Source organism: Paludisphaera rhizosphaerae, assembly GCF_011065895.1.
Taxonomy (GTDB): domain Bacteria; phylum Planctomycetota; class Planctomycetia; order Isosphaerales; family Isosphaeraceae; genus Paludisphaera; species Paludisphaera rhizosphaerae.
Genome location: NZ_JAALCR010000004.1, coordinates 172,534 through 287,876, shown reverse-complemented (window position 1 = coordinate 287,876; position 115,343 = coordinate 172,534). Strand labels below are relative to the sequence as shown.

The following is a 115,343-nucleotide window of genomic DNA, read 5'->3' as shown; positions in this document are numbered from 1 at the left end:
CCTTCCGGAGCGGTTCGTGGGCGCCCTCCAGCGCCCTCGTCGCGACGGGAGTCGTCCCTTCGCGGGCGATCAGGAGTTTAGCCGCCTCAATGGCCAGGTCGTCGCGTCGGGTCAGCATCGCCTCGTCCAGGACGCGGCGGCCCTCGGCCGTCGATCCGCCCGCGGCCAGGATCTCCAGGGCCTTCACGCCCAGGTCGACGTGCCCCGTCGCCAGGGCCTCGGCCGCGAGGGTCGTGGGCTCCATGCCCAGCACGGGGAGGCACTCGAACGCCGGGATGCGGATCGCCGCGTTCGGGTCGCCCAGGACCTGCACCAGCACCGGGCGGGCGGCCGAGGCGATCGTCGGATCATTCTTGGCCAAAGTCTCGATACGGCCCAGCGCCGATCGCCGCACTCTCAACGTGGCCGGGTCGCCGGCCTTCTGCGTCCCGCCCTGATTGCGGAGCAGCCCGACGTAGGCGCCGAGGGCCAGCTCACGGAGGCTTTTCGGCGGGGCCTGATCTGTTGTGGAGCGACGTTTCGCGGCCGCTTTGCGAAGGGCCTCGATCGCGGCGGCGAAGCGCTCGGCGTGTGTCGCCCAGGTCTGGTCCCACGCAGCCTGTTCGTCACTCTCCAGCGCCCGGAGCAACTCGGCCGACCGGGCGCGGAGGCGAGGCTCAGCGTGAACGAGCAACTCGGCCAGGTCGTCCACGACGGCGGCGGGGATCGTCCAGGGAAGCTTGCCGCCGCGGTCGTTGATCGTCTTGACGATGAACTCGGCGAGGCCCCCCGCGCCGGCGGCCATCGCCTCCAGGGCCTCGGCCGCGACGAGCCGCGTTCGGGGATCGCGGCCGGCCAGCGCGGCCAGGACGAGCGGCGAGCCCTCGCGGGGCGCCTTCCACTCCATCATCAACAGAAGCAGGAGGATCCGGGCCCGGATCTTCTCGTCCGAGTCGTCGAGCCCGGCCACGAGGGAGCCGTCGCCGATCGCGGTCCCCGACAGCGCCACCGCCGCTGCGAACCGTTCCCAGGGCTTCAGGGTCTTCGCCGAATCCGCGAAGACGAGCGGGCCCGCCGAGGCATCTCCGAGGAGCGTCAGGCCGAACGCCGAGAGGTCCCGGACGACCGCGTCGTGGTGTCGCAGGGCGTCGCGCAGCGGGGCCGAGCGGTCGGCCGGAGTGAGCCAGGCCAGGGCTCGCGTCGCCCCCTGGCGGATCGGTGCGTGCGGGCTGTCGATCAGCGGGATGAGGGCCGTCAGCGCGGAGGCGTCGCCAAGCTGCCCGAGGCCGAGCAGGGCTGATTCGGCGAGGCTCGACCAGTCCTTGCGGCGTTCCTCTTCCTCGGGTTCGAGAGCCGTCGCCAACGCGATCAGCGGCTTGAGCGCGGCCGGGTCTCCGTGCCTGGCCAGAGCGCGGGCCGCTCGGACCCGAACGTCGGCGTGAGGGTTCTCAACGGCCGTTCGCAACACGGGCTGGGCGTCGGCCCCGACGAGGGCCTCCAACGCGGCCAGTCGAACGTTCTTCTCCTCGTCGTCCAGGGCCCGCGCGAGCAGCTTCTGCGCGGCGGCCGTGTGTTTTTTGACGAGGCCGTCGACGGCCGCTTTGCGCAAGTCGGGGTAGCGCGATCCCAGGGCGGCGTCGAGTGTCTCCAGCCCCTTCGTCTTTCTGGACGCGAACTCGTACGCCTCGGAACGGAGGCCGGGGTCGGGGTCGTTGAGGAACTCGAAGACGGCGTCCCAGCCGCCCGGCTCGCCGGCGTTCGCCATGGCTTCGGTCATCGCCTCGCGACGGACGTCGGCGTGCTGGCTCCTCATCACGTACCGAAGCGTGGCGGCGCCTCCGCCCCCGACCTTCAGATTGAGCGCGGCCTTGAACGCCTCGGATCGGACCGTCTTGAACGAGTCGTTCAGCGCATCGGCCAGCATCGCGGCGGGGCGATCTTCGAGGCTCTTGATCGGGGCCTTGCGCGCCTCGGCGACCAGGAGTTGGAGCCCTCGCTGGCGGACGTTCTCAGACGGTGCGTTGAGCCCGGCTTCGGCCGCTTTGAGGGGCTCGTCTTCGAGAAGACGGGCCAGGGCGGTGAAGGCGGCGTCTCGGACGGCGAGCGAGGGGTCGTACAGGAGCGACCTCAGCCGCTCAGCCCCTCGAGCGTCGTCGAGCGCGGCCATGGCCCGGCAGGCCTCGACTCGGGCCTTCTCGTCCTCTTCGCGACTTAGCTGCAACAGGAGGCCGAAGGCCCGGGGGTCGCCCAGAACGGCCAGGCCGCGGGCTCCCCGCAGGCTGGTCTCGAGAGCGCTGCTGGCCGACGCCTGGAGCAGGGGCGTCAACTCCTCGTCGCTCGGCGTTTCGGCCTTCGTCGTAGCCTCGCCGCGGCCCTTCTTCGGCTTCGCGACCGCGGACGACGGATCCTGGCCGCCTTCGAGGTCGGCCAGTTGACGCTCCAACTCCGGGTCGCGCGAGCGCAGGGCGGAGAGCAGGGCGGGGCGGGTATGGAGCGAGAGCAGAAAGGCGACCCGACGAACTTCGGGATCGGCGTCCTCGACGCGTCGACGCAGGGCCGACTGGACCGTGGCGTCGCCCAGCATTTTGCGGGCGAACAGCCTCATCAGCGCCGCCCGCCGGACATCAGCGTGGGACGTTCCGAGGGCCGCGAGATTCGCCTCGGGCGAGTCGGCCGGGTAGGCCGATTCCAGCGCCATCAGGGCCGCCTGGCGGACCTCCGGCGTCTTGGCCGAGAGGGCTGTGGTCAGGCGGGTCAGCGCCTGGTCGTCCTTGCCGGCGAGTGTCCCCAGAGCCTCAACGGCGAGCTTGCCGATCTCGGGCTTCTCGGCCTTGAGGGCGAGGTCCAGGACGCGAAGGTCGGCCGGACCGCGCTGGCGGCGGAGCCCTTCGAACGCGGCGGTGCGGACAGCGGCTTCGGCGTGCGAGAATAGGCCCTCCAGCAACGCAGGGGATTTGGGATGGTCGGACTGCCCGAGCGACTGCACGGCCAGAAGCCTCAGGCCGTGGTCGGGATCGCGAACGGCCTGCTCGGCGAGGAGCGAGAGGGAGGCCGCGTCGTCGAACTCGGCCAGTCGACGGATGGCCGCTTCGCGAGCACGGGGGTCGTCGCCGGCGAGGTCTGCCCTGGTCGCGTCCATCGCGCCGCAGCCGCGGAGCATCAGGCCGGCGGGCTTGCCGGCGGCGTCGATGACGAAGGTGCGGAGCGTGTCGTCCCCGCCCGCCACGACGAGGTGGTCGCGCCCGTGCCGCTTGACCAGGGCCATCCCCAAGACTCGGACCACGCCCTCCTTCTGCGTCGTCGGCTTGACCCCTCCGACACGCGGCCACGACTTGACCGTGCCGTCGAGGCTGCCCGTGAGCAGGCGGTCCTCCGGCCCCCAGATCATGGCCGTGATCCGATCGGAGTGGTTGTTGGCGCGACCCTTGTCCTCGGGCTCCAGCTTGCCTCGCGCGTGGGTCGACAGGAGCTTCATGTCAGCTCCGGCCGAGAAGAAACGCAGGTCGTCGCGCTCGAACAGGATGGCCGTGACTTCGCCTTCGTGTAGTCGGGCGGAGTCGCCGGGGGCGAAATCGGCCGAGGACTCGGCCTCGTAGATCGAAACCAGCCCATCGGTGGTCCCAACCGCCAGCCACTTGCCGGATGGGTCGCTCGCCAGCGTCGAGCCCGGCTCGGGCAGCTCGATCGTCTGCGCGAGCTTGCCGTCCTTTCGCGCGAGGACCCTCACCTCGCGGCCCACGAGTACGCCGAGCCGGTCGTCGGAGAGCAGGGCCAGCGCCTTCGCTTCGCCGACCTTCGGGCCGATCGCTTTTGGCGGGCCGTCGAGCGGCGCCCGATAGACATGGCCGTCGGTCCCGGCGATCCAGACGGAGTCGCTGTCGGCGATGGCGGTGACGCCGCCGGGGAACTCCTCGCCGTGGGATCGCGGGCGGTCGTCGCCCTGGTCGACCCAGAACAGGGCGGTCGGCCGAGCCTCGGGATGGCGCGTCGCCAGCGCGACGGCGGAGCCGACGCCGGCGATCGCCTTGAGGTCGCCGCGAAACGGGATGGTGTAGTCGGTCGTCGCGCTCAAGAGGCCGCCTCCTCGGCCCGTCGCCGCAGCTCGGGCCAGACGTGGCGAATGCGGGTTACGGCCGTCAGGCAGGCGGCCCGTTCGCTCGGCCCGCGCGAGGGGAGGAACTCCTCCAGCAAGGGGAGGGCGCCCCGGGCGAAGTCGACGTCCTCAAGGGCCAGGTCGCGGATGACCTCGATCATCGCCAGCTTGGCCTTGCGGGCGGGGAGCGGTTTGAGCTTCTCGCCGCCGGCGGACTTCTCGCCCTTCTCGGGCCTGGGCGGAGGAAGCTCGAACAGCGAGCGGCGGAGCAGGCCCCACATGCCGGTCGGTTGCGCCGGCAGGTTGTCGGGGCGGGCGGGAGCGCCCGTGCCCCGGTTCTCGGCCGCCGCGGCGGCTGCCTTTCGAGTCCCCGCGCCGATCGTGGAACTCGGCGGCGCCGAGGGTTTCCAGCCCTCCGTGATGCCACGGTCGCGATAGAGCGACCAGAGGGCCCGGATCACGAACGCCCGCATCCGGCGGTCTGGGCTGTCGGTCAGGCGGAACAATTCCTCGGGCCGCCGGAGTCGGGGGGAGCGGCCGATGAGCTGCATGCCGAGGTCCCGCGTCGACGCGTCGGCCGACTCGCAGAAGGCGTACACGGCGGCGGGGCTCAGGCTCTCCGGGTCGATCCGGAAGCGGCGATGTTCGGGGGCTTCTTCGGCCAGCAGGGCATCCGTAACGAACCGGTGGACGTCCGCGTGGGGGCTCTCTGCCAGCCGGACGAGGGCGTCGGACGGCGGAGCCCAGCGGGCGAACTCCCAACGCGCCAGCTCCAACGCCAGGTCGCGAAGCGGCTTGCGGGACTCGTAGAAGAGGGGCTCGACCCTCTCGAACGTGAGGAACTCGGCGGGGATCTCCGCCCCGGGGTCGACGGGTCGTTCGGTCTTGGCCAGGGCGATGTCGGGGTGGTGCTTGAGGATGTACTCGACGGCGAACCGGGCCTTCGGCGCGTCGGCCGGGCCGGGGGCCGTCGCCATCTGCCAGAGGCGTTCGCAGCCGGCCATCACGGCGTCGGTCGACACCTCCTGCACCCCGCCGGCCAGCATCTTCAGGAAGGCCGTCTCGGAGATGATCTTGATGTTCGCTCCGGCGGCGTTCAGCGACTCGGCCTTGGTCTGCTTGTCCCCCTTCTTGCCGTGGCCATAGAGGGGCGACCCCTCGTCGCCGATCACCAGGTAATGCAGCTTCGCGTTGACTCCCGAAGCCGTCGTCCCCCCTGCCGCCTTGACCTGGTCCTCGCCGTCCTTCCGCTTGAGGGTCGCCATTTTGCCGGTGAAGAGGAACGACGCCCCCTTCAGGTCGACCGGTCCGGCTGCCTGGGCGGTCGTCGCGGGCGCTTCGCGGGGGGCGAAGTCGGCCGGCGTGAAGCCCTTGGTGAGGACGCTCACGGCGAAGTCGTGGTAGGCGGGCTCCGATCGAGCCGCCAGCGACAGGAGCCAGTCGAATCCCAGGTCGGCCGGCGGGACCTTCCGCACGTCCGCGAGCCAGGCGCGGACCTTGTCGGATAGGCCCTGGTCGAACGAGAGCTTCCGGGCCCATTCCGGCCCGGTGCGGCGGAACTCGGCGATCCAGGAATTCGTCCCGAAGTCCGGTTCGTAAGCGAGGGCCTTGAGGAAGTCGACGCCCAACGTGGGGACCTTGAGCTTCCCCTCCTCGACCCATCGGACGGTCTGAGTCTGGGTCGACCGATTCAGCAGGAGACGGCGGAGAAAGTCGGCGGGCTGCTCGTTCAGGTCGAACCTCGCCAGCTCGCCCATGGCGAACGGGACCAGGAGCACCTGATAGCCAACGTGAGACTTGCTCTCCTTAACGATGAGGTCGCGAAAGAACCCCGCCCCGAGCTTTTCCGTCGGATGGAGGCGCGCGAGCAGGTCCTTCAGGAAACCGAACGCCTCGCGGCTGTCGGTGAGCAGGTGGTCGCGGAACCAGTCGGGGCTCAGTTCCTTCGCACCGAAGTTCTTGCGGATGGCCTCCCCAGCGAGTTTGGCGCCGTGCTGCGTGTTGAGGAGCCTTCCCCAGGCTTCGAGTCCGACTTCGGTGCGGGGGTCGCGGTCGCCCAGGAGGTCGGCGGCCAGCTTTCGCACAGCCTGGTTGTCGTTGTCGGTCAGGCGGATCAGCTCGTCGACGGGCAGGTCGCGGGCGTGGGTTCGGGCGTAGCCGGCGGCGTAAGTGCGAGCCTCCTGCGAGGGGGAGTCGAACAGCTTCAGGACGGGTTCGTGCAGCCCCAGCGAGCGGAAGGCCGACTGCTCGAACCGGGGGACGTTCGTCAGGATCCAGACGATGAGGGCGTCGACGGGCTCGCTGCTAACGTCCACCAGCCGGGCGACCCAGGCTGGCTCGACCTCGCGCAGCGAGGCCCGGAAGTCGGCCTTCAGCGCCTCGGCCGCGAACCTCCGGGGACGGTCGTTGCGGGCCTTCTCCAGCAGGCCGAAGAGGGGCCGGGGCGTGCGCTTCCAGAGGTCGGGATAGGCGCGGTGTTTCAGGAGGTCGCTGGAGTGTACGACCGGACTGCTGAACTCGTCCTTGCCGTAGCCGCCGGCCTCATGGAAGAAGATCTGGTTGGCGATCCACGTCCGCGTCCAGTTCGTCCGTTCGCCGTAGCACGCGAGGACGTCGCAGGCGAGATCTGGGTAGGAGGCCGGCAGGCGCTCGGCGGCCCGTCGCAGGGCCCGCCAGCCGCGACGCCGGAGGTAGGCCAGCGTGGCGCGGCCGACCTCGGAGACTCCCTCGGCGTGCATCTCGTCGAACCGGGCGGCGAGGGCGGCGAAGACCTCGGCGTCGCCCCGGGCCTCGGCCTCCTTGAAGATCCGCTTGAGGGCCTTCCAGGGACCATAGCGTGCCGGGATCTGGGCGATGATCCGGAGCAGCCACGACCGGGCGATCGGGCCGCCGTCGGCCCAGAGCTCTTCCAGGATCGTGTGCAGCTTGAAGCGATCCGGGAGGGGGAGCTCGGCGTCGGGCGCCTCCAGCGCCCGGAGCTTCGCCTGACGCTCGCTGGCCTGGACGTCTCGCGGTTTGGCGCGGAACGCCTTGGAGCGGATCTCGGCCAGGAACGCCGCGAACGTCGGCGCTCCGGGGCGGAGCGGCGTCTCGGGTTCGGGGTCGTCCTGCCGGGCGAGGTCGACGACGAGGGCGACGGTCTCCGGGTCCCTCGCCTGCCAGGCGAGCTGGACGTCCTCAAGGCGGATCGGGGTGGCCACTGGAGAGGGCCTCGATTCATGTCGAGTAAGACATCGGCCGATACGCGACGACGGGCGGCCGACCCGGAGGTCTTCCGGATCGACCGCCCCGTTTTCCTGAGAGGTTCGTCTACCACAAAACCTGGGACATCGAAGGCTCTCTGACTCGCCGGGGGAATAACCCCTCCGGCGTGGGCGGAACCCCGTCCGGCGGGGTTGCCCCAGGCCCGCCCACGCCGGAGGGGTTATTCCCCCGAGAAGCGAGTCTGAAACAGCCTTCGCTGTGACGGATGTTCGGCGTGAAACTCGGGCGGCGCAACGCCGCCCCGACGCAGGGCGTCGAGCTAGCACAGACCTCTTCAGGACGCTTGTCGTTGAAGCGTTCATCCCACTTCTAGTGCGCCAGTCGGGTGCATGCAAGAGACTGGTGTTTTATTAATCATCGGACCTCCGACCGCTCTCGCCCCGTCGGCCGCCCCCTGGACCCCGCTCCGGTCTCGGGTTACGATCAATCGCGGACCTCGAACCTCGGCTCGTTCCCGGGGGGCGACCGCAGCGGAGAGAGACGTCCGTGAGCCAGCCGAGTCATGAGCCGATCGCCGGAGACGGGCCGCCGCCCAGGCGTGCCGACCTCCCGAGCAGGCTCTCCAACCCTCGGCCTATCCCGTGGTGGACCTGGGGGCTGCTGGGATTCCTTTTCCTGGCCAATCTGCTGGCCTCGATGGATCGCTGGCTTTTCCCCGCCCTGGCCCTGCCGATCGGTCGCGAATTGGACCTCTGGGACGATCAGGCCGACTGGCTGGAGGCCCTGCCGCTGGTCGCCGCGGCGCTCTGGGCTCCCACGTTGGGCTACTTCGCCGACCGCGTTCGACGGCCTCGGCTGCTGGCCCTGGGGATCGCCGCCTTCGGCCTGGCGGGGGTGGCCTCGGGACTGGCCGCCACTTACCCGGCGCTCCAGCGGGCCCGCGCCCTGGTGGGCCTGGGAACGGCGACGGCTGGGGTGGTCTCCCTGACGATGCTCATGGACGTCTTCCCTCGCACGGTCCGCGCTCGAGCCCTGGCGGTCTACTTCCTGGCCGGGCCGGTCGGTGCGGCGCTCGCGCTGTGCCTCGGGCCGCCGCTGGCCCACGCGACGACCTGGCAGACGGCTTTCCTCGCGGCCGGCGCTCCGGCGCTGGTGCTGGCCCTGGCGAGCTTGACCCTCCCCGACCCCGTCCGCGGCCTCAGCGAGGGCGTGCCCGTCGCCCAACTTCGGCGGCACGAGTCCTTCGGGCCGAGCGCCGAGGACTACGTCGACCTGATGGTGAATTCCTCGTTCACCTACTCCGTCTTCGGGCTGACGTTCACGGCCTTCGCGATCAGCGCCCTGACGGCCTGGCTGCCGACCTTCCTGATGGGCGCCCGCGGCCTGCCTGAGCCGGTCGCAGCGACCTTCACGGGGACGCTTCCCCCTGCGGCTGCGGCGGTGGGGCTGCTCATCGGCGCCTGGCTGGCCGACCGCTGGGGGCGGACCGATCCCCGGGCCTACTTCCTGATCCCGGCGCTGGCGGCCGCCGCCGCCGTCCCTTGCTGGCTGGTGGCCTTCCTGGGCCCGAGCCGGCCCTGGCAACCGGCGGCCCTGTTCGCGACCGTCGCTCTGGCCTCGGTCAACCTCGGGCCTTGCTTCGCCATCCTGGCCTCGGTCGCCGCGCCCAACATGCGGGGCGTGGCCTGCGGCGCGGCGGTGGCCGTGGTCCAGTTGCTCGGCGACGCCTGGGCGCCTCGGCTGACCGGCTGGGCGGCTGAGTCCTTCGGCCAGCCCGATCTCATGGCCACGACCTTCGGCCGGGTGCTGGCCATGATCGGGGCGAATCCCCAGGTGGTCGGAGGCCGATCGCCGGAGAACGTGGCGGCCGCCTTGCTGTTCGCCGCTCCGACGCTGGCCGCCGCCGGCTTCGTGCTGCTCGCCGGCGCCCGCCACCTGCCTCGCGAAGCCGCCCTGATGCTCGCCAACCTCCGCGCCGCGCCGACGAGGTCGAGCGCGGGCCGGGCCGCTGACCCCAATTGAAACACGTATCCACCAGAACGCGTCTTTTCACTAGCCATCGATCGGAGAGCTTTCGAGATGTCCACTCCCATCCGGGTCGCGATCACTGGGGCCGGCGGCCAGATCGGGTACGCCCTGCTGTTCCGCATCGCTTCGGGCGCCCTCTTCGGCCCTGACCGGCCCGTCGCCCTGCAACTCCTGGAGATCACGCCCGCCCTGCCTTCGCTGGGCGGCACGATCATGGAGCTGGATGACTGCGCCTTCCCGCTGCTGACCGACGTCAAGGCGTCCGACAAGGCGGAGGTCGCCTTCGCCGACGCTGACTGGGTGATCCTCGTCGGCGGCCTGCCGCGCAAGGACGGCATGAGCCGGGCCGACCTGATCCGCGCCAACGGGCCGATCTTCACCGGCCAGGGCAAGGCGATCAACGAGGTCGCCGGCCCGAACGTCCGGGTCGTGACGGTCGCCAACCCCTGCAACACCAACTGCCTGATCGCCAGGTCGCACGCGCCGAAGGTCCCCGCCGACCGCTGGTTCGCGATGACGATGCTCGACCAGAACCGGGCCACGGCGCAGATCGCCAAGAAGGCCGGCGTGCCGGTCCCCTCCGTCAAGAAGATGACGATCTGGGGCAATCACAGCGACACCCAGTACCCCGACTACAAGAACGCCGAGATCGCCGGCGTCCCCGCCCCCAAGGTCATCCGCGACGACGCCTGGTTGGCCGACACCTTCATCCCGACCGTCGCCAAGCGCGGCAGCGCCGTCATCAAGGCCCGGGGCGCGTCCTCGGCCGCGTCGGCCGCCAACGCGGCGATCGACACGGTTTACAACGTCTACCACCCGACTCCGGCCGACGAGTGGTTCAGCACGGCCGTCGTCTCCGACGGCAGCTACGGCATCCCCTCGGGCCTGATCTACAGCTTCCCGCTGACCTCCCGCGGCGACGGCGCCTGGTCGATCGTTCCCAACGTCCCCATCGACGAGGACGCCCGCAAGCGCCTCGACGCCTCCGCCGCCGAACTCATCTCCGAACGCGACGCCGTCAAGGATCTCCTCGGCCCCGCCCTCTGATCCAGGCGAGCCCGAGTGTTGGCTCCGTTCGCAAACGGAGCCAACCGTCAGACCAAAGGCAAGTCCCTGGGACACAGGGACTTGCCTTTTTTCATGCGCGGGTTTGTTCGCGCACTTCTGCTCGCTCCGCGACCGTTCCATGTCCATTCCACACTCGAGTTGCCAAAGAACGGGTGGTTGGAAGACCCCTATATCCAATATGGCTCTGGGAGTCGTCCGAGTGCGCACGCGTCGAAGGGAATCGGTGGCCGTTCCCCGGCCTGGGACGGATGGGAGAGGCGGAGGAGCCTTCGATTCCTGAAACCACGATCGCGTAACGGGAGTAGCCATCGAGAAGAAGTTAGTCCCACCAGCCGTTTCCTTCTGATTCGAGGCGTCGGCGATGATTCTGAAATTGCGGGTTCTCGCAGCGGGCGTTGTCGTTGCATCCTCGATCGGGTGGGCGGTCGGCGGAGGGCCAGGCCGACCCGACGAGACAACGACCGGGAAGGCCGGTGGGCTGGATGCGGGAGACGGTCAGGTGGCGAGCGAGGATTCGCGAAGCGCCGGCACGGCCGAGACGAAGTACCTGTCGTTTCAGCTCATGACCGGCCTCCCCGGTTACGCCGGGCCGCCGCCCAGCCCGGGCCGGTCCTCGCTCTCGAAGGCTCAGTTGGAGGCGTTTGTGCGCGAACTCGCGCAGGCGATTGGGACGACCGGGGACGACCATCGAAAACTGAGTTTCGCCGTTGGACCGCTCTGCTTCGACATGTCCGACGATGAGACTCGCCAGTTCATCCGCGACGCCTTTGCGGTGGCCCGCGAGAACGACGTGGCGGTCGCGTTCCACATCGACGACTCGATGATGTGGGGGAAGCGAAAAGACCTCCTTTCCAACCCGGACAACCTCGAGTCGGCAGGCTGGGACGAGCCGCCGAACGCCGGCAGACGCGCGGACTGGGGACCAAAGCCGACCCGGTTTCCTCCCCAAATGTGCTTCAACAGCCCGGCGATCATTGCGGCGGTCAAGGACCGGGGCCGGTTGATCGGCGGGGAGATTCGCCGGGAGTCGGTGGAGTTGAAGGCCCAGGGAAGGTCGCACCTCTTCGCCGGCGTGATGACTGGGTGGGAGACGCAGATCGGCGACGATTTCGACTCGAACCGGCCGCTCGGATTCCGGGCGCTCGGGCATCGCGGGTTCAGCCGGACCAACCCGCCCCAGGACGCGGATCTCGAACGGTCGAGGATCGTCAAGGAGTTCATGGAGTTGTGGGCTGACTCGCTGCACGACGGCGGCGTCCCCCGCGATCGGATCTACTGTCACATCGCATTCACCGACCAGGGCTTGAGAAAGGCCGACGCCAAGGAATCTTTCGCGGAGAAGGTTCATTTCGCCGTGCCGGAGGTGGCCTTCAGCCCCGCGTACCGTCCCGGGTTCTCCACCTATCCCGAGGGAGCGACGTTCGCGGAGATTCGCGCCTTGCTGGCGAAGCACGGCTCTCCCGCGTGGATCTCCGCCGAGGGGACCAACGTCTCGCCCACGAGCATGCCGGGCGAGCCGACGATGGAGACGTACCTGGGCCGGATGTTCAACCACGGGGCCGTGATGACGAACGTCTTCTCATGGGGGATCGGCGGCGCGGCGATGCGCGACAACTTCTTCCGGAAGGCGACGGAGAACCCCGAGGCGCTGGCCGCTTATGCGAAATTCCTAAAGGGAGAACCACTCGTCGAATCCGCCGCGACGGGATTCTCGAGCAAGGCGTTCCAGGACAAAATGCGTCGGATTCAGGCTGAACTTCCCGCCTGGGTCCAGAAGTCGGGCGGGCAGGCTCGCGCGATGCCCCTGATGCAGAAGATCCAGGGCCTTGTGACGGAGAAGAAGTGGGTCGAGGCGGACAAGGTCGCCGACGAGGTTCTGTCGCTGATCGGCGTCGACCCCGAGAAGGGCGGAGCGGCGGCGACCTCGGTTCAGGAACGCTTGCCGGCCAAGATCCAGAAGCTCCAGAAGGGGCTTCCCGCCTGGTTCCAGGGGGACCCCGATCGGCTAAGGCGAGCGACCGAGCTCATGAAGGCGCTCGAAGCGCGGCTCGAGGCGATGGAACTGCAAGAAGCCGAGAGGGAAGTTGACGCCGGACTGAAAATGATCGGCGGCGGATCGCCGTCGGCGGAAGATGAGCCGAAGCATCGTTGATGGACCTTCAGCCTCGTCCACCGACGAGACTCGTCGCAGGCCGGCCGCTATGATGTCGGCATGAAACGCAAGATCGACCTGGTGCTGGGCCTGGCGGCTCTCTCGACGGCGATCCTCCTGACGGCCGTGGCGTCGGGCGACGTCCCGCTGGGGATCCCCGGCGAATGGGTCTGGCCCCGGATCATCGAGGATCTTCCGGTAGGCGGTCTGCTGATCGCGGGGGCGGGCGTTGCTGTCTACGGGGCCTTCGCGGCGGCGGGCTTTCGATCGCTCGGGGCCGTCGAGGTCAGCCGCCGTCGCGAAGCGGCCTGGCTTTTCGGCCTGGTCTTGGGCGCCTCGGCGGTTCAAGCCGTCGTCCCGATCGGGGCGCCGGGGAGGTACGGCCTGGAGCGGTGGGGAGTCATCCACTGCTATCGCGTCTGCACTGGGTATTACGACGTCGTGAAGGAACAGGTCGGGCCCGATCCCTGGGCCTTCCTGGCGGACTATCCGCGATGGGTCCGCGCACAAGGGGCGGGGCATCTGGGCGTCCATCCCCCGGGGCTGATCGCGGGGTATTGTGGACTTCTCGCCCTGACCGAGCGACACCCCGCGGCGGCCGATTTGCTCAACTCGGCGATGCCCTCGTCGACGGCCGACGGTTTCCGACAGGTGGAGGTCGGCATGGGCATGACGATCCCCGCCGCCGACCGTGCGGCGGTTTACCTGGCGACCCTGATCACGCTCTTCGCCTGCGCGGGGACGGTCGCGCCGTTGTACCTGCTGGCCCGAGAATCACTGCCTCCGCAGGTTGCCTGGGCCTCGGCGATCCTCTGGCCTCTGGCCCCGGCCGCGAACCTGTTCCAGCCGCTGTCGGACGTCGCCTATCCGTTCCTTTCGGCCTGCGCGCTGGCCGCCGCAGCCTGGGCGGCTCGATTGAGGTCGAGTTCCGACGTATCCACCCTAGGAGGGGGAAGGCCGTTAGCGAGTGTTCTCGGGTGGGCGTTCCTCGCGGTCGTTTCCGGGGCGGTGATGGGATTCGGCATGATGTTCACGCTGGCCCTGCTGCCGGTGGGCCTGAGCGTTGCGCTTGTCGTCATGACCACCCGCGGGCTGGGTCTGACTCGTGGGCTTTCGGTGATCGTCGCGATCGGCGCGGGGTTCCTCGGAGTGGTCGCGGCCTGCTGGCTGGCGACGCGCTCCGACCCGTTCGCCACCTGGGCGGCAAACCTGGCGAACAATGCCCGGTTCAACGAGGGGATGCGCGGATCTTACCTGACCTGGCTGATCTACAACCCGTTCGAGACCGCCATCGCGGCGGGGCTGCCGGCCTTCATCTGGGCGGCGATCGGCCTGACGGCGGGCCGTCGTCTCGTCCCCCGCGCCGCGTGGTGTACGCTCGCCGTCCTGGCGATCGCGGACCTTTCCGGGCGCAACATGGGAGAGGTCGCGAGACTCTGGATCCTCTTCCTCCCCCCGCTGTTCCTCGCCGCCGGCGTCGGCCTGAGGCGACTTAATGCAGGCTTCCAGGCGGTCTTCGTCACCGTCGCCCTGACCGGCGTTCAGACGTTGGGCCTCCAGTGCATGATCCAGCTCGTCTACCCGCCCTGACCCCCGCACATCGCGACGTCGGCGACAAGCCCGACCAACCCAGGGGTGAGCATTTATTTGCGTCTGTTCGCGACGCGCTTCTCGGCCGGTCGACTTTCTGGGCCTGGATGAACCGTCACCCCCTTGAGAACGTGGCTGACGCCGACCCGGGCCTGTTCTAACACGCGCGTGTCTCCGGTCATGACCCAGGCGAAGTTCGCGCGGACGAGCATCGCGGTGACCTCGAAGACGAGCTGGTCGATGTCGGCGTCGCGCGGCAACTCGCCCGAGGCGACGGCCTGGCCCAGCGCCCCGGCGAACTGGGCGAGCCATCGCGCCTGCATGTCCATCACCCGGTCATGGGGCCGTCCTGGGCGCGAGGCGAGTTGGACTGAGACCGTCGCGATGAAGCAACCGCCCGGGAAGACCCGCCGCTCCAGGTGGCTGAGGAACGCCTCAACCAGCGCCCGCACCCGTTCGAGGCCCTCCGCCGACTCGCCCGCCGGAACCAACACGTCCCGGTCGAAGATCTCGGCGGCCGTCTCGATCGTCGCCAGCTCCAGCTCCTCCTTCGACTTGAAGTGGGCGTAGAGACCGCTTTTGCTCATGCCGATGTGCTGGGCCAACTCGCCGATCGACAGGCCCTCCAGCCCGCGCGTGGTCGCCAGATTGGCGGCCGCGAGCAGGATCGTACGGCGGCTCTCCTCGCCGTCCGCTCGCGGCTTTCGCTGCGGCCGCCATTCCTCATCCCGATCTGATGCGACACCGCCGCTTGTACCAGACATCCCGGCTCGCTCCCCCACTCGATCGCCCCCTCGAAATAAACCCGATCATTCCCGCTTGACATTCTAGCACGATCGGTCGTATTATCAAAAGTACGAACGGTCGTGCTGTTTATCCTGGTTCATTGGATCGGCGAGCCTGGATTAGGCGCGACCTGGAAACGACGCCATTCGGCGCGTGGACGACGTTTATCAGCGGATGATCGTCAGTCCTTCATTCCGAAGGAACTGCCCGGTGTGCGACCGGGCCCGCATCCAGACAGCTTTTTCCTGACGCCCCACATCGGGCTCGCGGGGAGTCCGCGCGCCCTCAACGCGAGAGGAGCTTTGAGATGGTCGGTCGCGTCCTGATCCTGGCCTATGGCACGGCGTCATACGCTTTGTGCCTTGTCGCACTTCTCTACGGCGTCGGATTCATCGGCGGTTTCGTCACGCCGACAACGCTGGACGCCCCTCGGCAGGGGTCGGTCGGTGTCGCGCTGGCGGTCGATCTGGGACTGATCGCCCTGTTCGCGCTCCAGCACAGTGGAATGGCCCGGCCGGCGTTCAAGCGGTGGTGGACCCAGTACATCCCCAAAACCGCCGAGCGGAGCACTTACGTACTGCTCTCAAGCCTGGCGCTGCTGCTTCTGTTCTGGTGTTGGAGGCCGATCGGCGGGGTCGTATGGGCGGTTGAAGATGCGGCGGGCCGGGCGATGCTGTACACGGTCTTCGCCGTGGGCTGGGTGATCGTGCTGACGGCGACCTTTCTGATCAACCACTTCGACCTGTTCGGCCTGCGGCAGGTGTGGCTGCAGTTCCGCGGCCGTCCCTACACGCCCCTCCGTTTCAAGACCCCGGTGCTGTACAGGGTGGTGCGTCACCCGCTCTACGTCGGCTGGCTGCTGGCCTTCTGGGGGACTCCGCAGATGACTTCGGCGCACCTGGTCTTCGCCGCTGCGCTCACGGCGTACATCCTGGCCGCGATCCAGTGGGAGGAACGCGACCTGGCCGAAGCACACCCCGAATACGCCGCCTACCGACGGCGGGTACCGATGTTGATCCCACGCTGGCGGAGCCTCGCCGCGGGCGCGGACCGGACCTCTCTGACGACGTCGAGGCGCGCTCTCTCGTGGGCGCGACGCTCCACGGAGCCTCGCCCCGTCCAGGATCGGTGAGCGCCGACACGAGGAGTCGAACGTGGAGAGCCCCGTTTCCTGTCGACCGGCTCCTTCGCTCCAAGCGAGGCGAGAGTCGGCCCCGGCCGACCGACGGCTGGAGGCCGAACGCCGAACGCTCGGCCGGACGACCGTTCGGGCTCTCCGAGGCGTTTCCGCAGTCTGGACTTCAAGGGCGATACCGGAACTTGGCGGCGGCCTTACTCGCCGGCGGTTGACCGGTCCAGCCGAGTTGGATGGCGGCGTCCTTCTTGAGGGCGTCGCGCGCAGGAGCGACGAATCGATAGGTGTTCGGTCCGACCTCCGAGACTTCCGTCAAGCATGTCCCGCCCACGTAGAGCGCGGGACCCAGGGCGCGAATGGGGATCGGAGCGTCGGTCTTGACGACGAACTCGACCGCGTCGTTGCTGGCTGCGATCGCGGACTTGAAGTTGCGAGGCTTGCGCGGCTCGTACTTGATCGTGCGGGTCTTGACGTCGATGACGTTGGGCATTGCCGTCTCCGCGCGGGGCGGATCCGGCAAGCGTTGCCCGGAATCGGTGCTCATCTTCGACTCCTCAGCCTCAAGGTTTGACGATTTGCAGGTCGTCGAACGCCGTGGCCCGTTCGTCGTTCCGGTCGCAGGCGATCAGCAGGGCTCTGACTTTCGTGAGCGTCAGTTTGCGGTTGCCGATCTTGAAGCAGTCGGCCTTGAACCGGATCGTGTTCAGCATGGATTTGGTCCGGAACGGATGGGCATACGGCCGAGGGAGCCCACCCACGGCGTCGACGTCGACGAATGCGGTCACGCCGTTGGCGTCCTCGACGCCGAGTTGGAACCCGGAGGCTCCGTTCGGCACGCTCCCTTGAGTCCGCACGACCTCGGCGGCCCGGATCCAGATCTCCTTCTTGGTCAGGTCCTTGCCGCCGATCTCCGAGCGAAACAGCCGGCTCGAGCCGCCAGGCCCAGTCACCATGCCGGTCGTCAGGCCGAAGAAGGAACCGTTGAACGCGCCTGGAGCGGGCCCCCCGGCGGGAGCCTGTGCGAACGGGAACTCGTCGGCGATGAGCCCGCCCGACTGTGCGGTAGGCAGATTGAGCGAGTTCTTGCCGATGCCGTTCCCGTCCTCATGGTTGTCGATGGTCGTCTGGCCGTTCTTCATGAACGACGTGTAGACGTTCTGGTGCAGGACTCCGCCCGGCTTCTGGTAGCCGGCCAGGTAGACTTCGGTGGCATGACCCAGGAGGACGGATCGGAAGAACGCGCAGCCGTACGACGAGAGGATTCGCTCGTGCTCGACGCGCGGAATCCTGGGCGGCCCAACTCCATCGTCATTGAGCCATTGCCGGTTGTAAAGGTTGTGGGACGTGAAGTGGACGTAGAGCTGGGACTTGTACGGGTCCGGGGAGGCCTGGTCGTAGAACTGGGCGCCGTTGTTGTCGACGACGTCGCCGTCGCCGGCAGGCAGGAGCGTCATGAACGCGTAGCCCTTGGGCTGGATGGTGCTCAGGCCCGCCCAGAACCGGAAGTTCGTCGGAGCCAGCGCCAGCACGCCGCGGATGGTCACTCCAGACAGTGAGATCACACTGGGGACGGTCACGACCGCATCACCACCTCGCGAATGCCCCATCAAGCCCAGCCGCTTGAAGTCGATTCGCTGAAAGAAGGTGGAGGTGATATCCGCCGCCTCGGCCTGGAAGTGCTTGATCGACTCGATGATCAGGTCGGCTCGGTCCTCGATGTTCTGAACGCCGCCGCCCGGGCCGTTCAGGGCGTTGCAATCGACCGACACCGCGATGATTCCCATCTTCGCGAGGTCGGCCTGGAAATAGTCGTAGCCCAGGTAGCTGGGATCGGCCGGGTTGTGGTTGCCGTGCGCCATGACGACGATCGGCGCAGGGCCCAGCTTGGTCAGCCGCTTGTTGAACGGCTGGTTCTTGCCGTCGTCTTCGGCCGGGTAGTAGACGCTGCCCCTGACGCCCGCTCCATTGTCGTATTCGGTGTTGCCGACGGGAAAGAGGTCGAGCGCCGCGGGATTGCCCGTGATCGGTGGATCGACGCAGGCGACCGTGGCCTGAAGCGCAGTTCTCCCCTTGCACCCGGCCAGATCCTGAACCACGACCACGGTGTCGCCGAACTTCAGCGTCGTGTTTAGATTCACGACGGGCGCTGAGCCGGTCCCGGCAGGACTGCCGTTGACCCAGACCTTGATGACGGCGCCGGATGCGGAGCTGACCACGGTGATCTGCACGTCGCCGGCCTGCACCGGCCCGATGTGAGGCGCAGGGAGGCTGGAGCACGGCTGCACTGTGGTGGTTCCGGGCGGGCTGGTCGGGTCGCCGGGGCACATGGCCTGGGTGGCTGAGAACGTCTCACCCGAACTGAAAGGCGGATTCAAACCGAGTTGGAGGCTCCCGCCCCAGCAGCCCCACGTACCCTGATTGACGCCCCCGCGAAAGAGCGTGACCTTCGCGCCGTTGACGATGTTGGTCACGACGAGCTGTTCGCCGCCCGCATAGATCGGTTCGAAACCCGGCGTGGGCGGCGGCGAGGCGGCGGTCTGAGTGATCTGTTCCACCGAGGGCGGGCTGACGTCCTTGCACAGCTCGAACCACGCGCGAACGTGCTGGTTCAAGTTGTAAGGCGGGCTGACGTCCACTCCCTGGTGTGGGTTGCAGCCCACAACCTTGCCGACCGTGGCCCCATCGGCCGTGATCCAGACGGTGCCCCCCGCAAGCAGGTTGTCGACCCCCGTGCGGATGCCGCACTTGTAGACCGGCGCGGGGTTGATCTCGGGTCGAGGCGGACCAGCCGGAAAGTCTTTCGTGTGGTCGAGCGCCGTCACGGGCGCCGACCAGTCGCTCACCCCCGGACCGAGCATCTGCCTCGCACGAACCGCCTGCCCTGCCGTCAGCGGCGCAGGCAGCTTCAACGTCGCGCCGACGGGTTCGGGGAAGCCCACAGGTTGGGTGACGACCGAAACCCCGGCGACCTCGATCTCGATCGTCGCGTGCGGCACGAAGCCGTACACCGTCACCGCGACGGCGCAGGCGTACGGCTGGGCGAGGTAGGGGGGCGAAAGTAGTTTCGGATCCTCTTTCAACTCCAGCCGGTCGCGTGGAACTTCTTTCTCATCCATCGCCTGGGCTCCCTTCACCTTGCCGGAAACAGTCCAAAAGCTCGGCGTCTGAGCAGCGTCCCGGATGATCGCTCCGTCAGGAACCCGCCTCGGATCTTAAGGCTGGTTGTGGGCAGGCTCGGTTCTCTCCGCATGCTTTGCCTTCTCGGCGTCGAGCCGGGTCGATCCCCAGGCGGCCGGCGCCTTGTCTGAATCCCAGCTTCCCTTGAGCCAGTTGTTCCATCCGTCCCCCACGCTCCATTCGCTCTCGCCGTCGGAATAGAGGATCAGGGTGAACTTCCGGTCTTCGTCGAAAAGCTCGGTGAATCGGTTGGTGTGGCGGACGAATTTGAAGGTGATCGGCGGCAACCCCGCAGGCCTTGTCTCCTTCCAATCGCTGCCGTCGCATCCCGAGATAGAGCCGAACTGACCGTTGTCAGCCGGATAACGCCAGGTGCGTGGGACGGGCTTTCCGTCGTCGCCCAGTCCCGGGGCAAGCAATGCGACGACGATCACCGCAAACCGGGTCATGTTTGGACTCCCCTGGAGGAACGGGGCTGAGAGAAGTGGTGGAGCTGATTCAGCTCTATCCTTATTTACGCACGAGGCGCCCGCAGGATTACAACGAGGCGTCGCTTTGCCAGGGCCAGGTGGGATCACGACGCCCGTCATCAACACCCGAGGAAGTCGCAGCCGCTCGCGGAGGTGAAGGTGAAAGCGTCTCAGCGGCCAGCGCAGGGATCATGCGAGCCAGGATCCGCGCCTGAGGCGGCACTCGTTGGCCAGATACCAAGGGAGGCCTCGCGACGTCCGCTCCGGGCTGCGTCGAAGCTCGGCGCGGGCGGGGAATCGGTCTGATCGTCGTTTTCCGATCGGCCGCCGAGAATCGTTCGTGCGGGATGCAGAATTCTCGACCAGGAATCGCGATCTGGGGCCACGGTGTTTGATAGAGCGGCTCTCTGACAATTCGGCGGACGGTGTGTGTGGGCGAATCAACGGGCTGCCGCGAGTGGGCCCGAACGAACCGCCGTCGAAAGAGAATCCACCGAAGGAAGCCAATCGGGGGTGACGGATATCGGACTCAACAGTAATCAGGAATGGAGTTTGCGTCGATCGAATTGATTCGTCGACCGTGGCGAACGGAGCCAATCGAAGCCGGCCGCGATGAGTGACGGAATGGTCGTGGGGTGATGGGGCGGGGAGTCCCCTGCAGGGGCGAGCCAGGCCGGATGCGGCTTGTGAGACATCCGGCAGTTCTGGCTCCTGACGGGCTTGTTGATCTGGATGCATGGGCGAAGTAGGCAGGTCGAGTGAGGTTTGACAATGGCGGTTTGATTGACGCCCAGGGGGTTGCGGACGCCGGTCGATCTTGCCTTGTTTGCCCGACGCGAACATCGCTTGAGGGAACTTCCTCCCGCGGACGGGACGGTTCGAGTTTCCGCCGGCGCGAGCCGATGAATCCGCGTAGGTGGAACCGCGGGGACGTCAGGGAGGGCGGTGGTTTCATGGCCAAGATCATCAGCGTGGCCAATCAAAAGGGGGGCGTGGGGAAGACGACCACGGCCATCAATATCGCGGCCGGGCTGGCGAAGTCGGGAAGGTCCGCGCTGGTGATCGACGTCGACCCCCAGTGCAACGCCACGAGCGGCCTCGGCGTGGAGCCGGCGCAGAGGCATCCGCTGCTGGCGGGCAAGCCTCTGGCCGAGTCGGTCGCCGAGACCTCCCAGGCGAACCTCTACGTGCTGCCGGGCTCGCAGAGCCTCGCCGACGCCGACGCGCTCTCGGCCTCGAACCGCCAGCGGGCGTCGACGCTCCGCCAGCAACTCAACGGAGAGCTTGGGAAGTTCGACTACGTCCTGATCGACTGCCCGCCGTCGCTGGGCCAGTTGACCCGGGCGTCGCTGGGGGCCTCGGCCGAGATCTACATCCCGATCCAGTGCGAGTACTTCGCGATGGAAGGGCTCTCCCAGATCATCGAGCTGGCTCGCCAGACCAAGGCCAAGGACAACCACCGCCTGGAGATCGGCGGGATCGTGCTGACCATGTACGACCCGGCGCTCGACCTGGCGAACGAGGTCGTGGGGGAGGTCAAGGGATACTTCGAGGAGACGGTGTTCGACTCGCTCATCCCCCGCGACGTGCAAATCAGCGAGGCGCCCAGCCACGGGCTGAGCGTCCTCGACTACGCCCCGAGGGCCCGGGGCGCCAGGGCCTACACGGAACTTGTCATGGAGGTCATCGACCGTGAATAAACGACGCCTGGGACGTGGACTCGAGGCCCTCTTGGGACGCGAAGAAGGGGGATTCGAGCCCGGGTCGCTGGAGGAGTCGGAGCTGCTCCACGTCGCCGTGGACCAGATCGACCCGAATCCGTACCAGCCCCGACGCCACTTCGCCCCCGCCGAACTGGCCACCCTCGCGGACTCGATCCGCCAGCACGGGATCCTCCAGCCGATCCTCGTGCGGGCCGTCGGCGACCGTTACCAGCTCATCGCCGGCGAGCGTCGGCTCCGCGCCAGCATCGAGGCCCAGGTCCACGACATCCCCGCCCGGGTGATGGAGCTGGACGACCAGCGGGTCTTCGAACTGGCCATGGTTGAGAACCTCCAGCGCGAGGATCTCAACGCCGTCGACAAGGCGACCGCCTTCCGCGAGTACCTCTCGCGTTACGGCGGCACTCAGGAGGAGCTCGCCAGCCGACTCGGGCTGGACCGCTCCACGATCTCCAACCTGATCCGCCTGCTGGACCTTCCGGAAGAGGTCCTCAACGCGGTTCGCGACAACGAGATCACACAAGGGCACGCCCGAGCCCTGCTGGGCTTGCCCGACGCCGAGAGCCAGGTCGCCGGCCTCCGACGGGTCATCGCCGAGCGTCTCTCTGTCCGCCAGACCGAGGCCCTCGTCGCCACCGGCGTCCCGACCCCGGCCAAAACCCGCATCCGCAAGGACTCGGCCCACGTCGAAAAGTCCCCGCATCTCCTGGAGCTGGAGCAGCAGCTCCATCAGCGGTTCGGCACGGCGGTCTTGATTCGTTCCCGAACCCCCCAGAAGGGCCAGTTCATCATCGACTACAACTCCCAGGAGGAGTTCGACCGCGTCTCCTCGCTCATCCGGGGCGGCTGAAGCCTTCCCCGCGCATGCGCGGCGGTCTTCCCATTTGCGCAGAGATCCTCCTGATTTCGAGAATCTCAGTATGCGTCTAACCGGGGGGCGGGGATCTTTCCCAGAAGATCCTTCGCCCCTCTTCCGTTCTCGTGAAAGGCACATGAAGGCCGACACTGTCGAAAGCCTTCAGAATCGGCACCCGATTTGCTTTGATCTCGCCAAACCCCTTGCGAAGTGGGCCGGACGCCCCACCGAGTCGGTATCTCACAGCCTTGCGGCGAGGCTTTATGCATTGCCATAATAGGCTGCGATCCGGCGTGTTTCGATGGATGCTTCTCGACGCATAGGTGCCATACCCGATGTCGCAACTCCCGCGTGATGGATCGGCGGACGGCGGATTGAGCGGCTCCCTGCTGCGGTTCATCGACGAAGGACAGCTCGAACCGCTGCGGCAGGCGCTCAGCGGGTTCAACCATCGCTGCCGCAACATGCTCAACAGCATGAAGATGGGCTTTTATCTGACGAAGCGGGCGGCGACCGGTCCGATGCCGGAGCGTTGGGAAGAGCTGAGCCTGACCTACACCGAGGTAGAGCGGTTGTTCGACGTGATCCAGGCGATCTACCGGACGATGTCGCTCACCCTCGTCCGCCAGCCGTTTCGTGCGATGGTGGACGAGCGTCGAGAGACCTGGCGTGGGCTTTTTGAACGCCGGGGTTTGACGCTGACGATCGAGCCGCCGTCGCGCGAGTCGGCCGGGGAGTTTGACGCCATGCGGCTCGCGTCAGCGCTGGACGGCTTCATCGCCTGGCGAGCTTCGCTGCTCCGTCCGGGGGGCGGGGCGGTCCTCTCGTGGTCGACGTCCGGCGGCCGCTTCCAGGTGACCTGGAAGGAAGCATCTGGTTCTGCAGCTCCACCCGAGCCCGCAATTCCCACTCCCCCCCATGCGGCGTTGTCCGCCACCACTCGGTCGTTGTCCCTGCCGCTGTTGGCTCGGGTGATCGTCGAGCATCACGGCCGGCTTTCCTGGACGCCTGGCGCCGACGTCGAGGCGTACTTCTGGTGGCCTCAGGCCGTCTCCGAGCCCGCGGCGCCCTCTGGGGCCGGCTTCGTCCCCACCGCCCACTCGCCGCTGACGCCCACCCTCGGCTGAGTCTCCATCCCCGGCGATCAGACCCTCCCTTGACCGTCGCCCCCCGCTCGGCATACGATGCCTTTCGCTCAACGTCACGGGGCGTAGCGCAGCCTGGCAGCGCGCCTGCTTTGGGAGCAGGAGGCCGTGGGTTCGAATCCCACCGCCCCGACTCGTTTCAAGACCCCCTTGGTCCGATCCGCGACGCTCAGGGGGTAGGTCCACGGTGTTCGACCTGACGATCTCGCCTCAGGGGCATCTTCTCCTTCGCGAAACCTCGGACGGGTCCTCGGCTCGCGGCCTCAGCAAGCGGCTGCTAGACGCCTATAAAATCAGCGCTGCAGAGGGGATGCTGCAGTCCGCAGGCGATGAGACCGACGCCGCGCTGCCGCCGGCGTATGACTTCGCTCGTTCCATTGGTCGGCTTTATCTGGCCGAGTTGGTGCGGGTCGCTATTGCCGATGGGGGGGAAGCTGCTCCCGAAGTCCCTCCACCGATGGGCGATCTCGACGGCGTGGTCCGGCGGGCTCCGCCGATGACCGGGCTCGAGTACCTGAACGTCGAGGCGGTCGCAGGCTGGTGGCGGGATCTCGATGCGCTGGCCCGAGCCGAGAGTGCGAAGCGACCCGGCGGCGTGCAGGAGTTCCTTCGAGAACGCAACCCTCATTGGCGGACCGTTGGCCGGGTGACGTTCCACCTGGCGGAGCACAAACGCGATCCTGACTATCCCTTCGCCTTTCTGGCGACGTTCGCCAACGGCCTGACGCCCCAGGGGAAGGTCAAGCACGAGCCCCTCAGCCGGGCGCTTCAGCAGTACGCCGGGGAACGCAACCGCGAGGCCATGCTGAAGCTCTTGATCCCGGTGTCGAAGGCCGCCGAGGCGTCTCCGTTCGTCCGCCGCCTGGTCGAATCGGGCGACGTCTATCGGCCGCTCGCCTGGCCCGCGCGATCGGCCTATGAGTTCCTCAAGGCCGTCCCGTTGTTCGAGTCGAGCGGGCTGATCGTGCGGGTTCCCGACTGGTGGAACGCCCGCAAGCCCCCTCGGCCGACGGTGAACGTCAAGGTCGACGTGAAGGACTCCGCCAGGGTCGGCGTCGACGCCCTGATGGACTTCTCGATTGGGATGAGTCTCGACGGCGAGTCGCTCGACCCACGCGAGATCGCCGCCCTGCTCGAATCCACGGGCGGCCTGGTCCCCCTGCGCGGGAAGTGGGTCGAGGTCGACCGAGAGAAGATCAATCAAGCCCTGGAGCACTGGAAGGGCGTTGAACGTGACGTGCAGCGTGGAGGGCTCACCTTCTTCGAGGGGATGCGGCTCCTCTCCGGGGCCGATCTCACCCGCGGGGATCCGGAGGCCGCCAAGGAGGGCGTTCGCGAGTGGTCGGGCCTGACCCCCGGTCCTGTCCTGGAGGAGACGCTCCAACGGCTGCGATCGCCCGAGGCGGAGGGAGAGACGGCTCCCCCCGGCCTCCAGGCGCAACTGCGGCCCTATCAGAGGGCGGGCTACGGTTGGCTCCGGTTCACGACTCGCCTGGGACTTGGGGCCTGCCTCGCCGATGATATGGGGCTCGGCAAAACGGTCCAGGTGATCTCGCTGTTGCTCGACCTGAAGCGCGACGCCGAGAGTCGCGCCAGCCTGCTCGTCGTGCCTGCCTCGTTGATCGCGAACTGGAAGTCGGAGTTGGCGAAGTTCGCGCCGAGCCTGACGTTCGCGGTCGTCCATCCTTCGGAGGCCGCGATCGAGCCTGACCAGGCCGATACGCACGACCTGGTGATGACGACCTACGGCATGCTCGTCCGCACGGAATGGCTGCGCAAGCATCGCTGGCGGCTGGCGATCCTCGACGAGGCCCAGGCGGTCAAGAACTCGGGGGCGAAGCAGACGAGGGCCGTGAAGGAGCTGACCGCCGACGCCCGGATCGCCATGACGGGCACCCCGGTCGAGAACCGACCGTCCGACCTCTGGTCGTTGTTCGACTTCCTCAACCCCGGTTTGCTTGGCCCGGCGAAGCGGTTCGCCTCCTTCGTCAAGGCTCTTCAGTCCGGACCGACGCCTTCCTTCGAGCCTCTGCGGGACCTCGTCCAGCCGTATATCCTGCGGCGGCTGAAGACCGATAAGCGGGTGATCGCCGACCTTCCCGACAAGACCGAGGTCAACGCCTATTGCTCGCTCAGCAAGCACCAGGCGGTTCTCTATCAGCACGCGGTCGACGACCTGGCTCACCAACTCGACACGATCGAGGAAGGCATCGACCGCCGCGGACTGGTCCTGTCCCAACTGATGCGGCTGAAGCAGATCTGCAACCACCCCGCCCAGGCGACGGGCTCGGCCGACTACGACCCCGACCGCAGCGGCAAATTCCACCGGCTGGCCGAGATCGCCGAGGAGATCGCGTCCCGGCAGGAGAAGGTGCTGGTCTTCACCCAGTTCCGCGAGATCACCGAACCCCTTGCCGAGGCTCTCGCGCGGACCTTCGGCCGCACCGGACTGATCCTCCACGGCGGCACCCCCGTCAAGAAGCGGAAGGAACTCGTCGATCAGTTCCAGCGCGAGGACGGGCCGCCGTTCTTCGTGCTCTCGCTGAAGGCGGGCGGAACCGGACTGAACCTGACGGCGGCCTCGCACGTGATCCACTTCGACCGCTGGTGGAATCCGGCCGTCGAGAACCAGGCGACCGACCGGGCCTTCCGGATCGGCCAGAAGCGGAACGTGCTCGTCCACAAGTTCGTCTGCCGGGGGACGGTCGAGGAGCGGATCGACGAGATGATCGCGTCCAAGAGCCGCGTGGCGGAGGAACTCGTGGGCGGCGACGGCTCGAGTGAAATGTTGCTGACGGAAATGGACAATGATACGCTGCTTCGATTCGTCGCGTTGGACCTTTCGCGAGCGGCGGAGGGCTGACCCGACGACAACTTCAGCCGTGAGGCGGCCCATGGGTTGGTACTACGACTACAAACCCTACGTCCCCGTGGCCCAGCGACGTGTCCAGGCGGCGCGCGAGGTCGAGAAGCGTCGCAAGGCCGGACAGAAAATCTCTCCAGTCGTCGTCGAGGGCCAGAAGATCGCCAAGAGCTTCTGGGGCCTGTCGTGGTGCACGAACCTGGAGCGATACAGCGACTACGCGAATCGGCTGCCTCGGGGGCGGACCTACGTCCGCAACGGATCGGTCGTCGACCTCCAGATCGCCGAAGGGAAGATCACGGCGCTGGTCAGCGGGTCGGAGTTGTACACCCTCAAGATCGAGGTCGCCCCGCTGCCGAAGGCTCGATGGGAAGCCTTCAAGAAGCGATGCAGCGGCGCGATCGGCTCGCTCGTCGAGCTGCTCCAGGGGAAGCTCTCCAAGGATGTGATGGCCCTGGCGACCGACCCGAAGGAAGGGCTCTTTCCCGCACCGAGCGACATCAAGCTGTCGTGCAGTTGCCCAGACGGCGCCCGGATGTGCAAGCACGTCGCCGCCGTGATGTATGGCGTCGGCAACCGCCTCGACGCGTCGCCGGAACTGCTCTTCGTTCTTCGCGGTGTGAACCATGAGGAGTTGATCGAACAGGCTCTCCCCGCCTCGCCGACGGCTTCCGAGGGCGGTTCGCCGACGATTGCGGCGGACGATCTGGGTTCCATCTTCGGCATCGAGATCGACGACGCGGCGCCTGTGAGTCCCGTCGCAATCAAGCCCGCCGCCCGAGCTCCGAAGAAGAAGAGCGCCAAGGCGGCGGAGCCCGCGAAGAAAGCCCCCGCCGCTTCGGTGAAGTCCGGCCAGGGCCAGGCTGCGGGCTCGACGGCAGCCAGCCGCAAGAGCGCGAAGAAATCCAAGGCGACCGTCGCGAAGGAGTCGCCGACCGCGTCGAAGCCGGCGACTGCGCCAAAGCGGGCGACCGTGAAAAAGGTCGATGCGGCGACTGCGAAGGCGAAGGCGGCTGCTGCAAAGACACCGGCTGCGAAAAAGCCGACGTCGCCTAAGCAGCCGAAGTCAAAGGCGGCAGCCAGGAAGAAATAGGCTGACGGTTAGGGCCCGACTGCTCCTCGATCGTCGTCGCCCAGTTTGCGGATGGAGAGCCGTTTCAGTACGCTCTTACGGTTCTCGATCGCTGCATTCAGCCGAAAGGAAGCTTCCCATGAGCGAGGCGTTCAAGTACCGCCGACTCGACAAGAACGACGCCGCCGTCCTGCTGGTCGATCACCAGTCGGGGTTGTGCAACCTCGTCCGCGACTACTCGACCCACGACTTCAAGAACATCGTCCTGGCGCTGGCGAACTCGGCAAAGTACTTCAACCTCCCCACCATCCTGACGACCAGCTTCGAGGACGGGCCGAACGGGCCGCTCATGCCCGAGATCAAGGCCCTCTTCCCGGAGGCCCCGTACATCGCCCGCCCGGGACAGATCAACGCCTGGGACAACGCCGACTTCGTCAAGGCGATCAAGGACACGGGGAAGAGGCAGCTGATCATCGCGGGGGTGGTCACCGAGGTCTGCGTGGCCTTCCCCGCGCTCTCGGCGATCGAGGAAGGGTTCGACGTCTTCGTCGTGGCCGACGCATCCGGGACGTTCAACAAGACGACCCGAGATGCCGCCTGGGCGCGGATGCAGGCGGCCGGCGTTCAGCTCATGACGTGGTTCGGCGTCGCCTGCGAACTGCACCGCGACTGGCGGAACGACGTCGCCGGCCTGGCGGCCCTCTTCGCCAAGCATCTTCCCAGCTACGCCAACTTAATCAGCAGCTACGACGCCCGGAAATGACGGTCGATCCGCAGGGCTCCTCCCGAAGCGCCGGCTTGGCGGGTGGCGGCAGGCGACGAAAACCGTTCTAATGGATCGCTTCATCGGGTCGGTCGACTTGCCTTGCGAGCGTCGGACGCGTGCGGAACGTCCGGCGCGGAGCCTCCCACCTTGAAGGCGTGATGAGCGTGACACTGGAAGCGGACGTGGCGAAGGCCCACGCGGCAAGGAGCGCCGCTGGTCTGGTTGAGCCCGGGATGATCGTCGGTTTGGGGTCGGGCTCAACGGCCGCCCTGATGGTGAAACGGTTGGGCGAACGCGTGGCCGAGGAAGGCCTGGAGTTCGTCGGCGTCCCCACAAGCGTCTCCACGGCGGAGTTGGCCCGCGAGGTCGGCATCCCGCTGCGCGACGTCGACGACGTTCCCTCCGTCGATCTGAACATCGACGGAGCCGACGAGATCGACCCGCAATACCGCATGATCAAGGGGCGGGGCGGGGCCCTTCTGCGCGAGAAGCTCGTCGCCTGCATCGCCAAGCGGCGGGTCACAATCGTCTCACCGGAGAAAGTCGTGTCGCGGCTTGGAGCCGAGATGCCCGTCCCGGTCGAGGTGAGCCGCCTGGGCCACCGGCACGTCGAGCAGCGTCTCAAGAAGCTGGGTGCGACGACGACCCTCCGGCGTACGCCTGAGGGAATGATCTTCGTCACCGACGGCGGCAACGTGATCATCGACTGCGGATTCCCGGCGCTGGCCGACCCGGAGACGCTCGAAGCCGGCCTCAAGGCGGTCGTCGGCGTCTTCGAGACGGGCCTCTTCCTGGGGCTCTGCGACGTGCTGGTCATCGGCCGCCCCGAGGGCGCCGAGCAGATCGTCACCCGAGCCCGCCGTTGGACGGGTTGCGCCTGAATCTCGGTGGTTCCTCGGGATTGCTGAAATCGCACGGCGAGTCGTGCTGATCATCCTCCTGGTATCACGCGAAGGGCCGAGGCCCGCACCAGGAGCGATTCCGATGAAGCCGACGACGTGGATTCAAGCCCGCTGGAACCGCCTCCGCGCCGCGCACCGGGCCGACATGCCGGCCCTGACCGTGGCGCGGGCCCGTGAGTTGACGTCCCGCCACCCGGAATGCGGCCCGGCGTGGAAGCTGCTGGGCACCGCGCTGATCGCGCTGGCCCGATACGACGAGGCTGAGGAGGCCATCCGTCGAGCGACGGCGCTCTGCCCGACGGATCGACTCTGGATCCCGCTGGCCGAGATGGGTCATCTCCACAAGGCTCGCGGTGATTACGAAACAGCCGCCTCCTGGTATCGCCGGGCGATCGACACCGCGCCGGACGAGGCCGGGGCGCGCATCTACCTCGGCGGCGTGCTGGCCCAGGCCGGCAAGCTCGACGAGGCCGAGGCCGCCCATCGCGCCGCGACGACCTGCGAACGCGGCTGCCGCGACGAGGCGTTCCTGAACCTGGGCCTGGTTCTCCGCGCCCTCGACCGCCCTGAAGAGGCGGCCCGATGCTTCGAGGAAGCCCTGCGGCTCGACCCGCGATACCTACCGGCCAAGCAGGCGCTCCGCGACGTCCTCCAGGCGATGCGTTGTCGAGGCTCTCGCTGCCGCAAGCCGACGCCCACGGCGGTCTGAGCCGACCGGGCTCTCACATCATCCCGCCGGGTCGGCCCATCCCCTGCAAGGTCGGTCCATTCGGCGTGATGATCACCTTGTCGGGATGGAGCCCGATCATCTCCTTCTCCGCTTCGAGGAGCTCCTGCTGGATCCCCTCGATCGAGCTGATGATCAGGACGCCGTCGCGGACGCAATACGCCAGGCCGAGCTGCTTGAGGACCACCCGCAGCGAGAACCGCAGCGGCACGTCCTCCAGGTCGATCGACACCGGCGAATCGAGCGTTGCGTTGGCGTCCTCAAGTCCCACCGGGTCGACGTAGACCGGGATCTTCTTTCCCTCGGCGAATTGAGATTTCTTGATCTGGTTGAGCAACGACCCGAGCGTCGAGCCCGCTCCCGCCCTCAACGTGGCTGGCAGGTTGAGGGCCCCCCGCACGGCTGCCGACGCGGGATCCTCGTCCACCTTGCCGATCATCGCGGCGAGGCCGGCGATATCCTGGCGGATCTGGTCCGGACCGGGTCCGCCGAAACCGCCGCCGCCTCCGAAACCCCCACCCCCATCGGCGTCGTTCGTCACGGGGGTTGATTGAGGCTGAGAGGCGGGTTGGTCCGCCACGGGCTTAGGGGACTGCGGGGTCGTCGATTGGGCCTGATCCGGTCCCTCAGACTTGGTGACGGCACCGACTTTCGAGCGTCCTCGCGCTTCGTTGGCGGTGAGAATCCGTTTGAAGGCGGTTTTCTCGTCGATGGTGATGAAGTGCATGAGGTAGTCTGCGTAGGCTTTGATAAGTCCTGACGCAGCCTCGTCATTGGGCGCCGATTCTGAGGGCTTTCCGATGATCATCTTGATCCGCATCACGTAGCGTTCCGCAGCCTTCGCGCGAACGGCTGGATCCTTGGCCTCCTGGTCGTCCTCGCGGGCCCAATCGATCGCGCGCCGGAATTCGTTATAAGTACCGTTGAGCGCGACCATCGTTTCCGTGGTAATGCGCCTGATGCGGCCCGGGTCCGGATGGTTGGTTTGCGGCTCGCGGGCCAGAAAGCCGGCGAGTAAGGCGAGGAGGCTTCGCGAAGGTTCGTCGGGGGCGACCGTCGCCTGCACATCCTTGATGATCTGGTCGAGTCGGTGACGATGGCGCTCCAGGATTGTCGAAAGCTCGGGCTGAACCCTTGCGTCGCCATTGCTGAGTGCGTCGGCTCCGTCCAGTTCCGCGTCCTCAATGGATCGCCTGTACCTCAGCGCCGCCTGGTTGATCCGTTCCAGAACGTCCTCCGGTCCCAATTCGCCAGGCTGAGAGGGGGCCGGAGGCTTCTCGATCGCTCTGACGATCGGCGAAGTCTTCTCGTCCTTCGTAGCGACGCCTTCCTGCCATGGCGCGGCCAGGCTGGCCCCGCCGACGAGGGCGGATCCGAGCAGGAGCGTGGGGATCGAGATCACCTTCAAGTGCGAATATAACATGGCCTGGATGACTCCTTGAGCCAGAGAACGAGCCGGGGTCGAAAGCGCCGCGGCAGTCATCCAGGCGGCGGGGGTGACGGTCAGGGCGAGGGAGGTTGCCACCGCCTGCGCCGCCAGGGCGGGGGGGACGGCGGCGCGGAGGTCGGTCGCGGCCAACGTCGCTGATACCAACGCGGCCGGCGCGACGACCCCGCGCCGCTCCAGCCGACGCCGGAGCAGGTCGCGGGCGCGGGCTAATCGGCCTTTGACCGTCCCCACCGGGCAGCCGAGAGAGGCGGCGGCTTCCTCGTGCGTCTTGCCCTCGAAGTAGCAGGCCACCACCGGCGCGCGATAGCGCGTCGGCAGCCGGCCGACTTCCTCATGCAGCCTCGCTTCGTCCTCAAGGCGGGCGAGGATCTCGGCGGGAGGGACGGCTGTCGGCTTCCTGGCATCGGTTTCGAGCCGATCGCCAGGATCGCCGACCGCCCTTCGAGCGGCCGTCGCCCGGGAGCGGATCGCCACGCGGCAGGCGACGCCGTAGAGCCAGTTCGCCAGCAACTCCTTCTCCCTCAGCCCGGCCGCCTTGCGGGCGAGGATCAGGAAGACCGCCTGAAACGCGTCGTCGACGTCGTTTGGATCTCGAAGGAACCGCCGGCAGACGCCCAGGACCATCGGTCCGTGACGGTCGACCAACGCCGCGAACGCCGATTCATCGCGATTGGCCGCGAACCGGTCCACGAGCTGAGCCTCGGTCAGCCCCAGCGCCGATCCCTCGTCGAACAACCGCTCGAACAACTTCGCGTGTTCGCGCCCCTGAGACGCTGCGGTTCGCGTCATTCCGCTCCCTCCCGTCGACTGGATGACCGACGAGTACTGCACGCAGACGCGATTCGGATACGGCGTTCTCCGAATTTTCTCGCCGAAACGCCGCCGTCTCTCCTCAGTAAAGGGCTGGGGGGCGTCGCAAAAAATAATTAAGCGGCGTGTCCCGGTTTCGTATATGCTGCGTAGGAATGACGGGAGCAACCTTGGATGCTTGGGTCAATCAGTCGGATGTAAGAGGTCGACCCGACACGTCATCGACGCACATGTAGGAGCTTTCGCGTTCGCTCGCGGAGACGGTGCCAGGGATGGCCAAGTTCCTCGTGGTGCTCATAAGGTCCCTCGGCCAGCGGTTCCGGACGACCTTCGAGATCCACATGTACAAATTGCATGACACCGTCCATCCACGGCGGCGCTTTGTCGCTGAGGGGTGGCCCCCAGAGAGCGACGACGATTTGCGCCGTTCCGCGATGGATCTGGCGACCCCGGATCTGGATCACGCGACCGATCGGAACCGGGACGTAGCACCGGAGGTCAAGTACGCGTTTGAGGACGAGATTGGCGTCGAGGCCCGCCGCGCGGTAGGCCGTGGAGTATCCGGCTTCCAAGGCGAGCGACAGGAGCGACCCGGCGTAGAGCGTTCCGTGATGATTGGCGTCGCGGGGCAAGACGAGGCGGTGGGTCACCGTCTCGGCGTCGTGCGGATCCGAAGGTGCCATGCGAATCCCATCCCAAATTGTCGATCACTGCGAGCCTGGATCGCGTCCGGCCGCGGTCTAGGGTTCGACTCTAGCAAGATCCGAAACACGTCGCAACGCTCGACGGCCATCGAAGAAGCGTCGACAGTGCCGGATGAAGCGGTTGGTTCGGCTTCGATCGCCCGGAGGGCGAAAGACTCGAAGACGTTTTACCGCGAGGTGGGAAAAGGGGGAGTGACTGAGTTGCGCCGGTAGGAATCGAACCTACGACCTCCAGGTTATGAGCCTGGCGAGCTAGCCGCTGCTCCACGGCGCACTTGGATACTATCCGACGCTGGTAGCTGATGGAACCCCCCACCCCCCCCTTTTCCAGAATTTCTTGCGACACCGCCTGACCTCGGCGCATGAGCGGGCGTCGCCGAAAGATGTAAGAACAGAGCGTTTAACGGATTAAGTCAGTGCGAGCTTGTCGACCCCTGGACTCTGGGAACCGATGAGACTGTGGAAAGGGGAGACGGTCTCCCTGGAGGCGAGCCGAAACTAAGGGAGGCTCGCTTGCGGGGCCGTATCGAACCTGAGGAGCCTTGTCGGAGGGGGGGGCCGTGAGAGCTTCGATCCAATCGTTCCTGGAGCATCTTCGGGTGGAGCGTCAGTCGTCGGAGCACACGCTGCGGTGCTACGAGGATGACATGGTTCAGTTTGAGCGGTTTCTCGAGGAGACGGGAGGAGTGGGGGAAGACGCGACGACCATCGACGCCCGGAGGCTGCGGCGGTATTCCGCATGGCTGACCGGGCAAGGTTATGCGGCGTCGACGGTGGCGCGACGATTGGCGAGCCTGCGCTCGTACTTCCGCTACCTTCGTCGCGGCGGCGAGGTCGCGACCGACCCGGCCGCCTCGCTCCGCAATCCCAAGCAACCCAAACGGCTCCCCAAACTACTAAGAGTGGAAGAAGTGGTCCGCCTGCTGGACTCGATTCCCGTGGCCGACGCCCTGGGAAGGCGCGATCGAGCGATGTTCGAGACGCTCTATGGCGGCGGTCTGCGAGTAAGCGAGGTGGTAGGACTCGACCTGGAAGACCTGGACCTCGACGAGGAGCTGATTCGAGTCCGGGGCAAAGGAAAGCGAGAACGCCTCTGTCCGGTTGGGTCGATGGCCGCGTATTGGATTCGGCTGCACCTCGCGTCCAGAGCCCCAAGTTCGGGTTCGGAGCGAGCCGTCTTTTTGAACCGCTACGGTGATCGGCTGACCTCGCGAAGCGTCGGCCGACTCTTGGAGGATCATCTTGCCCGCGCCGGAATTCGGAGCGAGGCCAGCCCCCACACATTGCGTCATAGCTTTGCAACACACCTGCTCGATCGAGGCGCCGACCTTCGAAGCGTCCAGGAATTGCTAGGCCATCGCAACCTCACGACGACCCAGATCTACACCCACGTGACTCAGGAGAGAATCCTGGACGTTTACCAAGAAGCACATCCGCGCGCCTGACGATGTGGTTTTCGGGAGGCGAGGCTTTGACGACGCATCATTAGTGGCGTACTCGTTCATTCAGAGGGACATGCGATTCCCTTCACGGTATCGACGATGCAAATCGATTCTGCTCGTTGGTTTCCGGCACGACGGCAGGGCGAACGGCCGCATTGAGGCGCTCGCCCGGCGGTTCCCTTCGTGGACGTCGGACAGGGTCTTCCGCTAGGACGCGACAACCAGAGAAGGCATCCGTATGTATAAGTCAAGAATCTTGATCGTCTGCCCGGACTCCAGCGGCCTGGCCTTGTTGACCTCCATGCTTAAGTCGTTGGGGCACGTCATCGACGAGGCGCCGAACGATCGTGCGGCGGTGCGTCTGCTTGAGCGCGAATCGGTCGATCTCGTGCTTGCGAGCGTCGACCCGGCTGATTCGGACTGTCTGGAACTGCTGAATTACGTCCGCCGCAAGCATGGGCATGCGGCCGTCGTGCTGATGTTCCCCCGGATCCATCCCGATCGAGCGAAAGAAGCGATGCGGTTGGGAGCCGCGGTTCTGAGGTATCCGGCCCCGGCCGCCGAACTCCGGGCCGCCGTGCAACAGGCTTTGGAGAAGGCGAACGCCTCGAAGCCCGCGGCCGTTCCGGTCGCGTCCGAGGCGACGAACCGGACCGCGTCGGCTCCGACGTTTTCGGACTGGACCCCGTCGCCGGCCGTCGCGGAGCCCCCGCCGATCGCGACGCAGGAGGTTCTGACGTCTCAGGCGCCTGCTCTTCCGCCGACGGATCTCGTTCGCGAGTCCAACCTGATCGGGGTTGACCCGGGCCTAAGGCAGATTTTGGGGCTGGCCACCGCGCTGGCGGGATCGTCGGCGACGGTTCTGATCCAGGGGGAGCCTGGGACCGGAAAGTCGGAGTTGGCTCGGTGGCTCCACCGGGGGACGCCGGGTGATCGACCGTTCGTCGCCATCCATGCGGCCGAGTTGAGCGAGGCCGCCGGGCTCGACGACCCCACTTCCACTCGTCGCGATCTGGGAGCCGAATGGGCCTCGAAGCTTTCTCGGGCGGTCGGCGGCACACTCTACATCGCGGAGGTCGGGGCCCTGGATCCCGGGCTGCAGCTCCAGCTTCTGCGAGAAATCCAGCTTCAGGACATGGAGGCCGCGTCCGGCCGCTCCGGAGGCGATCGTCGCAATCAGGGCCAGGCTCGGCTCGTGCTTTCGACCAGCGAGGATCTCGCCGGGCTCGTCGACCAGGGGAGATTCCGCCAGGATCTCTTCCACCGCATCAGCTCCGTCAGTCTGACCGCGCCTCCGCTTCGGCACCGCGGCGAGGACGTGGAACTGCTCGCCGAGCATTTCCGGGCGCGATTCGCCCGCCAGTTCGACCGTCAGGTCGTCGGCTTCTCGCGGGACGCCATCGAGGTGCTCCGGCGTCACGACTGGCCGGGGAACGTTCGCGAGCTTCAGGGGGTCGTTCAGCGGGCCGTGGTCCTCTGCCACGGGACGCGGATCACCGCCACCCATCTTGGGCCGATCCTCAATCCTCATCGCGGCGCCCGCGCCGCTCGCGCCAACGCTTCCCGCCCTCACCTCCCGATGGGGATTCGTCCTCTCAAGGAGGCCCTTGAGGAGCCCGAGAAGCAGATCATCATCCAGGCCCTTCAGGCCCTGAACTGGAACCGCCAGGAGACGGCCCGGATGCTCGACATCAACCGGACCACGCTCTACAAGAAGATGAAGAAGTACGGGCTGCTCGTCGACGAGCCGATGTGGGTCGACTGACGCTCGTCGGTCGACCCACAAGCCTCCCCCTTCTCATCCTTCTTCTTGGACGATTCGCCTCAGGCGCCGAACTGTTTAAGGTCCAGATCTGGGAGCATCTGTCCGGACTCCAGATAGTTGTTCACCAGCTCGAAGCACCGCTTCATATCGTGTCGAAGGTGCCCCATCGGTGCGGATTCGATGTAGCGGTGAAGATAGTCCCGATAGGCGGGGTGGGCGCAGTTGTCGATGATCGCGCGGGCGCGGGCCATCGGAGCCAACCCGCGAAGATCGGCGACGCCCTGCTCAGTCACGACGACCTGGACCGAGTGCTCGCTGTGGTCGACGTGGGTGCACATGGGGACGATGGTCGACACCTTCCCCCCCTTGGCGAACGACGGGCACATGAAGATGGAGAGGTAGGCGTTACGCTCGAAGTCGCCGCTCCCCCCGATGCCGTTCATCATCTGCGTGCCGAAGAAGTGCGTGGAGTTGACGTGGCCGTAGATGTCGACCTCGATCGCCGTGTTCGTGGCGATGACGCCCAGCCGTCGCGAGACCTCGGGGTTGTTGGAGATCTCCTGAGGACGAAGGACGATCCGATCGGCGAAGTCTTCGAAGTGGTCGTAGACGAACTGGAGCTTCTCGTCGGTCAGGCTCAGTGAGCAGGTGCTCGCCCCCACGACCGAGCCCGAGGTGATCAGGTCGACCACCGTATCCTGGAGGACCTCGGTGTAGAGCTTGAACCGGGGGAAGTCGGGGTTTGACGAGAACGAGGCCATCACGGCGTTGCAGACGTTGCCGACGCCGCTTTGAAGCGGAAGGAATCCGGCCGGAATCCGGCCGGCGGCCATCTCGTTCAACAGGAAGCGGCAGACGTGCTCGCCGATCGCCCGGCTCGTCGCGTCGACCGCCGAGAACGCCCGGCCGCCGTCGGCCTGGTCGCTGTCGACGATCCCCACGATTTTACGGGGATCGACGTCCGCGTACCGTTTGCCGATCCGGTCGAGCGGGTCGTAGATCGGGATCGGATCGCGATGAGGAGGCCTCGGCAGGGTGTAGATGTCGGCCAGTTCGGAGATCCTGGGCGAGTGGTAAGCGTTCCGCTCGATGATGACTCGGCTTGCCTGCTCCAGGAACGTCGGCGTGTTGCCGATGCCCGTGGTGAGGAACACCCGCCCCTGCGGAGTGACCTCGACGGCCTCGACGATCGCGACGTCCATCTGGCCGAGAAAGCCCCCCGCGGTCACCTGCGCAACGTGCGACAGGTGCATGTCGATGAAGTCGACCTTCCCCGAGTTGGCCAGCTTGCGGAACGGGGCGGACGTCATGTAGGGCGCCCGCCAACTGATCGCCTCGGCCTCGGCGAGGGCGTCGTCGCACATCGGCCCGGTCGAGGCGCCCGAGAGGAGCCGGACCTGAAACGGCTGGCCCTCGGCGTGCAGTTTTTTGGCTCGCGCGGCCAGGGCGGCTGGCACGACCTTCGGGGAGCCGGCGGGCGTGAAGCCGCTGACCCCCACCAAGGAGCCGTGAGGGATCAACTCCGCCGCGTCTTCGGCGGTGAGGGTCGGAAAGGCTCTTCCCATCGGAGGACTCGGACTTTCTGTGGTCGATGAGCCCCGGCGCATCCCCTATTCGTCAGCGGGGGAACCCTGTGGGATGCAGGGCGGAGATCGACGGTTCGCGTCCGCTCGAACTGGGCGGAGGCGTCGATCGAGAAGTCATCGAGAGCGCGGAGGGATCGAAAAGCCGGTTCCCCAGAGCCGACCCTCCAGGACTTCCATTGTCGCCGATCGGCTATTCCATGCAAGGACGAACCCCGGAAACGCACGACGGCGGCGACCTCTGGGCCGCCGCCGTCGTGAAGTTCCGTTCGTCGATCGATGGTCGGGTCAGCTCTTGATGATGTCCCGCACCGTGCCGCCGGCGGGGATCATGGGGAGGACGTGCTCCTGGTAGGGGACCAGGACGTCAAGGACGTAGGGGCCCTTATGGGCGATCATCTCCTTGAGGGCGTCGGCGACGTCCGACTTCTTGCGGATCTGGCGGGCGGCGATGCCGAAGCCCTTGGCCATCGTCACGAAATCCGGATAGGTGACGGCCGGCAGTTCGCCGTCCCCCTTGCCGACCGCCTCGGGGTGGTCGACGGGGCCCAGGTAGGTGTGGGCGCGGTTCCCCTGGTGGAAGCGGTCTTCCCACTGGACGACCATCCCCAGGTGCTGGTTGTTCAGGACGATCATCTTGATCGGCAGGTTCTCGCAGAAGACCGTCGCCAGCTCCTGGATGTTCATCACGAAGCTGCCGTCGCCGTCGATGTCGACCACCAGGGCGTCGGGGAAGGCCGCCTGCGCGCCCATGGCGGCGGGGAGGCCGTAACCCATCGAGCCCAGGCCGCCGGACGTGATCCACGACCGCAGCCGCTTGAACTTCGTCCACTGCGCGGCCCACATCTGATGCTGGCCGACGCCCGTCGACATGATGAACTCGCCCTCCGTGATCTTGGAGAACTCGTCGAGGACGTACTGGGGCAGAATCGCGTCGTCGCGCTGGTCGTAGGCCATCGGGTCGCTGGCGCGCCACTCGTCGACCTGCTTGTGCCAGGCGCGGTAGTCGCCGGTGGAGACCAGAGGCGTCACTTCCTGAAGGAACGACTTGACGTCGGAGTGGATCGGAATGTGGGCGTACTTGTTCTTGTTGATCTCCGAGGCGTCGATGTCGACGTGGACGATCTTGCCGTGCTTGGCGAACTCGGTCAGTTTGCCGGTGACGCGGTCGTCGAACCGGACGCCCAGGGCCAGCAAGAGGTCGGCGCCGTTGACGGCCTCATTGGCGTAGACCGTGCCGTGCATGCCGAGCATGCCCAGCGAGAGGTAATGGTCGCTGGGCATGGCCCCCAGGCCGTGGACGGTCATGGCCACCGGGATGCCCGTCTTGGCGGCGAACTCGCGGAGTTCATCGCCGGCGTTGGAGGCCAGGACGCCGCCGCCGCAGTAGATGATGGGCCGCTCGGCCGTGCGCAGGGCCTCGACCACCTCACGAATCCTCGCCTGGGAGGGCGGGGGGGGGAGGCGGTAGCCGGGGAGATCCATCTCAACGTCGTAGTCGGGGTTCTGGACGATCGTGTTCTGGACGTCCTTGGGCATGTCGATGAGGACGGGGCCCGGACGGCCGGTGGTCGCCAGATAGAACGCCTCCTTGACGACCCGAGCGACGTCGCGGGCGTCCTGCACGAGGTAGGCGTGCTTGCAGATGGCGCGACAGACTTCGACGGTCGGCGTTTCCTGGAAGGCGTCGGTCCCGATGACGTGGGTCGGCACCTGCCCGGTGATGGCGATCAGCGGGATCGAGTCCATCTTGGCGTCGGCCAGGCCGGTGACCAGGTTCAGGGCGCCGGGCCCGGAGGTGGCCATCACGATGCCAGGCTTGCCGCTGGCCCGCGCGTAACCCTCGGCCGCGAAGACGCCCCCCTGTTCGTGGCGGGGGAGGATGGTCCGGATCCGGTCGCGGTAGCGGGTCAGGGCCTGGTGCATGGGCATGCTCGCCCCGCCCGGGTAAGCGAATACGACGTCGACGCCGTGCCTCGCCAGAGACTCGACCAGGACGTCTGCCCCGGTCGTGGGCCTGGTTGCGGTCGGAAGCTTGCAATTCTCTGTGGCGGCCACAGTGCGTCCCTCGTCGTACTTACTTGACTTGCGTTCGTCGTTCCGGTGACGTCTCGATTCGGCCTCGGAGCCGGCGGGTCCCGGAAACATGTCATTCTAGCCAACGGCCCGGCGCGGCGACAACCCGACGCGCGTGGAGTTTCGTCCCTCCGATTCGGGCGTCTCTCCAGAGGGGCGTGTTCCCCGAGATGTTCGCGCCCGTCCCGTCAATCGGGCGAGGAGGTCCCATGGGAGCTGAACGGCTCCTTTACGGAGCGGACGAAGTGGTTGCCCTTTCCCTTCGCCTTGAGTTCGGCGGCGCGGGCCTCGGCGGCGGCCTTGTCGACGTAGTCGAACGTGGCGACCGTTCGTCCGCCGACGTCGCAGACTGCCCAGACGACCTTCATGCGTGTGGTCGGCGACGGCTTCGGCCGAGCAGGGGACGAGTCCGATCGGCTTCGGGGTCGTGATCCCGAATCCGGTCCCAGGGGGATGCCTCGCGCCTCGGCGGCCTCCGCCGCCGCCCTCAACTCACGACGATTCAAGGGACGTCTCGACATCCGCACACGCTCCAAAACGAGAGTATTCGTCGGTCCTTCGGCGTTCCATTCAGCTAATAGTAGGCTTGGGTCAAATCGGTCGTGACGTCAGAGGTCGGTACTTTTTCGTGGGTCGCTCTCGTCGGCGTGAAAAAATTCAGTTGAAACCGAGCGTGGACGAAATTGGTTGAGCCGAAAAATGCAACGCGTCGCTTGATTTCAGAAGTATTTGCGGTGTCGTCCCTTGATCCCCGCCGCGGAATGTTGTCTAAGTGTCAATCAGGCCCAACGCGGCCACCCGTCCCTGCTTGTTGGATCTCTGAGTCGTGCCGGTTTAGATCCTTCATCAACTCCAGCGTCCTCGTCCAATTCGGAGGTGTCTCGAATGCGCGTCGTCTCCCCACGCGCTCGAATCGGCTTCACGCTGATCGAGTTGCTCGTCGTGATCGCGATCATCGCGGTCCTGATCGCCCTCTTACTCCCCGCCGTCCAGGCGGCCCGCGAGGCCGCTCGTCGGGCTCAATGCGTCAACAATCTGAAACAACTCGGCCTCGCGTTGCACAACTACGAGTCGGCCAACAGCGGCTTCCCGTGGAACCAGGTCTGCGGCCGTCCTGGCAACCCTGCCGCTCCCACGGCACAACTTCAACCGCACCAGGGAATCAGCGGTATCGCCCTGATGCTGCCGTATTTCGAGCAGCAGGCGGTGGCGAACTCCATGAACTTTATGTGGGGTGTTACGTTCGGCGGTAACACGACCAGCGTCTCCGGTTTCGACATTATCCAGTTCACCGCCGTTAGCACGACGATCGCCTCGCTGCTCTGCCCCAGCGACGGCACCGGCGTTGGTCGCAACAACTACTATTTGTCGAACGGGACGAATTACGACTGGCACTCCCGCGCCGGCGGTGCCGGCGTCTTCGGACGGCCCGACAATGATTCCACGGTCATCCCCACTGTATGCTACGCAGCCTCGACCAACTACGGCGCGGGGACGATCGCGGGGATTACCGACGGCACATCGAACACCGTGGCCTTTGCCGAGCGCAACCGAGGCGACGGCAGCAACACCAAGTTCAGTCCCAGCGACATCTATGTCGGTGCCAACATGCCCGCGCCCACGTTCTACATCGCCCAGATGGACGCAGCCTTCATCGTCAGCTCGATGATGCCGGCCTGCTCCGCGTTCGCCAAGGCGAACCCCCTCCAGACGTGGAACTATGGTGGGTATCAATGGGCGTCGGACAACTACAATCAGTCGACGTTCAATTTCATGATCACACCCAACAACTCGACTCCCGACTGCTCCAACTGGGGATCGTCGGGGGTCGGCTACGGGTTTCACACTCCTCGCAGCAACCACTCGGGCGGCGTGAACGTCTGCCTGGCCGACGGCTCGGTCCGGTTCATCAAGAACTCGATCAACGTCCAGACCTGGTACGCCCTCGGCACCAGAGGCAATGGCGAGGTCATCTCCGCAGACTCGTATTGACGTCCTCCCCCGAGGCGTCTTCGGGTTAAGGCTGCTGGAGCCGACCCCCGTTCAAGCACAAGAGGCCGCCGCCGGAATGGTTTCCGGCGGCGGCCTCTCCGCGTTTAGGAACCGATGCTCAGTTGGTCTTGGGGCCTTTGCCCATCGCCTTCATCTGGTCTTTCATGTCCTGGTTGTTCTTCTCGATTTCCTCCGACGTCGCAGGCTTCGGTGGGGGAAGGTTGTCGCCGACCGACCCGCCGCACCCCGTCATAAAAAGACTCCCCGCGCCCAGGACAGCGGCGAGGCCCGTCAAGAAATATCGCCTGTTCATATTCGACCCTGTTTCTGAAGAGGAAATGATGGATCGCCTGCCTCGGACAGGTGACGGCGCGAAGATAATCGCTCGGATCGGCCTCGTCAATCAAGCGCTGTAGACGGCGCCGCATTTGCTTGCGACGTCTGATGCAGACCCCCTGGTCAACCCAGGGGGCGTCATCTAATGCACTTCGAGGCGTGCGCAGTTGATTATGAGGGGGGCCCTCGCCACCGACGGACGTATCGATCCACCGACCCCGGAGGCCCTCTTCCTGAACCAGGGTGTCGACCCGCAGCCTGAGAAGGCAGAGCCCTGACGACAGAGACGATTCCGCCGACGTTCCTCTGAACCGAGGTTATACGAATGATGCGTCGTAGTGCGTGGTCAATTCGGCCAGATCGTTCGTTACAGTTCCAATCGGCCCTCCGCCGTATCCGACGGTGAGAATCGATGCGTAAGCCGCGTTCCAAGCGATACCGGTGGGTGGGTTAGCCCCTCCCGTCGAAGGAAGCCCCGTCGGAAAAACGGTCTGAGCAGTTGCCACGAATGTCGTTGCAGACATCGACCAATTGATCGTCGTAGCTCCGAAGGTCGCTGTCCCCCACGGCGGAGACAAGCCCGGCGCCGTGGCGACTCCGACTTGAATAAGTCCGGTTTGATCTCCGTTTAGGGTAAATGTAAGATTGCTGCCGAAGTTCATTATGACGACCGCCGCCGAGGCGAATGTGTCGCCAACCGTGGGAAAGTACACGACTTCGTAGTTCTCCACTAGTGTCACGGGCGTGGTTGCGGGAACCTGATCGTCTGCCAGTGTGTAAGCTGCTCCGCCTAGGGCGGTAGTGGTCATAAACTCCGGGGTTCCGGGAACCATTCCGGGGAAGACTGCGGAAATCTGATGCGCCGAATTGGTCTCGACGGCATACCCGCCCGTAGGTGGGGAAGTCGGAGGCGAGGTGTTCGGCACATCGATTAAATTGGCCTGCACTTGGCCCGCGTACGCGATATTAACTCCCGGGCCCAAGAACGAGAACTGCTGGTCTGTCCCGGCCACATAGGCAGTCGTTGGATTGGCGTCATTAGTCTGCGCCAGGTTGGGGCCCCAAATGCTGGCGAACTCTAACGCTCCGTTATTCACTTTGAAGAAGATCGGCACGGTCGGCAGCCGTGGCTCAAGTCGACCACCACTCTCGCTGTTCTTCCAGTCGAGCGGGAACTGTCTGATCGGGCGTTTGCGAGACTGTCGAGTACTGGGTTGCGCAAGAAGTGTCATGACCACAGCCTCCTCAGAGAGAAAAAGAAGCCTCGGCACGAACGGTGGCCGCATAACCGATTGTCTGATTTCTTATCATAACGGTATGGCTGGTTTCAATAGGCCATGTTTGCGATTCAGTGTTTTTTAGTCCATGAAATCAAGTCGAGCCATGTTTTCGATGACGACCGTCGTTCGCGGTCGCCCCAATACGCCATACGTGGCTGGTCTGAAGGGAGATCGTTAAGGCTCGCCGGGCGGTGGACGCGAAAGTGCCGGAATCTTTCGAAGATCGGTTGTGCCGCTCAAGAGGAATTGCGGCAGATACACAGGCATGTATTTGAAAACAATTGTTAATTGCATGGCGGGCAGCCTGTCTCGCACGGCCTCTGTCGATCCTCCATCGGCGCGTTATTTGCTTTGCGTCGGGAGGCTCTCCTGTCGATTTTGAGGACGCCCCGCCATGCGCTACCATGTACTTGCCGCGGACTATGACGGCACCCTCGCCACCGACGGACGTATCGATCCACCGACCCTGGACGCTCTCCGCCGGCTCAAGGAATCGGGCCGGAAGCTGATCATGGTGACCGGGCGGGAACTCGACGAACTTCTGGAATTGGTTCCGGACCCTGCGCTCTTCGACCGGATCGTGGCGGAGAACGGAGCACTCCTCTATCGCCCCGACGTGAAGGAAGAGGAGAAGCTGGCCGAGGCCGCGCCCACGGAATTCGTCGAGCGTTTGAAGGCTCGGGGCGTCGGGCCGATCTCGGTCGGCCGCGTGATCGTGGCGACCTGGGAGCCCCACGAGACAGTCGTCTTCGACGTCGTCCGTGAGATGGGCCTGGAGTTGCAGGTCATCTTCAACAAGGGGGCGGTGATGGTCCTCCCCTCGGGGGTGAACAAGGCGACCGGCCTGGAGGCTGCCCTGCGCGACCTGCGGCTTTCCGCCCACAACGTCGTCGCCGTGGGGGATGCGGAGAACGATCACGCCTTCCTCGCCTCCTGCGAGTGCGCCGTGGCGGTCTCGAACGCCCTCGACACCGTGAAGGAGCGGGCTGACTGGACGACGCCCGCCGATCACGGTCCTGGCGTGACGCAACTGATCCAGCAACTGCTCGACGACGATCTCGTCGGGTTGCAACCCAAGCTCTCCCGTCACGAGATCCTGCTCGGCGAGGACGATGAAGGCCGCGAGGTTCGGATCAACCCATACGGCCTGAACGTGCTGGTCGCCGGCACGTCGGGGGGCGGGAAGTCCACCCTCACGACCGGCCTGCTCGAACGCCTGAGCGAGGCTCGCTACCAGTTCGTGATCGTCGATCCCGAGGGGGACTACGACGAGCTTGAACTGACGATGAAACTCGGCGACCCCCATAACCCGCCGACCGTGGAGGAAGTCGAGGAGCTGCTCTCCCGGCCGGAAATGCCGGACGCCTCCGTGAACATGCTGGGGATCGATCTGAAGGATCGCCCCGGCTTCTCGGATCAACTGTTGCCTCGGCTCCAGGATCTTCGAGCGCACACGGGGAGGCCGCACTGGATCGTGGTGGACGAGGTCCATCACCTGATGCCCGCCGCCTGGCAGCCCGCGCCCTTGGTCATCCCGAAGGAGCTGCGGGGAATGCTCTACATCACCGTCCACCCCGACAGCATCGCGCCGGCTCTTCTTGAGGCGGTCGACGTACTGCTGGCGATCGGCGAGCATCCGGAGAAGACGATCCGCCTCTTCTGCGAGACCGTCGGCGTCTCCGAACCACCCGGCCTGGAAGCCGTCAAGTTGGAGCGAGGCGAGACCCTGGCCTGGTTCCGTAACGACGATCGTCCGCCGTTGCGCGTGAAGACCACGCCGCCGAAGGTCCAGCGACGGAGGCACAGCCGCAAGTACGCCGAGGGGAACCTGGGGCCGGATCGCAGCTTCTATTTCAAGGGGCCCGAAGACAAGCTGAACCTCCGGGCTCAGAACCTGGTGGCCTTCCTTCAGCTTGCCGAGGGCGTTGACGACGCCACCTGGGAGCACCACCTCCAGCAGGGGGATTACGCCCGTTGGTTCCACGAGGGGATCAAGGACGACGACCTGGGCGAAGCGGCCGAGCGGATCGCCGCCACCGCCGGGCTCTCCGCTCAGGAGAGTCGTGAGCAGATCAAGCAGGCGATCGAGGAGCGTTACACGCTTCCCGCCGAGCGAGTGACCTCCGCCTGAGCCCGCCATCCGTTCGAAAGCGGCGACGCCCGCCGGGCGGGAGGGCCGCCGGCGGGCGTCGCTTGCTCATTCTCGCGAGGTCCGAGATCAGGGCTTGATCGTGGGGGCCGGGGTGACACCCGCCGGCGCGACCGAGTTGACCGCGTCCTGAACGGCCGAGGCCGGGGTCGGCGGCGGCGGAGGGGTGACGACCGGCGCGTCGGCCGGGGTCGCCGGGGCCGGGGCGTCAGGAACCGCGGCGGGAGCCGGAGCCGCGGGAGCGGCGGCCGGGGCGTCGGGAACCGTGGCTGGCTTCACAGCCTCGCTGGCCGCGGGGGCCACGTAGGACGACTTCGCAGGAGCCTGCGAGGTCGCGTAGGGGGTCTCGTAGATCGGCATCGCCGAGCCGAAGACCGGGGGCTCGTAGACCGACGAGTAGCAGCCGCTGTAGCAGGACTCGTACATCGAGGAGTAGCAGCTGCTGTAGCACGAGTCATACGACTTGTGGTGCTTCTTGAAGAGCCCGCCGCCGCCGTGCCCGCCGAACAGCTTCTTGAGGAAGCAGCAGCCCTTCTTCTCGCTGTAGCAGCTCGGCCAGGGGTCGGAGTAGCAGCTCTCGCTGTAGCAGCCGCCGATGTAGTCGGCCGACGAGTAGCAGCCGTTGTAGTAAGAGGTGCTGCCGTAGTACGTCGACTGGATCGACGCATAGCAGCTGCTGTAGCAGCCGCCGCTGTAGCAGCTGCTGCTGTAGCAGCTGTCCGAGCTGCTGTAGCACGACGGGACAAAAGCCACGTCCGCGTGCTTGTAGTGACAGCCCAGGCCGCTGAGGGCCATCAGCATCACGACCGTCCCATGCATGTCATTGCTCCCGTTGCGTAATCAAAAAGTGGGCGAGACGATTCGAAGAGGTGATCCGCGCACGTCCCGCAGCCCGCTGAGTCGCCTTGATTGCTAATCTCTGTCCAGGCAGTCCAAATTCTAGTGTCTGATTGCCGACCACACAACAAAAAGTTGGACGATTAGGAAACACAGGATAACTGGATAAAATGTCCTTAGGGCTTGCGCGGCCTGGCGCGAGGATGACGGGTGGGTTTGGATCGAGAATCCGACGAAGGCCTCTCAGCGGCGGTAGGCTATGATGAGGGAGCATCGCGAGGCGTAGACCGCATCGAGCCGTCGTCGAAAGGGGGCGTCGGGTGGCGAGGAAGGCAGGGAGCCGCAGGGGACCGGACACGGAAGAGGCCGTCGAGGTCCGAGAAATCGAGGTTGCGCCTCCGGAGCCGGTCGCGGAGGCCTCGCCCTGGCCTGCCTGGGCGCGAAGGCTGGCGACGGTCGTCCTGGCCGTGCATATCGCGGCCGTTGCGGGGGGGGCGTTGGGGGTTCCGCCGTCGTCGGTGCTTCAGCGCTGGTTCGCGGACCTCTTCACCTGGCATCATGGACTGTTCGACCAGGGTTACGCCTACCGCTACTACGCGGAGCCGCCGCCGACGCCGGTGGTCGTGGCGACCTTGCGCCGGGCTGATGGATCGGACGAGACGATCCGGATCCCCGAGCGTTACGTCTCTGGCCCGCCGATGCGGAGACAGCGGCAGCTCGCTCTGGCGAACGCCCTGTTCGCCGGCAGCCGAGCTGCGATGCACGAGGAAGGGGCCGACGCTCATGAGCATGACCTCTGGTTGGCTCGCTCGTACGCCCGGCGACTCTGCCTGACGCACCCGGGGACGAGCAGCGTGACGTTGCGGATTCAGCAGCACTTGATTCCCGACCCCGGACGCGTCCTGGAGTTCCTGGAGGAGACCGGCGGCCGCGAGCGGTTCGACCTGTTCGCCGAGTCGATGTTCACCTCTCCCCGATGGATCGGAGACTTCCCGTGCGACGGCTTCTGACCGATGCGGCGGACTATCTGTCCGGCCTGGTCGCGGGCTTCGCCCGGGGCTGGTCTCGGTTCTTCTTCCTCCCCGCCGATCCGACCCCCCTGGGCCTGATCCGGATCGCCGTGGGACTGCTCGCGTTCTGGAGCCTTTTCGTCATCGGTCTGGACCTCGACGCTTACCTGGGCTCGAAGGGCTGGACGAATGCGACGGACGCCTATCGGAGCCTGCCGCCGTTCGCCTGGTCGATCTGGTTCTACGTCCCCGACGCGATGCTCCGGCTCGTCTGGCTCGCCGCGCTGGGAGTGTTCGGCTTGATGACGGTGGGCCTGTTCAGTCGGACGGCGTCGGTCCTGGCGTGGATCGTGATCGTCTCGACGGTGCGGCGGTCGCCGGTGGCGGTCTTCGGTTTCGACCAGATCCTGTCGACCCTCGCCCTGTACGTCGCGGCCACCGGCGCGAGCGGTCAGGCGGTGTCGCTCGACCGCTTCCTCAAGCGTTGGCGAGAGGCCCGCAGCCGCGCGGCCGTCGTCCGGCCTCAGGGGGCGCGGGTCGTCTCGCCGGTCGAGCCGGGCAAGCCTCGGCCGACGGTGTCGGCGAACCTCGGCCTGCGGCTGATCCAACTCCACCTGGCGTTCATCTACGGCATGGCCGGGCTGGCAAAGCTCCAGGGGCCTTCGTGGTGGACCGGGATGGCGCTCTGGGGGACGATGACGGCCGGCGAGTTCGTCTCGCTCGACTTCACTCGGCTCGCCGCCTGGCCGGTCGTCCTCAATGCGATGACCCACGGCAGCCTCGCGCTGGAGATCTCCTACCCGGTGCTGGTCTGGTTCCGGGCGACCCGGCCGCTGGTGGTTCTCGGCGCCGTGCTCCTGCACCTGGGGATCGCCGTGGTGAGCCCCGGTCTGACGGAGTTCGGTCTGGGGATGATCGCGGCGAACTTGGCGTTCGTCTCGGGGACCTGGCTCCGCAGCCTGGCGACGGGCCGCGTAGAAGAGCAACCCGCGATCCGCGTCCTCTTTGACGGAGCCTGCCCGAGGTGCCGCGCCTCGATGGCTCTGGTCACGGCGGCCGACCCCGACCACGTCGTCGAGCCGATCGACCTGACAGCCGTCGACGTTTCGACGATCCACCCGTCGCTCCGGCGCGAGGAGTGCATGAAGTCGATGCACGTGGTTTCGCAGTCGGGGAAGGTGGCGGCCGGGTACGACGCGGTCCTGAAGATCGCGTCCTGGCTGCCGCTGTTCCGGTTGCCTGCTTTGCTGGGGGGATTGCCGGGAGTCGTCAATCTCGGGCGGATCGTCTACAATCGAATTGCGGCCTCTCGACCGCGTGACGTGGTTTGCACGGACGAAGTCTGCGGGCTCACGCCCCCCTCGACGTCGACCTCCTCGACTTCCAGCCGCAATACTCCAACGGCTGCCGGGCGCGCCCGAGACCATGCTCAACCTCGCTGAGGTGCATCCATGGGAATCTATACCTCCAGGGACAGGGACTTTGACGACGCCCCAACCGAACCGGGCCCCGAGCTTCAGCCGGGCGTGCGGATGTACGTCCATGAGCCCGGCTGGCGGGTCACCATCAAGCGCGGCAGCGATCGCGTCTTCTGCCATACGATGACCCCCGGCCAGGACTACTACCACCGCCTGCTGGACGGTGAGCTTTACCTCCATCAGGACGATGAACGCGTCTGCCTGGCCTGCGCCTCGCGCCGCGGGATCATTTCCTACGAGGCCCGCCGGCTTCCCGACGAGGCTCCCAAGTTCCTCGTCGACGCTGGGACGCTCCCCGTTTTCATCGTCGACGATCCGAAGAAGTGACCTCGATCGGTTCCGAGTCGATCTCGGAATCGCCCGCTCGACTCCTCTCCGCCGAACGCCAGCCCGTCCGACTGGCCAATGGCTTCGTTTGTCGCCTCCTTGGGGTTGGTTTGGCCACGCAAGTCATGATCTTGTAGGCGTTTGAGGTGCGATTTTCGGGCGGCTTCGTTCGGCGGCTTTTGCAACGGTACTCAACGCGTCGGGGTCTTGAGCAAAGCCGTTTTCGGGAATCGGATGGCATTCGGACTGTCCTCTTGGGACATCCCCAGCCTCGCCGGAACTCGTTTCTGGGTTGAGGGTGAACTCGGGTGCCATGGTCACGCTTGCGTGGCCATGAGAGCGGCGACCATCACGCTGTAGCCGATGCCGGTTCATGGCCACGCAAGCGTGACCATGGCACCCAGATGTGTGTCTCTGCTCTGGTTTCGTGGTATCGCCGCTGGCCGCATGCGCTTCGCGATTGGCTTTGGAATGGCTTCGTTCGCCCCAGGCGAGGGTGCCTTGAATCACGCCGAAAGTCCTATCTTGGAACGATTTGCGGCCGGTCAACTTGGTGGGTTCGTTTGGCCAGAATGATGAACTTCGCCGTCGAAGCTCAGCGTTCGGCGTTCGCTACGGACTAGCGGATTGAGGAAGAGCCGAGGCGTCGCGGCCTCTATCTGCAATATGGACTCGGCCGGCCATTTCGGATCATGTTCTGGGGCGAATTCGCTTTCCGACTCGCGGGGGACGGCGGGAGGTTGTCCCCGGAGGAGGCGTCGAACGACAATAAGGGACTGTCGACGGCCGGAGAGTTACGCAGGAGACTTTTGACGATGATGGAAGCGAGAGTGGCGGGGGCCTGGACGTGCGCTGCGATGGCCATGGTTTTTGCGGGATCCGCGAAGGCGCAGGCCGACGACCTGCCTCCGGTCTCCGAACGGGCCCGCGCCGTGCATGCCGCCGGCATGCTGTTCGACGGCCACAACGACTATCCCTGGTTGATGCGCGCCCAGAACGACCTGGGGATGAAGAAGTTCGACTTCGCCGGCCACGTCGAACCCGGTCAGACGGACGTCCCCCGGCTCCGAAAGGGGGGCCTCAAGGCCCAGTTCTGGTCGGTCTACATCCCCAGTGAGCATGCCAACCCCACGAAGACCGTGGTCGAGCAGATCGACTTCGTGAACCGGCTTGTCGAGAAGTACCCGAACGACCTCCAACTCGCCCTGACGGCCGACGACGTGGAAAAGGCCGTTAAGGCGGGGAAGATCGCCAGCCTGATCGGGATCGAGGGGGGCGTGGCGATCGACGACAGCTTCGCCGAGTTGCGGGCCTTCCACGCGCTCGGCGCGCGATACATGACGCTGACCCACAACAAGACCCTGGCCTGGGCCGACGCCGCCAGCGACGAGCACAAACACGGAGGCCTGACTCCGTTCGGCGAGCGGATCGTCGCCGAGATGAACCGGCTGGGGATGCTGGTCGACATCTCGCACGTTTCGGCCGAGACCATGGACGACGTTCTGCGGGTCGCCAAGGCCCCGGTCATCGCCAGCCACTCCAGCGCCTTCGCGCTCTGTCCGGTCCCCCGGAACGTGCCCGACGACATCCTCGCCCGCCTGAAGTCGAACGGGGGCGTCGTGATGGTCAACTTCTACTCGGGCTTCCTGGTCCCCGAGTCGGGCAAGAAGTCCCGCGAAGCGAAGGCCGCGATCCGCAAGGCCCACCCCGACAAGGCCGAGCGCGACAAGGCCCTTGCCGACTGGTACAAGAACGACGCCAAGGCGATCCGAGGCACCGTCTCCACCGTCGTCGATCACATCGACCACATCGTGAAGGTGGCGGGAATCGACCACGTCGGGATCGGCTCGGACTTCGACGGGATCGACTCCTGGCCCGTCGGCCTGGAGGACGTGTCGGACTACCCGAGGATCACCGAGGAACTCCTCCGCCGGGGATATTCCGAAGCCGACGTCCACAAGATCCTGGGCGGCAACGCCCTTCGCGTCCTGCGCGAGGCCGAGGTCGTGGCGAAGCGGCTGCAAGCCGAGAAGACGCCGCCGCAGGTGGACGACATCAAGCACGTCCGGAAGGATGAGGACGATTGATGAGACACGAGACGAGCGACGCGTGAAAGTCGCCTGCGCTCGACAGTCCTGGTCTCAACGGCCTTCCCCCCTCGCGGGGGAAGGTGGCCGCGAAGCGGCCGGATGAGGGGGGATCGGCGCGGCCTCGAAGCCGACCAATAGGGATGCGCGTTCGAAGCCGGTCGCCCCCTCAACTGACCCCTTCGGCAATACTGTTCGGCACGGGAATTGAGCTTCAGAAGAAGCGATGGAAACCTCCCTTCTCCCCTGGTGGGAGAAGGTGGCCGAAGGCCGGATGAGGGGGATCCCAGCGTCCGCCGCCGGTTATGACCCCCCTCATCCGCCCCTACGGGGCACCTTCTCCCACCAGGGGAGAAGGGAGGCAATCGCCTCCGATGGCTTATATGCAAGTCGTGCCGAACAGTATTGCCCCTTCGGGGTCTGTCTTCCCCCGCGAGGGGGGAAGACCGTGCTTATCAAAAAATCCGGCAACCTGCGGCGACCGCGGCAGGAGTGGGCCGCCACGGCTTGGCGAACGAATCTCGATCAGACGCCGACCAGATCGTCTTCGGGCTCCTCGGCGGTCGACTCGGCGGCTTCGAGACCCTGGACGAGAGCGCCGAGCTGGAGGGCCAGCAGGCGGTCTTCGGGGGTCGCGCCGCGGAGGAGGCTGAGGAAGGCTTCGGCGCCGATGAGGACGGCCTTGGGCTTGCTGTGGACGGTCAAGACATAGCGGTTCTCAGGAGTTTCAAGGCTTTCCAGGACTTTCGGAAGATCGCGGTGGAGCTCGCGGCTGCCAATGAATCGAACGCGGGACGGAGACGGAGGCATCATCATCCTCGGGGCCTCGGACGGCCCATATCGAGCGAAGGTTTCAAAGCCGGGACGGACTAACGGACGGGAGCCGCACCGGCTGCCAAATGATAGGTGTATGTAGCGTATCGGATTGGACGTTGGATCGTCAATCCGGGGCCGCATGTTCTGGCGAGGACGGTTATTCGGACTTCGGGGCCGCGGCTTCGGCCGGTGCCGGCGCAGGGGTATCGGGCGCGGCCGGCGGCTCGGTCTCCTGCGGCTGGGGAGTGAAGAGATCGCCCAGGTCGGTGAATCGGCCGTACTGCTCGCGAAGCATGGCCTGAATCTGGATCGCCTCGGTGGGGCGGCCGGCCTGGAGCGCCGCGACGGCGCGACGGAGCATGCTTTCGACGTACTCGCGACGCGTCTTGATTTTCGCGGCCAGTTCGTCGGCTCGCTTCGCCGCCAGGAGGCTCCACTTGCGGTCATCGGGATCGTCCGGCGAGAGAACTCCCGCCATCTCGCGCCAGAAGCGTTCCGCCGAGACCTCGTCGCCGCCGGCCTCGGACTTGGAGGCCAGGGCGTTGAAAGCGGCGAACTGGCGCTCGCCGTTAGTTTGCGGCTGAGAAAACGGCGTGGCGGTCGCGCTGGCGAGCATCCGGGCGCGGCCTTCGGCCTCGTCGATGATGATCTTGTCTCTCCAGGCCTTGGTCTGCTCGCGGTAGGGGTGGTTGGGGAAGCGGGAGTCGAGCGGATCGACGTATTCGGAGAGGGCCGTGATCCAGTCGGATCGTCGGGACGACGCCATGAGCGGCTCGGCGTGCTTGTAGAGATACTCGGCGCTGGGGGGCCAGACACCGTAGGCGATGATTCCGGCGATGACGAGCATGCCCAGAATCGGGCCGCCGATTTGAAGTCGCTCAGGGGTGAAGAAGCCGGCTCCTTCGTTGCCGATGGCCGCGAGGGTCGACGACTTCGTCTTCTTCTTGCCGCCGGTCTTGGCGTTGGGCCGGCTCGTCTGAACTTCCATCCCAGCGCGGGTCGGGTTGGCGGCGGCCGAGCCAGGCTCGGGCCAGACCATCGCCACCTTCTCCTTTTTCTCGTCCTTGTCGCGCAGGTCGCGGAGGATCACGGCGACGGCCTCGGCGTCCCAGGGGCGGTCGGCCGGGGCCTTGGCCATGAGCGAGACGACGACGTTGTCGAGAGCCTTGGGGATCTCCTGGACCTTGGCGCTGGGGCGGGGGGGCGTCTCGTTGAGATGGCAGTGCATCAGCATCATGGCCGTCGCCCCGGAGAAGGGGGGCTGGCCGACGAGCATCTGGTAGAGCAGGGCCCCCAGAGCGTAGAGGTCGGTCTTGTGGCTGACGGCCGGAGTGCCCCGGATCTGCTCCGGCGCCATGTAGGCGGCGGTTCCCAGGGTCCGGCCGGGAAGCGTCAACGCCGTGCGGTCGAGGTCCTTGGCGATCCCGAAGTCGGTCAGCTTGATCCGACCTTCCTTCGTCACCATCAGGTTCGACGGCTTGAGGTCGCGGTGGACGATCCCCTGCTGATGGGCGTACTGAAGGGCGTCGCAGATCTGGATCCCCAGGTCGACGACGACGCGCCAGGGGAGGTCTCCGCGCTCCTGGAGAAGCCGGTCGAGGGTGACGCCCTCGACGTACTCCATGGCGAAGTAGTAGGTGCCGCGAAACTTGCCGGTGGCCAGCCAGCGGACGATGTTGGGGTGGCGGAATTGCTTGACGATCTCGGCTTCGCGGTTGAACCGCTCAAGCATCTTGGTGTTGGAAGCCACCTCGCCCTGGATGACCTTCACCGCCGCCGGCCGGCCGGTGGTCTCGTGCGTCGCCTTGTAGACGACGCCCATCGCGCCGGAGCCCAGGACCTGTTCGAGTCGAAACGAGCCGAGCTGTTCGCCGATAAAGCCCTGGCTGCTGCTCATGGGGGCGATCCACCCTCGCCGACGCGCGGCGGCTTGGGTTCAAGTGAAGGGTGCCGTGGGCTGTCGGCGGCCGGGAAGGACCCGGCCGCCGCGCCCTGGGATGGGATCACAGGCAGGCGACGCCGCCGGCCGCCGGCAGGTAGCTCCGCTTGACGTAGTCCATGACCATGCGGTCGGCGTTGAACTTCCAGGCCAGCGTGCGGAAGGCGTGCTTCTGCATCGCCAGCCACTTCCGAGGCAGGCCCTCGGCGTCGCGGTCGTAGAAGGTGGGGACGACCTTGGTGGTCAACACTTCGAGGAGCGAGGCGTGGTCGCGCTCGTCCTGGACCTGGATCGACGCGTGGGTCGTGCCGTGTCCGATCGCGAAGCCGTTGGCGCCGTCGTAAGCCTCGGCCCACCAGCCGTCGAGGATCGAGAAGTTCAAGGCGCCGTTGAGCACGGCCTTCTCACCCGAGGTGCCGCTGGCCTCCTGCGGCCGTCGAGGATTGTTCAGCCAGACGTCGACCCCCTGAACCAGGTGGCGGGCGACGTTCATGTCGTAGTCTTCCACGAACACGATGTTGTTGCGGAACCGACTGTCCCAGGCGTTCTTGACGATGTACTGGATCAGCTCCTTGCCCATCCGGTCCTCAGGGTGGGCCTTGCCCGCGAAGACGAACTGGATGGGCTTCTCGGCGTTCCGGATGATGTCGACCATCCGGTCGATGTCCTGGAGCACCAGGCCGGCCCGCTTGTAGGTCGCGAACCGGCGGGCGAAGCCGATCGTCAGCGTGTTCTGGTCCAGGACGTTGGCGAACCGCTCGACCGTCGCATCCGGTTCGCCGCGCTTCTTGGCCTGGGCGGCCAGGCGGCTGCGGACGAAGTGGATCAGCCGGGCCTTGAGGATCTGCTGCGTTTCATTCAGCTCGCCGTCGTCGACCTTGTCGATGGCCGTCCACGTCTCGGCGTAGCGCTGGCGCTTGGCCCAATCGATCCCGAGATGGCGGTTGAACAGCCGCGCCACCTGGGGGGCGATCCACGTCTGAACGTGGACGCCGTTCGTGATGTGGCCGATCGGGACGTTCTCTTCGGGGAGGTTTGCGTAGAGCGGGTGCCACATCCGGCGCGAGACGACCCCGTGCAACGCGCTGACGCCGTTGGCGTAACGCGAGAGCTTCAGGGCCAGCACGGTCATCGTGAAGAGCTCGTTGAGGTCGTGGGGGTAGACCCGGCCCAGCCCCATGAAGTCGTCGTACGAGAGGTTGAGCGCCTCGCGAATGCGGCCCAGGTGCTCCTCGACGAGTTGAGGAGGGAAGCGGTCGTGGCCGGCGGCGACGGGGGTGTGGGTGGTGAAGACCGTCATCTGGGCGACGTCGCGGAGGACCTCGCCGAAGGGGAGGCCAGTCTCCTCCATCAACTCGCGGATCTTCTCCAGCACGGCGAACGCGCTATGCCCTTCGTTGAGGTGGAGGACCGACGGCCGAATCCCGAAGGCTCGGATCGCCCGCACGCCGCCGACGCCCAGCAGCAGCTCCTGCCGGATGCGGGTCCGGGCGTCGCCGCCGTAGAGTCGGGCGGTGAGCTGGCGGTCGGACTCGTTGTTCTCGGGGACGTTCGCGTCCAGCAGCAGCAGGGTCGTCCGGCCGACCTCGACCCGCCACACCTTGGCGTGGAGCGTGCCGTTGGTGGTTTCCACGGCCACGCGCAGGGGGGACCCGTCGGCGGCGACGGCCGGCTCGATCGGGAGCTTCTCCACGTCCGTGTTCAGATAGCTTTCCTGCTGCCAGCCGTTGGCGTCGAGCGACTGGCGGAAGTAGCCCTGGTTGTACAGCAGGCCCACCCCGATCAGCGGGATGCCCAGATCGCTGGCGCTCTTGAGGTGGTCGCCGGCCAGGACGCCCAGACCGCCGGAGTAGATCGGCAGGCTCTCGTGCAGGCCGAATTCCGCTGAGAAATAGGCCACCGGCCGGGCCCGGAGGATCGTCGCGTGGATCGACCCCCAGGAGTCGGCGTCCTTGAGGTATTCGGAGAGACGTCGGAACGCCGAGTCGATCCGGGAGTCCAAGGCCATCTCGGCGGCCCGCTTCTCAAGCTGATCGGCCGGTAGCCGCTGGAGGAACTCGACCGGGTTGTGGTCGACCTCGCGCCACAGGATCGGGTCCAACTCGCGGAACAGGTCGATGGCGTTGGCCTGCCAACACCACCAGAGGTTGCGGGCGAGTTCCTTGAGTTTGTCGAGGAGGTTCGTTTGGCCGACCATGCATTCTCCAAAGGAATTATGGAGAGGAACCTCGGAAGCCGGCCGGCGCGTCCCCGTTGATCGCGCGGCGCGACGATTTGTTGGCCGCCCGCATCGTCGTTTCGCCGGGCCGCGAGAAAAACAGTATGCCGTCGTCGAGGTTCTCTGCTCAAGCCCCAACAGGGGATGACGACGTCATAAACCTAGGACGCAGACCGGTCCGAGGCGAGGCCTTCGGCGAACCAACCGTCGACGGCCTCGAAAGTCGCGACGGCCGACCGCTCGATCGTCGCGCGGATTTCGTCGGTCGTCGCGAAGGCGTCGACCGCGGCGCCGAACGCCTTCCACATGGGGCCGACGCTCTCGCCGTAGCTGGCGAAGTAGGCGCAGCCGGACTCCGGCGTCAGGCCCAGCGTCTCGCGCACGAGCTTTCGCATGTATTGACCGCCGAGCGTCGAACCCTCCAGGACGTACATGACGCCGAGGGCTTCCGGAAGGCTGGTCAGCGGCGGCGGGAACGGACAGTTGGGCTGAGCGGCGAGTTCCGACTCGGAGACTCCGAGAGTCCGCAGGTCGGCCTCCAGCAGATGAGCCTTGCGCCGTTCGTCGGGGTTGATCCCGACGGCCGGCCAGCCGGGGATCTTGACGAGCGCGTCCTCCACGGGGCGATGGAAGCCCAGAAACCGCCGAAGGACGCGTTTGTAGCCGTCGAGCGAGCGCGTCAGCCGGTACGAGCCCAACCGGGTCTCGACGGCTTCGTGATGGAGACGCGTCGCCTCCTTCAGCCGAGACATCATCATGCGAATTCTCTTCTTTCGGCTCCGTCCCAGGGCGACCATCGACTCTATCATCATATCCACGGGAGGCTGAGAGGACACCACCTCAGGGAGGGGACCGGACCCAGGTTTCGCGGTTCTCCAACCGGTATAATCGGTGGGACGCCGCGCACGGGCCTTCTCGTCCCCCGCGGCGTCCCGGGTCGTCGACCCGGCCCTCCTCGCCCAGATTCGGGAAGACGTCATGAACCCTCGCCTGTTCGGGATCGTCCCTCTCGCCCTGATGGCTCTTACGCCGACCATCGTCCTCGCCGCCGCCAAGCCTGACCTGAGTCTTCGCTCGTTCAAGGGGAACCGCGCGACGGTTGAGCCGCTCGCCGGCACGCCTCGGGGCGTCCGAATTACGTTTCAGACCGCGGAATGGCCCAACGCGCGAATCGACGCCGGAGATGCGCCCTTTTCCTGGACGGGAGCGGGCCGGCTGGTCCTCGACCTCAAGAATCCGGGGGCCGAGGAGGTCGAATTCGGCGTCCGCATCGACGACGACCCGAAGGCCGACGGCATTCACCACTGCCGGACCGCCCAGGGACGACTCAGGGGAGGCGAAGCCGGCGTCTTCGCGATCGAGCTGGGTAAAGAGGGGCCGATGTCGCTGGGCATGCGCGGGCTCCCCGGCCGAAAGGGGGAGCAGGTCCTCGCCCTCCACGGCGACGAGTCGCTGAACCTCGGCCACGTCGTCGCCGTCCAGGTCTTCCTTCACGCCCCGAAGACTCCGCGGACGCTGGAGATCCGCTCGGCCGAGTTCGCACCGGCCGCGTCGATCACCGGGATCGTCGACGCCTTCGGCCAGTACACCGAGGCCGATTGGCCCGGCAAGGTCCACTCCGAGTCCGAGTTGAAGACCCTGCACAAGGCCGACCTCGCCGACGTCGCCGCCCACCCCGCGCCGGCGGATCGCAACCAGTACGGCGGTTGGCGGTCCGGGCCGAAGGAGAAGGCGACCGGATTCTTCCACGCCGCCAAACGCGACGGCCGTTGGTGGCTCGTCGACCCTGAAGGTTCGCTCTTCTTCTCAATGGGAGCGGACTGCGTCCGAATGAACGACGTGGCGACGATCGTCACCGGCCGCGAGAACCTCTTCACCTGGCTGCCGAAGACGGGCGAGCCGCTGGCTCGAGGTTTCGGTCGGGTCACCAACGTCCACTCCGGGCCGGTCAAGAAGGGGGAGACCTTCAGCTTCTACCAGGCGAACCTCGTCCGTCTCTACGGCACTGAGACGTTCGAGCCCTGGGCCGACGCCTCGCTCAAGCGGCTTTCCTCGTGGGGGTTCAACACGATCGGCAACTGGTCGGACGTGCGCCTCGCCCGGAAGCAGCGGATGCCTTATGTCGCGACGCTCGGCGTCTACGGCGACATGGCCACGATCTCCAGCGGCGACGACTACTGGGGCAAGATGAAAGACCCCTTCGACCCGAAGTTCGCCGAGGCCGTCCGCCGTAGCGTGGCCGAGGGAACCACCTCGACCAAGGGCGATCCCTGGTGCCTTGGCTACTTCGTCGACAACGAGCTGAGCTGGGGAGGAGCGGGCGATCGCGGCCGCGTCGGCCTGGCGCTCGGAACGCTCGACGGATCCGCCGTCTCATCTCCCGCCAAGCGGGCCCTGGTCGACCGTCTCAAGAAGCAGTACGGCGAGGTCGCCCGCCTGAACTCTGCCTGGAAGACCGACTTCAAGGATTGGTTCGCGCTCGACGCCTCGTGGAAGCCCCAGGGCGAGCCTTCCTCGTGGACGAAGGCGTTCCACGACGACCTTCGCGGCTTCGTCAAGGAGTTCGCCCGCGCCTACTTCAAGACGATCCGCGACGAGTTGAAGAAGGCCGACCCGAACCACCTCTACATGGGCTGCCGCTTCGCCTGGAAGACGCCCGAGGCGATCGAGGCCGCCGGCGAGATTTGCGACGTCGTCAGCTTCAACATCTACAAGAAGTCCGTCGACCCGGCCGAGTGGTCGTTCCTGGAGAAGATCGACAAGCCGGCGATCATCGGCGAGTTCCATTTCGGAGCCCTCGACCGCGGTATGTTCCACACCGGACTGGTGCCGACCGGCTCCCAGGAGGAACGAGCGGCGGCCTACGCGACCTACGTTCAGAGCGTGCTCGACCACCCGTCGTTCGTCGGCTGTCACTGGTTCCAGTTCATCGACGAGCCGATCACCGGCCGATCCTATGATGGAGAAAACTACAACATTGGATTCCTGAACGTCGCCGACCTGGCCTATCCCGAACTCGTCGCCGCCGCCCGCGCCGTCCACTCTCAGGCGTATCAGCGGCGATCGACGGCCAAGCGACCCTGAGCGAGCGAATCGCGGAGCCTCTCCATGACCGAGACGTCTCGACACATCCGTTACGCCAGCCCGATCGGGGATCTGCTCCTGGAGTCTCGGGGCGACCGCATCAGCGGTCTCCACATGCTCCGGGGATCGGCCGATCCCCGGCTCGCCGAGGCCCAACTGGAAGCAGGGGGCTCGCCGATCCTGGACGAGGCTCGGCGGCAGCTCGACGCCTACTTCGACGGTCGCTCGCAGGGCTTCGAACTGCCGCTCGTCATCAGCGGGACCCCGTTCCAGGAGAAGGTCTGGAAGGCGCTGGCGAAGGTGCCTTATGGAGAGACGGTCTCGTACGCCGAACTCGCCGGCAAGATCGGGAATCCCTCGGGGTCGCGGGCGGTGGGCGGGGCGAACGGGCGGAACTGCATCGCGATCGTGATTCCCTGCCACCGCGTGATCGCCGCCGGCGGCCGGCTCGGCGGCTTCGGCGGCGGGCTCGATCGCAAGCTCTGGCTGCTCCAGCACGAGGCTCACGTTCTCGGCCGCGAGGTCCCCGCCGCCTGGGCCGACGCCGCAGCGCCGGTCAAAGCCCAGCCCGTTCCAGCCATGCCACGGCCCAGGGGATGACCGGGACCAGGGCGACGTTGGCCGCGAAGACGGCCAGCGTCGACCAGACGACCCCCCGCGTCGCCGCCCGACCGACGGACTCGGCCGACCGCTCCGATTCGAGCCCGACCCAGCATCCGACCAGCCCGACCATCAGCCCGAAGACGGCCGTCTTCAAGGTCGCCGACACCACGTCCGGGAGCCGTAGGAAGACCAGCGACTGCCGCCAGAACAGCTCGGGCGAGAGCTTGCCGCCGATTCCTTCAGCCGTCAGGGCTCCGACCAGGGCGGCCGAATCGACCAGGATCGTCAGCAGCGGCGCGGCGAGGACGCAGGCGATGACCCGAGGGGCCACCAATCCGCCGATCGGGTCGGAGCCCAGGACGATCCGGGCGTCGATCTCCTCGTTCAGAGTCATGACCCCCATCTCCGCCGCGAGCCCCGCGCCGACGCGGCCCGCGGCGAGCACACCGGCCAGGAGCGGGCCCAACTCCACGACCACGGCCACCGACAGGAAGCTCGGCAGCGCCGCCTCCGCGCCCTGAGCGGCCAGGAGGCGATGCGTTTGAAACCACGTCACCAGGCCGACGCTCAGGCCCGCTCCGACCACGATCGGCAGGCTCTTCACGGCGACTTCCTCGAAGAGCCGAACGACCTCGCCGCCATGGCGGAGCAAAGCGCTCGGGACCGCCATCGCCACCCGAACCGCGAAGACGAGGAAACGGTAGAGGGCCACGATCGGCCCGATGAGCATTCTCTCCATGCCTCTCCCCGTCTCGGACCCTCGCACTGTCTGCCTTTACGATCCGCTCCAGGATACCGACAATGATGGGACGAAACCGAGCGGCGTGATCGCCGTGAACTCAGGACGGCGATCCAGAAAGGTCCGGCCACGATGGCGGAGAGCGAAAAGGCGGCGGATCTCGGGGTGGAAACGGGAGGGGACTCCCGCCGCTGGGACGTGCTGGCGATGGCCACGTTCGCACCGCTCGGCGGTTTCACGGAGGTCGGACTGACCCCCAGGCTGCTGCGGGCCGATCTGGGTATCGTGGCCGACGTCTCCATCCCCCGCGCACCAGGCGAATTCCTGGTCGCGGTGATCCGCCGGACGTCCCCCGAGGGCGTCGTCCCGATCCTGCTCACGAATCATAAACTGGTTTGGTTCGATCGGCAGCAATCGGGGGGCGGCAAGCCCACGTTCACGGGCCACGCGGCAGCCTACAACGATATCGGGCCCGACGTCGCGGCCGAGACCGGGGCCGGCGCCCCGGTGGTGAACATCGGCGGCGGCCGCCTCGTGGAGGTTCCTCCCCAGGAGCCGGGCCTCGCCGGAGCCCTCGCCGCCGCGCTCCAGGCCATCTCGCACGCCGCCCGGACGGGAGAGGCTGCGCCCATCGACGCGGCCCTCGCCCAACGGATCGTCCAAACGATCCCCCGAGCCATGGAAATGGACGCCTCGCTTCGAGTCCAGGGAGAGGACAGAATCCAGTTCCGAAGTGACCTGTTCGCGGCGGTCCCGAGCGCGTTCGTCTCCCGCTTCGTCATCACGGCTTGCGTTCTCGTCTTCGCGGCGATGGTCGCCAAGGGGGTCAATCCGCTCGATCCCACCACGAGCGACCTGATCGCCTGGGGGGCCAACGACGACCTCCGCGTGACGGTCCGAGGCGAGTGGTGGCGGTTGCCCGCGAGCGTCTTCCTCCACATCGGCTTCATCCATCTGGCGTTCAACATGTGGGCCCTCGCCGCGCTGGGGCCTCTGGTCGAGCGGCTGTACGGGAACCTCCGCTTCGCCGTCCTGTACATGGCGGCCGGAGTTGGAGGAGCCGCGGCCAGCCTGGCTCTCCCGCCATACGGCGGGACCAGCGCCGGTGCTTCGGGTGCGATTTTCGGCGTTGTCGGGGCTTTGCCGGCATTCCTGATCGTCCGACGACACGCCGTGCCGCCGTCGATCTTGAGGCCGCTGAAGAGCCAGGCGTTGGTCTTCATCGTGTTTAACCTCACCCTCGGGGCGACGCTCGCAAGGATCGACCAGGCGGCGCACGTGGGCGGATTGGTGGTCGGCTTCCTCGCCGGGTTGTTGCTTGCGCCCGGCTGGCCTCGACGTAAGCCGACCTTCGCCGACACGATGCGGTCCGCGGCGCTCTCGGCCGTCGTCGCCGTGATGGTGGTCGAGGCGACCGACTGGGCGATCCACAGCCGGGCGTTGACGATCGGTCCGGCGGAACAGTTCCTCGAGTACGATCTCCAGGTCGAGCCGATTTCCGAGAAGCTCTACAAGCTCACCGCGATCAATCAGGAAATCGCCAATCTCCTGAAGGACCAGGTCAATCGAGACCAATCGGACCGTCGCCTCGACGAGTTGCTCGCCCGCCTCGACCGGGAGGGGCGCGAGAACCTCAAAGCCGTGGAGCGGATCTGGACCCCCGATCCGAAGCTCGCGAAGGCGGTCGGCCTGCTTGCGGCGGCCCAGAGCGAGCAGATTGCGTCCGTCGAGGCCGTCCAGAGCTTTCGTCGGACGAACGACCTTGCCTGGATCCAGGGAGACGGCGGCTTCCTCAAGCGGGCCGTCGAATTGAAGAGGCTGGTGGAGGCCCGTCAGCGCCTGGAGGACGCCTATATCCGTGAGAACGGCCTGTCGATCAAGAAGAGCGAGGAGGTTCCTGGAGACGGGACCGGCTCCCTTGACCCCGCTCCGCCGGCCTCCCTAGAATCGACCCCCGTTCCGCGGCGCCCTCCCACCGAGCCGAGCCCGCCCGACTGACAGCCTCCCCCCTAGCCAAGCCGAGCGGATTCGCCCATGAGCCGTCGTTACGTCAATCAACTCTCGCACGGCGACTCGGTCGACGAGGCGTTTCTGGTCGCGGACAAGCAACTCCGGGCGAACCGCCAGGGGAACCTTTACCTGCAGCTCGAGTTGCGCGACAAGACCGGCAGCGTCGGCGCGCGGCTGTGGAACGCCACCGAGGAGCTGGCCCGAACCTTCGAGCCGGGCGACTACCTCCTGGTTCGCGGCAAGACTCAGATCTTCCAGGGGTCGCTCCAGATCATCCTGAGCCACATCGAGGTCGTCGACTCCTCGCGAGTCGAGCCCGAGGACTTCCTGCCGCAAAGCTCGCAGAACGTGGCCAAACTGTACAACCGGCTTCGCGACGTCCTGCTGGGGATGCACGACACCCACCTTCGGGCTCTGGTGGAATGCTTCCTGATCGACGAGGAGTTCGTGGCGAAGTTCACCGCCGCGCCCGCCGGGATCAAGAACCACCACGCCTATCAGGGGGGGCTGCTGGAACACGTCGTCACGATGCTCAACGTGGCCGACAGGATCGTGGAGTTCTACCCGGACGTCGACCGGGATCTGCTTCTGACGGGCGTCTTCCTGCACGACGTCGGCAAGATCGAGGAACTCTCGTACGACCGGGCCTTCGGCTACACCGACGAGGGCCAACTCGTCGGCCACCTGGTCATGGGCGTGGAGATGCTCCGCGACAAGGTCGAGCAGACGGCCGACCTCACCGGCGAGCCGTTCCCCAACGAGCTGCTCCTGCGCCTGAAGCACATGATCGTCAGCCACCACGGCGCGCTTGAGTACGGCAGCCCGAAGCTCCCGATGACGCTGGAGGCGGTCGCCCTTCACTATCTGGACAACCTCGACGCCAAGCTCCACACCTTCGGCCGAGAGATCCGCGACGACCCAATCCGGGAGTCCACCTGGACCCCCTTTCAACAGAGTCTGGGACGCCGGCTTTTCAAGGGCTCCCCGAGCCGCGGCGCTCAGGCGGAAGAGGCCTGAGCGCGGGAGCGGCGAGAGGTCACTTGGCTGCTGGAGCCTTCCGCTCCCAGACCGCGATCGCGTCTTCTGAGCCGCGACGGGGGATGCCGTTGTCCTCCATCAGTTCGGCCGTCGAGTCGTCGAGCGCCTTGCGCGGGAAGACCATCGTTTCGGCGATGAGGTCCCCATCGAATCGCAGGGTGACGTACTCGCCCTGGGCGTCCCGCAGCAGTTCGACCAGGTGCAGAAGGTTCCGCACCGGATGCCCGTCGACGTCGCGGATGATCTGGCCGAAGTGCTCGTCGTAACCCCGCGTCAGCTTGTGCTGCATCATCGGGGCGGTGACGATCACGAGTTCCTCTCCTGGGAAGGCGACGAAGTCGCCGCGACGGCTGATGATCGGGCTGCCGAGCATGGCCAGGGGGTTGGCTTTTGCGTAGATCGGAACGGCATCCGCGTAGACCGGCGAGAAGACGAGCGGTCCATGGACGAAGAAGCTCGGCTGGCGGCCCCGGTATGATTTCAGCAGCCCGACGTCTTCCGACGAGACCGGCAAGACGCCGTCGATCGTCTTGCCGTTGCGGATGAGCTTCGCCGCCACCGGCCCGGCCGCGGCCAGGCGGGGGACGACGGCGTCGAACGGCAGACGGATGCCGTCCACGTCGGCGAAGCCCTCGTTGTCGATCGCCGATCCCCCGACTTGGGTGATCACGTCGAATTCGCGCAGGGGATAGTCGTCGGTGGTCCTCCAGGGCTTCCTCACCATCACGCCGCGAACCGAACGGTCAAGGCCGAGCTTGGCGCGCAGAGCCTCATTCTCGATCGTCTGGAAGCGATCGAAGATTCCGGGCTTGCCGTCGTAGCGACCGTCCTTCATGTCGGCGAGGTAGGAGTCGATCTCCTCGTTGGGGACGACGTAGCCGACGTTCTCCGCCATGCCGAGCTGGCCGAAGGTGAGGCCGATCATCTTATCGTCCACCAGCGCCGGGCCGCCGCTGCTTCCGGGGTTCACCGCCGCGTCGATCTGGATTCGCATCCCGAACTCGCCGCTGGGATAGTCTCCGAAGTCAATCCGGGAGACCACCCCCCGAGTCACCGCCATCCCGGTGCCCCCCACGGGGAACCCGTAGACGGCCACCGCGGCGTTCGGCGCCGGCCGCACGGCGGCTCGGGGCATGGCAGGAGCGGACTTGAAGAAAGTCTCGTCCTCCAGCAAGAGCGTCGCCAGGTCGATGTCCGGCCCCGAGGTGACGACCTTGGCTTCGAAGCGGTCGCCCCCCTTGGCGCTCTGAACCGACACCCGGGTCGCATACGAGACGACGTGCGCGTTGGTCAGGATCGTATGGTCGTCGAGCACGACGCCGGTTCCGCTCGTCTCGATCGCATTCTGCCGAGCCCATGGACGGATCGGGTTCGGCAGTCGAAGCGTGGCGAAGACCCTCACCACAGACTCCTCGGGCGGCCCCGCGAGGGCGACGCCGCCGAGGAGGAAGAGCGGGAAGGCCAGGAGCGAGTACAGACGGCGGACCATGGATCGGCTCCGAATGGGCGTGACCGACGCGGAACGGGCGATTCATCATCCATGGCCTAAGTCGAAAATGAAAACAAAAAGTTCGCCATTGCGTCTATTTTTGCGTGCTTCTCCTTCTCTTCCAGACGCACGCGACCCGCGGACGCCGAGGATGATATCCTGGAACCGGTGAGACATTCCGTCGCACCCCGTCCGCGTCACGAGGGCGATCCAGCCATGGCCAGTTACGCCGAACGCGTGCTCAAACTCGTCGCCGAGCCGTCGTACAAGCCTCGGACGCTCAAGGCGCTGTCGCGTCAGCTTGAGATCGACCCCGAGGACTATCCGGCGTTCCGGGCCGAGATCAAGGGGCTCGTCAAGGAGGGGAAGCTTGACGTCGGCCGCGACAAGACGCTGGCGAAGGCGGAGACCTCGGGCGCGATCATCGGCCTCTTCCGCCGTTCCGCGAAGGGGTTCGGCTTCGTCCGCCCCCACGGGGCCAACTCCAAGGCCGAGCAGATCTACATCCCCGTCGAGGGTGCCAAGGACGCTTCCAGCGGGGACGAGGTCGCCGTCAAGATCGTCAAACGCGCCCGCCGCGAAGGGACGAACGACGAGGGGCGGATTATCCAGATCGTCGCCCGGGCGAGCGGGGCGTTCGTCGGCACGTACCGGGAAGAGGGGGGGGCGGGTTACGTCAAGGTCGACGGCACGACGTTCCACGACCTGATCTACGTCGGCGATCCGGGGGCGAAGGGCGCCAAGCCCGGCGACAAGGTGGCCATCGAGATCGTTCGCTACCCCACCCCCTACGCCGAGGGCGAGGGAGTGGTCGTCGAGATCCTCGGCGAGCGTGGGGCGCCCGGCGTCGACACGCTGACCGTCATCCGCGCGTTCAACATCCCCGACGTCTTCCCCGACTCGGTCCTGGACGAAGCGCGCGATCTGGCCAAGCGATTCCACGAGGACGACGTGTCCGGCCGCGAGGACCTCCGAGGCGTTCTCACCGTCACGATCGACCCGGCCACCGCCCGCGACTTCGACGACGCGATCTCGCTCTCACGCGACGAGAACGGCTACTGGAGCCTGGGCGTCCACATCGCCGACGTCTCCCACTTCGTCCGCCCCGGCTCCGAGATCGACGACGTCGCCCGCAAGCGGGGGACGAGCGTCTATCTCCCCGACCGCGTCATCCCGATGCTCCCCGAGGTCCTTTCCAACAGCCTCGCCAGCCTCCAGGCCCACCACACGCGGTACACCGTGACCGCCTTCCTCGAATTCACCCCCGAGGGCGTACTGACCTCGAAGCGGTTCGCCCGGACGGCCATCAACGTCGACCATCGGTTCGCCTACGAGCATGCCTTCGAGGTCATGAAGAACCCGACGGCCGAGCATGTGGGCGTCGCTCCCGAGGTCGTGAAGATGGTCGTGGACATGCTGGAACTGGCGATGACCCTGCGCCGGCGGCGGTTCACCCGCGGAGCGCTGGAGTTGAGCCTGCCTGAAGTCGAGATCGACCTCGACGACCAGGGGAAGGTCTCCGGCGCCCACCTGGCCGTCAACGATGAGAGCCACCAGGTGATCGAGGAGTTCATGCTGGCCGCGAACGAGGCGGCGGCCTCGCACCTGACGGAGAATCACGTCGGCTTCCTCCGCCGCGTCCACCCCGACCCGGAGCCGAACAAGCTGGGCGAGTTCGCCGACTTCGTCCGCAGTCTGGGCTTCTCGATCGACCTTCCCCAGAGCCGGTTCGAACTCCAGCGCGTGCTCGACGAGGCCAAGGGAAAGCCCGAGGAATACGCCGTCCACTACGGCCTCCTCCGGAGCCTCAAACAGGCCGTCTACACGCCGGAGCACGAGACCCATTACGCCCTGGCCTCCGACGACTACTGCCACTTCACCTCGCCCATCCGCCGCTATCCCGACCTCCAGGTTCACCGTCAAATCACCGCCCTGATCGACGGGAGGAAGCCGAGGAGCAACCAGGACGAGTTGGCCGTTCTCGCCGAGCACTGCACCCGCACGGAGCGTCGCGCCGAGACCGCTGAGCGAGAGCTGAACCGCGTGAAGCTGTTGACGCATCTGGAAGGGCGCGTGGGCGAGGCCTTCCACGCGATCGTCGTGGGCGTTGAAGACTTCGGCCTCTTCTGTCGGCTCGTCGAACTCCCCGTCGAAGGTCTGCTTCACGTCACCAGCCTGGCCGACGACTTTTACTACCTGGAGGAAGGGACGCACACGCTCGTCGGCCGTCGGAGCGGGGCCCGACACCGGTTGGGGGACCGCATCGAGGTCCGCGTCGCTCGCGTGGATGTGGACCGTCGCGAGTTGGATCTCGTTCTCGCGACGACGCCCGTCTCGAAAACCAAGGCGGGAGCGAAGCCTCCTCGAAGGTCGAGCGCCGGACCTCGCCCCGCAGGTCCCGGCGGGCCGAGACCCCAGCGCGGAGGGGCGCCGGCTCCCTCGCCGGCTGAGAAGGCGGCTCGACTCGAGGCCAAGAAGAAGAAAAAGGCCAAGCTCAAGGCGCGTAAGAGTTCCAAGAAGCGCAAGAAGTGATCTGAGCCCCGGCCGCCCCTCGGGGATGTCGGGGCGATCTGGGCATGTCGGTTGCTTAAGGTCATCTCGTTGGACCTCGAGGACGCGCAACGCCGATCGCCGCGTCTCGACCTTGTCACCGTCCAGACGAGAGGCACCCATGCAACCCCGATCGCTCTCGGCTCGAAGCCTCGCGCACAAAGCGCTACTGACGTCGTTGGCAACTCTTGGCGGGGCGTTCGCCGCCGGTGCGCAAGAAACCGCCGCACCGGCCAAGCGGCCTGTCGATCCAGCCGCTGAGGCCGTGGCTGTCAAGGCCGTCCCCATGGAACGGCCCGAGCAGAAGCTGACCGACCACGACCGTTCGCCGATGTTCGAGGCGGGAAAGCCCGCGCCGGTTTCGGACGCCCTGAAATCGCAGCCCAACCAGGGACGCGTGCTGGGCTTCGACTTCTCGCGCGACCCGTACGGCTCGCCGAAGCCGTTCACCTCGGCGGCTGAGGTCAAAGCCAAGGAATCCGCGGCCAAGCCCGAGATCATGGCGGCGCACCGCAAGTACCTGGAGGGCCGTTTCAACCTCACGCCCAGGCTTGACCCCGTCCTCACGATGTCGCGCGGAAAGCCCGTGCCGGTCGGCCCGACGGCGAAGCTCGCCGAGGGGCAGACTTTCGACTCTCTCGCCGCGATGGCTCCCGAACAGATCAAGGAACAGGGGCTCTTTCCATATCCGGCGCTGCCTCACCCTTTCCACGCGAACGGTGGACAGGTCTTTCCGCCCGTACAGATCGCGATGTTCCCGCGCCTTGAACGGTTCGACGTCGAATTCGACCTCCCCAACGAGTTCCTCCCCGAGTTCCCGCCGGCGATCTACCTGACCAACCGGCCGGAACTCGGAGACGTCTCGCGCGGGCAGGTCGTCGCGCTGCACAATTACTATGAGTTGTTCAAGGACCTCCTGACCCAGACGCAGCTCGACGGCCTGCGGATGCTGGTGACTCCCTTGCCGCAGGAGGAATTCAACCTGACCGACGACCGCAAGAGTCCGAATCCTCAACTCGGCGTCGCCTGCTTCGACTGCCACGTGAACGGTCACACCACGGGGCAGTTCCACCTGAACCCAGACACCCGCCCCGAAGACCGTCGGTTCCGGATCGACACCGTCAGTCTCCGGGGGATGTTCAATCAGCAGGTCCACGGATCCAAGCGGAGTCTGCGCTCGGTTGAGGACTTCACCGAGTTCGAGCAGCGTACCGCCTACTTCAACGGCGATCCGATCCGGGCCATGAAGAAGGGCTTCACAGAATTGCCGCGCGAGGTCATCCCGCATATGGCTCAGTTCCAGAACATGCTGGATTTTCCTCCCGCGCCCAAACTGACGATCACCGGCAAACTCGACCCGCGCAAGGCCACCGAATCCGAGCTTCGAGGCGAAGCCCTCTTCACGGGCAAGGCCCAGTGCGCCGTTTGCCACCCCGCACCGTTCTTCCTGGACGACAAGCTCCACGACCTGCACCTGGAGCGGTTCCTGAAGGACGAACCGGGCGACGGCCCGATCAAGACGTTCACCCTCAGGGGAATCAAGGACAGCCCGCCGTACATGCACGACGGCCGCTGCCTGACGCTGGAAGACACGGTGGAGTTTTTCAATCTCGTCCAGGAATTGAAGCTCACCCCGCAGGAGAAGGCCGATCTCGTCGCCTTCATGCGGGCGCTCTGATCGCGGTCGATTCGACGATTGGAATACGAGGCCTCGGACCGTCAAGAGAGGGTCCGAGGCCTTTCGTTGTTTGAGCTTCCCAAAATCGTCGGGGCGGAGAGAATTCCGTCAAGGACGGACCCGACGAACGCCGATACAGGTTGGATGGCGGCGTCGACGACCCCGCAAGCAGGGAGGTGGGCTTTGAACCGCTGGATGAAACTCGTTCTGTGCGGATGCGTCGGTTGGTCCGGCCTGATTGAAGGGACGGCCGCCGCCCAGACGGCGACGAGGGAACGCGACGTCTCGGTCACGGGCCCTGGCGGGCGAACCCTGGAACGCCATATGTCGGCGACTCGCGGACCGGGTTACGTCGATCGTCAGCTCTCGGTCAGTCGGCCGGCCGGAACCCTGGAGCGGAGCGTCCACGCCTCGGCCGCACCCGCATTCCGGGGCGGGCCTCCAGGCCCTGGCCCCGGTCCCGGCTGGGGGCCTCATCCCGGCCCGTGGTTCGGCCCTCCGCCGCCGCGCGGCGGAGGTGGAATGAATCCGCTGGTGTCGTTCGGCATCGGTTCACTGGCCGGCGCTGCAATTGGGGCGACCGTCGCGCGAGCGACCGCCCCTGAGACGGTCGTCGTGGCGTCGCCGCCTGTGGTCGTTCAGCAGCCGGGCTTTGTGGCTGCTCCGGCCGTGATCGCCGCGCCGCCCGTGGTGGTGCAGCAGCCGACCGTCGTCGCGTCGGCCGTCGATCCCCTCGATCCGGTCGCCCTCGCGGCGCAACGGCTCCAGAGCATCCACTACGGGACCCGCCGCGAGGCCGCCCAGTCGCTCGGCATGCTCGGAGATCCCCGAGGCATTGCGCCGCTCGTCGACGTCCTCAAGAACGACTGGTACCCCAGCGTCCGGATCGCCGCCGCCGAGGCCATCGGCCAGATCGGCGGCCCTGAAGCGGTGGTGGTGCTGGGACGCGCGGTCGTTTACGAGAAGAAAGACTCGGTCCGCGAGGCCGCCGCCCACGCCTTGAATGTCGCCCGCGCCAAGACGGCCGCGATGGCCGTCTCTCAACCGGTCCCAGGCGAGACCGTCATCGAGTCTCGCGTTGAACCGCTGCCGCGCACCGTCTCGTCGACTTCCTCGTCAACTCGACGGACTGTTCCTACCCCTCCCGCACCCGCGCCGGCTCGCCCCTCAGCCTGGAAGAAGGCCGAGGAGAACACGATCCCGCTGGAATCCCCCGTCGACATCGAGCCCCTGGGCGACCGCATCCCGCCGCCAGCGCCGACGCCGGTTCCTTGAAGACTCCAATGAGAACGCCTCTTTCGATCCTCTGGAGGTTGGTCGGTTCGACCCTCGCGACGGCGGGAGTCGTTTGCTTCGCGATTTCCAATCTGACGATCGAGGGGAGTGACGCGTTCTACGTGGTCGTCGGTCCCCTCGAAATCGTTTTGCCGGACAGTGGTCTACTCGGCGATCAAGGGACGTTTTGCGGGTTGGTCGAGTTGACGGGTCTGTCGCTCATGTTTTCGGGCTTTGTTGCGCTCGTCCTACCCGCCCTTCCCGAGAAAGGGATGCGACAGGCCGCCGGTTTCTACGTCGGAGTCGGCCTGGCGGGGGCCCTCTTTTTCTGGCCGATGCTGATCAGGTGGTAGCGGAGCCCCCGCCAAACCTGCCTCGTCGCTCAGTACGAGTCAGACGAGAGGATCTCGCCGCCTGCCCGGGTGGCCAGCGCCTGCCAGGGGATGGGGTTGATGCTGCTCTTGATGAACCGGACGGAGCCGTCGGCGAAGAGCGAGTTGACGCCTCCAGGGTGTCGGCTCCAGTAGTCCTCGACGTGAGCCTCGGGATCGTTCGGAGTCCGACCGCCGTCTTCGGTCCCGACCGGGCCGAGGATCATGGTGAAAGCCTCTTCCGGGTCGACCATGAACTGGTCGGTTCCCCCCTCGACGGACGACGTCTTGAAAAGCCACCCTCCGACGGCCCGGCCCGTCCAGGTGACGTAGCTGAGGTTGTGGCTCCGCTCGCCGACGGCGATCGTGTTGCTGGTGCCGTCGGTGATCGCCGCGAAGTTGATCTTGCTGTTGCGGAAGAAGATGCCGGCGCCCCGGCCCGGGGCGTCGCCGATCTCGCCGATCCCGTACATCCCGACGTAGTTCGCGCAGCCGACGGTGTACATCGTCTGGGTATTGGCCTCGTTGCGGACGGGAACGGTGATGGGAGTGGAATCGGACGGGCAGAGGTAGCTGTTCACCCGAAGGAATTGAGCGGTGGTGTTGTGCGGCAGCGTCAGCGTGTAGTTGAAGTTGATCGAGTCGTATAGGTTCCGCTGTTCCATCTGGGGAAGGATGAAACTGGCCCACCCCCAACCGGGACCGATGTCATCCTCGGCCGTGCCGGCATCGCCGGAATCCATCCGGTAGAAGCTTGAATAGCCCGGCGGGAAATATCCGTTCGAGTCGGTGTAGTTGTGAAGCGCCAGGCCGATCTGTTTGAGGTTGTTGACGCACTGCGCCCGCCTGGCGGCCTCGCGGGCCGACTGCACGGCCGGGAGCAAAAGGGCGATCAGCACGGCGATGATCGCAATAACGACCAGCAACTCGATCAGCGTAAAGGCCTGCTGGAGACGAACTTTCCGGTTCCTCATCTTCTCTGTAGCTCCTGACCCGTATGGATGTATGCAGTGCGCGTGACAGCGCGGGAATGAGATGGTGGATGTTGAGGCGGCAAACCGCCGGGGATGTGGGCGATCGGCGCAGGGGTGCGCCGGAACGCCTTGCGAGAGAGGACGTCAGGAGCGGGGGACGCTCGACTCCATGAGATCAGAGCGAGCGAGGTCGAGGCGCGCGAAACCCCGGCGTCCTCGGGTCAGGCGAGGGTCGGTGGAGCGCGTGGAGAGGAGGGAGCCTCGATCGGCGCGGGAGAGACGAGCGGAGGCTCGTCGGGCGGCTGCGTCGCGATGATCTCGGCGATCAGGGAGCCGTCGGCGTCGAGGTGGAGCGACGACTGGGCCTGAACATGACAGACGACGCAGTCATGATGGGCGTCGACCGGACGGGAGTCCGGGCAGGACGACACGCCGTCGCGGTGAACGCAGGAAGGGCCCTCATGCCCGAGGCCCGGGAGCGCATGCAACGCCGGTCCGGCGATCGCGACGATTCCGTACGCGATCGCGAACAGGTTCAGCAGGATCCGTCTGGATCGAGCCGGCATGGTGAGGAATCGACTCCCAGCGGCCTCGGTGGAAGGCGTGATCCGTCGCGAAGGAAAGCGACGACGCCCGAGGGCCGCCAACTAGTGTTATGCGGCCCTCGGGCGCTCGTCAATTGGGATTTGCCGACTTTGCGGGGCTTTTCAACGGATCGGGTTGAAGACGAGACCGGTGAGCAGCTTGGGATAGAAGTAGGTGCTCTTGGGGGGCATGGTCTCCAGGCCCGAGGCGATGGCCTCGACATGCTCCATGCTGGCCGGAGGAACCAGGCAGGCGAGGTCGCAGCCCTTGGCGGCCACGTCGTCGTGGACCTCGCTGGTCAGGTGGACGTATCGGATCGACCGATCCTTGGCCAACGGGGCGAGCAGATGGTCGAGGACGAGCACCTGAAGAATGCTTACGCCCAGCGAACGCCAGTCGGCGCCGTGGTCGGGGGCGAGCCGGTCCATCGTCGCGTCGGAGCGGAGCCGGGCGACGGTCCACTTGCCGTCGGCGACCGTGCCGAAGGCGAGCACGTCCTGCTCGTCGCTCCCCTCGGTCGCCAGAGCGGCGATTTCCAGACCGTCGTCCCCTTCGCCGACGACCTTGACGTCGAACTCAGGCGAGAGCCGGTTCGCCAACTCCTCGGCGGTCAGCCCGGGGAAGCCCTTCACCAGGCGATGGGTGGGCAGAATGAGCAGGCCGGGATCGCTCATCGACACCAGCATCATCAGGCAGAAGTTGGCCGGATCGTCGGGTCCGGTCAACTCGCCGGCGGCTTCCTTCTCGTTGCGGAAGCGAAGCCCGGTTTCGTAGCGGTGGTGGCCGTCGGCGATGAACGTCGGTCGGCCCCCCATCAGCCCGCCGACGGCCGAGATCACCTCGGGGTTGGTGCAGAGCCAGAGCTTGTTGACGACGCCGAGGTGGTCCTCGGCGATCAGCGGGGTCTTGTCCTTGATCCCTTCCTCGACCTTGCGAAGGACCTCGTTGGTCGAATCGGGGTAGAGGCCGAAGATCGGGCTGAGGTTGAAGCCCGTCGCATGGTAGAGAGCCAATCGGTCGGCCTTGGGGCCGGCGAGCGTCTGTTCGTGGGGGTAGATCTTCCCCTCGCCGAACGGCTCAAGCCGGACACGGGCGAAGAAGCCCTTGCGGACGTGGGTCTCGCCCTCGACCTGGTAGGTCTGCTCGTAGACGTAGAACGCCGGCTGTTCCTCGGTCCGGAGCACGCCCTGGCGTTGCCAGTCGCGGAGGAACCGGGCGGCGCGAGTGTAGGGGCTTTCGGAGGCGGAGTCGCCCGGCTCGGCCCGGTTCAGCTCCATCCGGATGCTGTTGTAGGGGCTGGCCTGGTAGAGCTTGTCCTGCAACTCGGGGCCGATCACGTCGTAGGGGGGCGCAACCACGTCGGACAGCGCGCCGACCTGGGCCACATCGTAACGGACGCCGCGGAAAGCACGTACGTCGGGCATCGCGAAGGTCTCTCGTCTCGTAAGTGGGAGGCAGGGAAACGCGACGCCCCGGACCGAGTCAGCCCGGGGCGGTCGGCGAGATTCGTGTGTTCCGGGCTCAGGCGCCCAATTCCCAGCACTCGAGGTACTCGCCCTGCTCGTCGGCCTCGTGCCGTTGGGTGGGTTTTCTGGATGAGCGCTGCGGCTCGATGAAACGACCAGTCTAACATAAGTCTGGGAGTATGTTAAGAACCCCCCTCGGCCGATTTCTCCGCACCAGGCCGCCCGCCAGACGGTTTTGACCGTTTGCGAGGCCGCTGAGTAAGATGTCTCGGTCGTCACGACACACTTGTCGCCCCGCTTCAATCACCTGCTTTCAGTCCCAAGGGAGTTCGCCCGCCGTGGTGCCCGCCAAGGATTTCAAGCGTCGAATGGTCGTCGAGATCGACGGCGCGCCGCATATGATCGAGCACATCCAGGTCCAAACGCCGTCGGCCCGCGGAGCCGCCACGCTCTACAAGGTCAAAGCCCGTAACCTCAAGACCAAGAATCGGGTCGAGAAGGCGTATCGAGGAACCGACTCGCTCAACGAGTCCAGCTTCGAGCGCAAGCCGATCCAGTATCTCTACCGGGACGCCGACGACCTTCATTTCATGGACTCGGGCGACTTCTCCCAGTTCTCGTTCAAGGCCGACGATCTGGCCGACCAGATTCCGTTCCTGACGGAGAACATGCCTGGAATCGAGGCGCTCGTCGTCGACGACGAGGTGATCGCCATCGACCTGCCGGACACGATCGAGATGACGATCGTGGAAACCGCTCCGGGAGTCCGCGGCAATTCGGCGACCGGCCGTACAAAGCCGGCGACGCTCGTAACCGGCCATGTCGTGCAGGTTCCCGAACACCTTGAAGAAGGTACCACTGTGCGCGTCGACACTCGCACGGGCGAGTACCTGGGCCGCGTCTAAGGCCGGACGGCCGCAGACTCTCCGTAAGCCTCGCCGAGAGCATGCGCCGCCGAGTTTAGCCTATCCGTCGACTCCCGCTCGGGCGTCAGAACCGCCGCGCCGAACTGCGGGAATCGGCGCGAATAGGGGCCGCTGGAGAATCGTCTGTTAAACTGGAAAGTGATAGGACGAGTCCCGGTTGAAAGACCAAATCGACCGAACTCCCCATCATCTAAGCTGCTCCCAAATAGGCGTCTGCTTCGACCCAATCCGATCCCGCCCGCTCAGGGGACCCGCCTGGCCCGGCGGAGATCGGTTCCCACGGTTATCCAGTTTCTCGAGACCACCACACGATCTCTCCGGGGCGACGATCCACCCGAGCCGAGTCCGCGATGACGCGACGCCCCGCTCCCGGCGTCCTTCGATCGAGACGGCGGCCACGGCGCGCGGCTCTCCCGGGCCAATTCGACGGAAGGGCGTTTGCCATGTCGACATCTCGGTTCCGCACTCGTTTTCTGGCCGGGGGATTCCTCCTGGTCTCCGCCGCTATGCCGGCCTGGGCCGATGACCCCAAGGCACAGCCAACGAAGCCCGCGCCTGACGCGGCCAAGGCTGACAACGAAGCCGACGTTCCTGTCGTAAACCTGCTGGACGCGATGCGCGACGGCCTGGTGGACGTGCAAGCCGAGGGCCGAGGCGACGGCCGGATGACCGTTTCGGTCACCAACAAGTCCAAGCGCCAGCTCAACGTCGTTCTGCCCCCCGGTCTCATCGCTCAGGGCGCCGCCGGCCAGATGGGCGGCATGGGCGGCATGGGCGGCGGCATGGGCGGTATGGGTGGCATGGGCGGCGGCATGGGTGGCATGGGCGGCGGTATGGGCGGTATGGGCGGCGGTATGGGTGGTATGGGCGGCGGCATGGGCGGCGGCATGATGGGTGGTCGCGGCGGCATGTCGGGGACGATGCCGCCGATGATGGGCATGATGATGCTCGCCCGCCTGATCATGTCGCTCTGCGGCGACTACGACTCGTGGGACCAGCGCAGCCTCGCTACCGGCATGATGGGCGGCATGGGCGGCATGGGTATGGGCGGCGGCATGGGTGGCATGGGCGGCATGGGCGGCGGCATGGGCGGCATGGGTATGGGCATGCGGTCGGTCGCTCCCACCGGGCTGCCCTACGCCTCGCTCAAGCCGGGCCAGAACCGCAAGCTGCCCACCCGTCTGGTCAGCCTGAGCGCTCCCAACGAGGACGGCACGGTGCGGCTGCCCGCCGAGGGCGAGCAGCTCCAACTCGGCGACGTGTCGCAGATCAACGCCGACGCTCGGGTGCAGAAGGCGCTGCGTCGGCTGGCCGCCGAGAAGGCTCCGGAGTCGATCAGCCAGTTGGTGATGTGGCGTCTGGCCCAGGGGCTGGACTGGGACGTGATCGCTCGGATGGCCGAGAAGCGGGGCAAGAACTACGAGTACGAGCTGACGCTGGCTCAGGAGTTCGTGGATCGGCTGGCCACGCTGCCCGACGATGAGACGGGGGTGCTGCTGTTCCAGGTCGACGCCAAGGGGCCGGAGTCGCAGGCGGCGGCCGACGAGTTGACCAAGGCTTTGAAGGACAAGCCGGTGCTGGGTCTGTGGGCTCGCGAAGGCGTTCCCGCGGAGCCCGAAGGGCCGGCGGTGGCCTGCCGGATCCGGGTCGACGGCAAGGAGGCGTTGGTTCAGGTGGCTTCGAGCAACAGCACGGCTCAGGCGTGGGTGCCGTTCGGCAAGTTCACGCTGCCGGTGACGGAGTCGGACGGCAAGTTCGACGCCAAGGCGACGGCCGACGAGCTGGCCGGCGGAGTGCTGAACCGTCTGGTTCGGGCGCAGCTGAGCCAGGGTCCGCGGTCGAAGGGGAAGCCGACGTACCAGGTGAAGATCGAGAACGCGTCGCCGCTGGTGCTCAATGGTCTGGCGATTGCGGGAGCCGACGATCCGTCGTCGGAGCCAAAGGAGCTTTCGGGAGTGAGCATCGGTCCGCGTCGGAGCATGACCTTCCCGGCGACCGACGAGGTGGTGAAAGGGCTGGGCTTGAAGAAGGGGATCCGGATCAGCGCCGCTGACCTCAGCGGACTCTGAGAAGTTGGCCGCTGGGCCGCAGCTCAGATCGTAAGCTTGTCGATCTCAAATCGTCGAAACGAAGGGCCGCTAATCGCGGTCCTTCTTTCGTTTACGGCGGGTTTATTATGAGGGGGGCTTCATGAGGTTTCTTAGATCGGCGTGTGCTAGGTTTGCGCCCGGACTTCTCGTGCTCGCCCTTTCTCCGGCGGGCGCGAGGGCCGGCGAGCCGCCAGCGGCAGAGTCGGAACCAGCGCCGGTAAACCTGCTGGACGCGATGCGCGACGGCCTGGTGGACGTGCAAGCCGAGGGCCGAGGCGACGGCCGGATGACCGTTTCGGTCACCAACAAGTCCAAGCGCCAGCTCAACGTCGTTCTGCCCCCCGGTCTTATCGCTCAGGGCGCCGCCGGCCAGATGGGCGGCATGGGCGGCATGGGCGGCGGCATGGGCGGTATGGGTGGCATGGGCGGCGGCATGGGTGGTATGGGCGGCGGTATGGGTGGCATGGGTGGCGGGATGGGCGGCGGGATGGGCGGCGGCATGGGCGGCGGCATGGGCGGCGGCATGTCGGGGACGATGCCGCCGATGATGGGCATGATGATGCTCGCCCGCCTGATCATGTCGCTCTGCGGCGACTACGACTCGTGGGACCAGCGCAGCCTCGCTACCGGCATGATGGGCGGCATGGGCGGCATGGGCATGGGCGGCGGCATGGGTGGCATGGGCGGCATGGGCGGCGGCATGGGCGGCATGGGTATGGGCATGCGGTCGGTCGCTCCCACCGGGCTGCCCTACGCCTCGCTCAAGCCTGGCCAGAACCGCAAGCTGCCCACCCGTCTGGTCAGCCTGAGCGCTCCCAACGAGGACGGCACGGTGCGGCTGCCCGCCGAGGGCGAGCAGCTCCAACTCGGCGACGTGTCGCAGATCAACGCCGACGCTCGGGTGCAGAAGGCGCTGCGTCGGCTGGCCGCCGAGAAGGCTCCGGAGTCGATCAGCCAGTTGGTGATGTGGCGTCTGGCCCAGGGGCTGGACTGGGACGTGATCGCTCGGATGGCCGAGAAGCGGGGCAAGAACTACGAGTACGAGCTGACGCTGGCTCAGGAGTTCGTGGATCGGCTGGCCACGCTGCCCGACGATGAGACGGGGGTGCTGCTGTTCCAGGTCGACGCCAAGGGGCCGGAGTCGCAGGCGGCGGCCGACGAGTTGACCAAGGCTTTGAAGGACAAGCCGGTGCTGGGTCTGTGGGCTCGCGAAGGCGTTCCCGCGGAGCCCGAAGGGCCGGCGGTGGCCTGCCGGATCCGGGTCGACGGCAAGGAGGCGTTGGTTCAGGTGGCTTCGAGCAACAGCACGGCTCAGGCGTGGGTGCCGTTCGGCAAGTTCACGCTGCCGGTGACGGAGTCGGACGGCAAGTTCGACGCCAAGGCGACGGCCGACGAGCTGGCCGGCGGAGTGCTGAACCGTCTGGTTCGGGCGCAGTTGAGCCAGGGGCCGCGGTCGAAGGGGAAGCCGACGTACCAGGTGAAGATCGAGAACGCGTCGCCGCTGGTGCTCAATGGTCTGGCGATTGCGGGAGCCGACGATCCGTCGTCGGAGCCGAAGGAGCTTTCGGGAGTGAGCATCGGTCCGCGTCGGAGCATGACCTTCCCGGCGACCGACGAGGTGGTGAAAGGGCTGGGCTTGAAGAAGGGGATCCGGATCAGCGCCGCTGACCTCAGCGGACTCTGAGCCGATCGGCCTGATCGCCTTATAGTTTGTTTATGCGTCGGCCGTCGTGGAAGCCTCCGCGACGGCCGACGTTTTTTGTGCGCTCAGTTTGGGGGCTCAAGAAACTTCCACGCCTGTCCTCGGCGTGTGTCGCTCGCGGCGAACATGTGGGGGGTGATCGCGGCGGCGGCGATTCGGAGGCTTACCTCCAGACGCGGCCCAGGTCGGGTGAAGAAGGACGATCCGTCCACCAACGCGACGCGGCCGTCACGCACCGCCGGAAGCTCTCGCCATTCGGGGCGGTCGACGATCGCCGCGGCTTCGCGTTCGGCGCGATCGAGAGGGAGCCCGCAGAGAGCGAGGATGAGGACCTCGGGGCTAGTCTCGACGATTTCCTCCCAGGTAACACGTCTTGAACGTTCTCCCGGTCGCCCGATCATCTCGCGGCCCCCGGCCAGTTCGACGATCTCGGGATTCCAGTGCCCGCAACTGTAAGGAGGGTCGAGCCACTCCAGGAGCAAGACGCGGGGCTTGGGACGAGTGGGCGCGATGAATTCCCGAATCCAGCGGATCGTCCGGTGGAAGCCGGCCACATGATGCTCGGCCTCGAGGGGGCGTTCCAGCAGGTCCCCTACACGTCGGAACATGGCGAAGATCTCGTCGAGCGTTCGGGGATCGACGCTCTCGACGTGCGGCTTTCCAGCGAGTTTCGCCGCGACGCGACGGACGGTCGCTTCGTTCACCGCGCAAACGTCGCACTGCTCCTGGGTGAGAATCAGGTCGGGGGCGAGTTCGCCCAACCTCGCCTCGTCGAGATCGAACAGGCCGTTCGCCTGCTCGGCGACGAGGGCGTCGATCTGGGCGCTTGTGGCGTCGTCTGGGAGGCGGCTCCGGGTCAGGCGGGCGAGTTCGGCGACGTTGCGCGGGAAGTCGCACTCGTGGGTGACGCCGACGAGGTCCTCCCTTCGACCGAGGGCGCAAACCAGTTCCGTGAGCGCCGGGAGCAGGCTGACGATCCTCATGGGACCTCTCCAAGCTCGGCTTACTTCGGCGGCTTGACCTTCGTGGTCGGTCCGACGGAGACGATGGTCATTGGCCAGAGAGGGTACTCGCGGACGAGGCGGCGGATCTGATCGACAGTGACGCGCGAGAAGGCGTCGAGTTCCTGTTCGACGGGGAGGTAAGCGCGACGGTAGACCCAGTGGAAGCCCAATGAGGCCAGACGGCCCATGGGGCGTTCGCTCCGGAGGACGGTTCGCGCCTGGACCTTGTTTTTGGCCTGAGAGAGTTCCTCGACCGTGACCCCGCGTTCCATCACTCCGCGGTAGACCTTTGCCATCCGGGCGAGGTTAGCCTGGACGTCCTGGGGCTCGCACGAAAGGAATGAGTAGAAGCCCCCCGCCTGATTGTAGTCCTGGTAGCTCATCTCGGCGCCGTCGGCGTAGCCGGGGTCGATGAGGGCCCAGTAGAGCTGGGAGCTGGTGTGGTCGCCGATGATCGTCGCCAGCAGATGGGCCGCGTAACGGTCGTCGCTCTCGAGCGGCGGCCCGTCGCTGACGCCGACGACGGTCTGCTGCTGGTCTTCCTCGCGCAGAATGGCTTCGAAGGCGAGTCGGCCGTGGGCGGGACGGGCGTCGCGGACAGGATGTTCGCCGGTCCAGGACTGGCAGTGCTTCTTCGCCAGATCGACCAGGCTGTCCCAGTCGCCCTTGCCGGCGAACCCGAGGACGATGTTGGCCGGGCTGTACCGGCTGGCGAAATACGTCCGCATGTCCTCAGCTTTCATCGCCGTGATCGAGTCGACCGTGCCGAGGATGCTGTTGCCCAGCGGATGCGCGCCGAAGTGGGCGGCCTTGGCGGCCTCGTAGGCGACCGACATGGGGTTGTCCATGTACATCCGGATTTCTTCGATGATGACCTTCTTCTCGGTCTCGAAGTCGTCCTCGCGGAGCGTGGGACGGAGGATGTCGGCCAGAACGTCGAACGCCTTGGGGAGATACTCAGGCAGAGCGGTGAAGTGGTAGAAGGTGTCTTCCTCGGACGTCTGCGCGTTGTGTTTGGCGCCGACCCGGTCGAAGTCCTTGTTGACGGTCAGCGCGTCTCGGCGGGCGGTCCCCTTGAACGTCATGTGCTCAAGGAAATGGGAGACGCCGGCCAACTCCGGCGACTCGTCGCGACTGCCGGCCTTGACGAAGAAGCCGGCGGCGATCGAGTGCGCGTCGTCGTTCAGCTCGGCGATCACTTCCAGGCCGTTATCGAGCGTCGTGTGATGGAAACGCATCAGGGCGGTCCTTAGAGGGCGGCTCAGGCCGGAATGTCGACGTTCAGGGGGGTGGGGCCGAGCGTCAGAACGGTCAGGTCGCGAAGGTTCAGGAGCGTCCTGGCGTAGTCCGAGACCGACGTGGGAGTCAGCGCGTCGAGTTCGGCGGCGATCTCGTCGAGCGATCGGACGCGGCCGAGGAAGTACCAGTCCGAGGCCAGCGCATTGGAGCGGCTCATGCTCGACTCCTGCGCCATGATCAGCGAACTCTTCAGGCCGGCCCGCATGGTCTCCAGTTCTTCCATTTCGACGCCCCCTTCGGCCAGGCGTCGGAACTCGGCCAGCATGACGTCCAGAGTTTCCTGGGCGCGGTCGGTGGAGGTGCCGGCGTAGCTGAGCATGGCTCCCCGGTTACGCTGGCCCTCGTAACTGGCGTAGACCGAATAGCACAGCCCGCGCTTCTCACGGACCTCGGTGAACAGCCTGGCGGAGGAATAGCCGCCGAGGATGGCGACGGCCGCTCGGGCTCGATAATAGTCGGGGCCGGCCACGGTCGCCGCGGGGGCCGCCATGGCGATCTGGATCTGCTGGGTCTCGCGAGTGATGTGGTCGATGCTGGGGCCTGCCGGCTTTTCCACCAGGACGGGCTCGGGAGAGGACTTCCATCCTCCGAAGAGGCGGTCGACGGCGTCGCGAAGCCGAGGCCAATCGATCGCTCCGGCAACGCCCAGGATCGCGCCGCCGGGGCGGAACATCGTTCGGTGGAAGGTCCGCAGGGCCGCCGGCGTGATCCGCGCGACGTCTTCGGCCGATCCGGGGGAGGGTCTGCCCCAGGGCTCCGGGAAGTGTCGACGCCGCAGCTCATAGATGACCTTGGACCCAGGGTCGTCCTCCAGGCTCCGAAGGTTCTGGAGGCAGAGCGCGCGAATCGGCTCAACCTCCTGATCGTCCAGACGAGGCCGCAGGACGACGTCGGCGAAGATCTCCAGCGCGGGGATCAGGTTGACGCCCAGCGTGGCCGCGGCGAAGCTCGTGTGGACCGTCTGGGCGCTCTCGGAGTGACTCACGCCCAGGTTGTCGAGGGCGTTGAGGAGGGCGCGGCTGTCGCGGTCGCCGGCGCCCCGCATCAGCCACTCGCAGGTCATGGCGGCGGCCCCGCCGCCGGCGTTGAGCCCCTCGGCGGCTTCGTAGGCGGCCCCGGCCGGAATCAAGAGCGTGAACGAGGCCGACTGGACCCCGGGCATCGCCTCGGCGACGAGCACCAGGCCGTTGGGGTACTCGTGCTGCTGGATCGTCGCGGATGGCGCCGGCACGGCGTTCCCCCAAATGCGAGCGTCGCCGGACGCCCGCCTCGGACGCCGGAATCCGCTAGAGTTTATTGTCGGATACCGATCGGCGAGCAGCGCGATCGCTTGCCGCGGCTGGGCACGGCAGCGGCGCTCCTCGGACCTCCTCGCAAGGACTCTTCTGAGGATAACCGGCCGACCGCCCGCGCGGAAGAACGTCCCGCCCAGGAGTGGTCAGCCGTCAACAGCTTTATAAAGCGTTTTTGCCTTTCGGAAACCGAGCGTCTTGTAGAGCATGACGGCCGACCGATTCTCGGCCGTCACCTCCAGATACGCGCGGCGAAGGCCCGCCTGATGGAAGCCCCAAAGCGCACGATTGACGAGGGCTCGGCCGAGACCCAATCCACGATACGCCGGCAGCACGCCCACGTTCTGGATTGCGCCGATCGGGCCGTAGTCGACGACTCCCTGGATCGTCCCCACGTAGCCGTCGGGACAGGCGATCAGCCAGGTCGCCGCGGGCAGAAAGCCGGGCTTGCGGCGGATCTCCCGCATCAGGCGTTGACAACCTTGGCGGTCTCCCAGACAGGGGAAGACGGCCGAATCGATCGCGTCGCGGAAGCTCTGGTATTTGACCTCGGCATGCTGGATCAGCAGCGTCTCGTCCCAGGGGGCCCAGAAGAACTGGCCGGGAAGAGGCGGCGACAGGTTCGACCCGTCGAGGTCCAACTCCATGCGCAGGCGTTTGTAGTACGTTATCGCCATCGGACGTCTGAATACCCGCCGTACCACGCCTCCCGACCACTCCGAACAGCCGCCTGCGACGGTCGGGACCACGACATTCTAGGAAGCGTGCGAAGGACGGTCAATCAGCCGGGACGGCGGCTCGCGGTCAGGCCACGCTTTCAGTCGCCTCAGCCGCGGTCGCAATCAGGAAGCCGTTGACCACGGCGGCGATCCGGACGGCCTGGTGAACCTTGTCCTCCGTATAACCTTCGTGCAGCAGGCTCTGCTCGTGGGCCTTGATGCACATCTCGCAGCCGGCCAGTGCGGCGCAGGCCATCGAGGCGAGTTCGAAGAGTCCCTTGCCGGCCGCCGGCTTGGCCATCCGCGACATCCGCAGACCGGCCTGACGCTGAGAATAGCTCGGTTTGCCGATCATGTGGCGGAAGCGATAGTAGACCGTATTCATTCCCATGATCGCGGCGGCGGCGCGGGCGTCGGCGATCGCCTCAGGCGTCAGGTGAACGGAACCAGCCGCGGTGAGAGCCTCGACCAACTCGCCGGCCCTCAGGAAATAGGCCGACGCCAGCGCCACGGCCCAGCGTTCGACGGGGAGCAGGTCGCCGTTGTCCAGGACGTTTCCCAGATTGAGTCGCAGGTCTTTGGTGTCGTCGCCCAGGGACGCTTTCAGGTCGTCAAGGGACCGCATCTTCGGAATCCTCATTGGGTCGTGGGAGTGAAGGCGGGGCCGCCGATCATCGCAACATCGCGGCGACGGCCCCGCTGAAATCGGTCGGGAAGGGGCTCAGACCGCGATGGTCGCTTCGCCCTTCTTCCAGTTGCAGGGGCAGAGTTCATCGGACTGGACGGCGTCCAGAACGCGAACGACCTCGTCGACGCTCCGGCCGACGTTGCCGTTGTAAACAGCCGCCCACTGGATCACGCCGTTGGGATCGACGAGGAACGTGGCGCGATTGGCGTAGCCTTCGACGGGGTCGCAGATCCCCAGCGCCGGGGCCAGCTTCTGAGCAGCGACCAGCGGATAGCCGAGGTCGTGGAGGTCGTCGTGGTCCTTGCACCAGGCGAGGTGCGAGAACTCGTTGTCGGTGCTTCCGCCCACGACCTCGCAGTCGCGGTCCTTGAAGTCTTCCAGACGCTCGCTGAAGGCCACCAGCTCGGTCGGGCAGACGAACGTGAAGTCCTTGGGATAGAAGAAGTAGACAACCCACTTGCCCGCGAACTGCTCGCTGCTGATCGTGAGCAACGCCTCGGGGCCGCTGCCAAGACTCGCCTTCGCCGTGAACTCAGGGAACTTGTCGCCGACGGTCAACATTTCGATCGATCTCCAGATCGCATTTCAACAGGGCGCTCGTTCGACGCGTCCACGACGCGCGACGGGCTGAATGAGAGGTTCCCGAGGACCGCCCTCGACGGCTCAATCGACGCCGCCCCGCCCAGGTCGTCCTGGGACGGCTCGTCCGGGAGGTCTCCTCAGTCATGGTCATCATAAGGGCTTTGGTCTATAATTCAACGCCGGGTCGAGCTATAGGATTCATAAGGTGCAATTATGGAATTCCAGCAGCTTCGGATGTTCCTCAAGGCGGCCGAGTTGGGGAGTTTCACGGGGGCGGCGCGAGAGTTCGGAGTGAGTCAGCCGGCGATCAGCCAGCAGATCGGTCGGCTGGAGCAGTCGTTGGGGCGGCAGCTCTTTGAGCGTCAGGGGAGACAGGTGGCGCTCACCGAGGCGGGCGAATTGCTGAGGCGGCGGGCGCTGCAGATCGTCTCGCTGGTGGACGACACGGCGAGACTCCTCTGCGACGACGGCGAGACGGGAAAGATCGTGGTTTCGGCGATTCCCACGATCGCCCCCTATCTGATGCCCGGCTTGCTGGAAGCCTTCCACGAGGAATATCCCCGGGCGCGAGTTGAAGTGAACGAGGAGGTGACCGAGGTCATCCTTCGCCGCTGCGCCCTTGGGGAAATCGACGTCGGCGTTCTGGCGATGCCGGCGTCGCGCGGGTATTTGAAGTTTGAGACCCTCTTTGAAGAGGAACTCCTCCTGGCCACCTCAGCCGATCATCCGCTCGTCGGACGCGATCAGGTTGAGCTGGACGATCTCCGCGATCTTCCGTTCGTCCTGCTGGATGAGGCCCACTGCCTCTCCGACGACATCCGCGGCTTCTGCCGACGCCGATTATTCCAGCCGGTGACGACAGGGCGCGTCAGCCAGCTTGCGACGGTTCAGCAACTGGTGGCTCAGGGGTTCGGTATTTCGCTGATCCCCCAGATGGCCGTCCCGGCCGAGCCCACGCCGCGGCTGCGGTTCCGCTCGCTCGACGGCGAGAAGCCGTCGCGGACGGTTACCGCCTGCTGGAACCCGGACCGGTATCAGTCTCGGCTGATGCTCAGCTTTTTGGAAACCCTGAAACACGCCCCGGTTCACCCGTCGTCGAGGACGACATGATTAGGTCCGGGGCGGTGGACGATCGACTCAGGCTCAGTTCTTCAGCGAGGCCATGTCGATGACGAATCGGTACCGAACGTCGCTCTTGAGGAGTCGATCGTAGGCGGTCTCGACGTCCTGAATGTTGATCAACTCGACGTCGCAGCCGATTCCGCGCTCGGCGCAGAAGTCGAGCATCTCCTGGGTTTCGGGGATGCCGCCGATGGCCGAACCGGCGAAGTTGCGTCGAGGGAGAATCAGGTTGAAGGCAGCGACGGGGAGGGGATTTTCCGGAGCGCCGACGAGGGTCAGAGTGCCGTCGAGCTTCAGAAGGTTCAGGTAGGCGTTGACGTCATGCTGGGCGGAGACGCAGTCGAGGATGAAGTCGAAGCTGCGAGCCCGGGCGGCCATCGCGTCGGGATCCTTGGATACGACGACCTCGTCAGCGCCGAGCCGCTTGGCGTCCTCGGCCTTGCCGGGGGATGTCGTAAACAGGACGACGTGCGCGCCGAAGGCGTGCGCGAACTTCACCCCCATGTGCCCCAACCCGCCGAGGCCGACGATCCCCACCGTCTGTCCGGGCCCCACCTTCCAGTGCTTCAGGGGCGAATACGTCGTAATCCCGGCGCAGAGCAGGGGAGCCGCGGCGGCGAGATCCTTGACCTTGTCCGACACCTTGAGCGCGAACGCCTCGTCGACGACGACGTTCTCCGAGTATCCGCCGAAGGTGACGCCGCCGAGGTGCTTGTCGGGGCCGTTATACGTGAAGACCGTGCCGCCGGTCTCGCAGAACTGCTCCAGGCCGGCTTTGCAGGAAGGGCAAGTGCGGCAGGAGTCGACCATGCAGCCGACGGCCGCCAGGTCGCCTTCCTTGAACTTCTTAACGTCCTTCCCGACCTTTGAGACCCGGCCGAGGATTTCATGGCCGGGGACGCAGGGATAGACCGTGTTGTGCCACTCGTTGCGGACCTGGTGGAGGTCGGAGTGGCAAACGCCGCAGTAGAGGATGTCGATGAGAACGTCGTTCGGGAGAGGATCGCGGCGACTCAGTGAGAACGGCGAAAGCGGGGAATCAGCCGCGCGAGCGGCGTAGGCCTTGGTGCTCATGTCGATTTCCATGAATGAGGAGAAAAGGAGCCGTCAAAAGGCGGATCAGGGGGTGACGGCGATCATGTCGATCTCGATGCCCCGGCCGGGAGAGGCGACGCCGGGGACGATGGCCTTGGAGGCGGCGGGAGGCCGGGCGGGGTCGTACAGCTTGGGGCGAATCGCACCCAACGCTGCGTCGGCGGTTGGATCGGAGACGTAATAGGTGGCCTTGGCCATGTTGCGGAAGTCTGATCCGGCTTCGGTCAGCAGGCCGCGGAGATCGTCGAAGATCCCCTGGACCTGGCCCGCCCCGTCGGCGCCCTTGGGACCGAGGAGTCCCGATGTGTAGACGAGTGAGCCGCGGTTCACGCGCGCTGATCGGCTAAAAACCGGAGACGGCTTCAACGGCGGCAACGGTGGGTATTCCACGGCGTCTGCTCCGGCCGGCGCGTCCGAAGCGGCGATCAACTCGATCTCGATGGGCGTCGTGGCCGGCGACTTCCAGCCGACGAGCACCAACGGCGGGGGCGTGTCACCCTCGTAAAAAGCGGCGAGTTCGCGCTCGACGACATCGGTCGAGTCGGCCGGTTGCACGAAGGCTTTGAACTGGGCGACATGCTCCCGGCCCAGTCCAAGCGTGCGGAGCGAATCTCCCAGGCTGCGAAGCGTCTGGCGAGTCGCCGTCGCGAGGTCGGCGTCCTGCTCGGCCTGGCCGGAGATGAAGACGCGGGGGCCTCCGGAGAGGATCGAGAAAGCCGCCGAGCCTTTCGTGAACCCGGTCAGAACGCCTTTCGTCACACGACGGCCCGGAGCGGGACTTTCCGCGACGCTCACCACGGCGTCGATCGCCAGGATGGCTCCGGGCCGTGCTGGCGTGCCGCCGACAAAGGTCCAGGCCGGGGCCTCGGCCCCTCCGAGGCGTTTCGCGAGAGCCGCCCGCAGCGGCTCTCGCCAGTCCTCGCGGCCCAGCACCACATGGAGCCGGACGACGTCGGCGAGATGAGAACCGGAGGCCAGGATCAGCCTATCGAGACGGTCAAGCGTCGTCTCGATCTGCTGGGCTTCAGCGACGACCCGGTCGAGTTCGTCGACAGGAAAGACCTGGGTCGTGTGGATGAGATTGGTCTGGAGCGGCACGATCACCGCCGCTGCGCCCGCTTGATCGGGCTCCAGGCGGAGCCGACGAATCTCGTCGCCGGCGTGTGCGATCGGTGAGGCAGCCGCGGCCGCCGTAAGCAGAAACAGGGCTGTCAAGCGTGTTGTGAGTGCCATATCGCGACGCATTGTAGGGTCGCGTGATGCGAAGTCAAAGGGGGCCGCATTCCACGACCGTCGTCCCAGCCTCCGTCACGTCGAGGACGACGGGGCGGTTCGCGGGCCTGTAGTCCTCGTTGAGCAACGAGGCGTTCACGAACGTCGTCGGGCCGATCGAGTAGACACCGTAGCCCGAGTGGACATGTCCCGCCACGGCGAGCGTGGGTTTCACGGCCTGGATTCGGCGCAGCAAACTGCGCGAGCCGACGGGGCCGCTGGGTGTGGGGTCGCCGTAGCTGAAGGGCGGTCCGTGCAGCAGGAGGATATTGGTCGCCTCGGGGATGAGGTCCCATCGGGAGGCCAACTCAGGCTCATCGAGATTGAACGCCCAGTTGTAGAAGGTCGGCTGCCAGGGCGTCCCCCAGATGGACGAACCCTCGAACGTCGTCGCCGAGTCCTGGAGGTAAGTCCACCGCAAGGGGCGGGAGAATCGTGGTTCGCCGTCTTCGAAGACGAAATCATGGTTTCCCGCCACGCCCACGACCGTCAGCCGCTCGGAGAGTCCGTCCAGCCAGACACGGAACGTACCGTCCAGCCAGATGCGTCCCTCGGCCTTGCCGTGCGCGTTCAAGGGGACGAGGTCGCCCGCGAGCAGGAGCAAGTCGCACTCGGGGATTTCAGGCAGGTAGCCGTGGAGGTCCGAGATGCAGCAGATCCTCATCGCGACGGCTCCCGATTCGACGGCGTCGGTGCGATCCTGGCGATCAGGTCGCGGACGGTTCCGACGATCGTCGCTTCGACTTCGGAGGCGAACGGGCCCGGGAGGTTCGCGTAGGAGCCGAAGATCGCGTCGCCTCCCTCATAGCCTCCTTCGGCCAGGACGCGGGCGGACGGGACGTAGCTGAAGACGTCGTCGGCGTAGGCGGCCACCCAGAGCGACCGCCCCGGCGCGGCGGCCTCGCGCTTGAGCCGCAATGAGTAGTCCACAACAACCTCGCCAGCCAGCGCGACCAGCACCAAGGAGTCGCCGAAGGAGAAAGCGTGGATCGGGTACGGATAGGTCGACGGGATCGGGCGGCCCGCGTCGATCGCGGCGATCAGCCTCCGTGCGTGGGCGCGTTGGACGGGCTTCTCGGGCGTTTCCTCGAGTCGGGCGACGTACGAGGCGCGGTCGGTTGGCCCGGCGAGCGGGAGGCCGGGCTCGGCGAAGGCCGTTCGCAGAGCGCCCTCGATTGCTCGCAGCCGATCGGGGCGAGCCAGCACATCCTCGACCGATTTCGCCAGCTCGTCGCCGTGAAGCCGTCCCAGCTCGACGGTCCCTCGAGGATTCGGATTGGCGTCGGCGCCGCATCCCATGGCGAAGAGGGCGACGACGCCGGGGTGGTCGGCTTCGAGTTTCGCCTGCGCGAAGCCGGCGTAATCGCCAGAGATCGTCATGATCTTGTCGGTTAGCGTCGTGTTGTGGCAGGCGTAGCCGAACAGCACGGCCACGAGGTTCCCCTCCGAGTCGACGGCCCGAAGCACCGGCACGGCGCGATCGACGGGGCCGTCGGGATTGAGGCCGATCTTGTAGCCGTTCGGCGTCTTCTCGCGGCGGTTGATCGCGAAACGCGCCTCACCCTCGCCGTTGGCCAACTCGACAGGCCGTAGCGAGCGCAGAGCCGAAGCGGCGACGCCGACGAGCTTTTCCTCGATGTCGCGGCGGAAGTCGTCGTTGGGCTTCGCTTGCGCCAGATCCATGCCGCGCTCGGTCAGCATCGGCCGGGCGTCGCGGACGAGCGGGGCCGTGTGGGTGTGCGACGCAAAGAGGGCGACTGACCCTCGAGGCAGCCCATGGGCCTGGCCGATCCGATCGAACACCCGGGACGCGAACCCACGATCGAAGCCGACGACGTCGGCCGTGAGCAGCACGGCCGTCGACCCGGAAGGATCCCGAAGGGCCAGCGCCTTCACCTTGATCGGAAGCGTCACGCCTTCCGACTGTGATTTGCGGGAGGCATAGCCCGCGAGCCAGACGGGTCCTGGCGGCGTGACGTCGGCCGCCGCAGCGCCTGCCGACCAGCCCTCGGCGGCTTCTGCAGAGGAGGCTGCGGTTGCGATCGCCAGAAGGTACGCCGCCGCTCGTCGGATCGTCATCGTCTACCTCCGGTCGTTCTCGAGGTCGTCGCGGCATCGTAACCGGCGCATAGCCGCGAAGCGAGCCCCGAAGCCGGCGATCTGGCCGTGCGCCTTTCGGTCGATTACAAAGAGGGGTCGCCCTCCCCTCGCGACTTATCCCCATTCGGCGCAGCTTCGGAGACTCTCATGAGCGGACGAACCTGGACGAACAGGCTTTGCGCCTTTCTGCTTCTGGCGACAGCGGCTCCGGTATGGGCCCGCGACGGCAAGCCGAACGTCGTCTTCATCTTCGCCGACGACCTTGGCAAGTTCGAGGTGGGCGTGCATGGGCAGGCGAAGATCCGGACGCCTTCGATCGACCATCTCGCCGCCGAGGGGATGCGTTTCGACCGGTTCTACTCGGGGTCACCCGTCTGCGCGCCGTCGCGCTGCACGTTGATGACCGGCAAGCACTCGGGCCACGGCTTCGTCCGAGACAATCGAGAGATCCAGCCGGAGGGCCAGGCGCCGATCCCCGACTCCGAAATCACGATGGCCGAGATGTTCAAGTCGCGCGGCTACGCCACAGCGGCGATCGGCAAGTGGGGCCTGGGCTTTCCCGGGTCCGAAGGCGAGCCGCTCAAGCAAGGGTTTGACCATTTCTTCGGGTACAACTGCCAGCGACACGCCCACAACCACTATCCAACATACCTTTGGAACGACCACGAGAGGGTGATGCTCAAGGGAAACACGGCCGGACTTACGGGCGAGACCTTCTCGCACGACCTTTTCGAGGCCGAGTCCTTGAAATTCATCCGCGAGCACAAGGACGCCCCGTTCTTCCTGTTCCTGCCGTTCATCATCCCGCACGTCGCCCTTCAGGTTCCGGAGGATTCGCTGGCCGAGTACACCGATAAGCTCGAAGACGCCAATCCGTACAAGGGCGACAAGGGATATCTGCCCCACCCAAAGCCCCACGCCGCCTACGCTGCGATGGTCACGCGGATGGATCGAACCGTCGGACGAATTCTCGACGAGTTGAAGGCGACGGGTATCGACGACGACACCATCGTGATCTTCTCCTCGGACAACGGGCCGACCCACGACGTCGGCGGCGCGGACACTGGATTCTTCAAGTCCGGCGGCGATTTGCGGGGGCTGAAGGGCTCGGTCTATGAGGGGGGGATTGCGGTCCCCTTCATCGTTCGTTGGCCAGGACGGATCAAGCCGGGGACCACGAGCGACTTCATCGGCTACTTTCCGGACGTCCCCGCGACTTTGTTGGATCTGGCGGGGATCGGCGACGCCCTGCCGCCGGGGCTGGATGGAGTGAGTTTCGCCCCGACGCTCCTCGGCCGTCCGGACGCCCAGAAGGCCCACGATTTCCTCTACTGGGAGTTCGCCTCCTACGGTGGCCAGCAGGCGGTTCGGATGGGACCCTGGAAGGGAGTTCGACAGAACCTCCGCCAGGGGAAGACGGCGATCGAGATCTACAACTTGGACGCCGATCCCAGGGAGTCGCACGACGTCGCCGCCGATCAGCCGGAGATCGTCGCTCGGATCAAGGAGATCATGGAACGGTCCCACGTCCCCTCGACGCTCTTCCCGTTGCCGAGCATCGATTCGAAGTGAGCCTCAGGATGAGGAGGGGGGGCCGCTGGCGACCGGACAGGCCCAATGGGCGTGTCCGGTCGTTCCGCGATGCGCTTCCAGAACACCTCGTCGACGGATGGCTCGAACGCTTTGAGCATGTCTTTCATGCGGGCGACTTTGCGCCAGATGATTGGATCAGCGCTGCTCCGACGTTCGACCTCGCGAGGGATCATGATCAGCCGTGAGAAGACCTCCGCCTTGTCTTCCTCGACGCCGGAGGTCGCGTAAGCCGTCAGAAAGCCGCGGGTCTTTTCGTTCGGCAGGGAACCAGAGGGGTCGTCCTGGACGTTGGCGCCTCCCGGACCGTAGCGGAAGTCGATCGGGTTCAGCGCCGACCATGCGTCGTCACGATAGACCTCGCCGTCGTCCTGGTAGTCGACGAGGTGGAAGAATTCGTGATGAATCGCGGTTCGCTGGTAAGGTGGGCTGGCGGAGCCTCGGACGACATCCAGATAAAGGTCCCCGTGCCAGTAGTCGGGGATCGCTCCTCGAAGTTCCCCGTTGAACGCCAGGTCTGAGCAGAGAACCAGCCGCCGTAGGCGAGCCTTTCGAACCAGGGATGCGGGGTAGAGGGCAAATTCCTCGGAGAGGAGTCGGGCGTACTTCGTCAGGCCGGAGCCGGTCGGCTTCGCCGTTATGGGCCCGAATGGGGTCTCGACGTCGAGATCGGTCCGAACATTCACGACCTGTACGGCTGCTTCCTTCGCGGCCCGGTCGAGCGCTGCGGGGATTTCCGCTGGTTCTTCCGCGTAGGTGGGAACCCCCGCCGAGGCCATCGCGAAGCACAGTAGACCGATCGGGCGCATGAGCGGGCGTCCGAGAGGTGAGGCGGGGGCGGCCGGCCCAGCGTCGGCCTTACTCCCGAATCTAAGCGCCGGCTCGCCTGGATGGGAACGCGGGCCTTCGGAATTCGTGGAGACGCCGTGGGGCGTCGCCGGGTACGATAATCCGCTTCATCGGCCGTCGGGCCGGCGAGATTCAACCACCAAGGGACAAGGGCGTCGCTTCGCTATGAGGGCTGGCATCGTCGGTTTGCCGAACGTCGGCAAGAGTACGCTTTTCAACGCACTGACCAGCTCCAAGGCGGCTCAGAGCGCGAACTATCCTTTCTGCACCATCGAGCCGAACGAGGGGGTCGTCAGCGTCCCCGACGGGCGGCTGGAGCGGATCAGCCGATACATCGTCCCCAAAAAGCTGGTGCCTGCGGCGCTGCGGTTGGTGGACATCGCCGGCATCGTCAAGGGGGCCAGCGAGGGCGAGGGGCTCGGAAACAAGTTCCTCAGCCACATCCGCGAGGTCGACGCCATTCTTCAGGTCGTCCGCTGCTTCGAGGACCCGGACGTCGTCCACGTCGCTGGGGCCGTCGATCCGCTCTCGGACGTCGAGACGGTCGAAATCGAGTTGATGCTGGCCGACCTCCAGACGTTGGAGAACGCCCTGCCCAAGGCTGAGCGCACGGCCAAGAGCGGCGAGAAAGAAGCCAAGCTCCGCGTCGAGGCGATCAAGCACTGTCTGGAGCACCTCGGCAAGGACCAGCCGCTCCGAACGCTGACGCTCGACCCGGCCGAGGCCGCGGCGATCTCCAGCTTCGGCCTGATGACGGCCAAGCCGATCCTCTACGTCGCGAACGTCGACGAGAACGACCTGCACGGTGAGGGACCGCTGGCGATCAAGGTCCGTCAGCGAGCAAAGGAGATCGGGGCAGGGGTCGTCGCCGTCTGCGCCAAGCTCGAAGCCGAGATCGCCGAGCTAGACGAGGCCGACCGCTTGGAAATGCTCCACTCCTCCGGTCTCGACGAGCCCGCGCTGGCGGTCCTGGCCCGTGAGGCCTACCGGATCCTGGGGTTGCAGAGCTACTTCACGGCCGGCGAAAAGGAAGTTCGGGCCTGGACGGTCCACGTCGGCGCGACGGCCCCTCAGGCGGCCGGCGTGATCCACACCGACTTCGAAAAGGGGTTCATCCGGGCCGAGGTCTACACCCTCGACGACCTGGAGACCTACAAGTCGGAGAAGGAAATCCGCGCCGCGGGCAAGCTCCGCGTCGAGGGCAAGGCCTACGTGATGCAGGACGGCGATATCTGCCACTTCCTGTTCAATTGATCGAGCGTCGATCGGTTCCGCCGCCGGCCGATTGCGGCCGGCGCGCCGGGGCCGCACAATAATCGGGCGGCGTTCGCGAACGCCTGTTGTGGACGCCCCGACGCCGCGACGGCCTCATCCCGGTGCCCGATGCTGATCGAGCTGGAAGATCTGACGAAGACCTACGGGGCCGTCACGGCCCTGTCGGGGCTCTCGTTGTCGCTCCCGGAAGGCGCAGTGGGGCTCCTCGGCCCCAACGGCGCGGGCAAGACGACGATGATTCGGAGCCTGCTGGGCCTCGTCCGGATCGACTCGGGCAGTGGACGTGTTCTGGGGATGGATCTCACGTCGCAGCCCCTGGAGATCCGCCAGGCCGTCGGCTTCGTCCCGGAGGACGAATGCCTCTTCCCCGGCGTCACGGGCGTCCAGTTCGTGGCTTACGCCGGCGAACTGGTCGGCATGCCCCCTCGCGACGCCCTCCGTCGCGCCCATGAGGTGCTCGACTACGTCGATCTCCGCGAGGCCCGCTACCGCCGCGCCGAGTCGTACTCGACGGGCATGAAACAGCGGCTGAAGATCGCCTCGGGAATCGTCCACGATCCCAAGCTTCTGATCCTCGACGAACCGACCAACGGCATGGATCCGGCCGGCCGTCGCGAGATCCTCGATCTCTGCCGCGACCTCTCGCGGGCCAAGGGGATGAACCTGCTCATCTCCAGCCACCTGTTGCCAGACGTCGAGGCCGTCTGCGAGTACGTCGTCGTGATGGGTCGTGGACGCGTCCTCGCCCAGGGGCGGATCGAGGAGCTGAAGAAGCCCCATACCAACGAATTTGAATTGCGGGTGCGGGGAGATCAGACGCGGTTCGCCGCGGCGCTCGCCGATCGAGGCGTCGACTCCACGGCCGTTGACGACCACCTACGCGTCGCCCTCCCCGCCGGCGAAGGCGTGGCGGCGCTCTGGGCGGCCGCAGATGAGACGTCCGAGCAGATCCGTCTGCTCCGCCCCCGCCGGAGCACGCTGGAAGAGGTCTTCCTCCAGGCTGTCGAGGGCGCGAGCTGATGCCGATCCTGGACCAGGGATATCAACACTGGGACGGCAAGCTCGCCGGCCACGCGTTTCGGTGGCTGGCCATCACCCGTAACGGCGTGAAGGCCCAGTTCAAGAACCGATGGCTGGTCACCACCCTGATCGGTGCACTGGCTCCCGCACTCCTGCTGGCCGCCTTCCTGGCGCTGTGGGGCCTGTTTGAACAGAAGTCGTCGATCCTCGCTCCGTTCCTGTTTCTCTTCCAGGGGCTTCCCGAGGAGATCTCATCTGGGCCGAAAGGCTTTCGGACGACGTTCTGGACTCTGGCCTTCGTGCAGTTTTTTCAGGTCCAACTCGTCTTCAGCTTCCTGCTGGTGATGCTGGTCGGGCCGGACCTCATCAGCCAGGATCTCCGGTTCAACGCCCTGCCGCTGTATCTCTCCCGTCCTCTTCGTCGAATCGACTATTTTCTGGGGAAGTTCGGCGTGATCGCCGCATTCCTGCTGGCGGTGATGCTGGCTCCGGCGATTCTGGCGTACCTGCTGGGGCTCGCGTTCAGTCTGGATCCAGCAACGCTCACGGACACCTGGCGAGTGCTTGCGGCGTCGGTCGCGTTCAGCCTTGTGGTTGCGGGCTCGACGGGGCTGCTCATTCTGGCCTTCTCGTCGCTCTCGCGCAATTCGCGGTTCGTCACGGCGATGTGGGTCGGCGTCTGGATGCTCGGAGGAGCGGCGGCCGACGCGATTCGACGTGGCGGAGCCGAGGAGTGGGCGCCTCTGGCCTCGTACTCCGCCGACCTCGTTTCGGTTCGCGACGCCCTTTTCGACTACGACGCCCAGTGGGAACGCGTGGCGGGCGTCTTCCGAGCAAGTCGCGAGGCGATGGAGGCGGCGGCGCGCTCACGCCAGCGCCCGCGGCGACCCAGAATCTTCGGCATTCCCATCGGCCCCCCGCCGCCCCCAGGTGCCCCCGACGAGGGTCCGCCTCCGCCTCGGATCCGCGTGGAATCCGCCGCTCAGCGCCGTCCTCCCTGGAAATGGTCGGCTGGAGTGCTGGCGGGGCTCGCAGTCGCGTCGGCGGTCGTCCTGTCCACGAGGGTCCGTTCGCTGGACCGTCTGAAGTAAAAGAGGGACCTCGACGAGATGAGCACGACCGCCCCCCCCGAGACTCCGGCGGTGATCGAGTTCCGCTCGGTCTCCAAGTGGTACGGCCAGGTGATCGGTCTGAACAACCTGTCGCTCCGAGTGGGGCGGGGCGTGACCGGTCTCCTCGGGCCCAACGGCGCGGGGAAGAGCACGCTGCTGCAACTGGCGACCGGCCAGCTTCGCCCTAGCCAGGGGGAAGTCCGCGTGCTGGGCGTGCGGCCCTGGAGCAACTCCGGCCTCAACCGATACATCGGACTCTGCCCCGAACAGGACGCAATGTTTGAGTGGATGACGGGCCGCAACTTCCTCCGCACCTGCGGGACGCTTGCCGGCCTGGGGGGCCGTGAGGCGCGCAAGGCCGCCGACCGGGTTCTGGAACAGGTCCGGATGACGGCCGCCGCCGATCGCCCGGTGCGCGGATACTCGAAGGGGATGCGGCAGCGGACCAAGCTCGCCCAGGCTCTCGTCCACGACCCCGAGGTCCTCTTCCTGGACGAGCCCCTCACCGGCACCGATCCGGTCGCCCGCCATGAGCTGATGGAACTCGTTGGATCGCTGGCGAAGCAAGGAAAGACGATCCTCGTCTCCAGCCATGTGCTCTACGAGGTTCAGTCACTCACCTCGCAGATCGTGCTGATGAACCACGGGCGATTGGTCGCCTTCGGCGATGTTCGTCAGATTCGCGGTCTGATCGACGCCCACCCGCACCGGATCGTTTTGAAGGGACCCAACCGCCGCGCCCTGGCCGCCAAGCTCGTTCGCTGGGACGACGTGGAGGGAGTGGAACTGCCCCGCGACGAACGCTCGATCGTCGTCGAGACCCGCGCTCCCGACGTCTTCTACCAGCGGCTGCCGGCCCTGGCGCGCGAGGCTGACGCCCCGATCGAGGAAATCTATTCCGACGACGACAACCTGGAAGCCGTCTTCAAGTATCTGGTGAACTCATGACCTCGGCTTCAACGCCCGCCGCCACCCCGCCGCCCGTCGGGGGCCCGCCCTGGGTCGATCCCGTGCCGGTCTCGAACGTCCCCTCACTTGGGGCCCTGGCGACGGTGCTCAGGATCACAGTCGAACGGCAGCTCCGCGGCAAGCGGATCTGGCTGTTCGTTTTGATCTTTGCGGCCCCGGTCGCAGTCGCTCTGCTCGTTCGTCGGAACGAGGTCCCATACGACGCCGGGGACAGCGAGCGGGCTCTGATCTTCAGACTGATCCCCCAGGCGGTCCTGCCACTGGCTGCACTGCTGTTCGCGTCGAGCCTGGTGCAGGACGACGTGGAGGAGCAGACGCTCACCTATCTGCTGATCCGCCCGATCCCTCGTTGGGCGATTTACCTGGCGAAGGTTCTCGGGGCTACGCTCGTCACCGCGGCCCTCGCGGGTCTCTTCACGACGGCCGCCATCGCAGCCGTGAACTGGGGGATCGACCACTATGGCGCGGCCGAACTGATCGAGCAGGCGGGGGCGACGGCCGGACTCTGGGCGTTGGCTCTGCTGGCCTACATCTCGATCTTCGGTTTTTTCGGGCTGCTCACGAAACGAGTGCTGGTCGTCGGCGTGGGGTATACCCTGGTCTTCGAGGGGGTCGTCTCGACGATTCCGTTCCTGGTGCGGTATGGAACGATCCTCTTCCACATGCGCGTCCTGATCCTACGCCTGCTAGGAGGGAACGGCAGCGACTGGTCGATCGATTTGGACGAGGCTCCGACCGCCGCGACTTCCATATCGGTTTTGCTTGGCGTGTCGACCGTGTTCCTCGCCCTGGGGGCCTGGCTGTTCAGCGTCCGCGAGTTCCGCGTGAAAACACCTGAGGGAAGCTGATCAAAAGAACGTGTCGCCCGGTAGGCGGCGTGGTCTTTCTCTTGGTCTTCGGGCCCGGTAGGCTTTGCGAATTCCCCTTCCAAGGGCGTCACCCCAGCCTGCAGGAGACTTGATCATGACCAGCCGCCTCGCATCTGTTGCACTCGCATTCGCCCTCGGGACCGTGTCGGCAGGCTTTGCGGCCGATACGCCGCTGCCCGTCCGGATGGGCTGCGGCGCGATGACGTTCGACACCGTGCCGGGCTGGGGCCTGGCGGCCGACGGCAAGTCGGCGATTGGCCCGTGCCATGGCGGCGTCGCAGTGGGCAAGGACGGAAGCATCTACACGAGCGCTCACGCCGGCGTCTTCGTTTTTTCGCCCGACGGCAAGGTGATCCGCACCTTCCTCGGCGACAACTATTCCGACATGCACGACATCAAGATCCGCTCGGAAGAGGGGGGCGAGTTCCTTTACGGGGCCCGCAACAACAACGCCGAGGGAGTCAAGCTCAACGCCCAGACCGGCGAAATCGTCCTGAAGCTGCCGTTCCCGAAGGAGTCGGGCCTGGATCTGAAGAAGTTCAACCCGACCGCGATCACCGTCGCACCCAACGGCGACATCTTCCTCTCCGACGGCTACGCCAGCGACCGCATCTTCAAGTTCGACAAGACCGGCAAGTATCTGATGCACTTCGGGACGCACGGCGACGGCCTGCAAGAGTTCCACACCGCTCACGGCATGACGCTCGACACGCGGTACGAGCCCCCGCGGCTCCTGATCTGCGACCGCAACCACCTGCCCAAGGGGCGTCTGTTGCACTACGACCTGGACGGCAAGTTCATCGGCGAGGTCGTCACCGGCCTGGGCATGCCGACCTCGGCCAACGTTCAGGGGGACTTCGTTTCCGTTCCCGACCTGCACGGGCGGTTGGTGATCCTGGACAAAAACAACACGATCATCGCCGTGCTGGGCAACAACCCCGACGCGAAGAAGGGGGGCAGCTACAACGTGCCGCAGAACCAGTGGATCGAAGGAGTGTTCAGCGGAACCCACGGTTCGTCGTGGGACCAGGACGGGAACCTCTACATTCAGGACTGGAACGTCTCCGGCCGAATCATGAAGCTTCTCCGCGTGAAGTGAGCTTCCTTCGGAACCTGGACCTAGCGCGGCCGCCAACCGGCGGTCGCGCCGGTTACCCGACTCGAGGTCGAGCGTCATCGCTCGTCGGGGATGCAACGGAACCCGTTGTGTTCCATCGAAGTGCGAGAGGAGGGACATGAGCCCTCATGAGTGGTCTCGACCATGGGGACCACTTCAGCACTGCTGCGAGCGGAAACGTTCCTCGTCTATCAGAGCGGTTCCAGCGGCCTTGGCTGAAGACTCGGAGGCAGCACAGGCGAGGTTGACTATGCCTGAACGGCAGTCTGTACGCGCGGCTGAGGCCGGCTCCAGGGCGGGGTGGGGGGATGTGACAAGCTCGGCTAGGCCCTCGACGGCGAGCCGTCCGAGTGCGTCGCGCGACCGCTCGGGAGGGAAGTGTGGCGGGAGTCTACTGACAATATAAATATGGAAACTGATTTCATCAGGCCATGTTTCGTCTCTTGAGGTCTCTATGTTCGTGTTGCGACAGTTGGATTGACTTGTTTTGTGTCAAATCCGGCCTCGAATCCAGTATATACCCAGGCCGATCCATTCGTGAGCGACGTCCATACAAGATTGGACCGCAGCTGCGCTAGGCAAGAGAGCTCGGAGCGAGGGTCGGAATCGGATCGCCTGGTGGTGGCAGGGAGCCGGCACGGCGTCGATTCCCTGCTTCTGGAAGCAGCGCATGGCTCGCTCCATGTGGATCGCCTCGGTGACTAGGATGACGGCCCCAGGAGGTCGAAGGCCGAGTTTCTCACGGCATTCTGCGGCGTTCTCGTACGTCGTGCGCGAGGCAGCTTCCTCGACCAGGGTCGAGCAGGGAATGCCTTGAGCCACGAGAAAATCTCGCATCAATCTCGCGCAGGTCGGGCTGGCTGGTGAGGCATCGATCGGGCCGCCGCTGACCAGGATGGGCAGATTGCCGCACTTACGCGCAACTTCGGCGGCGTGTAGGCAACGATAGAGCGTGCTGGGGCCCAGTTCAGCGGTTCGACGCCAGCCATCCGCGGCCGCAGCGCTACCGGCGAGGACCACTACCACCTTGGCCCCAGGCGGCCTGATTTCCAGGGGTGGGTATCTCCATTCCAGGCTCCCTAGCAAAGAGTAAGCCACCACCGGCTGACTGACCGTGGTCAGGCATAGGACGGCAGCCGTCAGGCCGGCCAAGCGACGCCTGGGCGGCCGGGGCCGACACCACATGCGAACGACGGCGACCCAAGTCAGAAGGACCGACAGCGTGAAAGGGTTCAGGATTCGTTCTGGAAGCGACACGGCGAACCTCCCACTCTATGCGGGTCTGCAGCTATTCCACCCGAATTGTCGCGTGGCGGAATCGAGGGGATGCTGGGCGGGTGACTCAGGGATCCGTTGCCGCTTTGTTGGCTGGCTTCGCCGCAGTGAAGTCCTTCAGGGCTCGTCAATGGAGCCGGCATCAAACACGTGGAGGACAGGAGCCGCCAAGGAGGGTTTGAACCAGCGAGCTCCAGCGATCCTGGGATTCTTGCTCCATCGCTGCGATGCGGCGGTCGAGCAGCGAGTGGACTTGAGGGTCGAGGGGCTTTGGCTGCGGGCGGTGCCCGTTGCGTGAGCGAGGCGACTGGACGGCCTGGGCTTGGCGTGGCTCAGAAGTTAAGGATCTCGAGGCTCCCGCGCGGTCGGCCTTGATCTCGGCGACTTCCTCGGAGAGCCGGCGGATCTGGTCGAGCTCCGAGCGCAGAAAGTCGATCTGGTCACGCTGCAGCTTTCCGAACATCTGGAAGGTCGCCACGAGCAATGAGCGAAACTGGTCGAACATCTGGTCCTGCATCTGACCGAACTGCTGAATAAGCGGCGCGATCAGCGCCTCCGATGGGGCCAGCACGCCGGGCGTGATGTCAGCACCTATGGAAAAAGGTCCCTCCACACACGGCGCCGCATCGTCGCGCACGCGCAATCTGAGGCTGCCAACGGATAGGGTGTCGCCCGCATCGAGCCGGGAGAATCGTACCCGATCGCCGTCGACGGCAGTCCCGCCGCGACCAAGTAGATCGACGACCCAGAGGCCATGCGGCGTCAGGACCAGGGAGCAGTGGGCCCTCGAGACGGTCGCGTCGCTAAGGCAGATACGACAGATCGGCGAGCGCCCCACCAGCGTCAGCAACCTCTGTAATTCGTGGACTGAGCTGCCTCTCGACTCGCTTCGAATCTCCAACGCTCTGCTCGGCAAGTCGTCTTTGCCGACGAATCGGGACGACAGTGGGGTGAGACCTTCCGAGTCCTCGTCGTTCACGGCCGGATCTGTGGCTGCCGCTAGGCGGAGGATGAACGGCCCGATGCCAAGCCTGTCGCCAAATACTAGCCGCCCGGCGGGACGGCTCCCGGAGCAACCAACCGTCCCGGTTCGGCTGCCGAGGTCGAACCAGAAGAGTCGCCCGAAGGCGACCTGCAGATAGGCGTGGCGCATGCTCACTTGCGGGTGGTTCAGGTAGACGTCGGCCTGTGGGTCGCGTCCCACGACGGCGAACGGTCCAGGCAGGACAATTTCTCTCGGATGGTACTCCCCAGGCACTTCGACAAGCAGGCGGAGGGGTTCGGCCGCTCCGCATGCTGCCAGGAAGGGCTCACTGGAGCGCTTCTCCAGGTTCAATGACGAACTGCAGCATGTCGACAGTTCGACGGCTCGCCCCCCGGCGGCGGATGTTGGACCGCTTAATCCTGATGCAACAGTTTCATGGCCAGTACAACATACAATAGTTCTTGTATAATTCATGATTCCACGTCCAATAGTGCCGGACGCCAGAATTTCGGCGCGTTAAAGAGGAAAGACCGCCCCCAGTCTTAGGAAGGCGCGTATCATGTACCGCCGCCGTCCGACCGTTGCGTCGTCCGGGCGGGTTCTGGCTGCCCGAACGTCCCCAAAATCTCGGCCTCGACGGCTGGTGCCGCCGTGGCCTTGCGGCACTTCGGAGCAGAGGCGCTCGTGCTGACGGCTCAGTGGCGGGCGAGGGCAGCCGTCAGGGTTCGGAGAGCGGGCCTCTCGAGCGGGTGGAGCGAGCCCTCCTGGAGCCCCAGATCGACGGCCTCGCGAAGCGCAGCCCGTGCCTCGTCGATCTTCTTCGCCATCAAATAGGCGCGTGCGAGATGGAAGTACTTATCTGGGGCAGGGGTGACGGCGACGGCGTCTTGCAGGTCTCTAGCCGCCAGGTCGGCGTGGCCCATAGCCAGGTGGGCGACCCCACGCGTGTCGATCAGGTCGGGCCTGGGGCCGTTCAGCTCGATGGCCCGCTCCGCCAATTTAAGAGCCTCTGGGCCGCGTACACCCAGGGTGGCCAGGAGCCAGGCGAGGTTGTTCAGCGGGGTTCCGTTCGTCCGATCCTGCTCGAAAATCCGGAGGTAGAGCATTTCTGCCTCCTGGTAATTTCCCTGGAGGGTCCGAACGTTCGCCAACGAGAATCGGAGCGTCGCTGACTCAGGGGCCTTGTCCAGCGCCCTTGCGATTCGGTCGGCGACGCGTTGGCATTGCGGTTCGCTGGCGACGGCCGTGGTGAGGACCTCGACGCTCGTGACGGCTACCTTGTCCGAGCTGAAGGCCCCCCAGGCCTGGTCGCAAATGTCGAGCGCCTCATCGACGCGCCCCTGACGGGCGAGGAAGGTCGCCAGGCGGAGCACCGCCTCAGGGCGTCGCCGTGACGCGGCGGTCCGATAAAGATTCTCGGCCGCAGCCGGGTGGTGAAGCCGCTCGAGGAGGACCGCGACGGGTTCTGCTCTCACCTCGTCCTCGCGGGCGAAGTCCAGGAGCACTTTCTCTGCGTCGTCTCGGCGGCCCCGCGCCTCCAGAATCCGGGCCCGCATCTCGATGGTTTCCGGAGCCCGGGGCTGGGCCGTCTCGAGGTGCTGGAACCAGGCCTGAGCCTCCTCGACATGACCGTGACGCAGCAGGCCCCCGACGAGGAGGGCAAGGTACTGCGGATTCTGGCCGTCGGCGTCGAGAAGGCCGTGCAGCCGCTCACGGGCCTTGGGCCAGTCTCCGTCGGCCTCGGCAAGTTGGGCGAGCAAGAACTGGTCGTCGGGGGTGGCTCGTCGACCCAGCTGCTCGAGAAGGGCGATCGCCTCTCGGCGTCGCGCGCGGCTGGGTTGCAGCGCCAGGACCCGCGCTCGGGCGCGAAGGTCGGCGTCGACGGCAGGGCCTGACGCAGTCCCGCTTTCCGCGCCGAGGAGTTCGAGGGCCTGGATCGCCTGCCGGTGCGTGCCTCCCGCCGCGAGCAAGATCGCGAGGGTCCGACGGGCCCAGCCCGACTGCTCGGGGGCCCGCTCGCCGAGTTGGACGAGGTTTTCGAGGTGTTTTTCAGCCTCAGCCGGCCGACCCGTGCGTAGATAGTAGGAAGCGAGTCCCTGGATTGTCGTAGGGTCTTTGGGTCTCGCGGCAAGGGCCGCCTGGTAGGTCTCGAACGCCTGGTCGGGGCGTCCGACCGTCTCGTAGCACCAGCCGAGGGCCAGGGGGGCGCTCGCCGCGAGCTTGGACTGGACCTCTCGGATGGCGGCTTCAGCCTCATCGCGCCGCCGGTCGGCAACCAGCAATTGCACCAGAGCGACTCGGGGCTCCGGCACCTCTGGAGCCAGAGCCGCAGCGCGTCGCAAGGCTCGCTCGGCTTCAGTCATCCGGGCCTTCGCCTCATCGGCCCGTCCCTCGGCCGCCGCGCGGCGGCCGATCGCCTCGACCGTCTGGCCAAGCCACAAGTAATCGCGGTAGTCCTTGGAGCCCTCAGCGACGACCTTCCGGGCCATGTCGAGGGCTCGTCGATCTTCGTGACCCCGGAGCGCGACGTCGGCAGCCAATCGTTGGAGGTCGCCCGAGAGCGGGGTCTGGCCCTGCGCCTGCTGGAGCAACTGAGCCGCTTCGACGTAGCGTTGGCGGCTCATCAGCAGTTGGACTGCCCGTCGGATCGAGTCCGGTCTGCGGTCGCCCAACTCGATCGCCTTGAGGTACCCCTTGGCGGCCAGGTCGGCGTCGCCTCGCAGCTCATCGAGCCGGGCCTGGGCCAGTGCGGCTCCAGACCAGTTCGGCCGAACGACGGCGACCTCAGCCAGCAGCGTGCGAGCCCGGAGGGTCGACTCGGCCTCGTCTTGATGAGTTTCGACAAGGGCGATGAGGCGAAGTGCTTCGGCAAGGCGCCAGTGGACGCCCCCGTCTCCTTCGATCCTCCGGAGTTCGTCGATCAGACCACCCATCGCGGCGGCGTCGCGGTCTCGGGTGGCCAGGTCGAAGAGGATCAGGCGGCTACCTAGGTCGTACGACCGTCGACGGGCCACCTCTGTCCAGAGCCGGCGAGCAGCCGCCGTGTCGCCGGCCTGCAGGTGGACCGAGGCCAGCCCCGCCAGGAGCGTCCCGGCTTCCTCACCGAAACGGTCGACGCCATCGGCCAGCCGGGCTAGGGCTTCGCGGGCCTCAGGCCCTGAGCGAAGGGCCCAGGATCGCGCCGTCGCCAGCCGGATCTCGACCGTGTCGCCGAAGCGACGCCGCGCCTCATCAAGGAGCTCGAGCGCCTCGTCAGGTCGGTTTTGGCGGCCGGTCAGGTCGGCCAGGGTAGTCCACAATTCAGCTTCGTCGGGATGACTCTCCTTCGCCGCGACGAGCAGTTCGCGAGCCCGTGCCGCCTCTCCCCGGGCGAGAGCGACCTCGGCCCTTAACAGCGCCCCCTTGGCGACGATCGTCGGGGCCGTCCCCAGGCCGTCGATCAGCCGGTCCACGTCGCCCCAATTCCGCTTCTCTGGCGCGAGGCGCAGGTTTCGCACGATCGCGAGCCTCGCCATGATCGAACGGGCTTCGGGGGCACGCGGCAGTATCCGCTCATATTCGGTCAGGGCCTCGTCGATCCTGTCCAGGGAAGTCAGGGCGGCGGCCAGGCTCCACCTGATTGTGAGCTCGAGAGGATCGTAGGTGCCGGGATCGAGGTCGAGCGCCTTCCGGTAGGCGTCGTAGAGCCTCTCCTGGTCGCCGATCCGCTCGTAGCAGCGGCCGAGCAGGAGCTGGACTTGCCTGCTAAACGCACGCTGGTCCTTGGGGACGAGCACCTCGTGCGTCGCAAGTCTCTGGACGACCTCTTCGAGGCGCCGAGCCGCCTCAACCCAGTGGTTTCGCCCAACGTCAAGGCGGGCCTGGAGGTAGTCGACCATCTCCACCGGGTAGCCCTCTTCGGCCAGCCGGCCGACGATCCGGCCCGCTTCATCTCCCCGTCCGGTCTGGACGAGCACCTCCGCGAGCCGCCAGCGAAGGTCCGCGACTCCCGGCAGAGCCTCGATCCCCTTCTGCAGCCAGCGCACGGCCTCGTCGGGCTTGTGGGCCGACAACTCCAGATCGGCAAGGCCCTGATACGGGCGATGATCCTGCGGGTGGAGACGGGCGAGGCGATCAAATGCGGCGCGGGCCGCTTCGTGCTCGCCGCGGGCCAGCGCCCGCTCGGCCCCCGCAAAAAGGACGTCCGCCTCGTCGGGTGCCAGGTCCGCGGCACGCCGAACGTCCTCGTCGCCGCCGGCCAGCCCGTATTCCTGGCGGTAGCGTGCCCGTTCCAGATAGGCCCGGAAGGACTTCGGGTTGGTCGCGACAAGGCCCCCTGCGTCAGCTCGGGCGTCCATGATCCTGTCGGCACCGTCCGGATCTTTGAGGCGGCGACGCAGCAAGTTCGCAAGGCGCACATAGCTCTCGATCTGCGCCGGCGCGTGGCCCCGCGCCTTTGCGTACCAGGCCGCCGCCGCCTCGTGGTGGCCGATGCCTTCCTCGCATTCGCCGAGGAGCTGCTCCGTCTCGCCCGTCTTCGGCAGCACCGTCAAGTGTTCTCGCGCGGCGGCCAGATCGCCGAGCTCGATGTCGATCCGCGCGATCCGGAGCCGAAGGTCGGAACGACCCGGATTGTGGATCTGGGCCCGCTCCAGGACCGGAAGCAGCCGTTTGCGGTTGGCGGTGGTGGTCGCCAACTGCTCGCGGAGCAGAGCGTACCGGGCGAGCGCATCGGAGTCGTCGGGCCGGATCCCCAGGTAACGCTCGAGGTGGTCCACAGCCTTGGGGAGATCATTTTCGGACTCGGCTTCGGCGGCCTGCTGCAGCAGGCCGCCGGCAGAGCGGCGTAGTTGGTGGCCGTGCAGCGTGTGAACGCCCACGCCGGAAAGGACGAAGAGGCCGATCAGGAACCCGAGAAACCGCACGTTGAGTTTTCGTTGCATCGGAGGTCCGCCGCCTGCCTTGCAAGGTATGGTCGCTCGGGGTCGAGCCGCCTGGGACTGGGTCGCCGGTCGGCCTGGGCGGCCGTCTCAATCATCTCCGCCGGGATGGGTGGTGTGCGGGCCGGTCTCGACCGGTCGCATGAAGTCTCGCGACGCCGCGGCGGGCCGTGGCGGCGAACCGTCGGAAAAGGGCGCAGGGAGGCTCGTCGGCCTCCCCGCTCGAGGACATCTGTTTGCGTGGTCGCCGATTCGCGTCGCTTTCAGACGGTGACGCGTCGGCGACGCAGTTGCGCCAGGCCGCCGGCGAGCCCGAGGCCGATGAGTGCCGAGGCCATCGTCGTAGGCTCAGGAGCAACCCCCGTCACGAGGATGTGATCGGCGAAATTCACAATGCCGCCCCCGCTCATCTTGAGGATGGTGAGGCTCGTCAAGGAGAACGGCGTCACCGGGCGCGTGAACACGCCGGAAGCTGAACCCGAATCGAACGTGCTGCCGGACTGGGTTCCATTTTGAAGGCCGGTCGTGACGCCGCCTGGAAAAGGGGTCGTCCCGAAGAGGGTGTTGCCGAAGTCTGCCCACGCCTGGTAGATACCCATCATGCCGAGGGTGCCGGAGGTTATGCTGCCCCCCGTCCCGGCCTCGCCGAACAGCATCGGCCCCACCGGCAGGGTGTAGTCTGTCTGGGAGACCCAGAGGTAGAGCGTGTGCTCTCCGACACTGTTGTTAACGACACTCACCGTGGAAGAGAGGAGGTTGCTCAGGCTGGCGGAGTTGGTTGACGACCCGCCATAGATTGTCACTGTGAAGTCTCCGTAGACTCCAGAGAACGTTACAGCGCCGCCGGGGCCGAAGCCTCCCGAGGGGCCCACGTAATTGATCAATACCGGCGTGCTCGCCGAATCTTCAACCAGTGCAAGCTGCAGCACGGGGACGGCGTGGGCGGCCCGAGGCGAGCCGAGCAGGCACGCCGCGGACAGGGTTGTTAGTAAGAGCAGTCGCTTGCTGATCCGAGTCGGTCCGCGAAGCATGATTCACTCTCCTAATTCTGCACCCGTTAGGTCGATGGCCTCCGCGGGGTGCGAGCCGCAGAGGGTTGGTTTCCGGAACGGCTCCGAACGCGTCTCCTCAGACAGGCGGATTCGCGGGTGTGCTTGGCAAGATGATGAGCCTGCCGAGTCGTGTTCGGGACCGGACGAGGCCTTGGTCAGCGACGTCCGTCGCATACCACGTCCTCTCACTGATCCGTCAGGCGACGCAGCCCGGTCAGCCGCGTTCGACGGCCATTGCGATTCTGGTCGATCCCTCCTTTCTCCCGGCTGGCCGAGGAAGCGAACCGACGTTCATAACGGGGAGGCCTACTATCTGGAGGGGCCCATCGACACCTGACGAGCCGTTGGAACGTCGACGACAGAACCTTGGCCGGGGACTCTATGGCGAAGGGGCTCCGCGGGTGGCCCCCTCAAGCGCGGATGACATGGCCCGGCGCAACGGCGACGCCCCGCATGGCGTCGCGGGTGTCGACGATCAGCGGGGCGTGCGCGGCAATCCAGGCCCAGTCGTAGGCCGAGTGGTCGGTGACGATGACGAGGCAGTCCTGGTCGCGAAGGTACTCGGGGCTCAACTCCTGGCTGGCCATCGGGAGATGGCCGAGGCGACGCGTCTGCGGCAGCGTGGGAATGTACGGGTCGTTGTAATGGACCACGGTCCCCCGTCGTAGGAGTTGGCCCATCAGTTCGAAGCCGGGCGACTCGCGGGGGTCGTCCACGTCCTTCTTGTAGGCCATTCCCAGCAGGGTGATCCGGCTGCCCTTGATCGGCTTGCCGCGATCGTTCAGCGCCTCGGAGATCTTCGAGACGACGAAATCGGGCATGGCCGTGTTGACCTCGCCGGCCAGCTCGATGAATCGTGTGGACAGGCCGTACTTGCGAGCGACCCAGGCCAGATAGAACGGGTCGATCGGGATACAGTGCCCACCCAATCCAGGCCCCGGATAGAACGCCTGGAAGCCGAAGGGCTTGGTCCTCGCCGCGTCGATCACCTCCCAGACGTCGATCCCCATCCGGTCGTAAAGGACCTTCAGCTCATTGACCAGGGCGATGTTCACGGCGCGATAGGTGTTCTCCAAGATCTTGCACGCTTCGGCAACCTCGCAGGTCGAGACAGGTACGACCGCGGTCATGGCTCGCTCGTAAAGGGCCGAGGCCAGCGTGAGCCCTGCGGAATCGATCCCGCCGACGACCTTTGGGATTGCGGCTCCGGTGTAGGTGGGATTACCCGGGTCCTCTCGCTCGGGGCTATAGGCCAGGAAGTAGTCGCGGCCGACCCGCAGGCTGCCGCTCTCGAGAATCGGCAGGACGACCTGGCGCGTCGTCCCCGGATACGTGGTGCTCTCCAGGACCACGAGTTGGCCCGGCCGGAGCCGATCGACGATCGCGCGAGCCGACTGGACGACGTAGGAGAGATCGGGCTCGCGGGCGGCGGTCAGCGGGGTGGGGACGCAGATGATGATGGCGTCCGGCTCGTCGAGGCGGAACAAGGAGTCGGTCGCGTTGAACTGACGGGCCTGCATCTCCTGGACTGTGGCATCCGGGATGTGGCCGATGTAGCTCTCGCCGCGTCGGAGTCGGACCACCTTGGTCGGGTCGCTGTCGAACCCGAGGACCCGAAAGCCGCCGTTTGAAAACGCTCGGGCCAGCGGTAGGCCGACGTACCCCAGGCCGATGATGCCCACGAGGGCCGACTTCGCCTCGATCCGGTCGCGAAGCTCCTGGCAAAGGCCCCAGTCGGCTGCCGGCGGCACGTCCGAGATCGCCTCGTCGCTGCTGTTGAGCGGGCCCAAGAATTGTTCGGTTCGGTACAAGGCCATGCCTCCCGAGAGGACGTATCGAACGGGTCGGGTTGGCTGCTTCAGAGGGCGGCGAGCGTGCCGTCGGACCTGCCCGCTGCGGCTCGGCCGGCGTCCCAGGTCAGATGGTAGTCGAGGGCCTCGGCGACCGAGCCGCTCCAGCCTGATTCCGCGGCCCGGATGAGGTTGTACAACTCGCGGGCGGTCACATAGTGGAAGTGGAAATTCGGGTCGCGGCGAGTTCGACGTTCAAGGTCGCGGTGGAATTCGACCGTCGGCGGGCCGAGCAGGACTCGCCGGTTCTCCTCCGTCGCGCCATGCGTGTGGAGCTTGACGAAGAACCAGTCGGGGCGGGTCGGCACCTGGACGCGGGCTCGCAGCCAGAGGTCGACGCGGCGGGCATCGGGTGGCTGGCTGGCCTGGATGCAGCCGTTCTCAATACGAGGGAGGAGCCCCCACTTGCGACGTCCCCAATCGAGAAGCAGGGGGCCCTGGATCAGGAGCAGGGCGCCGCGAGGGGGACCTCCCTGGCCGACGTCCCGCCCGGAGTCGTGCGATTTGGGGCGGTGGGGATCATCGACCGCGTAGTAAATGCTATTGATCTTGCGCGTTTGGGTCGGATGCGGGGCCGACGGCAAGGTGAAGTCGGCGTAGCAGCCCGTCTCCCGGAGAATGTCGAGCTCATTGTTTACGCCGCACCAGCGGCCGTCGGGACGGGCATTGTCCAACGCCCAGTTGCCATGGATGAAGCCGTAGGCGAGGGCCCCCGTGTCGCGGTCTCTCGCCAGGAGGCCATGGCGGTCGGCCAGGGTCTTCTTGAAGTCCAGGAGCCGCCGTCGCAGGCTGGCGGCGGTCTCCCCGTCGTGGTGCAAGTGCACCTCGATCTCGCCGTAGCCGGCGCGGCAAAGTTCCGACAGGAGATCAAGGTGCTCGGGGTCGTATTCCTCCAAGGGGAAGAAGAAGGTGTGCCGGGGGGGGCGGCCGTCACTGTCCCGAAAGGATCCGAAGACATGCTGATAAGATTCCGTCCAGCAACGAACCCGCTCGCATGCGACCTCGGGCGTAACCCCTCCGCCGCGGGGTTCGAAATGATCGGCGATGCACAGCAGCAGATGGATCGGCTCGTTGGAAGTGGGAGCCCGCCGCTTAGGAGCTTGAATCAGATACGTCACGAGCCAGCGGTCCAGGTGGCGACGGCGGAGGATCCAGGTCGCGAATGCGGCCACGGCCGCAATGCCCGCCGCGGTCATTACCGAGACCAAAACGATCGAATTCATGACCGCCGTGTCCCGCTCGACGAGGGGTGCCACCCTCTCTCAGTGTGATCAACGCGGCACCCGGGTTAGCGCCCCAGATTGGGAAAGGAGCAGTCCCGGGGCGGGCTCTCGTAGTGGACCCGTCCCCAGGCCGATTCGCAGTGTCCCGAGGCCCAGACCCAGAAGGCGGCCCAGGCCGCTGCGTTGAGAGTCAGGAAGGACCCCGCCGCCGAGGCAAGGCGCCACCGGCCGCCGATGGGCGTCCACAACCCTGCCAGGCCCAGGAGGTAGAGGGCTCCCTGCCCCAACAGGGCAGCCCGGTAAAACGGGTGCGTCATCGCCGCGCTTGAGGCGAGCAGAGCCAGCATGGCCCAAGGTGCGACCAACCGCAGCAGCTTGTGCGAGACGAACTGGAGCCAGATCGGATTTCTCCAGGGTCGCAGGACGGCCGGGAGCCGGATCAGGAGTTGGTAGTTGCCCGCGAGGGTCCGGACCTTCCGGCGAAACTCGTCGCGGGTTCGCTCGGGGAGGCGGTCGAACGCCTTCGCACGGCCGTCGTGCACGACTCGCGCCCCGTTCATCGCCACGAGTAGGGGCCAGTATACATCGTCGAGGACCGTCCCCGGCGGTATCGGCCGGAAGAGGCCGCGTCGGACGGCACAGATTGCCCCCGTAACGCCGACCGACGAGCCGAAGCGGCTCTCCTGCCGACGGATCCATTTCTCGAACCGCCAGTAGAGCCCGACCCCGGCGAGGACCCCCGACCCGCTCTCGATGATCAGGTCTCCGCTGACGGCGCCGATCTCAGGGTCGTCGAAGTTCTCCAGGAGTCGCACCAGAGCGTCTGCCCCCCATCGTTGGCGGGCGTCCGCGAAGACGACGATCTCATGGCGAGAGGCGAGGAACCCTCGCGTTACCGCCTCGGCCTTGCCGGACCGGCGGGCCAGTTCGATCACACGGTGCGAAACCCCCGATCTCTCCGCCGACGCCCTCGCCCGATCGACCGTCCTGTCATCGGAACCGTCGGAGACGACGATCAGCTCACTCTCGGGGTTCGCGTCGGCGACGAGCGCGGCGAGTTCGGCAACCCTCCGGCCGATCGTCGCCTCTTCGTTATGGCCCGCGAGGATCAACGAGCACGGCGGTGTTGCACGGCCATTCGTCCCTTCAGGACTCGTCGGACGAGCGCGGAGCCGTGCGATCGCACCGATGAGGAGCGGATAACCGATATACGTGTAAAGAAGGAGGCTGGCGCTCAGGGCGAAGACCCATTCGGCGGCCATTAGAGCGACCCTCTTGTGCCTGAAGTCGCCAGGTGGAGGCGTATTTCGTCGAGCCGGGCGCCCCAACTCTCGTGCCGCATCAGCTCGCTTCGCTCGATGCGCGGCCCGGGGTCGGCCAGAGCAGCCTCGACCTCGCCAAGAAATCCCTCGCGACCGACACCGATCCTACAACAACCGAGCTCCTCCACCTCCGGGATCGCCGTCGAGACGACGGGCAGCCCTGCGGCCAGGTATTCGCGGACCTTCAGCGGATTGGCATTGAGGGTGAGTTCGTTGATTCGGAAAGGCATCAGGGCGAGGTCGAATCCCTTGCAGTAAGCGGGCAGGTCGGTGTAGGGAATCCGCCCCAACAGATGGACGTTCGGCAGCCGGCTGAGTTTCGAGACGTCGGTCGTCGTCTTGCCCAGGACTACGAGCGAGCCGTGGGGATGGCGGGCGGCGACCTCGGCCATCAGGTCGACGTCGACCCAATCCGCGATCAGGCCGAAGAAGCCAATGACCGGACGCGGCAGCCCAGCGATCCGCGCCGGCACCTGCATGCCGGGATCGAGGGCCTTGCGAAAGTGATCGAAGTCCACGCCGTGTCGTACCAGGACCGTCCTGGCATTGAACGGGGCCTTCGATTGGAGCAGGCGATCTGCCGAGACAACCACCAGGTCAGCAAGCCGCAGCAGGTGGGCTTCCAACTCCAGCATCGCTGCCGCTGAGACGCCGGTGAAGGCGGAGTACTCGTCAACGCAATGATAGATGATTGTTTCCTCGCCTAGAGCGCCGGCAACGACTGCGGCCGCTGGGTTGAACACCCAGTTGATCGGCCTCCGGAACCCCAGCCTTCGCATCGCGAGGCGGACCTGGAACCGAAGCCAGTAGCGGTTCAGTATGCGAACCGCCTTTCGGTCGTAGACCGGCACAGCCAACGGACTCAGGACGAAGAGATTCGGCTCGACCGCTCGTATCGGGCGAGTGGCGGCGGCCAGCTTGCGAAAGGCGCGGCTGGCGTCCGCGCGCGAGACAGTCGGAGTCCGATAGCCGATCGAATTGACCCAGAGCACTCGATTGTCGCGGGCGAGCAGGCGCATTAGGTGCGTTTTCGAGAGCGGGTCGCCATTCCAGTCATGGCTGAAGCAGACAATGTCCCTACCGCGGAGTACCGCAGCGGACTCGTCGGCGATCCGTCCGTGGCGGGCAGGAGCTTCGATCATCGGATCGGGACCTCGCTGAGATTGATTCTGGGCGCGGGTACGCCGGCCGATGTGCACGGCCCTGGGACTACAGAGGCGCCTTGCGCCTGGCTGCCGCGTATCACTTCTTGGAACAGGGCGACTAGCTCGTCCGCGGCGTCGCGGTGATCACGCAACCGTCGCGGATGGCGGCCGTCGAGGACGAGCCTGCCTTCCAGGCCGTCGCGAATCGCATTAGCTAATACTTTGGAGTTTCCTGGGACGACCAAGCGACTGGGCACCAGCCCGACGGCTTCCGGAACACCGCCGACGGAACTCGCGACGAAGGGAATTCCGCAGGCCGCCGATTCGAGAAGCACAATCGGGAGGCCTTCAGAACGACTCGGGAGAACGAGCAAATCGGCTGCCCGATACCAATCGGCCAACCGCTCGTGCGAGCAGGCCCCCGCCAGGCGAAGCCGGTCCGAGATTCCAAGCCGCTGAATATGGCTTTCCAACCCGCTCCTGAGAGGCCCCTCCCCGACGAGATAGCCGACGAACCGACACCCGGACTTGGCGAGCACGCCGCACGCCTCCACCAGGACGTCCAGTCCTTTGACCGGGACCAGATTGCCGACGAAAAGAAGCATCGGCTCGCCGGCCGGCAGGCCGAGTCGACGGCGTGCCTCGAGGCGGTCGCCTGGGTGGAACATTTCTGAATCGATGCCGTCATATACAACCCGGACCTTCTCCTCCGGGACACCGAACTCGCCAACCCGTCCGGCCAGATCGCGGCTCACGGCGACGACGGCATCGGCTCCACACAGGGCTTCTCGCGTCCTCCGCCGCCGCGCCGGGTAGGAGTCAAGGGCGTGGACGTCAGAGCCGTGCACCTTGACCACCACCGGCAGGCCTGCCTCACGGCCCAACTCGACGGCGGCCCAGCCGTCCGGGTAGGCCCAGGGGGCAAAGATGAGGTCGGGCTTGAGCGTGAATCGAGCGCGTTCGAAGGCCGCTCGAACCGAGGCCCGGTAGAAGCGGCCGTAGCACCCGCGGGCCATCTTCGGAATGTAGAAGTAGCGAGGGTGCTCGACTGCGACCCCGTCACACTTCGTCCGCCGATCCGCGGGCAGCGCCGCCTCGCCCCGCCACCAGGCCGATAACTCGTCAACCCAGGCGACCGGTGCGATGACCGATACGTCGTGCTGATCGGCCAGGGCTTTCACCTGCTGCCGATTGAAGGTGGCGCGGTTCGGCCGAAAGGGGTTCGGGTAAAGGTTCGTCAAGACGAGGATTCGCATGGCTGTAGGGGCGAGACGCGGGGGTCGCGGCCTCTCCCGGCTGGTCCGAAGTAGGGGAATCTATCCTTCAGGTTGTTCAGGGGTCGCTCGTAAAGAGCCCACGAGAGAGCCGCCACGAGATAGGTTGCGGCCATGACGATTAGAAACCTGCTTGCCCCATCGCCCGGCAAGGTCCAGGTTCGCGAATGCCACAAGTAGGGCAGTATCTCGTGATAGACGTAAATCCCGTAGCTGATCGTCCCCGTGTAGACGAGCGGCCGCCATGCGAGAAGGAGTCCGGAGACGCCGGTAAAGCCTTCCGCGGCGAGGCTCACGAGCCAGGCGAAGACAAGCGAATAGCCGAGATCTTTCAGGGTCAGGATGATCACCCAGCCTGTCCCGTGGGAACGGCCGACGCCGGAGAACCGCACCGCAGCGACGGTGCCGGAGATGATTAGCCCGGCCCAGAGCAGCCCGCGAAGAAACACCAGATTAGGCCGTCGCCCGCTCGCGTTCCGCATCGCGAGCAGAGCGCCCAAACCGAGTGAATCGAGACAGGATGTAGTGGCGGTCATGCTCGTGACCAGGTTCGTCGTGGCGACTGCGAGGCAAGCTCGGCTCAGGGGGCCGATCAGGATTATCGAAACGACGATGGTCGACAACCAACGAGCCGGGACGAATAGGACGATCGTAGGCCATAGCAGGTAGAATTGCTCCTCGACCGCTAGTGTCCAGAAATGGCTCAGAGACAACCCCCAGTCGCCGTCACGTCCAATATGGAAATTGGTCAGATAGGCGACGTGCCAGGGGAGATTGGCCCTGACGCCCGGCATATCGACCATGGCGCAGGCAAGTAAAACTAGATAATAGAGCGGAAAGATCCTCAGGAATCGCCGCGCGTAGAAAGCGAGGAGAACCCCGCGACAACCCAGGCCCTCCGGATCAGCCTTCCTCCTGGCTTCCAACAGGATGCCCGTGATCAGGAATCCGCTCAGCACGAAGAAGAGCTTGACGCCGACGGCCCCTAAATCGAGCGCCCAGGCCAACGCCGGGTTGCCATTGTGAGTGAAGACAACGGCGAGCGCGGCGAGGCCTCGCAGGCCGTCCAGTTGCGTCATGCGGCTCGACGATTTCGCCATGTCCAGATCCCGAGTTTCTCTCGCGGCGGGAGCTTCACCCCCTTGCGACGTCGGTCTGCGAGCCCATCGATTCTCGACGAGCCACGATCGTCAGCTGAGTCCGCCGCCCTAGGATCCGAGGGCAGCTCTGGGTCTCCTCAACCCGGACGATGCGGCAACCGAGCGGCCTAAGCATATGCTCGACCCGACCGGCAGAAGCGAAGGCGCGACCGACGCGTATGCGGCTGCCTGGGGCGACCTGCCAGCCCGCCAGAGCGTGCACCACACCGTGCCCGAGGTCGCGACAGCGGCAAGCCAGGGCGCGGGCCGACCGCGATTGGGCGATGAGGTAGGCGTCATGCCAGATTCGTTCTACTCGCAGGTAGAGGTGCCCGCCGACTGCCAGCACGCGGGCCATCTCGGCGAGGGCGCCACGCTGGTGCATGTAATTCAAGGCTACGCGGCAGAGGACCAGGTCGAAGCTCTCGTCCCGAAATGGCAATGAGTCGGCCGCGGCACCTGCGAGTCCGATCGAGACGCCTTCGAGTTGAGCGAATCGAAGCCCTAGCGCGAGGGCGACGAGGTCCGTGTCGATGCCCACGAGTTTCGCACTCCCGGCAGTTGCCAGCAGG

The 115,343-nt window shown here is 66.2% G+C and carries 85 protein-coding genes and 2 tRNA genes (2 of these 87 only partly in view); 41 read left to right on the top strand and 46 right to left on the bottom strand.

The window, feature by feature from the left end; genetic code table 11:
* Together G5C50_RS07275 and G5C50_RS07270 are read right to left on the bottom strand one after the other, a co-directional pair.
* Nucleotides 1-4,051, bottom strand: partial view of a HEAT repeat domain-containing protein gene (locus G5C50_RS07275; protein WP_165067092.1) — the 5' portion only. It extends 2,297 nt beyond the left edge of the window; only the first 4,051 of its 6,348 coding nucleotides appear in the window; it begins with the start codon at nucleotides 4,049-4,051; its stop codon lies off the left edge, out of view.
* The gene (locus G5C50_RS07270) at nucleotides 4,048-7,272 is read right to left on the bottom strand and encodes a BRCT domain-containing protein (RefSeq protein ID WP_165067090.1); all 3,225 of its coding nucleotides are present in this window, start codon (nucleotides 7,270-7,272) and stop codon (nucleotides 4,048-4,050) included. The genes G5C50_RS07275 and G5C50_RS07270 overlap by 4 nt, the downstream gene beginning before the upstream one ends.
* Nucleotides 7,273-7,822: 550 nt before the next feature.
* On the opposite strand from G5C50_RS07270, the gene G5C50_RS07265 reads away from it, so the two are divergent.
* From G5C50_RS07265 to G5C50_RS07250, 4 genes are all read left to right on the top strand, one after another.
* On the top strand, nucleotides 7,823-9,298 hold the full coding sequence (locus G5C50_RS07265; protein ID WP_165067087.1) for a spinster family MFS transporter: 1,476 nt from the start codon (nucleotides 7,823-7,825) through the stop codon (nucleotides 9,296-9,298).
* Between the two features lie 57 nt (nucleotides 9,299-9,355).
* A complete protein-coding gene (locus G5C50_RS07260) occupies nucleotides 9,356-10,351 on the top strand; it encodes a malate dehydrogenase (RefSeq protein WP_165067084.1) in 996 nt (331 codons plus the stop codon).
* A 520-nt stretch (nucleotides 10,352-10,871) separates the two neighbouring features.
* Nucleotides 10,872-12,524, top strand: a complete 1,653-nt coding sequence (locus G5C50_RS07255) for a hypothetical protein (RefSeq protein ID WP_240907000.1) — start codon at nucleotides 10,872-10,874, stop codon at nucleotides 12,522-12,524.
* 60 nt (nucleotides 12,525-12,584) lie between these two features.
* A complete protein-coding gene (locus G5C50_RS07250; RefSeq protein WP_165067082.1) occupies nucleotides 12,585-14,114 on the top strand; it encodes a hypothetical protein in 1,530 nt (509 codons plus the stop codon).
* A gap of 53 nt (nucleotides 14,115-14,167) precedes the next feature.
* Here the strand turns inward: G5C50_RS07250 and G5C50_RS07245 are convergent, their stop codons facing one another.
* Nucleotides 14,168-14,878: a TetR/AcrR family transcriptional regulator gene (locus G5C50_RS07245; protein WP_165067079.1), complete on the bottom strand. Its 711-nt coding sequence runs from the start codon at nucleotides 14,876-14,878 to the stop codon at nucleotides 14,168-14,170.
* Between the two features lie 329 nt (nucleotides 14,879-15,207).
* Between G5C50_RS07245 and mddA the strand changes: the two genes are divergently transcribed.
* Nucleotides 15,208-16,032 carry a methanethiol S-methyltransferase gene (gene mddA, locus G5C50_RS07240; RefSeq protein WP_165067077.1) on the top strand — a complete coding sequence of 275 codons (825 nt, stop codon included), beginning with the start codon at nucleotides 15,208-15,210 and terminating at the stop codon, nucleotides 16,030-16,032.
* Between the two features lie 169 nt (nucleotides 16,033-16,201).
* Here mddA and G5C50_RS07235 read toward each other — a convergent pair whose 3' ends face one another.
* From G5C50_RS07235 to G5C50_RS07225, 3 genes are all read right to left on the bottom strand, one after another.
* Nucleotides 16,202-16,579, bottom strand: coding sequence for a hypothetical protein (locus G5C50_RS07235; RefSeq protein ID WP_165067074.1), 378 nt, complete (start codon nucleotides 16,577-16,579; stop codon nucleotides 16,202-16,204).
* Nucleotides 16,580-16,595: 16 nt separating this feature from the next.
* Nucleotides 16,596-19,151 carry an alpha/beta hydrolase gene (locus G5C50_RS07230; RefSeq protein ID WP_165067072.1) on the bottom strand — a complete coding sequence of 852 codons (2,556 nt, stop codon included), beginning with the start codon at nucleotides 19,149-19,151 and terminating at the stop codon, nucleotides 16,596-16,598.
* Nucleotides 19,152-19,247: 96 nt separating this feature from the next.
* A complete protein-coding gene (locus G5C50_RS07225; RefSeq protein ID WP_165067069.1) occupies nucleotides 19,248-19,661 on the bottom strand; it encodes a hypothetical protein in 414 nt (137 codons plus the stop codon).
* A 974-nt stretch (nucleotides 19,662-20,635) separates the two neighbouring features.
* Between G5C50_RS07225 and G5C50_RS07220 the strand changes: the two genes are divergently transcribed.
* The 9 genes from G5C50_RS07220 (at nucleotide 20,636) to G5C50_RS07180 (ending at nucleotide 29,716) form a co-directional block, all read left to right on the top strand.
* Nucleotides 20,636-21,382, top strand: a complete 747-nt coding sequence (locus G5C50_RS07220; protein WP_165067066.1) for a ParA family protein — start codon at nucleotides 20,636-20,638, stop codon at nucleotides 21,380-21,382.
* Complete coding sequence (locus G5C50_RS07215; RefSeq protein ID WP_165067063.1) at nucleotides 21,375-22,253, top strand: ParB/RepB/Spo0J family partition protein; 879 nt, start codon at nucleotides 21,375-21,377, stop codon at nucleotides 22,251-22,253. The genes G5C50_RS07220 and G5C50_RS07215 overlap by 8 nt, the downstream gene beginning before the upstream one ends.
* A gap of 341 nt (nucleotides 22,254-22,594) precedes the next feature.
* Nucleotides 22,595-23,386, top strand: a complete 792-nt coding sequence (locus G5C50_RS07210; RefSeq protein ID WP_165067060.1) for a histidine kinase — start codon at nucleotides 22,595-22,597, stop codon at nucleotides 23,384-23,386.
* A 77-nt stretch (nucleotides 23,387-23,463) separates the two neighbouring features.
* Nucleotides 23,464-23,537: transfer RNA gene (locus G5C50_RS07205), tRNA-Pro, on the top strand.
* 54 nt (nucleotides 23,538-23,591) lie between these two features.
* The gene (locus tag G5C50_RS07200) at nucleotides 23,592-26,267 is read left to right on the top strand and encodes a DEAD/DEAH box helicase (protein ID WP_165067057.1); all 2,676 of its coding nucleotides are present in this window, start codon (nucleotides 23,592-23,594) and stop codon (nucleotides 26,265-26,267) included.
* A 31-nt stretch (nucleotides 26,268-26,298) separates the two neighbouring features.
* On the top strand, nucleotides 26,299-27,360 hold the full coding sequence (locus tag G5C50_RS07195; protein WP_165067054.1) for an SWIM zinc finger family protein: 1,062 nt from the start codon (nucleotides 26,299-26,301) through the stop codon (nucleotides 27,358-27,360).
* Between the two features lie 118 nt (nucleotides 27,361-27,478).
* A complete protein-coding gene (gene ycaC / locus G5C50_RS07190; protein ID WP_165067052.1) occupies nucleotides 27,479-28,102 on the top strand; it encodes an isochorismate family cysteine hydrolase YcaC in 624 nt (207 codons plus the stop codon).
* A gap of 161 nt (nucleotides 28,103-28,263) precedes the next feature.
* The gene (gene rpiA, locus G5C50_RS07185; protein ID WP_165067049.1) at nucleotides 28,264-28,986 is read left to right on the top strand and encodes a ribose-5-phosphate isomerase RpiA; all 723 of its coding nucleotides are present in this window, start codon (nucleotides 28,264-28,266) and stop codon (nucleotides 28,984-28,986) included.
* A 103-nt stretch (nucleotides 28,987-29,089) separates the two neighbouring features.
* Entirely contained in the window at nucleotides 29,090-29,716 is a 627-nt protein-coding gene (locus G5C50_RS07180) for a tetratricopeptide repeat protein (RefSeq protein WP_165067047.1), read from the top strand.
* 13 nt (nucleotides 29,717-29,729) lie between these two features.
* On the opposite strand, the gene G5C50_RS07175 is transcribed toward G5C50_RS07180, so the two are convergent.
* The 3 genes from G5C50_RS07175 to G5C50_RS07165 all read right to left on the bottom strand — a co-directional run bounded on the left by G5C50_RS07175 (nucleotide 29,730) and on the right by G5C50_RS07165 (nucleotide 32,972).
* On the bottom strand, nucleotides 29,730-32,162 hold the full coding sequence (locus tag G5C50_RS07175; RefSeq protein WP_165067044.1) for an RNA polymerase sigma factor: 2,433 nt from the start codon (nucleotides 32,160-32,162) through the stop codon (nucleotides 29,730-29,732).
* 50 nt (nucleotides 32,163-32,212) lie between these two features.
* Nucleotides 32,213-32,677: an acyl-CoA thioesterase gene (locus G5C50_RS07170; RefSeq protein WP_165067041.1), complete on the bottom strand. Its 465-nt coding sequence runs from the start codon at nucleotides 32,675-32,677 to the stop codon at nucleotides 32,213-32,215.
* 222 nt (nucleotides 32,678-32,899) lie between these two features.
* Nucleotides 32,900-32,972 (bottom strand) — tRNA-Met (locus G5C50_RS07165).
* Between the two features lie 286 nt (nucleotides 32,973-33,258).
* On the opposite strand from G5C50_RS07165, the gene xerC reads away from it, so the two are divergent.
* The gene (gene xerC, locus G5C50_RS07160; protein ID WP_165067039.1) at nucleotides 33,259-34,143 is read left to right on the top strand and encodes a tyrosine recombinase XerC; all 885 of its coding nucleotides are present in this window, start codon (nucleotides 33,259-33,261) and stop codon (nucleotides 34,141-34,143) included.
* A gap of 235 nt (nucleotides 34,144-34,378) precedes the next feature.
* Nucleotides 34,379-35,905, top strand: coding sequence for a sigma-54-dependent transcriptional regulator (locus G5C50_RS07155; RefSeq protein ID WP_165067036.1), 1,527 nt, complete (start codon nucleotides 34,379-34,381; stop codon nucleotides 35,903-35,905).
* A 59-nt stretch (nucleotides 35,906-35,964) separates the two neighbouring features.
* On the opposite strand, the gene G5C50_RS07150 is transcribed toward G5C50_RS07155, so the two are convergent.
* The 3 genes from G5C50_RS07150 to G5C50_RS32535 all read right to left on the bottom strand — a co-directional run bounded on the left by G5C50_RS07150 (nucleotide 35,965) and on the right by G5C50_RS32535 (nucleotide 39,932).
* Complete coding sequence (locus G5C50_RS07150; protein WP_165067033.1) at nucleotides 35,965-37,470, bottom strand: succinate CoA transferase; 1,506 nt, start codon at nucleotides 37,468-37,470, stop codon at nucleotides 35,965-35,967.
* 306 nt (nucleotides 37,471-37,776) lie between these two features.
* Complete coding sequence (gene ilvB / locus G5C50_RS07145) at nucleotides 37,777-39,546, bottom strand: biosynthetic-type acetolactate synthase large subunit (RefSeq protein WP_240906999.1); 1,770 nt, start codon at nucleotides 39,544-39,546, stop codon at nucleotides 37,777-37,779.
* 206 nt (nucleotides 39,547-39,752) lie between these two features.
* On the bottom strand, nucleotides 39,753-39,932 hold the full coding sequence (locus tag G5C50_RS32535; protein WP_240906998.1) for a hypothetical protein: 180 nt from the start codon (nucleotides 39,930-39,932) through the stop codon (nucleotides 39,753-39,755).
* 517 nt (nucleotides 39,933-40,449) lie between these two features.
* On the opposite strand from G5C50_RS32535, the gene G5C50_RS07135 reads away from it, so the two are divergent.
* Nucleotides 40,450-41,556: a DUF1559 family PulG-like putative transporter gene (locus G5C50_RS07135; protein WP_165067025.1), complete on the top strand. Its 1,107-nt coding sequence runs from the start codon at nucleotides 40,450-40,452 to the stop codon at nucleotides 41,554-41,556.
* A 118-nt stretch (nucleotides 41,557-41,674) separates the two neighbouring features.
* On the opposite strand, the gene G5C50_RS32905 is transcribed toward G5C50_RS07135, so the two are convergent.
* Both G5C50_RS32905 and G5C50_RS07125 read right to left on the bottom strand, forming a co-directional pair.
* Nucleotides 41,675-41,809: a hypothetical protein gene (locus G5C50_RS32905; RefSeq protein ID WP_255487479.1), complete on the bottom strand. Its 135-nt coding sequence runs from the start codon at nucleotides 41,807-41,809 to the stop codon at nucleotides 41,675-41,677.
* A gap of 400 nt (nucleotides 41,810-42,209) precedes the next feature.
* The gene (locus tag G5C50_RS07125) at nucleotides 42,210-43,124 is read right to left on the bottom strand and encodes a hypothetical protein (RefSeq protein ID WP_165067019.1); all 915 of its coding nucleotides are present in this window, start codon (nucleotides 43,122-43,124) and stop codon (nucleotides 42,210-42,212) included.
* A 442-nt stretch (nucleotides 43,125-43,566) separates the two neighbouring features.
* On the opposite strand from G5C50_RS07125, the gene G5C50_RS07120 reads away from it, so the two are divergent.
* Entirely contained in the window at nucleotides 43,567-45,303 is a 1,737-nt protein-coding gene (locus tag G5C50_RS07120; protein WP_165067015.1) for an HAD family hydrolase, read from the top strand.
* Between the two features lie 87 nt (nucleotides 45,304-45,390).
* Here G5C50_RS07120 and G5C50_RS07115 read toward each other — a convergent pair whose 3' ends face one another.
* Entirely contained in the window at nucleotides 45,391-46,140 is a 750-nt protein-coding gene (locus tag G5C50_RS07115) for a hypothetical protein (protein ID WP_165067012.1), read from the bottom strand.
* 338 nt (nucleotides 46,141-46,478) lie between these two features.
* Between G5C50_RS07115 and G5C50_RS07110 the strand changes: the two genes are divergently transcribed.
* From G5C50_RS07110 to G5C50_RS07095, 4 genes are all read left to right on the top strand, one after another.
* Nucleotides 46,479-47,168, top strand: coding sequence for a hypothetical protein (locus tag G5C50_RS07110; protein WP_165067009.1), 690 nt, complete (start codon nucleotides 46,479-46,481; stop codon nucleotides 47,166-47,168).
* Nucleotides 47,153-48,610: a DCC1-like thiol-disulfide oxidoreductase family protein gene (locus tag G5C50_RS07105; RefSeq protein WP_240906997.1), complete on the top strand. Its 1,458-nt coding sequence runs from the start codon at nucleotides 47,153-47,155 to the stop codon at nucleotides 48,608-48,610. The genes G5C50_RS07110 and G5C50_RS07105 overlap by 16 nt, the downstream gene beginning before the upstream one ends.
* Nucleotides 48,611-48,619: 9 nt before the next feature.
* Nucleotides 48,620-48,973, top strand: coding sequence for a hypothetical protein (locus tag G5C50_RS07100; protein WP_165067003.1), 354 nt, complete (start codon nucleotides 48,620-48,622; stop codon nucleotides 48,971-48,973).
* Nucleotides 48,974-49,788: 815 nt separating this feature from the next.
* Nucleotides 49,789-51,060, top strand: coding sequence for a dipeptidase (locus G5C50_RS07095; RefSeq protein WP_240906996.1), 1,272 nt, complete (start codon nucleotides 49,789-49,791; stop codon nucleotides 51,058-51,060).
* A 525-nt stretch (nucleotides 51,061-51,585) separates the two neighbouring features.
* On the opposite strand, the gene G5C50_RS07090 is transcribed toward G5C50_RS07095, so the two are convergent.
* The 4 genes from G5C50_RS07090 to G5C50_RS07075 all read right to left on the bottom strand — a co-directional run bounded on the left by G5C50_RS07090 (nucleotide 51,586) and on the right by G5C50_RS07075 (nucleotide 56,791).
* Nucleotides 51,586-51,876, bottom strand: a complete 291-nt coding sequence (locus tag G5C50_RS07090) for a type II toxin-antitoxin system prevent-host-death family antitoxin (RefSeq protein WP_240906995.1) — start codon at nucleotides 51,874-51,876, stop codon at nucleotides 51,586-51,588.
* A 157-nt stretch (nucleotides 51,877-52,033) separates the two neighbouring features.
* Nucleotides 52,034-53,773, bottom strand: coding sequence for a serine/threonine-protein kinase (locus tag G5C50_RS07085; protein WP_165067000.1), 1,740 nt, complete (start codon nucleotides 53,771-53,773; stop codon nucleotides 52,034-52,036).
* A 106-nt stretch (nucleotides 53,774-53,879) separates the two neighbouring features.
* Nucleotides 53,880-56,012 (bottom strand): alpha-glucan family phosphorylase, encoded by a 2,133-nt coding sequence (gene glgP / locus G5C50_RS07080; protein ID WP_165066997.1) that lies wholly within the window; start codon nucleotides 56,010-56,012, stop codon nucleotides 53,880-53,882.
* Nucleotides 56,013-56,194: 182 nt separating this feature from the next.
* On the bottom strand, nucleotides 56,195-56,791 hold the full coding sequence (locus G5C50_RS07075) for a biliverdin-producing heme oxygenase (RefSeq protein WP_165066994.1): 597 nt from the start codon (nucleotides 56,789-56,791) through the stop codon (nucleotides 56,195-56,197).
* Nucleotides 56,792-57,011: 220 nt separating this feature from the next.
* Here G5C50_RS07075 and G5C50_RS07070 point away from each other — a divergent pair, with 220 nt between their 5' ends.
* Entirely contained in the window at nucleotides 57,012-59,117 is a 2,106-nt protein-coding gene (locus G5C50_RS07070; protein WP_165066991.1) for a hypothetical protein, read from the top strand.
* 24 nt (nucleotides 59,118-59,141) lie between these two features.
* The gene (locus G5C50_RS07065; protein WP_165066988.1) at nucleotides 59,142-59,717 is read left to right on the top strand and encodes a methylated-DNA--[protein]-cysteine S-methyltransferase; all 576 of its coding nucleotides are present in this window, start codon (nucleotides 59,142-59,144) and stop codon (nucleotides 59,715-59,717) included.
* Here the strand turns inward: G5C50_RS07065 and G5C50_RS07060 are convergent.
* Nucleotides 59,674-60,459 carry an MlaE family ABC transporter permease gene (locus G5C50_RS07060; protein ID WP_165066985.1) on the bottom strand — a complete coding sequence of 262 codons (786 nt, stop codon included), beginning with the start codon at nucleotides 60,457-60,459 and terminating at the stop codon, nucleotides 59,674-59,676. The genes G5C50_RS07065 and G5C50_RS07060 overlap by 44 nt on opposite strands.
* Nucleotides 60,460-60,591: 132 nt before the next feature.
* Here G5C50_RS07060 and G5C50_RS07055 point away from each other — a divergent pair, with 132 nt between their 5' ends.
* Together G5C50_RS07055 and G5C50_RS07050 are read left to right on the top strand one after the other, a co-directional pair.
* Nucleotides 60,592-62,457 (top strand): rhomboid family intramembrane serine protease, encoded by a 1,866-nt coding sequence (locus tag G5C50_RS07055; RefSeq protein WP_165066982.1) that lies wholly within the window; start codon nucleotides 60,592-60,594, stop codon nucleotides 62,455-62,457.
* A gap of 36 nt (nucleotides 62,458-62,493) precedes the next feature.
* Nucleotides 62,494-63,486 carry a 3'-5' exoribonuclease YhaM family protein gene (locus G5C50_RS07050; RefSeq protein ID WP_165066979.1) on the top strand — a complete coding sequence of 331 codons (993 nt, stop codon included), beginning with the start codon at nucleotides 62,494-62,496 and terminating at the stop codon, nucleotides 63,484-63,486.
* 19 nt (nucleotides 63,487-63,505) lie between these two features.
* Here G5C50_RS07050 and G5C50_RS07045 read toward each other — a convergent pair whose 3' ends face one another.
* On the bottom strand, nucleotides 63,506-64,996 hold the full coding sequence (locus tag G5C50_RS07045; RefSeq protein ID WP_165066976.1) for a S1C family serine protease: 1,491 nt from the start codon (nucleotides 64,994-64,996) through the stop codon (nucleotides 63,506-63,508).
* A gap of 216 nt (nucleotides 64,997-65,212) precedes the next feature.
* Here G5C50_RS07045 and rnr point away from each other — a divergent pair, with 216 nt between their 5' ends.
* The 4 genes from rnr to G5C50_RS07025 all read left to right on the top strand — a co-directional run bounded on the left by rnr (nucleotide 65,213) and on the right by G5C50_RS07025 (nucleotide 70,852).
* On the top strand, nucleotides 65,213-67,528 hold the full coding sequence (gene rnr / locus G5C50_RS07040) for a ribonuclease R (protein WP_165066973.1): 2,316 nt from the start codon (nucleotides 65,213-65,215) through the stop codon (nucleotides 67,526-67,528).
* Between the two features lie 139 nt (nucleotides 67,529-67,667).
* Complete coding sequence (locus G5C50_RS07035; RefSeq protein WP_240906994.1) at nucleotides 67,668-69,224, top strand: cytochrome B6; 1,557 nt, start codon at nucleotides 67,668-67,670, stop codon at nucleotides 69,222-69,224.
* A 183-nt stretch (nucleotides 69,225-69,407) separates the two neighbouring features.
* Entirely contained in the window at nucleotides 69,408-70,499 is a 1,092-nt protein-coding gene (locus tag G5C50_RS07030) for a HEAT repeat domain-containing protein (RefSeq protein WP_165066970.1), read from the top strand.
* Nucleotides 70,500-70,507: 8 nt separating this feature from the next.
* Entirely contained in the window at nucleotides 70,508-70,852 is a 345-nt protein-coding gene (locus tag G5C50_RS07025; RefSeq protein ID WP_165066967.1) for a hypothetical protein, read from the top strand.
* A 29-nt stretch (nucleotides 70,853-70,881) separates the two neighbouring features.
* Here G5C50_RS07025 and G5C50_RS07020 read toward each other — a convergent pair whose 3' ends face one another.
* The 3 genes from G5C50_RS07020 to G5C50_RS07010 all read right to left on the bottom strand — a co-directional run bounded on the left by G5C50_RS07020 (nucleotide 70,882) and on the right by G5C50_RS07010 (nucleotide 73,853).
* The gene (locus G5C50_RS07020) at nucleotides 70,882-71,844 is read right to left on the bottom strand and encodes a DUF1559 family PulG-like putative transporter (RefSeq protein ID WP_165066965.1); all 963 of its coding nucleotides are present in this window, start codon (nucleotides 71,842-71,844) and stop codon (nucleotides 70,882-70,884) included.
* 221 nt (nucleotides 71,845-72,065) lie between these two features.
* A complete protein-coding gene (locus G5C50_RS07015) occupies nucleotides 72,066-72,410 on the bottom strand; it encodes a hypothetical protein (RefSeq protein ID WP_165066962.1) in 345 nt (114 codons plus the stop codon).
* A gap of 141 nt (nucleotides 72,411-72,551) precedes the next feature.
* On the bottom strand, nucleotides 72,552-73,853 hold the full coding sequence (locus G5C50_RS07010; protein ID WP_165066960.1) for a DUF1015 domain-containing protein: 1,302 nt from the start codon (nucleotides 73,851-73,853) through the stop codon (nucleotides 72,552-72,554).
* A 380-nt stretch (nucleotides 73,854-74,233) separates the two neighbouring features.
* Between G5C50_RS07010 and G5C50_RS07005 the strand changes: the two genes are divergently transcribed.
* The 3 genes from G5C50_RS07005 (at nucleotide 74,234) to G5C50_RS06995 (ending at nucleotide 78,595) form a co-directional block, all read left to right on the top strand.
* The gene (locus tag G5C50_RS07005; RefSeq protein ID WP_165066957.1) at nucleotides 74,234-74,800 is read left to right on the top strand and encodes an elongation factor P; all 567 of its coding nucleotides are present in this window, start codon (nucleotides 74,234-74,236) and stop codon (nucleotides 74,798-74,800) included.
* 464 nt (nucleotides 74,801-75,264) lie between these two features.
* A complete protein-coding gene (locus G5C50_RS07000) occupies nucleotides 75,265-76,890 on the top strand; it encodes a hypothetical protein (RefSeq protein WP_165066955.1) in 1,626 nt (541 codons plus the stop codon).
* 169 nt (nucleotides 76,891-77,059) lie between these two features.
* Nucleotides 77,060-78,595, top strand: coding sequence for a hypothetical protein (locus G5C50_RS06995; RefSeq protein ID WP_165066952.1), 1,536 nt, complete (start codon nucleotides 77,060-77,062; stop codon nucleotides 78,593-78,595).
* An 83-nt stretch (nucleotides 78,596-78,678) separates the two neighbouring features.
* Here the strand turns inward: G5C50_RS06995 and G5C50_RS06990 are convergent, their stop codons facing one another.
* The 6 genes from G5C50_RS06990 to G5C50_RS06965 form a co-directional block, all read right to left on the bottom strand.
* Nucleotides 78,679-79,596 carry a cobalamin-binding protein gene (locus tag G5C50_RS06990; RefSeq protein ID WP_165066950.1) on the bottom strand — a complete coding sequence of 306 codons (918 nt, stop codon included), beginning with the start codon at nucleotides 79,594-79,596 and terminating at the stop codon, nucleotides 78,679-78,681.
* A 20-nt stretch (nucleotides 79,597-79,616) separates the two neighbouring features.
* Nucleotides 79,617-80,855, bottom strand: coding sequence for a M16 family metallopeptidase (locus tag G5C50_RS06985; RefSeq protein ID WP_165066948.1), 1,239 nt, complete (start codon nucleotides 80,853-80,855; stop codon nucleotides 79,617-79,619).
* A 23-nt stretch (nucleotides 80,856-80,878) separates the two neighbouring features.
* The gene (locus G5C50_RS06980; protein WP_240906993.1) at nucleotides 80,879-82,147 is read right to left on the bottom strand and encodes a M16 family metallopeptidase; all 1,269 of its coding nucleotides are present in this window, start codon (nucleotides 82,145-82,147) and stop codon (nucleotides 80,879-80,881) included.
* A gap of 207 nt (nucleotides 82,148-82,354) precedes the next feature.
* Nucleotides 82,355-82,885, bottom strand: a complete 531-nt coding sequence (locus G5C50_RS06975; protein WP_165066946.1) for a GNAT family N-acetyltransferase — start codon at nucleotides 82,883-82,885, stop codon at nucleotides 82,355-82,357.
* 127 nt (nucleotides 82,886-83,012) lie between these two features.
* Complete coding sequence (locus G5C50_RS06970) at nucleotides 83,013-83,552, bottom strand: carboxymuconolactone decarboxylase family protein (RefSeq protein WP_165066943.1); 540 nt, start codon at nucleotides 83,550-83,552, stop codon at nucleotides 83,013-83,015.
* A 96-nt stretch (nucleotides 83,553-83,648) separates the two neighbouring features.
* On the bottom strand, nucleotides 83,649-84,176 hold the full coding sequence (locus G5C50_RS06965) for a peroxiredoxin (RefSeq protein ID WP_165066941.1): 528 nt from the start codon (nucleotides 84,174-84,176) through the stop codon (nucleotides 83,649-83,651).
* 234 nt (nucleotides 84,177-84,410) lie between these two features.
* Between G5C50_RS06965 and G5C50_RS06960 the strand changes: the two genes are divergently transcribed.
* Nucleotides 84,411-85,307, top strand: coding sequence for a LysR family transcriptional regulator (locus G5C50_RS06960; RefSeq protein WP_165066939.1), 897 nt, complete (start codon nucleotides 84,411-84,413; stop codon nucleotides 85,305-85,307).
* Nucleotides 85,308-85,340: 33 nt separating this feature from the next.
* Here G5C50_RS06960 and G5C50_RS06955 read toward each other — a convergent pair whose 3' ends face one another.
* The 4 genes from G5C50_RS06955 to G5C50_RS06940 are packed head-to-tail and all read right to left on the bottom strand — an operon-like array spanning nucleotide 85,341 to nucleotide 89,765.
* Nucleotides 85,341-86,393, bottom strand: a complete 1,053-nt coding sequence (locus tag G5C50_RS06955) for an NAD(P)-dependent alcohol dehydrogenase (protein WP_165066936.1) — start codon at nucleotides 86,391-86,393, stop codon at nucleotides 85,341-85,343.
* 45 nt (nucleotides 86,394-86,438) lie between these two features.
* The gene (locus tag G5C50_RS06950; RefSeq protein ID WP_165066934.1) at nucleotides 86,439-87,647 is read right to left on the bottom strand and encodes a RidA family protein; all 1,209 of its coding nucleotides are present in this window, start codon (nucleotides 87,645-87,647) and stop codon (nucleotides 86,439-86,441) included.
* Nucleotides 87,648-87,681: 34 nt separating this feature from the next.
* Complete coding sequence (locus G5C50_RS06945) at nucleotides 87,682-88,350, bottom strand: metallophosphoesterase family protein (protein ID WP_165066932.1); 669 nt, start codon at nucleotides 88,348-88,350, stop codon at nucleotides 87,682-87,684.
* Nucleotides 88,347-89,765 carry a neutral/alkaline non-lysosomal ceramidase N-terminal domain-containing protein gene (locus G5C50_RS06940; RefSeq protein WP_165066929.1) on the bottom strand — a complete coding sequence of 473 codons (1,419 nt, stop codon included), beginning with the start codon at nucleotides 89,763-89,765 and terminating at the stop codon, nucleotides 88,347-88,349. The genes G5C50_RS06945 and G5C50_RS06940 overlap by 4 nt, the downstream gene beginning before the upstream one ends.
* A 168-nt stretch (nucleotides 89,766-89,933) precedes the next feature.
* On the opposite strand from G5C50_RS06940, the gene G5C50_RS06935 reads away from it, so the two are divergent.
* Nucleotides 89,934-91,358 carry an arylsulfatase gene (locus G5C50_RS06935; RefSeq protein ID WP_165066927.1) on the top strand — a complete coding sequence of 475 codons (1,425 nt, stop codon included), beginning with the start codon at nucleotides 89,934-89,936 and terminating at the stop codon, nucleotides 91,356-91,358.
* Here the strand turns inward: G5C50_RS06935 and G5C50_RS06930 are convergent.
* Nucleotides 91,265-92,185, bottom strand: a complete 921-nt coding sequence (locus G5C50_RS06930; RefSeq protein WP_165066925.1) for a zinc-binding metallopeptidase — start codon at nucleotides 92,183-92,185, stop codon at nucleotides 91,265-91,267. The two genes, G5C50_RS06935 and G5C50_RS06930, sit on opposite strands and share 94 nt — an antisense overlap.
* Nucleotides 92,186-92,390: 205 nt before the next feature.
* Between G5C50_RS06930 and ychF the strand changes: the two genes are divergently transcribed.
* The 6 genes from ychF to G5C50_RS06900 all read left to right on the top strand — a co-directional run bounded on the left by ychF (nucleotide 92,391) and on the right by G5C50_RS06900 (nucleotide 98,569).
* The gene (gene ychF / locus G5C50_RS06925; RefSeq protein ID WP_165066922.1) at nucleotides 92,391-93,479 is read left to right on the top strand and encodes a redox-regulated ATPase YchF; all 1,089 of its coding nucleotides are present in this window, start codon (nucleotides 92,391-92,393) and stop codon (nucleotides 93,477-93,479) included.
* A 129-nt stretch (nucleotides 93,480-93,608) separates the two neighbouring features.
* Entirely contained in the window at nucleotides 93,609-94,520 is a 912-nt protein-coding gene (locus tag G5C50_RS06920) for an ABC transporter ATP-binding protein (RefSeq protein WP_165066920.1), read from the top strand.
* The gene (locus G5C50_RS06915) at nucleotides 94,520-95,611 is read left to right on the top strand and encodes an ABC transporter permease (RefSeq protein ID WP_165066917.1); all 1,092 of its coding nucleotides are present in this window, start codon (nucleotides 94,520-94,522) and stop codon (nucleotides 95,609-95,611) included. The genes G5C50_RS06920 and G5C50_RS06915 overlap by 1 nt, the downstream gene beginning before the upstream one ends.
* 18 nt (nucleotides 95,612-95,629) lie before the next feature.
* Nucleotides 95,630-96,580: an ABC transporter ATP-binding protein gene (locus G5C50_RS06910; RefSeq protein WP_165066915.1), complete on the top strand. Its 951-nt coding sequence runs from the start codon at nucleotides 95,630-95,632 to the stop codon at nucleotides 96,578-96,580.
* The gene (locus G5C50_RS06905; RefSeq protein WP_165066912.1) at nucleotides 96,577-97,449 is read left to right on the top strand and encodes an ABC transporter permease; all 873 of its coding nucleotides are present in this window, start codon (nucleotides 96,577-96,579) and stop codon (nucleotides 97,447-97,449) included. The genes G5C50_RS06910 and G5C50_RS06905 overlap by 4 nt, the downstream gene beginning before the upstream one ends.
* Before the next feature lie 115 nt (nucleotides 97,450-97,564).
* Nucleotides 97,565-98,569 (top strand): 6-bladed beta-propeller, encoded by a 1,005-nt coding sequence (locus G5C50_RS06900; RefSeq protein WP_165066911.1) that lies wholly within the window; start codon nucleotides 97,565-97,567, stop codon nucleotides 98,567-98,569.
* A 510-nt stretch (nucleotides 98,570-99,079) separates the two neighbouring features.
* Here G5C50_RS06900 and G5C50_RS33165 read toward each other — a convergent pair.
* From G5C50_RS33165 to G5C50_RS06845, 11 genes are all read right to left on the bottom strand, one after another.
* The gene (locus tag G5C50_RS33165; protein WP_407673499.1) at nucleotides 99,080-99,772 is read right to left on the bottom strand and encodes a YdcF family protein; all 693 of its coding nucleotides are present in this window, start codon (nucleotides 99,770-99,772) and stop codon (nucleotides 99,080-99,082) included.
* A gap of 232 nt (nucleotides 99,773-100,004) precedes the next feature.
* Nucleotides 100,005-101,198 (bottom strand): FHA domain-containing protein, encoded by a 1,194-nt coding sequence (locus G5C50_RS06890; protein ID WP_206107608.1) that lies wholly within the window; start codon nucleotides 101,196-101,198, stop codon nucleotides 100,005-100,007.
* A 344-nt stretch (nucleotides 101,199-101,542) separates the two neighbouring features.
* Nucleotides 101,543-105,769 (bottom strand): tetratricopeptide repeat protein, encoded by a 4,227-nt coding sequence (locus tag G5C50_RS06885; RefSeq protein ID WP_165066903.1) that lies wholly within the window; start codon nucleotides 105,767-105,769, stop codon nucleotides 101,543-101,545.
* A gap of 260 nt (nucleotides 105,770-106,029) precedes the next feature.
* Nucleotides 106,030-106,797: a PEP-CTERM sorting domain-containing protein gene (locus tag G5C50_RS06880; RefSeq protein ID WP_165066901.1), complete on the bottom strand. Its 768-nt coding sequence runs from the start codon at nucleotides 106,795-106,797 to the stop codon at nucleotides 106,030-106,032.
* A gap of 431 nt (nucleotides 106,798-107,228) precedes the next feature.
* Nucleotides 107,229-108,569 carry a nucleotide sugar dehydrogenase gene (locus G5C50_RS06875; RefSeq protein ID WP_407673498.1) on the bottom strand — a complete coding sequence of 447 codons (1,341 nt, stop codon included), beginning with the start codon at nucleotides 108,567-108,569 and terminating at the stop codon, nucleotides 107,229-107,231.
* A 107-nt stretch (nucleotides 108,570-108,676) separates the two neighbouring features.
* Entirely contained in the window at nucleotides 108,677-109,891 is a 1,215-nt protein-coding gene (locus G5C50_RS06870; protein WP_206107607.1) for a hypothetical protein, read from the bottom strand.
* A gap of 65 nt (nucleotides 109,892-109,956) precedes the next feature.
* The gene (locus G5C50_RS06865; protein WP_240906991.1) at nucleotides 109,957-111,153 is read right to left on the bottom strand and encodes a glycosyltransferase family 2 protein; all 1,197 of its coding nucleotides are present in this window, start codon (nucleotides 111,151-111,153) and stop codon (nucleotides 109,957-109,959) included.
* The gene (locus tag G5C50_RS06860; RefSeq protein WP_165066895.1) at nucleotides 111,153-112,355 is read right to left on the bottom strand and encodes a glycosyltransferase; all 1,203 of its coding nucleotides are present in this window, start codon (nucleotides 112,353-112,355) and stop codon (nucleotides 111,153-111,155) included. The genes G5C50_RS06865 and G5C50_RS06860 overlap by 1 nt, the downstream gene beginning before the upstream one ends.
* Complete coding sequence (locus tag G5C50_RS06855; protein WP_165066892.1) at nucleotides 112,352-113,599, bottom strand: glycosyltransferase; 1,248 nt, start codon at nucleotides 113,597-113,599, stop codon at nucleotides 112,352-112,354. Before G5C50_RS06855 ends, G5C50_RS06860 begins: the two co-directional genes overlap by 4 nt.
* Nucleotides 113,596-114,732, bottom strand: a complete 1,137-nt coding sequence (locus tag G5C50_RS06850) for an acyltransferase family protein (RefSeq protein WP_165066890.1) — start codon at nucleotides 114,730-114,732, stop codon at nucleotides 113,596-113,598. Before G5C50_RS06850 ends, G5C50_RS06855 begins: the two co-directional genes overlap by 4 nt.
* Nucleotides 114,733-114,766: 34 nt before the next feature.
* On the bottom strand, nucleotides 114,767-115,343 hold the 3' portion of the coding sequence (locus G5C50_RS06845; protein ID WP_165066887.1) for a class I SAM-dependent methyltransferase. Its footprint extends 239 nt past the window's final position; only the last 577 of its 816 coding nucleotides appear in the window; the start codon falls outside the window, past its right edge — the gene reads right to left on this strand; its stop codon occupies nucleotides 114,767-114,769.

Excerpts from the sequence above, each read along its gene's own strand:
- G5C50_RS32905 (WP_255487479.1), bottom strand. The coding sequence starts at position 41,809 with ATGACGGGGTGCGGCGGGTCGGTCGGCGACAACCTTCCCCCACCGAAG.
- G5C50_RS07035 (WP_240906994.1), top strand. The coding sequence starts at position 67,668 with ATGCAACCCCGATCGCTCTCGGCTCGAAGCCTCGCGCACAAAGCGCTA.
- ycaC (WP_165067052.1), top strand. The coding sequence starts at position 27,479 with ATGAGCGAGGCGTTCAAGTACCGCCGACTCGACAAGAACGACGCCGCC.
- glgP (WP_165066997.1), bottom strand. The coding sequence starts at position 56,012 with ATGGTCGGCCAAACGAACCTCCTCGACAAACTCAAGGAACTCGCCCGC.
- G5C50_RS07195 (WP_165067054.1), top strand. The coding sequence starts at position 26,299 with ATGGGTTGGTACTACGACTACAAACCCTACGTCCCCGTGGCCCAGCGA.
- G5C50_RS06985 (WP_165066948.1), bottom strand. The coding sequence starts at position 80,855 with ATGCGTTTCCATCACACGACGCTCGATAACGGCCTGGAAGTGATCGCC.
- G5C50_RS07060 (WP_165066985.1), bottom strand. The coding sequence starts at position 60,459 with ATGGAGAGAATGCTCATCGGGCCGATCGTGGCCCTCTACCGTTTCCTC.
- G5C50_RS06880 (WP_165066901.1), bottom strand. The coding sequence starts at position 106,797 with ATGCTTCGCGGACCGACTCGGATCAGCAAGCGACTGCTCTTACTAACA.
- G5C50_RS07155 (WP_165067036.1), top strand. The coding sequence starts at position 34,379 with ATGTATAAGTCAAGAATCTTGATCGTCTGCCCGGACTCCAGCGGCCTG.
- G5C50_RS07260 (WP_165067084.1), top strand. The coding sequence starts at position 9,356 with ATGTCCACTCCCATCCGGGTCGCGATCACTGGGGCCGGCGGCCAGATC.
- G5C50_RS06935 (WP_165066927.1), top strand. The coding sequence starts at position 89,934 with ATGAGCGGACGAACCTGGACGAACAGGCTTTGCGCCTTTCTGCTTCTG.
- G5C50_RS07090 (WP_240906995.1), bottom strand. The coding sequence starts at position 51,876 with ATGATGATGCCTCCGTCTCCGTCCCGCGTTCGATTCATTGGCAGCCGC.
- G5C50_RS06870 (WP_206107607.1), bottom strand. The coding sequence starts at position 109,891 with ATGAATTCGATCGTTTTGGTCTCGGTAATGACCGCGGCGGGCATTGCG.
- G5C50_RS07025 (WP_165066967.1), top strand. The coding sequence starts at position 70,508 with ATGAGAACGCCTCTTTCGATCCTCTGGAGGTTGGTCGGTTCGACCCTC.
- G5C50_RS07045 (WP_165066976.1), bottom strand. The coding sequence starts at position 64,996 with ATGGTCCGCCGTCTGTACTCGCTCCTGGCCTTCCCGCTCTTCCTCCTC.
- G5C50_RS06975 (WP_165066946.1), bottom strand. The coding sequence starts at position 82,885 with ATGGCGATAACGTACTACAAACGCCTGCGCATGGAGTTGGACCTCGAC.
- G5C50_RS06905 (WP_165066912.1), top strand. The coding sequence starts at position 96,577 with ATGACCTCGGCTTCAACGCCCGCCGCCACCCCGCCGCCCGTCGGGGGC.
- G5C50_RS07125 (WP_165067019.1), bottom strand. The coding sequence starts at position 43,124 with ATGACACTTCTTGCGCAACCCAGTACTCGACAGTCTCGCAAACGCCCG.
- G5C50_RS07095 (WP_240906996.1), top strand. The coding sequence starts at position 49,789 with ATGATGGAAGCGAGAGTGGCGGGGGCCTGGACGTGCGCTGCGATGGCC.
- G5C50_RS07115 (WP_165067012.1), bottom strand. The coding sequence starts at position 46,140 with ATGCATGGGACGGTCGTGATGCTGATGGCCCTCAGCGGCCTGGGCTGT.
- G5C50_RS07225 (WP_165067069.1), bottom strand. The coding sequence starts at position 19,661 with ATGACCCGGTTTGCGGTGATCGTCGTCGCATTGCTTGCCCCGGGACTG.
- G5C50_RS07015 (WP_165066962.1), bottom strand. The coding sequence starts at position 72,410 with ATGCCGGCTCGATCCAGACGGATCCTGCTGAACCTGTTCGCGATCGCG.
- G5C50_RS06930 (WP_165066925.1), bottom strand. The coding sequence starts at position 92,185 with ATGCGCCCGATCGGTCTACTGTGCTTCGCGATGGCCTCGGCGGGGGTT.
- ychF (WP_165066922.1), top strand. The coding sequence starts at position 92,391 with ATGAGGGCTGGCATCGTCGGTTTGCCGAACGTCGGCAAGAGTACGCTT.
- G5C50_RS07170 (WP_165067041.1), bottom strand. The coding sequence starts at position 32,677 with ATGGCACCTTCGGATCCGCACGACGCCGAGACGGTGACCCACCGCCTC.
- G5C50_RS07120 (WP_165067015.1), top strand. The coding sequence starts at position 43,567 with ATGCGCTACCATGTACTTGCCGCGGACTATGACGGCACCCTCGCCACC.
- G5C50_RS07245 (WP_165067079.1), bottom strand. The coding sequence starts at position 14,878 with ATGTCTGGTACAAGCGGCGGTGTCGCATCAGATCGGGATGAGGAATGG.
- G5C50_RS06990 (WP_165066950.1), bottom strand. The coding sequence starts at position 79,596 with ATGAGGATCGTCAGCCTGCTCCCGGCGCTCACGGAACTGGTTTGCGCC.
- G5C50_RS07065 (WP_165066988.1), top strand. The coding sequence starts at position 59,142 with ATGACCGAGACGTCTCGACACATCCGTTACGCCAGCCCGATCGGGGAT.
- G5C50_RS06910 (WP_165066915.1), top strand. The coding sequence starts at position 95,630 with ATGAGCACGACCGCCCCCCCCGAGACTCCGGCGGTGATCGAGTTCCGC.
- G5C50_RS06955 (WP_165066936.1), bottom strand. The coding sequence starts at position 86,393 with ATGAGCACCAAGGCCTACGCCGCTCGCGCGGCTGATTCCCCGCTTTCG.
- G5C50_RS07180 (WP_165067047.1), top strand. The coding sequence starts at position 29,090 with ATGAAGCCGACGACGTGGATTCAAGCCCGCTGGAACCGCCTCCGCGCC.
- G5C50_RS06960 (WP_165066939.1), top strand. The coding sequence starts at position 84,411 with ATGGAATTCCAGCAGCTTCGGATGTTCCTCAAGGCGGCCGAGTTGGGG.
- G5C50_RS07235 (WP_165067074.1), bottom strand. The coding sequence starts at position 16,579 with ATGAGCACCGATTCCGGGCAACGCTTGCCGGATCCGCCCCGCGCGGAG.
- G5C50_RS06920 (WP_165066920.1), top strand. The coding sequence starts at position 93,609 with ATGCTGATCGAGCTGGAAGATCTGACGAAGACCTACGGGGCCGTCACG.
- G5C50_RS06865 (WP_240906991.1), bottom strand. The coding sequence starts at position 111,153 with ATGGCCGCCGAATGGGTCTTCGCCCTGAGCGCCAGCCTCCTTCTTTAC.
- G5C50_RS07250 (WP_165067082.1), top strand. The coding sequence starts at position 12,585 with ATGAAACGCAAGATCGACCTGGTGCTGGGCCTGGCGGCTCTCTCGACG.
- G5C50_RS07070 (WP_165066991.1), top strand. The coding sequence starts at position 57,012 with ATGAACCCTCGCCTGTTCGGGATCGTCCCTCTCGCCCTGATGGCTCTT.
- G5C50_RS06850 (WP_165066890.1), bottom strand. The coding sequence starts at position 114,732 with ATGGCGAAATCGTCGAGCCGCATGACGCAACTGGACGGCCTGCGAGGC.
- G5C50_RS06915 (WP_165066917.1), top strand. The coding sequence starts at position 94,520 with ATGCCGATCCTGGACCAGGGATATCAACACTGGGACGGCAAGCTCGCC.
- rpiA (WP_165067049.1), top strand. The coding sequence starts at position 28,264 with ATGAGCGTGACACTGGAAGCGGACGTGGCGAAGGCCCACGCGGCAAGG.
- G5C50_RS07135 (WP_165067025.1), top strand. The coding sequence starts at position 40,450 with ATGCGCGTCGTCTCCCCACGCGCTCGAATCGGCTTCACGCTGATCGAG.
- G5C50_RS06900 (WP_165066911.1), top strand. The coding sequence starts at position 97,565 with ATGACCAGCCGCCTCGCATCTGTTGCACTCGCATTCGCCCTCGGGACC.
- rnr (WP_165066973.1), top strand. The coding sequence starts at position 65,213 with ATGGCCAGTTACGCCGAACGCGTGCTCAAACTCGTCGCCGAGCCGTCG.
- G5C50_RS32535 (WP_240906998.1), bottom strand. The coding sequence starts at position 39,932 with ATGAAGGTCGTCTGGGCAGTCTGCGACGTCGGCGGACGAACGGTCGCC.
- G5C50_RS07075 (WP_165066994.1), bottom strand. The coding sequence starts at position 56,791 with ATGATGATGTCTCGGCTGAAGGAGGCGACGCGTCTCCATCACGAAGCC.
- G5C50_RS06860 (WP_165066895.1), bottom strand. The coding sequence starts at position 112,355 with ATGATCGAAGCTCCTGCCCGCCACGGACGGATCGCCGACGAGTCCGCT.
- G5C50_RS07230 (WP_165067072.1), bottom strand. The coding sequence starts at position 19,151 with ATGGATGAGAAAGAAGTTCCACGCGACCGGCTGGAGTTGAAAGAGGAT.
- G5C50_RS07055 (WP_165066982.1), top strand. The coding sequence starts at position 60,592 with ATGGCGGAGAGCGAAAAGGCGGCGGATCTCGGGGTGGAAACGGGAGGG.
- G5C50_RS06965 (WP_165066941.1), bottom strand. The coding sequence starts at position 84,176 with ATGTTGACCGTCGGCGACAAGTTCCCTGAGTTCACGGCGAAGGCGAGT.
- G5C50_RS07085 (WP_165067000.1), bottom strand. The coding sequence starts at position 53,773 with ATGAGCAGCAGCCAGGGCTTTATCGGCGAACAGCTCGGCTCGTTTCGA.
- G5C50_RS07010 (WP_165066960.1), bottom strand. The coding sequence starts at position 73,853 with ATGCCCGACGTACGTGCTTTCCGCGGCGTCCGTTACGATGTGGCCCAG.
- G5C50_RS06970 (WP_165066943.1), bottom strand. The coding sequence starts at position 83,552 with ATGCGGTCCCTTGACGACCTGAAAGCGTCCCTGGGCGACGACACCAAA.
- G5C50_RS07150 (WP_165067033.1), bottom strand. The coding sequence starts at position 37,470 with ATGGGAAGAGCCTTTCCGACCCTCACCGCCGAAGACGCGGCGGAGTTG.
- G5C50_RS06950 (WP_165066934.1), bottom strand. The coding sequence starts at position 87,647 with ATGGCACTCACAACACGCTTGACAGCCCTGTTTCTGCTTACGGCGGCC.
- G5C50_RS07100 (WP_165067003.1), top strand. The coding sequence starts at position 48,620 with ATGGGAATCTATACCTCCAGGGACAGGGACTTTGACGACGCCCCAACC.
- G5C50_RS06885 (WP_165066903.1), bottom strand. The coding sequence starts at position 105,769 with ATGCAACGAAAACTCAACGTGCGGTTTCTCGGGTTCCTGATCGGCCTC.
- mddA (WP_165067077.1), top strand. The coding sequence starts at position 15,208 with ATGGTCGGTCGCGTCCTGATCCTGGCCTATGGCACGGCGTCATACGCT.
- G5C50_RS06940 (WP_165066929.1), bottom strand. The coding sequence starts at position 89,765 with ATGACGATCCGACGAGCGGCGGCGTACCTTCTGGCGATCGCAACCGCA.
- G5C50_RS07220 (WP_165067066.1), top strand. The coding sequence starts at position 20,636 with ATGGCCAAGATCATCAGCGTGGCCAATCAAAAGGGGGGCGTGGGGAAG.
- G5C50_RS07210 (WP_165067060.1), top strand. The coding sequence starts at position 22,595 with ATGTCGCAACTCCCGCGTGATGGATCGGCGGACGGCGGATTGAGCGGC.
- G5C50_RS06945 (WP_165066932.1), bottom strand. The coding sequence starts at position 88,350 with ATGAGGATCTGCTGCATCTCGGACCTCCACGGCTACCTGCCTGAAATC.
- G5C50_RS33165 (WP_407673499.1), bottom strand. The coding sequence starts at position 99,772 with ATGTGGTGTCGGCCCCGGCCGCCCAGGCGTCGCTTGGCCGGCCTGACG.
- G5C50_RS07050 (WP_165066979.1), top strand. The coding sequence starts at position 62,494 with ATGAGCCGTCGTTACGTCAATCAACTCTCGCACGGCGACTCGGTCGAC.
- G5C50_RS07020 (WP_165066965.1), bottom strand. The coding sequence starts at position 71,844 with ATGAGGAACCGGAAAGTTCGTCTCCAGCAGGCCTTTACGCTGATCGAG.
- G5C50_RS07000 (WP_165066955.1), top strand. The coding sequence starts at position 75,265 with ATGTCGACATCTCGGTTCCGCACTCGTTTTCTGGCCGGGGGATTCCTC.